At 69.1% G+C, this 112,425-nt stretch carries 117 protein-coding genes, 4 tRNA genes and 2 pseudogenes (2 of these 123 cut by a window edge); 29 read left to right on the top strand and 94 right to left on the bottom strand.

The window, feature by feature from the left end; all coding sequences use genetic code 11:
* The 41 genes from truA to A3CE_RS0126840 all read right to left on the bottom strand — a co-directional run.
* Positions 1-179, bottom strand: the start of a protein-coding gene (truA, locus tag A3CE_RS0127045; protein ID WP_084642132.1) for a tRNA pseudouridine(38-40) synthase TruA. 649 nt of this gene lie to the left of the window's left edge; the window shows 179 of its 828 coding nt (coding positions 1-179); the start codon lies at positions 177-179; the stop codon falls past the left edge of the window.
* 73 nt (positions 180-252) lie between these two features.
* A complete protein-coding gene (rplQ, locus tag A3CE_RS0127040; protein ID WP_020643224.1) occupies positions 253-801 on the bottom strand; it encodes a 50S ribosomal protein L17 in 549 nt (182 codons plus the stop codon).
* A gap of 44 nt (positions 802-845) precedes the next feature.
* Complete coding sequence (locus A3CE_RS0127035; protein ID WP_004558887.1) at positions 846-1,916, bottom strand: DNA-directed RNA polymerase subunit alpha; 1,071 nt, start codon at positions 1,914-1,916, stop codon at positions 846-848.
* 108 nt (positions 1,917-2,024) lie between these two features.
* Positions 2,025-2,630 carry a 30S ribosomal protein S4 gene (gene rpsD, locus A3CE_RS0127030; RefSeq protein ID WP_020643223.1) on the bottom strand — a complete coding sequence of 202 codons (606 nt, stop codon included), beginning with the start codon at positions 2,628-2,630 and terminating at the stop codon, positions 2,025-2,027.
* Positions 2,631-2,653: 23 nt separating this feature from the next.
* The gene (rpsK, locus tag A3CE_RS0127025; protein ID WP_020643222.1) at positions 2,654-3,061 is read right to left on the bottom strand and encodes a 30S ribosomal protein S11; all 408 of its coding nucleotides are present in this window, start codon (positions 3,059-3,061) and stop codon (positions 2,654-2,656) included.
* Positions 3,062-3,079: 18 nt separating this feature from the next.
* A complete protein-coding gene (locus A3CE_RS0127020; RefSeq protein WP_020643221.1) occupies positions 3,080-3,265 on the bottom strand; it encodes a hypothetical protein in 186 nt (61 codons plus the stop codon).
* Positions 3,262-3,642, bottom strand: coding sequence for a 30S ribosomal protein S13 (gene rpsM, locus A3CE_RS0127015; protein ID WP_020643220.1), 381 nt, complete (start codon positions 3,640-3,642; stop codon positions 3,262-3,264). The genes A3CE_RS0127020 and rpsM overlap by 4 nt, the downstream gene beginning before the upstream one ends.
* A gap of 205 nt (positions 3,643-3,847) precedes the next feature.
* Positions 3,848-3,961 (bottom strand): 50S ribosomal protein L36, encoded by a 114-nt coding sequence (gene rpmJ, locus A3CE_RS0127010; protein ID WP_004558882.1) that lies wholly within the window; start codon positions 3,959-3,961, stop codon positions 3,848-3,850.
* Positions 3,962-3,998: 37 nt separating this feature from the next.
* Positions 3,999-4,220 (bottom strand): translation initiation factor IF-1, encoded by a 222-nt coding sequence (gene infA / locus A3CE_RS0127005; protein ID WP_004558881.1) that lies wholly within the window; start codon positions 4,218-4,220, stop codon positions 3,999-4,001.
* 337 nt (positions 4,221-4,557) lie between these two features.
* Positions 4,558-5,334 carry a type I methionyl aminopeptidase gene (gene map, locus A3CE_RS0127000; RefSeq protein WP_020643219.1) on the bottom strand — a complete coding sequence of 259 codons (777 nt, stop codon included), beginning with the start codon at positions 5,332-5,334 and terminating at the stop codon, positions 4,558-4,560.
* A 44-nt stretch (positions 5,335-5,378) separates the two neighbouring features.
* The gene (locus tag A3CE_RS0126995) at positions 5,379-5,933 is read right to left on the bottom strand and encodes an adenylate kinase (RefSeq protein ID WP_020643218.1); all 555 of its coding nucleotides are present in this window, start codon (positions 5,931-5,933) and stop codon (positions 5,379-5,381) included.
* On the bottom strand, positions 5,930-7,237 hold the full coding sequence (secY, locus tag A3CE_RS0126990) for a preprotein translocase subunit SecY (protein WP_020643217.1): 1,308 nt from the start codon (positions 7,235-7,237) through the stop codon (positions 5,930-5,932). Before secY ends, A3CE_RS0126995 begins: the two co-directional genes overlap by 4 nt.
* A gap of 357 nt (positions 7,238-7,594) precedes the next feature.
* Positions 7,595-8,731, bottom strand: a complete 1,137-nt coding sequence (locus tag A3CE_RS58745; RefSeq protein ID WP_245589595.1) for a hypothetical protein — start codon at positions 8,729-8,731, stop codon at positions 7,595-7,597.
* Between the two features lie 107 nt (positions 8,732-8,838).
* The gene (gene rplO, locus A3CE_RS0126980; protein WP_020643216.1) at positions 8,839-9,285 is read right to left on the bottom strand and encodes a 50S ribosomal protein L15; all 447 of its coding nucleotides are present in this window, start codon (positions 9,283-9,285) and stop codon (positions 8,839-8,841) included.
* Positions 9,282-9,467, bottom strand: a complete 186-nt coding sequence (gene rpmD, locus A3CE_RS0126975; RefSeq protein ID WP_020643215.1) for a 50S ribosomal protein L30 — start codon at positions 9,465-9,467, stop codon at positions 9,282-9,284. The genes rplO and rpmD overlap by 4 nt, the downstream gene beginning before the upstream one ends.
* A 1-nt stretch (position 9,468) precedes the next feature.
* Entirely contained in the window at positions 9,469-10,116 is a 648-nt protein-coding gene (rpsE, locus tag A3CE_RS0126970) for a 30S ribosomal protein S5 (RefSeq protein WP_020643214.1), read from the bottom strand.
* 37 nt (positions 10,117-10,153) lie between these two features.
* Positions 10,154-10,552, bottom strand: a complete 399-nt coding sequence (rplR, locus tag A3CE_RS0126965; protein WP_043792601.1) for a 50S ribosomal protein L18 — start codon at positions 10,550-10,552, stop codon at positions 10,154-10,156.
* Positions 10,553-10,554: 2 nt separating this feature from the next.
* Positions 10,555-11,094 carry a 50S ribosomal protein L6 gene (gene rplF / locus A3CE_RS0126960; protein ID WP_020643212.1) on the bottom strand — a complete coding sequence of 180 codons (540 nt, stop codon included), beginning with the start codon at positions 11,092-11,094 and terminating at the stop codon, positions 10,555-10,557.
* A gap of 16 nt (positions 11,095-11,110) precedes the next feature.
* The gene (gene rpsH / locus A3CE_RS0126955) at positions 11,111-11,509 is read right to left on the bottom strand and encodes a 30S ribosomal protein S8 (RefSeq protein WP_020643211.1); all 399 of its coding nucleotides are present in this window, start codon (positions 11,507-11,509) and stop codon (positions 11,111-11,113) included.
* Between the two features lie 188 nt (positions 11,510-11,697).
* Positions 11,698-11,883: a type Z 30S ribosomal protein S14 gene (locus A3CE_RS0126950; RefSeq protein WP_020643210.1), complete on the bottom strand. Its 186-nt coding sequence runs from the start codon at positions 11,881-11,883 to the stop codon at positions 11,698-11,700.
* Positions 11,884-11,887: 4 nt separating this feature from the next.
* Complete coding sequence (gene rplE, locus A3CE_RS0126945) at positions 11,888-12,451, bottom strand: 50S ribosomal protein L5 (protein WP_020643209.1); 564 nt, start codon at positions 12,449-12,451, stop codon at positions 11,888-11,890.
* Positions 12,451-12,765: a 50S ribosomal protein L24 gene (gene rplX, locus A3CE_RS0126940; protein WP_013222610.1), complete on the bottom strand. Its 315-nt coding sequence runs from the start codon at positions 12,763-12,765 to the stop codon at positions 12,451-12,453. Before rplX ends, rplE begins: the two co-directional genes overlap by 1 nt.
* The gene (gene rplN / locus A3CE_RS0126935; protein ID WP_004558867.1) at positions 12,765-13,133 is read right to left on the bottom strand and encodes a 50S ribosomal protein L14; all 369 of its coding nucleotides are present in this window, start codon (positions 13,131-13,133) and stop codon (positions 12,765-12,767) included. Before rplN ends, rplX begins: the two co-directional genes overlap by 1 nt.
* Before the next feature lie 94 nt (positions 13,134-13,227).
* Positions 13,228-13,506, bottom strand: a complete 279-nt coding sequence (gene rpsQ / locus A3CE_RS0126930) for a 30S ribosomal protein S17 (protein WP_020643208.1) — start codon at positions 13,504-13,506, stop codon at positions 13,228-13,230.
* Entirely contained in the window at positions 13,503-13,751 is a 249-nt protein-coding gene (gene rpmC, locus A3CE_RS0126925; RefSeq protein WP_020643207.1) for a 50S ribosomal protein L29, read from the bottom strand. The genes rpsQ and rpmC overlap by 4 nt, the downstream gene beginning before the upstream one ends.
* Positions 13,751-14,170 (bottom strand): 50S ribosomal protein L16, encoded by a 420-nt coding sequence (rplP, locus tag A3CE_RS0126920; RefSeq protein WP_004558864.1) that lies wholly within the window; start codon positions 14,168-14,170, stop codon positions 13,751-13,753. Before rplP ends, rpmC begins: the two co-directional genes overlap by 1 nt.
* Before the next feature lie 3 nt (positions 14,171-14,173).
* Positions 14,174-15,013: a 30S ribosomal protein S3 gene (rpsC, locus tag A3CE_RS0126915; RefSeq protein ID WP_013222607.1), complete on the bottom strand. Its 840-nt coding sequence runs from the start codon at positions 15,011-15,013 to the stop codon at positions 14,174-14,176.
* The gene (gene rplV / locus A3CE_RS0126910; protein WP_020643206.1) at positions 15,013-15,432 is read right to left on the bottom strand and encodes a 50S ribosomal protein L22; all 420 of its coding nucleotides are present in this window, start codon (positions 15,430-15,432) and stop codon (positions 15,013-15,015) included. The genes rpsC and rplV overlap by 1 nt, the downstream gene beginning before the upstream one ends.
* Positions 15,433-15,463: 31 nt before the next feature.
* A complete protein-coding gene (rpsS, locus tag A3CE_RS0126905; RefSeq protein ID WP_026468892.1) occupies positions 15,464-15,745 on the bottom strand; it encodes a 30S ribosomal protein S19 in 282 nt (93 codons plus the stop codon).
* A 17-nt stretch (positions 15,746-15,762) separates the two neighbouring features.
* Positions 15,763-16,599 (bottom strand): 50S ribosomal protein L2, encoded by an 837-nt coding sequence (gene rplB, locus A3CE_RS0126900; RefSeq protein WP_020643204.1) that lies wholly within the window; start codon positions 16,597-16,599, stop codon positions 15,763-15,765.
* A gap of 15 nt (positions 16,600-16,614) precedes the next feature.
* Positions 16,615-16,926, bottom strand: a complete 312-nt coding sequence (gene rplW, locus A3CE_RS0126895) for a 50S ribosomal protein L23 (protein ID WP_003102087.1) — start codon at positions 16,924-16,926, stop codon at positions 16,615-16,617.
* Entirely contained in the window at positions 16,923-17,612 is a 690-nt protein-coding gene (gene rplD / locus A3CE_RS0126890; RefSeq protein WP_020643203.1) for a 50S ribosomal protein L4, read from the bottom strand. The genes rplW and rplD overlap by 4 nt, the downstream gene beginning before the upstream one ends.
* Entirely contained in the window at positions 17,609-18,265 is a 657-nt protein-coding gene (gene rplC / locus A3CE_RS0126885) for a 50S ribosomal protein L3 (RefSeq protein WP_013222604.1), read from the bottom strand. The genes rplD and rplC overlap by 4 nt, the downstream gene beginning before the upstream one ends.
* Before the next feature lie 34 nt (positions 18,266-18,299).
* Positions 18,300-18,605, bottom strand: coding sequence for a 30S ribosomal protein S10 (gene rpsJ / locus A3CE_RS0126880; RefSeq protein WP_003102098.1), 306 nt, complete (start codon positions 18,603-18,605; stop codon positions 18,300-18,302).
* A gap of 423 nt (positions 18,606-19,028) precedes the next feature.
* Complete coding sequence (gene tuf / locus A3CE_RS0126875) at positions 19,029-20,222, bottom strand: elongation factor Tu (RefSeq protein ID WP_020643202.1); 1,194 nt, start codon at positions 20,220-20,222, stop codon at positions 19,029-19,031.
* 133 nt (positions 20,223-20,355) lie between these two features.
* Positions 20,356-22,455 carry an elongation factor G gene (gene fusA / locus A3CE_RS0126870; protein ID WP_020643201.1) on the bottom strand — a complete coding sequence of 700 codons (2,100 nt, stop codon included), beginning with the start codon at positions 22,453-22,455 and terminating at the stop codon, positions 20,356-20,358.
* Positions 22,456-22,518: 63 nt separating this feature from the next.
* Positions 22,519-22,989 carry a 30S ribosomal protein S7 gene (rpsG, locus tag A3CE_RS0126865; protein WP_003102106.1) on the bottom strand — a complete coding sequence of 157 codons (471 nt, stop codon included), beginning with the start codon at positions 22,987-22,989 and terminating at the stop codon, positions 22,519-22,521.
* Positions 22,989-23,363 carry a 30S ribosomal protein S12 gene (gene rpsL, locus A3CE_RS0126860; RefSeq protein ID WP_003102113.1) on the bottom strand — a complete coding sequence of 125 codons (375 nt, stop codon included), beginning with the start codon at positions 23,361-23,363 and terminating at the stop codon, positions 22,989-22,991. Before rpsL ends, rpsG begins: the two co-directional genes overlap by 1 nt.
* A 471-nt stretch (positions 23,364-23,834) precedes the next feature.
* Positions 23,835-23,990: a hypothetical protein gene (locus tag A3CE_RS51710; protein WP_020643199.1), complete on the bottom strand. Its 156-nt coding sequence runs from the start codon at positions 23,988-23,990 to the stop codon at positions 23,835-23,837.
* Between the two features lie 135 nt (positions 23,991-24,125).
* Positions 24,126-24,350 carry a hypothetical protein gene (locus A3CE_RS0126845; RefSeq protein WP_026468891.1) on the bottom strand — a complete coding sequence of 75 codons (225 nt, stop codon included), beginning with the start codon at positions 24,348-24,350 and terminating at the stop codon, positions 24,126-24,128.
* Positions 24,351-24,387: 37 nt separating this feature from the next.
* Entirely contained in the window at positions 24,388-25,029 is a 642-nt protein-coding gene (locus A3CE_RS0126840) for a zinc ribbon domain-containing protein (protein WP_245589594.1), read from the bottom strand.
* A 303-nt stretch (positions 25,030-25,332) separates the two neighbouring features.
* On the opposite strand from A3CE_RS0126840, the gene A3CE_RS51705 reads away from it, so the two are divergent.
* The gene (locus tag A3CE_RS51705) at positions 25,333-25,548 is read left to right on the top strand and encodes a M15 family metallopeptidase (RefSeq protein WP_342668238.1); all 216 of its coding nucleotides are present in this window, start codon (positions 25,333-25,335) and stop codon (positions 25,546-25,548) included.
* Between the two features lie 64 nt (positions 25,549-25,612).
* On the opposite strand, the gene A3CE_RS0126830 is transcribed toward A3CE_RS51705, so the two are convergent.
* The 21 genes from A3CE_RS0126830 to rplJ all read right to left on the bottom strand — a co-directional run bounded on the left by A3CE_RS0126830 (position 25,613) and on the right by rplJ (position 51,097).
* The gene (locus A3CE_RS0126830) at positions 25,613-29,524 is read right to left on the bottom strand and encodes a DNA-directed RNA polymerase subunit beta' (protein WP_020643195.1); all 3,912 of its coding nucleotides are present in this window, start codon (positions 29,522-29,524) and stop codon (positions 25,613-25,615) included.
* Positions 29,525-29,613: 89 nt separating this feature from the next.
* Complete coding sequence (gene rpoB, locus A3CE_RS0126825; RefSeq protein ID WP_020643194.1) at positions 29,614-33,117, bottom strand: DNA-directed RNA polymerase subunit beta; 3,504 nt, start codon at positions 33,115-33,117, stop codon at positions 29,614-29,616.
* Between the two features lie 744 nt (positions 33,118-33,861).
* The gene (locus A3CE_RS0126820) at positions 33,862-34,713 is read right to left on the bottom strand and encodes an ADP-ribosylglycohydrolase family protein (protein WP_020643193.1); all 852 of its coding nucleotides are present in this window, start codon (positions 34,711-34,713) and stop codon (positions 33,862-33,864) included.
* A 3-nt stretch (positions 34,714-34,716) separates the two neighbouring features.
* On the bottom strand, positions 34,717-35,106 hold the full coding sequence (locus tag A3CE_RS0126815) for a PPOX class F420-dependent oxidoreductase (RefSeq protein ID WP_020643192.1): 390 nt from the start codon (positions 35,104-35,106) through the stop codon (positions 34,717-34,719).
* Positions 35,107-35,159: 53 nt separating this feature from the next.
* Entirely contained in the window at positions 35,160-35,870 is a 711-nt protein-coding gene (locus A3CE_RS0126810) for an ESX secretion-associated protein EspG (protein WP_020643191.1), read from the bottom strand.
* Positions 35,870-37,096 carry a hypothetical protein gene (locus A3CE_RS0126805; protein ID WP_020643190.1) on the bottom strand — a complete coding sequence of 409 codons (1,227 nt, stop codon included), beginning with the start codon at positions 37,094-37,096 and terminating at the stop codon, positions 35,870-35,872. Before A3CE_RS0126805 ends, A3CE_RS0126810 begins: the two co-directional genes overlap by 1 nt.
* Positions 37,096-37,701, bottom strand: a complete 606-nt coding sequence (locus A3CE_RS55390) for a DUF3558 domain-containing protein (protein ID WP_084641802.1) — start codon at positions 37,699-37,701, stop codon at positions 37,096-37,098. The genes A3CE_RS0126805 and A3CE_RS55390 overlap by 1 nt, the downstream gene beginning before the upstream one ends.
* On the bottom strand, positions 37,698-38,150 hold the full coding sequence (locus A3CE_RS51700; protein WP_020643189.1) for a hypothetical protein: 453 nt from the start codon (positions 38,148-38,150) through the stop codon (positions 37,698-37,700). Before A3CE_RS51700 ends, A3CE_RS55390 begins: the two co-directional genes overlap by 4 nt.
* A gap of 210 nt (positions 38,151-38,360) precedes the next feature.
* The gene (locus A3CE_RS0126795) at positions 38,361-39,230 is read right to left on the bottom strand and encodes a hypothetical protein (protein WP_026468890.1); all 870 of its coding nucleotides are present in this window, start codon (positions 39,228-39,230) and stop codon (positions 38,361-38,363) included.
* 73 nt (positions 39,231-39,303) lie between these two features.
* Positions 39,304-39,882: a hypothetical protein gene (locus tag A3CE_RS0126790; RefSeq protein ID WP_020643187.1), complete on the bottom strand. Its 579-nt coding sequence runs from the start codon at positions 39,880-39,882 to the stop codon at positions 39,304-39,306.
* A 36-nt stretch (positions 39,883-39,918) separates the two neighbouring features.
* Positions 39,919-41,184, bottom strand: coding sequence for an MCE family protein (locus A3CE_RS0126785; RefSeq protein WP_020643186.1), 1,266 nt, complete (start codon positions 41,182-41,184; stop codon positions 39,919-39,921).
* A complete protein-coding gene (locus A3CE_RS0126780) occupies positions 41,184-42,368 on the bottom strand; it encodes an MCE family protein (RefSeq protein ID WP_026468889.1) in 1,185 nt (394 codons plus the stop codon). Before A3CE_RS0126780 ends, A3CE_RS0126785 begins: the two co-directional genes overlap by 1 nt.
* On the bottom strand, positions 42,365-43,549 hold the full coding sequence (locus tag A3CE_RS0126775; RefSeq protein WP_020643184.1) for an MCE family protein: 1,185 nt from the start codon (positions 43,547-43,549) through the stop codon (positions 42,365-42,367). Before A3CE_RS0126775 ends, A3CE_RS0126780 begins: the two co-directional genes overlap by 4 nt.
* Complete coding sequence (locus A3CE_RS0126770; RefSeq protein WP_020643183.1) at positions 43,546-44,532, bottom strand: MCE family protein; 987 nt, start codon at positions 44,530-44,532, stop codon at positions 43,546-43,548. The genes A3CE_RS0126775 and A3CE_RS0126770 overlap by 4 nt, the downstream gene beginning before the upstream one ends.
* Positions 44,529-45,557, bottom strand: coding sequence for an MCE family protein (locus A3CE_RS0126765; protein WP_020643182.1), 1,029 nt, complete (start codon positions 45,555-45,557; stop codon positions 44,529-44,531). The genes A3CE_RS0126770 and A3CE_RS0126765 overlap by 4 nt, the downstream gene beginning before the upstream one ends.
* Positions 45,554-46,894, bottom strand: a complete 1,341-nt coding sequence (locus A3CE_RS0126760; RefSeq protein WP_020643181.1) for an MCE family protein — start codon at positions 46,892-46,894, stop codon at positions 45,554-45,556. Before A3CE_RS0126760 ends, A3CE_RS0126765 begins: the two co-directional genes overlap by 4 nt.
* Entirely contained in the window at positions 46,891-47,727 is an 837-nt protein-coding gene (locus A3CE_RS0126755) for an MlaE family ABC transporter permease (RefSeq protein WP_020643180.1), read from the bottom strand. The genes A3CE_RS0126760 and A3CE_RS0126755 overlap by 4 nt, the downstream gene beginning before the upstream one ends.
* Positions 47,728-47,731: 4 nt before the next feature.
* The gene (locus A3CE_RS0126750) at positions 47,732-48,484 is read right to left on the bottom strand and encodes an MlaE family ABC transporter permease (protein ID WP_020643179.1); all 753 of its coding nucleotides are present in this window, start codon (positions 48,482-48,484) and stop codon (positions 47,732-47,734) included.
* A 38-nt stretch (positions 48,485-48,522) separates the two neighbouring features.
* Positions 48,523-49,704: an ABC transporter ATP-binding protein gene (locus A3CE_RS0126745; RefSeq protein WP_020643178.1), complete on the bottom strand. Its 1,182-nt coding sequence runs from the start codon at positions 49,702-49,704 to the stop codon at positions 48,523-48,525.
* Between the two features lie 402 nt (positions 49,705-50,106).
* Positions 50,107-50,490, bottom strand: a complete 384-nt coding sequence (gene rplL, locus A3CE_RS0126740; protein ID WP_020643177.1) for a 50S ribosomal protein L7/L12 — start codon at positions 50,488-50,490, stop codon at positions 50,107-50,109.
* 52 nt (positions 50,491-50,542) lie between these two features.
* Positions 50,543-51,097 (bottom strand): 50S ribosomal protein L10, encoded by a 555-nt coding sequence (gene rplJ, locus A3CE_RS0126735; RefSeq protein WP_020643176.1) that lies wholly within the window; start codon positions 51,095-51,097, stop codon positions 50,543-50,545.
* A 312-nt stretch (positions 51,098-51,409) separates the two neighbouring features.
* Between rplJ and A3CE_RS0126730 the strand changes: the two genes are divergently transcribed.
* Positions 51,410-52,417, top strand: a complete 1,008-nt coding sequence (locus A3CE_RS0126730) for a hypothetical protein (protein ID WP_020643175.1) — start codon at positions 51,410-51,412, stop codon at positions 52,415-52,417.
* A gap of 1 nt (position 52,418) precedes the next feature.
* On the opposite strand, the gene A3CE_RS0126725 is transcribed toward A3CE_RS0126730, so the two are convergent.
* From A3CE_RS0126725 to A3CE_RS0126700, 6 genes are all read right to left on the bottom strand, one after another.
* Complete coding sequence (locus A3CE_RS0126725) at positions 52,419-53,192, bottom strand: alpha/beta fold hydrolase (protein WP_026468887.1); 774 nt, start codon at positions 53,190-53,192, stop codon at positions 52,419-52,421.
* 70 nt (positions 53,193-53,262) lie between these two features.
* Positions 53,263-53,982: a 50S ribosomal protein L1 gene (gene rplA / locus A3CE_RS0126720; RefSeq protein WP_020643173.1), complete on the bottom strand. Its 720-nt coding sequence runs from the start codon at positions 53,980-53,982 to the stop codon at positions 53,263-53,265.
* A 74-nt stretch (positions 53,983-54,056) separates the two neighbouring features.
* Positions 54,057-54,494 (bottom strand): 50S ribosomal protein L11, encoded by a 438-nt coding sequence (rplK, locus tag A3CE_RS0126715; RefSeq protein WP_003079266.1) that lies wholly within the window; start codon positions 54,492-54,494, stop codon positions 54,057-54,059.
* A 74-nt stretch (positions 54,495-54,568) separates the two neighbouring features.
* Entirely contained in the window at positions 54,569-55,393 is an 825-nt protein-coding gene (gene nusG / locus A3CE_RS0126710; protein WP_020643172.1) for a transcription termination/antitermination protein NusG, read from the bottom strand.
* Between the two features lie 77 nt (positions 55,394-55,470).
* Positions 55,471-55,911: a preprotein translocase subunit SecE gene (gene secE, locus A3CE_RS0126705; protein WP_020643171.1), complete on the bottom strand. Its 441-nt coding sequence runs from the start codon at positions 55,909-55,911 to the stop codon at positions 55,471-55,473.
* A gap of 26 nt (positions 55,912-55,937) precedes the next feature.
* Positions 55,938-56,010: transfer RNA gene (locus A3CE_RS0126700), tRNA-Trp, on the bottom strand.
* A 206-nt stretch (positions 56,011-56,216) separates the two neighbouring features.
* Between A3CE_RS0126700 and A3CE_RS0126695 the strand changes: the two genes are divergently transcribed.
* A complete protein-coding gene (locus A3CE_RS0126695; RefSeq protein WP_020643170.1) occupies positions 56,217-57,149 on the top strand; it encodes a TIGR03619 family F420-dependent LLM class oxidoreductase in 933 nt (310 codons plus the stop codon).
* 83 nt (positions 57,150-57,232) lie between these two features.
* Positions 57,233-58,134, top strand: a pseudogene (locus A3CE_RS51695) (SGNH/GDSL hydrolase family protein).
* Between the two features lie 100 nt (positions 58,135-58,234).
* Here A3CE_RS51695 and A3CE_RS0126685 read toward each other — a convergent pair.
* The 6 genes from A3CE_RS0126685 to A3CE_RS0126660 all read right to left on the bottom strand — a co-directional run bounded on the left by A3CE_RS0126685 (position 58,235) and on the right by A3CE_RS0126660 (position 62,359).
* Positions 58,235-58,693, bottom strand: coding sequence for a MaoC family dehydratase (locus A3CE_RS0126685; RefSeq protein WP_020643169.1), 459 nt, complete (start codon positions 58,691-58,693; stop codon positions 58,235-58,237).
* On the bottom strand, positions 58,690-59,139 hold the full coding sequence (locus A3CE_RS0126680) for a MaoC family dehydratase N-terminal domain-containing protein (RefSeq protein ID WP_026468886.1): 450 nt from the start codon (positions 59,137-59,139) through the stop codon (positions 58,690-58,692). Before A3CE_RS0126680 ends, A3CE_RS0126685 begins: the two co-directional genes overlap by 4 nt.
* Positions 59,140-59,221: 82 nt before the next feature.
* A complete protein-coding gene (gene rpmG / locus A3CE_RS0126675; protein ID WP_005152047.1) occupies positions 59,222-59,386 on the bottom strand; it encodes a 50S ribosomal protein L33 in 165 nt (54 codons plus the stop codon).
* A 51-nt stretch (positions 59,387-59,437) separates the two neighbouring features.
* Positions 59,438-59,510 (bottom strand) — tRNA-Met (locus A3CE_RS0126670).
* Between the two features lie 50 nt (positions 59,511-59,560).
* Positions 59,561-59,633, bottom strand: a tRNA-Thr gene (locus A3CE_RS0126665).
* Between the two features lie 80 nt (positions 59,634-59,713).
* A complete protein-coding gene (locus A3CE_RS0126660; protein WP_020643167.1) occupies positions 59,714-62,359 on the bottom strand; it encodes a putative bifunctional diguanylate cyclase/phosphodiesterase in 2,646 nt (881 codons plus the stop codon).
* A 295-nt stretch (positions 62,360-62,654) separates the two neighbouring features.
* On the opposite strand from A3CE_RS0126660, the gene A3CE_RS0126655 reads away from it, so the two are divergent.
* From A3CE_RS0126655 to lon, 4 genes and pseudogenes are all read left to right on the top strand, one after another.
* Positions 62,655-63,593 carry a GNAT family N-acetyltransferase gene (locus tag A3CE_RS0126655; protein ID WP_020643166.1) on the top strand — a complete coding sequence of 313 codons (939 nt, stop codon included), beginning with the start codon at positions 62,655-62,657 and terminating at the stop codon, positions 63,591-63,593.
* A gap of 72 nt (positions 63,594-63,665) precedes the next feature.
* Positions 63,666-64,520, top strand: coding sequence for an SAM-dependent methyltransferase (locus A3CE_RS0126650; protein WP_020643165.1), 855 nt, complete (start codon positions 63,666-63,668; stop codon positions 64,518-64,520).
* Positions 64,517-64,648: pseudogene (locus tag A3CE_RS58740) on the top strand (SAM-dependent methyltransferase); the annotation flags it as partial. The gene A3CE_RS0126650 and the pseudogene A3CE_RS58740, both read left to right, overlap by 4 nt.
* 223 nt (positions 64,649-64,871) lie before the next feature.
* On the top strand, positions 64,872-67,274 hold the full coding sequence (gene lon / locus A3CE_RS0126640) for an endopeptidase La (protein WP_020643164.1): 2,403 nt from the start codon (positions 64,872-64,874) through the stop codon (positions 67,272-67,274).
* Positions 67,275-67,341: 67 nt separating this feature from the next.
* Here lon and A3CE_RS0126635 read toward each other — a convergent pair whose 3' ends face one another.
* Positions 67,342-68,166, bottom strand: a complete 825-nt coding sequence (locus tag A3CE_RS0126635; RefSeq protein WP_020643163.1) for a class I SAM-dependent methyltransferase — start codon at positions 68,164-68,166, stop codon at positions 67,342-67,344.
* A gap of 568 nt (positions 68,167-68,734) precedes the next feature.
* Positions 68,735-68,817: transfer RNA gene (locus A3CE_RS0126630), tRNA-Tyr, on the bottom strand.
* Positions 68,818-68,946: 129 nt separating this feature from the next.
* Here A3CE_RS0126630 and A3CE_RS0126625 point away from each other — a divergent pair.
* On the top strand, positions 68,947-69,438 hold the full coding sequence (locus A3CE_RS0126625) for a YajQ family cyclic di-GMP-binding protein (RefSeq protein ID WP_020643162.1): 492 nt from the start codon (positions 68,947-68,949) through the stop codon (positions 69,436-69,438).
* 34 nt (positions 69,439-69,472) lie between these two features.
* On the opposite strand, the gene A3CE_RS0126620 is transcribed toward A3CE_RS0126625, so the two are convergent.
* Positions 69,473-70,141: a hypothetical protein gene (locus tag A3CE_RS0126620; RefSeq protein WP_020643161.1), complete on the bottom strand. Its 669-nt coding sequence runs from the start codon at positions 70,139-70,141 to the stop codon at positions 69,473-69,475.
* Positions 70,142-70,313: 172 nt separating this feature from the next.
* On the opposite strand from A3CE_RS0126620, the gene A3CE_RS0126615 reads away from it, so the two are divergent.
* Both A3CE_RS0126615 and rfbA read left to right on the top strand, forming a co-directional pair.
* Positions 70,314-71,450: a sialidase family protein gene (locus A3CE_RS0126615; RefSeq protein WP_020643160.1), complete on the top strand. Its 1,137-nt coding sequence runs from the start codon at positions 70,314-70,316 to the stop codon at positions 71,448-71,450.
* A 75-nt stretch (positions 71,451-71,525) separates the two neighbouring features.
* The gene (rfbA, locus tag A3CE_RS0126610; protein WP_020643159.1) at positions 71,526-72,407 is read left to right on the top strand and encodes a glucose-1-phosphate thymidylyltransferase RfbA; all 882 of its coding nucleotides are present in this window, start codon (positions 71,526-71,528) and stop codon (positions 72,405-72,407) included.
* Here rfbA and htpX read toward each other — a convergent pair.
* Positions 72,404-73,255 carry a zinc metalloprotease HtpX gene (gene htpX, locus A3CE_RS0126605; protein ID WP_020643158.1) on the bottom strand — a complete coding sequence of 284 codons (852 nt, stop codon included), beginning with the start codon at positions 73,253-73,255 and terminating at the stop codon, positions 72,404-72,406. The two genes, rfbA and htpX, sit on opposite strands and share 4 nt — an antisense overlap.
* Positions 73,256-73,410: 155 nt before the next feature.
* Between htpX and A3CE_RS0126600 the strand changes: the two genes are divergently transcribed.
* A complete protein-coding gene (locus tag A3CE_RS0126600; RefSeq protein ID WP_020643157.1) occupies positions 73,411-74,379 on the top strand; it encodes a YncE family protein in 969 nt (322 codons plus the stop codon).
* Positions 74,380-74,424: 45 nt separating this feature from the next.
* Here A3CE_RS0126600 and A3CE_RS0126595 read toward each other — a convergent pair whose 3' ends face one another.
* Positions 74,425-74,793 carry a YrdB family protein gene (locus A3CE_RS0126595; protein ID WP_020643156.1) on the bottom strand — a complete coding sequence of 123 codons (369 nt, stop codon included), beginning with the start codon at positions 74,791-74,793 and terminating at the stop codon, positions 74,425-74,427.
* Positions 74,794-74,990: 197 nt separating this feature from the next.
* Here A3CE_RS0126595 and A3CE_RS0126590 point away from each other — a divergent pair, with 197 nt between their 5' ends.
* The 12 genes from A3CE_RS0126590 (at position 74,991) to A3CE_RS53625 (ending at position 87,657) form a co-directional block, all read left to right on the top strand.
* Entirely contained in the window at positions 74,991-76,223 is a 1,233-nt protein-coding gene (locus A3CE_RS0126590; protein ID WP_026468884.1) for a class I SAM-dependent methyltransferase, read from the top strand.
* A gap of 1 nt (position 76,224) precedes the next feature.
* Complete coding sequence (locus tag A3CE_RS0126585) at positions 76,225-77,019, top strand: glycosyltransferase family protein (RefSeq protein WP_020643154.1); 795 nt, start codon at positions 76,225-76,227, stop codon at positions 77,017-77,019.
* Positions 77,016-77,663, top strand: coding sequence for a PIG-L deacetylase family protein (locus A3CE_RS0126580; protein ID WP_020643153.1), 648 nt, complete (start codon positions 77,016-77,018; stop codon positions 77,661-77,663). The genes A3CE_RS0126585 and A3CE_RS0126580 overlap by 4 nt, the downstream gene beginning before the upstream one ends.
* Before the next feature lie 5 nt (positions 77,664-77,668).
* Positions 77,669-78,688, top strand: a complete 1,020-nt coding sequence (locus A3CE_RS0126575) for an NAD-dependent epimerase/dehydratase family protein (RefSeq protein ID WP_020643152.1) — start codon at positions 77,669-77,671, stop codon at positions 78,686-78,688.
* Positions 78,688-79,968, top strand: coding sequence for a DUF4910 domain-containing protein (locus A3CE_RS0126570; protein ID WP_020643151.1), 1,281 nt, complete (start codon positions 78,688-78,690; stop codon positions 79,966-79,968). Before A3CE_RS0126575 ends, A3CE_RS0126570 begins: the two co-directional genes overlap by 1 nt.
* A gap of 5 nt (positions 79,969-79,973) precedes the next feature.
* The gene (locus A3CE_RS0126565) at positions 79,974-81,299 is read left to right on the top strand and encodes an MATE family efflux transporter (protein WP_020643150.1); all 1,326 of its coding nucleotides are present in this window, start codon (positions 79,974-79,976) and stop codon (positions 81,297-81,299) included.
* Between the two features lie 7 nt (positions 81,300-81,306).
* On the top strand, positions 81,307-82,251 hold the full coding sequence (locus A3CE_RS0126560; protein ID WP_020643149.1) for a glycosyltransferase family 2 protein: 945 nt from the start codon (positions 81,307-81,309) through the stop codon (positions 82,249-82,251).
* A complete protein-coding gene (locus tag A3CE_RS0126555) occupies positions 82,248-83,432 on the top strand; it encodes a polysaccharide pyruvyl transferase family protein (protein ID WP_020643148.1) in 1,185 nt (394 codons plus the stop codon). Before A3CE_RS0126560 ends, A3CE_RS0126555 begins: the two co-directional genes overlap by 4 nt.
* Positions 83,429-83,977 carry a dTDP-4-dehydrorhamnose 3,5-epimerase gene (rfbC, locus tag A3CE_RS0126550; RefSeq protein WP_020643147.1) on the top strand — a complete coding sequence of 183 codons (549 nt, stop codon included), beginning with the start codon at positions 83,429-83,431 and terminating at the stop codon, positions 83,975-83,977. The genes A3CE_RS0126555 and rfbC overlap by 4 nt, the downstream gene beginning before the upstream one ends.
* An 8-nt stretch (positions 83,978-83,985) precedes the next feature.
* Positions 83,986-85,302: a glutamate-1-semialdehyde 2,1-aminomutase gene (locus A3CE_RS0126545; RefSeq protein WP_020643146.1), complete on the top strand. Its 1,317-nt coding sequence runs from the start codon at positions 83,986-83,988 to the stop codon at positions 85,300-85,302.
* Positions 85,303-85,395: 93 nt separating this feature from the next.
* A complete protein-coding gene (locus A3CE_RS0126540; RefSeq protein WP_026468883.1) occupies positions 85,396-86,877 on the top strand; it encodes a right-handed parallel beta-helix repeat-containing protein in 1,482 nt (493 codons plus the stop codon).
* A gap of 165 nt (positions 86,878-87,042) precedes the next feature.
* Positions 87,043-87,657 carry an HAD family hydrolase gene (locus A3CE_RS53625; protein WP_169524019.1) on the top strand — a complete coding sequence of 205 codons (615 nt, stop codon included), beginning with the start codon at positions 87,043-87,045 and terminating at the stop codon, positions 87,655-87,657.
* On the opposite strand, the gene A3CE_RS0126530 is transcribed toward A3CE_RS53625, so the two are convergent.
* From A3CE_RS0126530 to ddaH, 15 genes are all read right to left on the bottom strand, one after another.
* On the bottom strand, positions 87,644-88,258 hold the full coding sequence (locus tag A3CE_RS0126530; RefSeq protein WP_020643143.1) for a maleylpyruvate isomerase family mycothiol-dependent enzyme: 615 nt from the start codon (positions 88,256-88,258) through the stop codon (positions 87,644-87,646). The genes A3CE_RS53625 and A3CE_RS0126530 overlap by 14 nt on opposite strands.
* A 103-nt stretch (positions 88,259-88,361) precedes the next feature.
* On the bottom strand, positions 88,362-89,009 hold the full coding sequence (locus A3CE_RS0126525; protein ID WP_020643142.1) for a phosphatase PAP2 family protein: 648 nt from the start codon (positions 89,007-89,009) through the stop codon (positions 88,362-88,364).
* The gene (locus A3CE_RS0126520) at positions 89,006-90,181 is read right to left on the bottom strand and encodes a glycosyltransferase family 4 protein (RefSeq protein ID WP_020643141.1); all 1,176 of its coding nucleotides are present in this window, start codon (positions 90,179-90,181) and stop codon (positions 89,006-89,008) included. The genes A3CE_RS0126525 and A3CE_RS0126520 overlap by 4 nt, the downstream gene beginning before the upstream one ends.
* Complete coding sequence (locus A3CE_RS0126515) at positions 90,178-91,449, bottom strand: membrane protein (RefSeq protein WP_020643140.1); 1,272 nt, start codon at positions 91,447-91,449, stop codon at positions 90,178-90,180. Before A3CE_RS0126515 ends, A3CE_RS0126520 begins: the two co-directional genes overlap by 4 nt.
* Position 91,450: 1 nt before the next feature.
* Positions 91,451-92,977 carry a right-handed parallel beta-helix repeat-containing protein gene (locus A3CE_RS0126510; protein ID WP_020643139.1) on the bottom strand — a complete coding sequence of 509 codons (1,527 nt, stop codon included), beginning with the start codon at positions 92,975-92,977 and terminating at the stop codon, positions 91,451-91,453.
* A gap of 9 nt (positions 92,978-92,986) precedes the next feature.
* The gene (locus A3CE_RS0126505; protein ID WP_063714213.1) at positions 92,987-95,059 is read right to left on the bottom strand and encodes a heparinase II/III family protein; all 2,073 of its coding nucleotides are present in this window, start codon (positions 95,057-95,059) and stop codon (positions 92,987-92,989) included.
* Positions 95,056-97,233 carry a bi-domain-containing oxidoreductase gene (locus A3CE_RS0126500; RefSeq protein WP_020643137.1) on the bottom strand — a complete coding sequence of 726 codons (2,178 nt, stop codon included), beginning with the start codon at positions 97,231-97,233 and terminating at the stop codon, positions 95,056-95,058. Before A3CE_RS0126500 ends, A3CE_RS0126505 begins: the two co-directional genes overlap by 4 nt.
* Positions 97,230-99,134 carry an asparagine synthase (glutamine-hydrolyzing) gene (asnB, locus tag A3CE_RS0126495; RefSeq protein WP_020643136.1) on the bottom strand — a complete coding sequence of 635 codons (1,905 nt, stop codon included), beginning with the start codon at positions 99,132-99,134 and terminating at the stop codon, positions 97,230-97,232. Before asnB ends, A3CE_RS0126500 begins: the two co-directional genes overlap by 4 nt.
* 104 nt (positions 99,135-99,238) lie before the next feature.
* The gene (locus A3CE_RS51685; RefSeq protein WP_020643135.1) at positions 99,239-101,065 is read right to left on the bottom strand and encodes a Wzz/FepE/Etk N-terminal domain-containing protein; all 1,827 of its coding nucleotides are present in this window, start codon (positions 101,063-101,065) and stop codon (positions 99,239-99,241) included.
* Positions 101,062-102,417, bottom strand: coding sequence for a GumC domain-containing protein (locus A3CE_RS0126485; RefSeq protein WP_020643134.1), 1,356 nt, complete (start codon positions 102,415-102,417; stop codon positions 101,062-101,064). The genes A3CE_RS51685 and A3CE_RS0126485 overlap by 4 nt, the downstream gene beginning before the upstream one ends.
* A 109-nt stretch (positions 102,418-102,526) precedes the next feature.
* A complete protein-coding gene (locus A3CE_RS0126480) occupies positions 102,527-103,708 on the bottom strand; it encodes a glycosyltransferase family 4 protein (protein WP_026468880.1) in 1,182 nt (393 codons plus the stop codon).
* A complete protein-coding gene (locus tag A3CE_RS0126475; RefSeq protein ID WP_020643132.1) occupies positions 103,698-105,014 on the bottom strand; it encodes a nucleotide sugar dehydrogenase in 1,317 nt (438 codons plus the stop codon). Before A3CE_RS0126475 ends, A3CE_RS0126480 begins: the two co-directional genes overlap by 11 nt.
* 211 nt (positions 105,015-105,225) lie before the next feature.
* Positions 105,226-105,909, bottom strand: coding sequence for a glycoside hydrolase family 75 protein (locus tag A3CE_RS0126470; RefSeq protein ID WP_020643131.1), 684 nt, complete (start codon positions 105,907-105,909; stop codon positions 105,226-105,228).
* 233 nt (positions 105,910-106,142) lie between these two features.
* Complete coding sequence (locus tag A3CE_RS0126465) at positions 106,143-106,802, bottom strand: polysaccharide deacetylase family protein (RefSeq protein WP_020643130.1); 660 nt, start codon at positions 106,800-106,802, stop codon at positions 106,143-106,145.
* An 81-nt stretch (positions 106,803-106,883) separates the two neighbouring features.
* The gene (gene ddaH / locus A3CE_RS0126460; RefSeq protein ID WP_026468879.1) at positions 106,884-107,711 is read right to left on the bottom strand and encodes a dimethylargininase; all 828 of its coding nucleotides are present in this window, start codon (positions 107,709-107,711) and stop codon (positions 106,884-106,886) included.
* An 83-nt stretch (positions 107,712-107,794) separates the two neighbouring features.
* Between ddaH and A3CE_RS0126455 the strand changes: the two genes are divergently transcribed.
* The 5 genes from A3CE_RS0126455 to A3CE_RS0126435 all read left to right on the top strand — a co-directional run.
* Positions 107,795-108,241, top strand: coding sequence for an Lrp/AsnC family transcriptional regulator (locus A3CE_RS0126455; protein WP_026468878.1), 447 nt, complete (start codon positions 107,795-107,797; stop codon positions 108,239-108,241).
* A 62-nt stretch (positions 108,242-108,303) separates the two neighbouring features.
* On the top strand, positions 108,304-109,068 hold the full coding sequence (locus A3CE_RS0126450) for an enoyl-CoA hydratase (RefSeq protein WP_020643127.1): 765 nt from the start codon (positions 108,304-108,306) through the stop codon (positions 109,066-109,068).
* A gap of 263 nt (positions 109,069-109,331) precedes the next feature.
* Positions 109,332-111,257, top strand: coding sequence for a 2-oxoacid:acceptor oxidoreductase subunit alpha (locus A3CE_RS0126445; protein WP_020643126.1), 1,926 nt, complete (start codon positions 109,332-109,334; stop codon positions 111,255-111,257).
* Entirely contained in the window at positions 111,254-112,318 is a 1,065-nt protein-coding gene (locus A3CE_RS0126440) for a 2-oxoacid:ferredoxin oxidoreductase subunit beta (protein WP_026468877.1), read from the top strand. The genes A3CE_RS0126445 and A3CE_RS0126440 overlap by 4 nt, the downstream gene beginning before the upstream one ends.
* A gap of 93 nt (positions 112,319-112,411) precedes the next feature.
* On the top strand, positions 112,412-112,425 hold the beginning of the coding sequence (locus A3CE_RS0126435; RefSeq protein WP_020643124.1) for a VOC family protein. The gene runs 334 nt beyond the window's last position; only the first 14 of its 348 coding nucleotides appear in the window; it begins with the start codon at positions 112,412-112,414; the stop codon falls past the right edge of the window.

The raw sequence follows: 112,425 nt of genomic DNA, 5'->3' as shown, positions 1-112,425 counted from the left end.
ACCACCTGGCCGGTCGCGTGCACCCCGGCGTCCGTACGGCCCGCCACGACGACGGACTTCGGCACCTCGGCTCCCGGCGGCTGCCGCCACAACGCCTCCTCCAGGACGCCCTGGACGGTCCGGCGGCCCGGCTGGCGGGCCCAGCCCGAGAAGTCCGTGCCGTCGTAGGAGACGTCCAGGCGCAGACGAACGAGCCCGCCCTCCCCAGGGGGAGTGGCGGGCTCGTCCGGTGTCGAAGCGGCCGTCAGGACGTCAGTCCTTCTTGGCGTCCGCGTCGTCCGAAGCCGGGGCTTCGGTCTCGGCGGCGGTGTCCTCGGCCTTGGCCTCCTCGGCGGCCGGAGCAGACTCCTCGGTGGAGGTGGTCTCCTCGGCAACCGGAGCGGCGGCCTTCTCGTCCTTGGCGAACTTCGTCTTCCGAGCGCGCTCGGCTTCCGAAGTCACGGTCTTCTCGGACACCAGCTCGATGACGGCCATGGCGGCGTTGTCGCCCTTGCGCGCCATCGTCTTGGTGATCCGGGTGTAGCCGCCCGGACGCTCCGCGAAGTGCGGACCGATCTCGGCGAACAGCTTGTGCACGACGTCCTTGTCACGGACGACCTTCTGCACCTGACGGCGGTTGTGCAGGTCGCCCCGCTTCGCCTTCGTGATCAGCTTCTCGGCCAGCGGGCGGACCCGGCGGGCCTTCGCCTCGGTGGTCGTGATCTTGCCGTGCTCGAACAGCTGCGTGGCCAAGTTGGCCAGGATCAGCCGCTCGTGCGCGGACGACCCGCCGAGCCGGGCTCCCTTGGTAGGGGTGGGCATTGGTTCTCCTACTAGTTCAGCTCGCAGCGTCCAGGCACAGAGCCCTAGAGCTGCTCGGTCTCTGCGTAGTCCTGGCCATCGTCGTGGCCGTCCGAAATCCCGTCGGCGATGCCACCGACACCCTCCGACCAGCCTTCGCCGTCGTAGCTGGCGGCCGCCGCGGTCGGGTCGAACCCGGGCGGGCTGTCCTTCAGCGCGAGGCCGAGGCCGACGAGCTTGAGCTTGACCTCGTCGATCGACTTGGCGCCGAAGTTGCGGATGTCGAGCAGGTCCGCCTCGCTGCGCGAGACGAGCTCGCCCACCGTGTGGATACCCTCGCGCTTGAGGCAGTTGTACGACCGGACGGTGAGGTCCAGGTCCTCGATCGGCATCGCGTAGGCGGCGATGGTGTCCGCTTCCTGCGGCGACGGGCCGATCTCGATGCCCTCGGCGTCGACGTTCAGCTCGCGGGCGAGACCGAACAGCTCCACCAGCGTCTTGCCGGCCGACGCGACCGCGTCGCGCGGCGTGATCGACGGCTTGGTTTCGACGTCCAGGATCAGCTTGTCGAAGTCGGTGCGCTGCTCGACACGGGTGGCCTCGACCTTGTAGGTCACCTTGAGCACCGGCGAGTAGATCGAGTCGACCGGGATCCGGCCGATCTCCGCGCCCGCCTGCTTGTTCTGCAGGGCCGGAACGTAACCGCGGCCGCGCTCGACGACGAGCTCGATCTCGAGCTTGCCCTTGCCGTTCAGCGACGCGATGTGCAGGTCCGGGTTGTGCACGGTGACACCCGCCGGCGGCACGATGTCGGCCGCCGTGACCTCACCGGGACCCTGCTTGCGCAGGTACATGGTGACCGGCTCGTCCTCTTCCGAGGACACCACGAGCTCCTTGAGGTTCAGGATGATGTCGGTGACGTCTTCCTTCACCCCGGGAACGGTGGTGAACTCGTGCAGCACGCCGTCGATGCGGATGCTCGTCACGGCCGCGCCCGGGATGGACGACAGCAGCGTACGACGCAGCGAGTTGCCGAGCGTGTAGCCGAAGCCGGGCTCCAGCGGTTCGATGGTGAACCGGGAGCGGGTCTCGTTGACCGTCTCTTCGCCGAGAGCCGGCCGCTGGGAAATCAGCATTCTTCCTAATTCCTTTCCAGACGACGCCCGCCATATGACGTCGAAGGGATGGCGCGGCAGCGGCGCACCTGTTGCGCCGCCGCCCGTACTCCAGCCGGGGCCGGACTACTACTTCGAGTAAAGCTCGACGATCAGCTGTTCCTGAACCGGAACGTCGATCTGCGCACGCTCCGGCAGCTGGTGGACCAGCACGCGGAGGTTGGACTGGACGACCTGCAGCCACGCCGGGATCGGGCGGTCGCCGAAGGACTCCTTGGCCACGACGAAGGGCAGCATCGCGAACGACTTCGGCCGCACGTCGATGATGTCCCACTTGGTGACCTGGTACGACGGGACGTTGACCTTCTTGCCGTTGACCACGAAGTGGCCGTGGCTCACCAGCTGACGCGCCTGACGGCGCGTGCGGGCGATGCCGGCGCGGTAGATCACGTTGTCCAGGCGGGACTCGAGGATCTGCAGCAGGTTCTCACCGGTCTTGCCAGGACGCCGGACGGCTTCCTTGTAGTACCGGACGAACTGACGCTCGAGAACGCCGTAGGTGTAGCGAGCCTTCTGCTTCTCCTGCGACTGCAGGAGGTACTCGGACTCCTTGATGCGCCCGCGGCCGTGCTGGCCCGGCGGGTAGGGGCGACGCTCGAAAGCCTGGTCGCCGCCGATGAGGTCAACCTTGAGGCGACGCGAAATACGCGTCGCGGGGCCGGTGTAACGAGCCATTTCTTCTTACTCCTCCCCGTTCCTCAGACCCGGCGCCGCTTGGGCGGGCGGCAGCCGTTGTGAGGCTGCGGGGTCACGTCCTGGATGGTGCCGACCTCGAGGCCGGCGGCCTGCAGCGAGCGGATCGCCGTCTCGCGGCCCGAACCCGGGCCCTTCACGAAGACGTCGACCTTCTTCATGCCGTGCTCGGCGGCCTTGCGGGCAGCGCTCTCGGCGGCCATCTGCGCGGCGAACGGGGTGGACTTACGCGAGCCCTTGAAGCCCACGTGCCCACTCGACGCCCACGCGATCACGGCACCGGTCGGGTCCGTGATCGAGACGATGGTGTTGTTGAAGGTGCTCTTGATGTGCGCGTGACCGTGCGCGACATTCTTCTTTTCCTTGCGGCGGACCTTCTTGGCCCCCGCCGCAGTACGAGACTTCGGTGGCATGTTGTGAGGGATCTCCTGTTAGCGCGCGTTCTCTTGGTGAGCGGCGACCGCTTCGGCCTGGCCGCGCCGGATGATCGAGCCGGCGTCGGTGTACAGGTTGCGGAGCGCCATCGGGCGGGCGTAGAGCGCCTTGGGCGAGACACAAGCCGAGCCGCGACGCTGGGCGCCGCCCATCTGCACGACCTTCTTGCCTTGGACGCTCACTTCTTGCCAGCCTTCTTCTTGCCGGCGACCGTCTTCTTCGGACCCTTGCGGGTACGGGCGTTGGTCTTCGTGCGCTGACCACGGACGGGCAGTCCGCGACGCCACCGAATGCCTTCGTAACACCCGATCTCGATCTTCCGACGGATGTCGGCGTTCACCTCGCGGCGAAGGTCACCCTCGACCTTGAAGTTCTCTTCGATGTAGACACGCAGCTTCGCGAGGTCGTCATCTCCGAGATCCTTCACGCGGGTGTCCGCGTTGAGCTCGGCAGCCTTGATCAGCTGCTTCGAGCGGGTACGGCCGATGCCGTAGATGTAGGTAAGCGCGATCTCCAACCGCTTTTCGCGGGGGAGGTCTACGCCAGCGAGTCGTGCCATTGGCGTTGATGCTCCTTCATAGAATTCGTCTTCAGGTCTGCTCCCCGTCCGGTTCCGGGACCGACTCGCCTGTCGTGCCCTCGGCTTGCGCTTCGGGTGTCCCGGCCCCGGCCTGAAGCCCGGGGGTGAACCGGCCCACTCGCGTGGACCGGCAGGTGCGGGGAGGTTGTGTAGCCGTCAATCCGCTCTGGTCGAGTGCGGGTGATCAGCCCTGCCGCTGCTTGTGCCGCAGGTTCTCGCAGATCACCATGATCCGGCCGTGACGGCGGATCACCTTGCACTTGTCGCAGATCTTCTTGACGCTCGGCTGGACCTTCACGTCTTCTGCTCTCCTGCTGTTGAGCTGCTCTTCGTGATCACTTGTAGCGGTAGACGATGCGACCACGAGAGAGGTCGTAGGGCGACAGCTCCACGACAACCCTGTCCTCCGGCAGGATGCGGATGTAGTGCTGCCGCATCTTGCCGCTGATGTGTGCCAGGACCTTGTGACCGTTCTCCAACTCGACGCGGAACATCGCGTTGGGGAGCGGCTCGACTACGCGGCCTTCGACCTCGATGGCCCCGTCTTTCTTCGCCATGTCCTCCGCATTTCCTTTGTCGACACTGCCTGTCGCATGTCACTACACTCTGTGACCAACCGGAGCACTAGTGCCGGGGTTGGGCGGTACGTCGGCACACCGGTGCCCGAGTCCCAAGACCGTGAATTCACGAACGCGCAGGATCCGGGCGCGATAAGTGCGCCGACTTGACAGTGTACGCAACACGTGTCGCGACCCCCAAACCGGGGGTGACCATGCTAGGGGCACGTGCAGGTGGACGTGATCGCGATCACCGCTTGTGGGTGAACGTGCAGGTCAGTGACATCCGGGGCTTCGCCCCGGGCCAGGGGCTCTGCCACCCGGACCCCCGAAAGACTCAAGCGTCTTCGGCGGCCGTGAGCACCCAGGGACCGTCTTCGGTGATCGCCACCGTGTGTTCCCAGTGGGCCGCGCGGGAGCCGTCGGCCGTGACGACCGTCCAGCCGTCGTCCAGCTCGAGGGTCTCCCCGCCGCCGCCGGTCAGCATCGGCTCGATCGCCAGCGCCATGCCCGGCTTCAGCCGCGGCCCCTTGCCCGGCTTGCCGACGTTGGGCAGGAACGGGTCCATGTGCATCTGGCGGCCGATGCCGTGGCCGCCGTACTCGACGATCATCCCGTACTCGATGCCGTCGTCACGGCCCGCGCGCTCGGCGGCGGACTGGACGGCGTAGGAGATGTCCGTGAGCCGGCCGCCGGCGGTGACCGCCTCGATCCCGGCCCACATCGCCGCCTCGGTCGCCGCGGACAGCGCCAGGTCGGCGTCGGAGACCTTGCCGATGGCCAGCGTCACGGCGGAGTCGCCGTGCCAGCCGTCGAGGATCGCCCCGCAGTCGACGGAGATGATGTCGCCGTCGGCGAGCACCTGGCTCGTCGCCGGGATGCCGTGGACGATCTGCTCGTTCACCGACGCGCAGATCGACGCCGGGAAGCCGTGGTAGCCCTTGAACGACGGCACCGCGCCGGCGTCCCGGATCGTCTGCTCGGCCAGCTCGTCGAGCTCGGCGGTGCTGACGCCCGGCTTCGCCGCGGCACGGACCGCCGCGAGCGTGCGGGCGACGACCAGGCCCGCGGCCCGCATCGCCTGCAACTCGTCAGGGGTCTTGACTTCGATCATGCGCCCACGGCGGAGCACTTGCAGAACACGCAATCCTCCGAGATTCACGTGCGGTCGCGCAGCGCTTTCAGCACGCGGCCGGAGATCTCCTCGACACTGCCGACGCCGTCGACCGTCACCAGGATGCCGGCGTAGTACTCGAGCAGCGGCGCGGTGTCCGACACGTAGATCTGCTGACGGCGGCGGATGACCTCTTCGGTGTCGTCCGCGCGGCCGCGCGACATGAGCCGCCCGACGACGACGTCCTCCGGCACCTGCAGCTGGATCACGGCGTCGAGCGAGACGTCCGCGTCGCCCAGGATCTCACCGAGGACCTCGGCCTGCTTGGTGTTGCGGGGGAAGCCGTCGAGCAGGAAGCCGACCTTGGCGTCCGGCTCCGCGAGCCGCTCCCGGACCATCTCGTTGGTGACCGAGTCGGGCACGAGCTCGCCCGAGTCCAGGTAGCGCTTCGCCTCCTGGCCGAGCGGGGTCTCCTGGCCGACGTGCGCGCGGAACAGGTCACCCGTGGAGATGTGCGGAATGCGCAGCTGCTCGGACAGAGCCACCGCCTGGGTGCCCTTGCCCGCGCCTGGCGGGCCGACGAGAACCAGGCGCGTCACTTCAGGAACCCTTCGTAGTTGCGCTGCATCAGCTGGCTTTCGATCTGCTTCACGGTGTCGAGGCCGACACCGACCATGATCAGCACAGCCGTGCCACCGAACGGGAAGTTCTGGTTGTTCCCGCTGCCGGTCACCGACAGGAAGAAGTTCGGAAGGATCGCGATGATGCCCAGGTACAGCGAACCCGGCAGGGTGATCCGGCCGAGCACGAAGCTCAGGTACTCGGCGGTCGGCCGGCCGGGGCGGATGCCCGGGATGAAGCCACCGAACTTCTTCATCTCGTCCGCACGCTCGTCCACGTTGAACGTGATCGTGATGTAGAAGTACGTGAAGAAGATGATCAGGCCGAAGTACAGCGCGACGTGCACCCAGCTGGACTGGTTCACGATGTAGTTCTTGATGAACACCTGCCAGCCGGAATTGCTGTTCTGGTCGCCGACGAGGCGGCTGATCAGGTCCGGCAGGTACAGCAGGGACGACGCGAAGATGACCGGGATGACGCCGGCCTGGTTCACCTTGATCGGCAGGTAGGTCGACGTGCCGCCGTACATCCGGCGGCCGATCATGCGCTTGGCGTACTGCACCGGGATCCGGCGCTGGCCCTGCTCGACGAAGATGACGCTGGCGATGATCACCAGGCCGAAGATGCTGATCATGATCAGCGCGATGCCACCGCCGTTGGACAGGATGTTGCCACCCTCGACCGGGATGCGTGCGGCGATGTTCAGGAAGATCAGGACGGACATGCCGTTGCCGACGCCGCGCTCGGTGATCAGCTCACCCAGCCACATCATGACGGCGGTGCCCGCGGTCATGGTGATGACGATGATGGCCAGCGAGTAGACGCTGTTGTCCGGGATGATCGGCGACTGGCAGTCGGGGAAGAGCTGCTTGCGGTCCGCGAGCGCGACCACGCCGGTGGCCTGCAGGATCGCCAGCGCGATCGTCAGGTACCGGGTGTACTGGGTCAGCTTGCCCTGGCCGGACTGCCCTTCCTTCTTCAGCTCCTCGAACCGCGGGATGACCACAGTGAGCAGCTGGATGATGATGCTCGCCGTGATGTACGGCATGATGCCGGTCGAGAAGAGCGACAACTGCAGCAGCGCACCACCGCTGAACAGGTTCAGCAGCTGGTAGACGCCCTCCTGCTGCGCCTGGGAACTGCAGGCCTGTACGGCACCGTACGAGATGCCGGGCGCCGGAATGGTCGCACCGATTCGGTAAACCGCGACGATGGCTAGCGTGAACAGGATCTTCTTGCGTAGATCCGGCGTCGCGAGAGCCGAGCGGAAGGCGCTGAGCACGCGGGGGACCTCCTCGGCGTCGTCGGCTGTCCTAACCGACGATCGGCTTGGCCGGTACGGGGACCGGCAGGAACACACAGCACTACTGGCACGCAAGCCAGGAACGCTTCGGGGCACACTCGTCCCGAAGCGTGTCGCCGACTCTAACAGCTTCACAGGGCGTGTCCGCAGTCCGTGTGGGTTTTCCGTACCAAGGTTGCTCCGGCGGGTTGATCCACATCGCCGTCTTGGCCCATTCCCTTGACAGATGTGGATCAAAGGCTCGACGTCGCGAGCATCGCGGCCGGCCGGCGAGGACCACGTCGGCGCCCCGGCCACCGCTGCGCCGGGACGCCCCTGACCTGCGTCGATGACCGGTCAGGGATGTTCGTCGTCCGGCGGGAGCACGGTGATGGCGACGCCGGAGGGTGGCGTCGGGGTGTCGGCGAAGGCGACGGCGGGATCGGCCCAGCCGGCTGTCCCGTCGGCATTCCCGTCGGCTTTCCGGAGGGACAGGTGGGCCATGACGGCCGCGGCCACCGCCACCAGGGTGGCCACGGTCAGCAGCCACAGGCCCGAGGCGATGCTGATGTCCAGCTCGACTGCCTCTCTCATGGCCGACCACCCGAAACCGCTCATGGCGACCGTGGCGACGGCGCCGGCCGTGAAGGCCGCCCCGGCGACGGTCAGCGTGCGGGCGAGAGCGCGCTCGGGTCGCGTCGCGGCGACGAACGCCACGACGGTCAGCAGGACGACGGCGACGAGGAGCGGGATGCCCATCGGCGAGCCCGCCGCGTCGGTCGCCTCCTGGCCGGGGAACTGGTAGCTGGTGCCCCACGCCGTCTGGACGACGGTCACGTCGACGCCCGCGAGCAGCCCGCCCGCCCCGGCGTGCTGCCGGATCAGAAAGAGCGGGAGGAACGAGCCGATGGCGGCCATCAGAGCGGTCAGGGCGACGAGGGCAGCCGGAAGGAAGCGCAAGGCCGGGACGGCTTGATGCGGCGCTCGCACGGCGGGCTGAGACGGCCAGACGGCCTGCTGGGGCACCCCGGCGGCGGGCTGGGGCGGCCAAGCGGCCTGCGACGGCGGTCCGGCCGGCCGCGGGGACTGCTGGGGGGACTGCTGGGGCGGCTCGGCGGCCGCCACCGGGATCTGCGCGACCGGGAACGGCAGCGGCGTCGACGGCGGTTCCGCGGGCTGAGGCGGGTGCGCTGGCCGGGGAGCCTCGACCGGGAAGCTCGACGACGCCCCCTCCGGACCGGCGTCCGCCGGCCGGAAGGCCTCCACCGGCGCAGGCGCCGCGATGTCCGGAGACGGCGAAGCCTCCACCGGGAAGCTCGACGACGACTCCGCAGGATCACCGTTCCCCAGGCGCGAAGCCTCCGCCCGAAAAGACTCCACCGGCGCGGGCGTCCCGGCGTCCGGAGACAGCGAAGCCTCCACCGGGAAGCTCAGCGGCGAGTCCGCGGTCGGCGAGTCTGTCTGGTCGGGCGGCTGCTGCGCGGGTCTGTCCACCCTGTGATCCTCCGTCCGGATTCCCGTCGCAGCAAGGAGCCCGTCCGGCCGAGAACGCCGAAAGGCCCGCCTGGCTGGGCCAGGCGGGCCTTTCGAACCGGAATTGCTCAGTTGGTGGTGGCGGAGCCACCGGCCGCTTCGAGCTTCTCCTTGGCCGAGCCGGAGAACGCGTCGGCGGTGACGTTCAGCTTGACGCCGTTCACGTCGCCGTTGCCGAGGACCTTCACCAGCTTGCCCTTGCGGACCAGGCCGCTCTGCGCGAGTTCCTCGGCGCCGATCTGGCCGCCGTCCGGGAAGACGCGGGCGATGTCGCCCACGTTCACCGGCTGGTACTCGGTGCGGAAGCGGTTCTTGAAGCCGCGCAGCTTCGGGAGCCGCATCTGGATGGGCATCTGCCCACCCTCGAACCGGGCCGGCACGTTCTTCCGGGCCTTGGTGCCCTTCGTACCGCGACCGGCCGTCTTGCCCTTCGAGCCCTCACCACGGCCGACGCGCATCTTCTCGCGCTTCGCGCCCGGAGCCGGGCGAAGGTGGTGGATCTTGATGGCCGTCATGCCTGGACCTCCTCGACCTCCACCAGGTGGCGGACGGTGTGGATCAGACCGCGGACCTGGGGGGTGTCTTCACGCACGACGCTCTGGCGGATCTTGCGCAGCCCGAGGGTGCGCAACGACTCGCGGTGAGCGTGCTTCGTGCCGATCTTGCTCTTGACCTGGGTGACCTTGAGCTGAGTCATGTCAGGACCCCTGACCCGCGCGCTGGCGCAGCATCCGGGCCGGAGCGACGTCCTCGAGCGGGAGACCGCGGCGAGCCGCGACCTCTTCGGGACGCTGCAGACCCTTCAGGGCCGCCACGGTCGCGTGCACGATGTTGATCGCGTTGTCGGAGCCGAGCGACTTCGACAGCACGTCGTGGACACCCGCGCACTCCAGCACGGCACGCACCGGGCCACCGGCGATGACGCCGGTACCGGCGGAAGCCGGGCGGAGCAGGACGACACCCGCGGCTTCCTCACCCGTGATCGGGTGGGGAATGGTGCCGCCGACGCGCGGGACGCGGAAGAAGTTCTTCTTCGCTTCCTCGACGCCCTTGGCGATCGCCGCGGGAACTTCCTTGGCCTTGCCGTAGCCGACGCCGACCTGACCGTCGCCGTCGCCGACGACCACCAGGGCGGTGAAGCTGAAGCGACGACCACCCTTGACGACCTTGGCGACGCGGTTGATCGTCACGACCTTCTCGAGGTGCGGGGTCTTGTCCTGGCCGGCCCCGCCACGGCCGCTGTCGCGCCGGTCCCGGCCGCCACCGCGACGTTCATTGCGGTCGTTGCCGCCCTGCCCGCCGGGTCCGCCCTGGCCGCCGCCGAATTGCCGTGTACGTCCCGGCATCAGGCTTCCCTCTCCTGCTTCTGCAACTGTGTCTTCATCAGAACTCCAACCCCGCCTCACGGGCGGCGTCGGCGAGCGCGGCGATGCGGCCGTGGTAGGCGTTGCCCCCACGGTCGAACACCACAGCCGAGATCCCGGCGTTCTTGGCCCGAGCCGCGACGAGTTCCCCGACCTTGGCGGCCTTGGCCTTCTTGTCGCCGTCGAGCGCCCGGACGTCCGCCTCGAGGGTGGACGCCGACACCAGCGTACGGCCGACGAGGTCGTCGATCACCTGCACGGCGATGTGCCGCGAGGACCGCTTGACGACCAAGCGCGGACGCTGGTCGGTGCCCGAGACCTTCTTGCGGAGCCGGAAGTGCCGACGGGCCTTCGCGACGCGGCGGCGGGTCGAGATGTCCTTGCCCACCGGCTTGCGCTTCGTAGTCGTGTCGCTCATGATCACTTACCCGTCTTTCCGACCTTGCGGCGGATCTTCTCACCCTCGTAGCGCAGACCCTTGCCCTTGTACGGGTCCGGGCGCCGCAGCTTGCGGATGACGGCCGAGATCTGGCCGACCTTCTGCTTGTCGATGCCCGAGACCGAGAACCGCGTCGGGGTCTCCACCTTGAAGGTGATGCCCTCGGGGGCCTCGATCTTGACCGGGTGCGAGTAACCGAGGGCGAACTCGAGGTCCGAACCCTTGGCCTGCACGCGGTAACCCACGCCGTGGATTTCCATCTTCTTCTCGTAGCCGGCGGTGACGCCGACGACGAGGTTGTTCACCAGCGTGCGGGTGAGCCCGTGCAACGCCTTGCTGGTGCGCTCGTCGTCCGGGCGCTTGACCAGCAGCGTGCCGCTCTCGTCGCGCTCGACGGTGATCGGCTCGGCGACGGTGTGCTCCAGGGTGCCCTTGGGCCCCTTGACCTTGATCTGCTGACCGTCGATGGTCACCTCGACCCCGGAGGGGACGGCGACCGGCAGCTTTCCGATGCGTGACATGTCTGTGCCCCCTTCCTTACCAGACGTAGGCGAGGACTTCGCCGCCCACGCTGTTGCGCTTGGCCTGACGGTCGGTCTGGAGGCCGGAGGACGTCGAGATGATCGCGACGCCGAGGCCACCGAGAACGGACGGCAGTTCGGTCGATTTTGCGTAGACCCGCAGACCGGGCTTGGAGACGCGCCGCAGGCCGGCGATGCTCCGCTCACGGTTGGGGCCGTACTTGAGCTCGACGACGAGGTTCTTGTGCTTCTCGCCCGGCTCGTCGTGGTAGCCCGCGATGTAGCCCTCGCGCTTGAGGATCTCGGCGATGTTCGCCTTGAGCTTCGAGTGCGGGAGCTTGACCTCGTCGTGGTACGCCGAGTTCGCGTTACGCAGACGCGTCAAGAAGTCTGCGATGGGGTCGGTCATCGTCATGGTGACCTGTCAACCTTTCTCGCCTGGTTCCCCGCCCGCCGGAGCGGGCGGGGCCTGTGGCGAAGTGGGAGTTCTGCATCTAATGTTTGCCAATCCGACCGGCAGTCACGGCGGAAGCTGCCGGTGAGCCCGGAAGCTGCCGGAAACGTTCCGCCTTCTTTCGCGGCCGGATTGGCAACTGGAAGCTCTTACCAGCTGGACTTGCGGACGCCGGGCAGCTCGCCCGCGTGCGCCATCTCGCGAAGGCAGATCCGGCAGAGCCCGAACTTGCGGAACACGGCGTGCGGGCGGCCGCACCGCTGACAGCGGGTGTAGCCGCGCACGGCGAACTTCGGCTTCTTCGAGGCCTTGTGGACCAGGGCTTTCTTGGCCATGGGCTCAGTTCTCCTTGAACGGGAAGCCGAGCTTGCGCAGCAGCGCCCGGCCCTCGTCGTCGTTCGTGGCGGTGGTGACGACGGTGACGTCCATGCCGCGCGGGCGGTCGATGGAGTCGGGGTCGATCTCGTGGAACATCGACTGCTCGTTGAGACCGAACGTGTAGTTGCCGTGGCCGTCGAACTGCTTCGGCGAAAGCCCGCGGAAGTCGCGGATACGCGGCAGCGCGATGGTCAGCAGCCGGTCGAGGAATTCCCACATCCGGTCGCCGCGCAGCGTGACGCGCGCGCCGATCGGCTGGCCTTCACGCAGCTTGAACTGCGCGATGGACTTGCGGGCCTTCCGGACCTCCGGCTTCTGGCCGGTGATCAGGGCGAGGTCCTTGACCGCGCCCTCGATCAGCTTGCTGTCGCGGGCGGCGTCGCCGACGCCCATGTTCACGACGACCTTCGTCACGCCCGGGATCTGGTGGACGTTGCCGAAGGAGAACTCAGCCTGCAGCTGGCCCTTGATTTCCTCGCGGTACCGCACCTTGAGGCGCGGCGAGGTCTTCTCTGCGGTGGTCATCAGATGTCCTTACCGTTCCGGCGCGAGATCCGGACCTTCTTGCCGTCCTCGCCGATGCGGTAACCCACCCGGGCCGGCTTGCCGTCCGAGTCGACGACCATCACGTTCGAGACGTGGATGGGCGCCTCCTGCGTGACGATGCCGCCGGACTGCGCACCGCGCTGGGTCTGGCTGATCCGCGTGTGCTTCTTGATCCGGTTCACGCCTTCGACCAGCACGCGCTCGCGCTCCGGGTAAGCCTGGATGACCTTGCCCTTGGCGCCCTTGTCCTTGCCGGCGATGACGACGACCGTGTCGCCCTTCTTCACCTTCATCACAGCACCTCCGGCGCGAGCGAAATGATCTTCATGAACTTTCGGTCGCGCAGCTCACGGCCCACCGGGCCGAAGATGCGGGTGCCGCGGGGCTCGTTGTCGTTCTTGATGAGCACGGCGGCGTTCTCGTCGAACCGGATGTAGGAACCGTCCGGACGACGGCGCTCCTTGACCGTGCGGACGATGACGGCCTTGACGACGTCGCCCTTCTTCACCCCGGCAGCCGGGATGGCGTCCTTCACGGTGGCGACGATGATGTCGCCGATGCCGGCGTAGCGCCGCCCGGAGCCACCGAGAACGCGGATGCAGAGGATTTCCTTCGCACCCGTGTTGTCGGCTACCCGAAGCCGCGACTCCTGCTGGATCACGTCAACTCCTGTATGTCGCGCCGGTTCTCGCCCGCTTGTGAGGTTTCACAGTGGCGAGCCTTGCGGAACTAAAGACTCTCGATGAGAGCCCTGCTTACTTGGCCTTCTCCACGATCTGCACCAGGCGCCACCGCTTCGTCGCCGACAGCGGGCGGGTCTCCATCAGGGTGACCCGGTCGCCCACGCCCGCCTCGTTGTTCTCGTCGTGCACCTTCACCTTGGTGGTGGAGCGGACGACCTTCGAGTAGCGGGGGTGCTTCTTGCGGTCCTCGAGCTCGACCACGATCGTCTTGTTCATCTTGTCCGAGACGACGTAGCCCTCGCGGACCTTACGGTCGTTCCGGGTCGGCGTCTCGGTGGTGGGCTCGCTCATGCGGCACCTTCACTCTCGGCGTCGGGGGCAACGGACAGGCCGAGTTCGCGCTCGCGCATGACCGTGTAGATCCGCGCGATGTCCGTGCGGACGGTGCGCAGACGGCGGTTGTTGTCGAGCTGACCGGTCGCCATCTGGAAGCGGAGGTTGAAGAGCTCCTCCTTGTATTCCTTCAGACGCAGGACGAGCTCTTCCGCGGTGAGCTCACGCAGCTCCGATGCCTGTGCGGCACTTGCGTTAGCCATCAGAACTCACCACCTTCACGGGTCACGATGCGGCACTTCATGGGCAGCTTGTGGATCGCGCGGCGCAGCGCCTCGCGAGCCGTCTCCTCGTTCGGGAACGAGATCTCGAACATCACGCGGCCCGGCTTCACGTTCGCGATCCACCACTCGGGCGAACCCTTACCGGAACCCATCCGGGTTTCGGCCGGCTTCTTGGTCAGCGGGCGGTCCGGGTAGATGGTCGTCCACACCTTGCCACCACGCTTGATGTGACGGGTCATAGCGATACGAGCGGACTCGATCTGCCGGTTCGTCACGTAGCTGTGCTCAAGCGCCTGGATGCCGTACTCGCCGAAGCTGACCTTCGTGCCACCCTTGGCGGCGCCGTGGCGCTTCGGGGAGTGCTGCTTCCGGTGCTTGACCCTGCGCGGGATGAGCACGTCTCAGCCCTCCGTCTTTTCTGCGGTCTCGGTGGCCGGAGCCGCCGGGGCCTCGGTCGTGGCCGCAGCGGCGGCGCGACCGGCTTCGGTCGAGGTGGCGGTCGTGCCCGAGGCGCCGGAACGACGCGGACGGGACGGCCGGTCGCTGCGGTCGCGGTCGCGACCACCGCGCGGCGCGCGCTCGGCGGCGTCGCGGGCTTCGCGAGCCTTCAGGCCACCGACGAGCTCACCCTTGTAGATCCACACCTTGACGCCGATGCGACCGAACGTCGTCTTGGCCTCGAAGAAGCCGTAGTCGATGTCGGCGCGCAGCGTGTGCAGCGGGACGCGGCCATCGCGGTAGTGCTCGGAGCGGGACATCTCGGCACCGCCGAGACGACCGCCGCACTGCACGCGGATGCCCTTGACCTGCGGCGAGCGCATGGAGGTCTGGATCGCCTTCCGCATCGCGCGGCGGAACGCCACGCGGTTGGAGAGCTGCTCCGCGACCGCCTGGGCGACCAGCTGGGCGTCGGCCTCGGGGTTCTTGACCTCGAGGATGTTCAGCTGGACCTGCTTCTTGGTCAGCTTCTCCAGCGCACCGCGGATCCGGTCGGCCTCCGCGCCGCGGCGGCCGATGACGATGCCCGGCCGGGCGGTGTGGATGTCCACGCGGACGCGGTCACGGGTGCGCTCGATCTCGACCTTGGAGATGCCGGCCCGCTCCATGCCCGTGGCGAGGAGCTTGCGGATCTTGACGTCCTCGGCCACGTACTCGGCGTACTGCTTGTCGGCGTACCAGCGCGACTTCCAGTCCGTGGTGATACCCAGGCGGAAACCGTGCGGGTTGATTTTCTGGCCCACTACCGGCCACCTGCCTTCTTCTTGCTCTGAGCCTTCTGCGCGACGGCCGGACGCGACTCCACCTCGACGGTGACGTGGCTGGTCCGCTTGCGGATCCGGTACGCGCGGCCCTGGGCCCGCGGACGGATGCGCTTGAGGGTGGGGCCCTCGTCGGCGTACGCGTTCTTGACCCAGAGGGTGTCCGGGTCCAGCTGAAGGTTGTTCTCGGCGTTGGCCACGGCACTGGCGAGCACCTTCGCGACCGTCTCGCTGGCCGCCTGCGGGGCGAACCGGAGCACGGCCAAGGCGTCGGCGGCGCTACGTCCCTTGATGAGCTCGATCACCCGGCGCACCTTGGTCGGCGAGTCCCGGACGAAGCGAGCCCGCGCGTACGCCGTAGGCAGTTCAGCCTCGGTCGTCGCGTCGTTCTGGGCGTTCATCGCTACTTCCCTTGTCATCTCTCGTGCCCGCTCAGCGGCGGCGCGACTTGCGGTCGTCCTTGATGTGGCCCTTGAAGGTCCGCGTCGGGGCGAACTCGCCCAGCTTGTGACCCACCATCGCCTCGGTGACGAACACCGGGACGTGCTTGCGGCCGTCGTGCACCGCGATCGTGTGACCCAGGAAGTCCGGGATGATCGTGGAGCGCCGCGACCAAGTCTTGATCACGGTCTTCTTGCCCGACTCGTTGAGAACGTCCACCTTCTTGAGCAGGTGGTCGTCCACGAAGGGGCCCTTTTTGAGGCTACGTGGCATTGTCTTCTACCTCCTGCTCAGCGCTTGTTCTTGCCGGTACGGCGACGGCGGACGATCATCGCGTCGGATGCCTTGCGGCGACGCGTACGACCTTCGGGCTTACCGTTCGGGTTGACGGGGTGACGACCACCGGACGTCTTGCCCTCGCCACCACCGTGCGGGTGGTCGACCGGGTTCATGACGACACCACGGACCGTCGGGCGCTTGCCGCGCCAGCGGTTGCGGCCGGCCTTGCCCCAGTTGATGTTGGCGTGCTCGGAGTTGCCGACCTCGCCGACCGTGGCGCGGTTGCGCACGTCCACGTTGCGGATCTCACCCGAGGGGAGACGCAGCTGGGCGTACGGACCGTCCTTGGCGACGAGCTGCACCTTCGCGCCCGCGGACCGCGCCATCTTCGCGCCGCCACCGGGGCGGAGCTCGATCGCGTGGATCACGGTACCGACCGGGATGTTGCGGAGCGGCAGGTTGTTGCCCGGCTTGATGTCGGCCCGGGGGCCGTTCTCGACGGTGTCGCCCTGCTTCAGCTTCTCCGGCGCGATGATGTAGCGCTTCTCGCCGTCGGCGTAGTGCAGCAGCGCGATGCGAGCGGACCGGTTGGGGTCGTACTCGATGTGCGCGACCTTGGCGGGGATGCCGTCCTTGTCGTTGCGACGGAAGTCGATGAGGCGGTAAGCGCGCTTGTGGCCGCCACCCTTGTGCCGGGTGGTGATCTTGCCGGACGAGTTACGCCCACCGGTGCCGCTCAGCGGACGCAGCAGCGACTTCTCGGGAGTCGAGCGGGTGATCTCGGCGAAGTCCGAGACGCTCGAACCGCGACGACCCGGGGTCGTCGGCTTGTACTTGCGGATGCCCATTGTCAGCTCAGTCCTTTACGCGGTGGGTCCGCCGAAGATCTCGATCGCCTTGCTTTCGGGCGAAAGAGTCACGATGGCGCGCTTGGTGTCCTTGCGCTTGCCGAAGCCCGCGCGAGTCCGCTTCCGCTTGCCCTGGCGGTTGGCCGTGTTGACACTGACCACCTTGACGCCGAACACCTTCTCGACCGCGATCTTGATCTGGGTCTTGTTGGCGTCCGGGCGGACGATGAACGTGTACTTGTGGTCCTCGAGCAGCCCGTAGGACTTCTCGGAGATGACCGGCGCGAGCAGGATGTCGCGGGGGTCCGGAATGGCGACCGAACTCACTTCTCGTCACTCCCTTCCGTGACCTCGCCCGACCGCGCGGAAGCCTTGACGGTCTTACCGCGGACGGGGCCGGCGACGAACGCGTCGTACGCGGCCTTGGTGAACACGACGTCGTCGTTGACCAGCACGTCGTAGGTGTTGAGCTGGTCGGCCCAGAGCAGGTGCACCTCGGGGAGGTTCCGCAGGGAAACCCAGCTGTACTCGTCGTCCCGGTGCAGCACCACGAGGACGCGCTTCGCCTGCGTCACCGCGGCGAGCACGCTCTTGGCGGCCTTGGTCGACGGCTTCTCACCCGTCACCAGCTCGGTGACGATGTGCAGCTGGCCGGCGCGCGCCCGGTCGGAGAGGGCGCCACGCAGGGCGGCGGCCTTCATCTTCTTGGGGGTGCGCTGGGCGTAGTCACGCGGCGTGGGGCCGTGGACGACGCCACCGCCGACGAACTGCGGCGCGCGGGTCGAACCCTGGCGGGCACGGCCGGTGCCCTTCTGGCGGTACGGCTTCTTGCCGCCACCGCGAACTTCACCACGGGTCTTCGTGTCGTGCGTGCCCTGGCGCGCGGCGGCCTGCTGGGCCACCACCACCTGGTGCATCAGCGCGACATTGGCCTGCACGTCGAAGATCTCCTCGGGGAGGTCCACGGTGCCGTCGGCTTTACCGGCCGGGGTCTTCAGCTCGACGCTTGTCATTCGGAGTTACCACCCTTCGCGGCGCTGCGAACGAACAGCACGCCGCCCTTGGGACCGGGCACTGCGCCCTTGATCAGCAGCAGGCCGTCGTCGGCACGCACCGCGTGCACGGTCAGGTTCTGCGTGGTGACCCGGTCGTTGCCCATCCGGCCCGCCATGCGCAGGCCCTTGAAGACGCGGCCGGGGGTGGCGCAGCCACCGATCGAACCCGGCTTGCGGTGCACGGCCTGGGCACCGTGGCTCGCGCCCTGGCCCTTGAAACCGTGGCGCTTCATGACGCCCGCGTAGCCCTTGCCCTTGCTGGTACCGGTCACGTCGACCTCGACGCCGGCGGCGAACACCTCGGCGGTGATCTCCTGGCCGACCTCGTAGGTCTCGGCGTCGGTGGTGCGCAGCTCGGCGAGGAACCGGCGCGGGGTCACGCCCGCCTTGTCGAAGTGGCCGGTGCGCGGCTTGTTCACCTTGCGCGGGTCGACCGCGCCGAACGCCAGCTGCACGGCCGTGTAGCCGTCCTTGTCCTGGGTCCGAACCTGGGTGACCACGTTCGGACCGGCCTTCACGACGGTGACCGGGACAACCCGGTTCTGTTCGTCGAAGACCTGGGTCATGCCGAGCTTGGTGCCCAGGATGCCCTTCATCTGCCTGTCAGACATGAGTCTCTTACTCTCCGCCGCTCGCCCGCCGCTACTACTGGATGTTGACGTCGACGCTCGCCGGCAGGTCGATGCGCATGAGCGCGTCGACCGTCTTCGGCGTCGGGTCGAGGATGTCGATCAGACGCTTGTGCGTGCGCATCTCGAAGTGCTCGCGCGAGTCCTTGTACTTGTGCGGCGAGCGGATGACGCAGTAAACGTTCTTCTCGGTGGGCAGCGGCACCGGCCCGACAACACGGGCGCCGGTGCGCGTGACCGTCTCCACGATCTTGCGCGCCGAGGTGTCGATCGCCTCGTGGTCGTAGGCCTTGAGCCGGATGCGGATCTTCTGTCCCGCCATGGTGGCTGCTCGTTCCTTGTCGTCTCGTGCCGCTATCTCACAAACCCCGCTGGGTGTTGCCACCCTGAGCCTGGGTTTCCGCAGTTCAACGGCCCTGTCCCCGGTCCACGCGGTCGGGCGTGTCGCGCCCGACGCACAGACGGATCCCGCGGGATCGTCGTCTTGCCTGGTCTTCCTCAACGTGAGGAGGCTATGAGCCGCAGCGCTTTTACCAGCACTGTCGTCTCACCGCCTTTGCCCGCTCGCCTCACCCGAAGGGAAGAGCTCCGCGGACCGTGGCCACTCGCACCGAGGCGGCCGGGCCCTCTCGAGGAAAACCCCGACAAGGATCGGCCGCCCCAGGACGAGCAACCTGAATAGTGTCGCACACGTGATTTGACGCCCCGAACCCGGGGGTGTATTGCCCCCGGTGGGGCGCCTAAATCACTTGTTGATCTTGGTGACCTGACCCGCACCGACGGTGCGGCCACCCTCGCGGATGGCGAAGCGCAGGCCCTCGTCCATCGCGACCGGCTGGATCAGCGCGACCGTGATGTCGGTGTTGTCGCCCGGCATGACCATCTCGGTGCCCTCGGGGAGGGTCACGACGCCGGTCACGTCGGTGGTGCGGAAGTAGAACTGCGGGCGGTAGTTGTTGAAGAACGGGGTGTGACGGCCACCCTCGTCCTTCGACAGGATGTAGACCCGGCCCTCGAAGTCGGTGTGCGGGGTGGTGGTACCCGGCTTCACGACGACCTGGCCGCGCTCGACGTCCTCGCGCTTGATACCGCGGACCAGCAGGCCGACGTTGTCGCCCGCCTGGCCCGAGTCGAGCAGCTTGCGGAACATCTCGACACCGGTGACGGTGGTCTTGGTCGACTTCTCGCGGATACCCACGATCTCGACCTCTTCGTTGACGTTGATCTGGCCGCGCTCGACGCGACCGGTCACCACGGTGCCACGACCGGTGATGGTGAAGACGTCCTCGATCGGCATCAGGAACGGCTTGTCGAGCTCGCGCACCGGGTCCGGCACGCTGTCGTCGACGGCCGCCATGAGCTCGAGAACGGCCTCGGCCCACTTCTCGTCGCCCTCGAGGGCCTTGAGGCCGGAAACGCGCACGACCGGCGCGTCGTCGCCCGGGAACTCCTGCGAGGACAGCAGCTCGCGGACCTCCAGCTCGACGAGCTCGAGGATCTCCTCGTCGTCGACCATGTCGGCCTTGTTCAGCGCGACCACGATGTAGGGCACGCCGACCTGGCGGGCGAGCAGCACGTGCTCACGGGTCTGCGGCATCGGGCCGTCGGTGGCGGCCACGACCAGGATCGCGCCGTCCATCTGGGCGGCACCGGTGATCATGTTCTTGATGTAGTCCGCGTGACCGGGGGCGTCGACGTGGGCGTAGTGACGCTTCTCGGTCTGGTACTCGACGTGCGAGATGTTGATCGTGATGCCGCGCTGCTTCTCTTCCGGCGCGTTGTCGATCTGGTCGAACGCCCGCGACTCGTTCAGCTCCGGGTACTTGTCGTGCAGCACCTTGGTGATAGCCGCGGTCAGAGTCGTCTTGCCGTGGTCAACGTGACCGATGGTGCCGATGTTGACGTGCGGCTTGGTCCGCTCGAATTTCGCCTTCGCCACTGGAATGTCCTCCTGGACTGATTTCGCTTTGTGCTCGTGGGGCGGCGTGGCTGCCGCCCCGCGATTGTTCCTTCGTCGGTGCTGCGGACGTTCAGGAGAGTCCCTTAATGCCCGCGAGCGCTGGGGGGAGTTACTACTCCCCCGTCGCCTTCGCGATGATTTCCTTCGCGACGTTCGCGGGAACCTCGGCGTAGGAGTCGAACAACATGGAGTAGTTCGCCCGGCCCTGGGTGCGGGACCGGAGGTCACCGACGTAGCCGAACATCTCCGACAGCGGGACCAGCGCCTTCACGACGCGGATGCCCGCCCGCTCCTCCATGGCCTGGATCTGACCACGACGGGAGTTGAGGTCACCGATGACGTCACCCATGTAGTCCTCGGGCGTGGTCACCTCGACCGCCATCATCGGCTCCAGGATCACGGGGTGGGCCTTCTTCGCGGCTTCCTTCATCGCCATGGAACCGGCGATCTTGAACGCCATCTCCGAAGAGTCGACCTCGTGGTACGCACCGTCCAACAGGGTGAACTTCAACCCGACGAGCGGGTAGCCGGCCAGGACGCCGTACTGCATCGCGTCCTGCGCGCCCGCGTCGACCGACGGGATGTACTCCCGCGGCACGCGGCCACCGGACACCTTGTTGTCGAACTCGTAGAGCGCGCCGTCGGTGCGCTCGAGCGGCTCCAGCTTCACGATGACCTTCGCGAACTGGCCGGAACCACCGGTCTGCTTCTTGTGGACGTAGTCGAGCTTCTCGACCGTCTTCTTGATCGTCTCACGGTAGGCGACCTGCGGCTTGCCGATGTTCGCCTCGACCTTGTAGTCGGACTTCATCCGGTTCACCAGCACCTCGAGGTGCAGCTCGCCCATGCCCGCGATGATCGTCTGGCCGGTGTCCTCGTCCAGCTTGACCTGGAACGTCGGGTCCTCTTCGGCCAGCTTCTGGATCGCCAGGGACAGCTTCTCCTGGTCGGCCTTCGTCTTCGGTTCGATCGCGACCCGGATGACCGGCTCGGGGAACGTCATCGACTCGAGCACGATCGGGTTCTGCGGGTCCGCCAGGGTGTCACCCGTGGTGGTGTCCTTCAGCCCGATGACCGCGTAGATGTGGCCGACCTGGGCGTCGTTGACCGGGTTCTCCTTGTTGGAGTGCATCTGGAAGATCTTCCCGATGCGCTCCTTGCGCTCCTTGGTCGCGTTGATGACCTGAGCGCCGGCGGCGACCTTGCCCGAGTACACCCGGATGTAGGTCAGCTTGCCGAAGAACGGGTGCGCGGCGATCTTGAACGCGAGCGCGGCGAACGGCTCGTCGACCGACGCCTTGCGGGACACCACGGTCTCGCCGTCGGGCAGCAGGCCCTCGACGGCCGGGACGTCCAGCGGGGTCGGCAGGTAGTCGACGACCGCGTCGAGCATGGGCTGCACGCCCTTGTTCTTGAACGCGGAACCGGCCAGCACCGGGAAGACCTGGCTGCTGATGGTGAGCTTCCGGATGCCGGCCTTGATCTCGGCCTCCGTCAGCTCCTCACCCTCGAGGAACTTCTCCATCAGCGCGTCGTCCGCCTCGGAGACGGTCTCGACGAGCTTCTCGCGGTACTCCGCGGCCAGCTCGGCCAGCTCGGCGGGGATGTCCTCGACCGAGTAGTCCTCGCCCTTCTGGACCTCGCCACGCCAGGTCAGCGCCTTCATGCGGACCAGGTCGACGACGCCTTCGAAGTCGTTCTCGGCGCCGATCGGGAGCTGGATGACCAGCGGGCGGACGCCGAGGCGGTCCACGATGGTCTTCACGGTGTAGTAGAAGTCCGCGCCCAGCTTGTCCATCTTGTTGACGAAGCAGATACGCGGGACGTCGTACTTGTCCGCCTGCCGCCAGACCTGCTCGGACTGCGGCTCGACGCCTTCCTTGCCGTCGAACACCGCGACCGCACCGTCGAGCACCCGGAGGTTGCGCTCCACCTCGACGGTGAAGTCGACGTGGCCCGGGGTGTCGATGATGTTGATCTGGTGGTCGTCCCAGAAGGTGGTGGTGGCAGCCGAGGTGATGGTGATACCCCGCTTCTGCTCCTCCTCCATCCAGTCCATGGTGGCGGCGCCGTCGTGGACTTCACCGATCTTGTAGTTGACCCCGGTGTAGAACAGGATCCGCTCGGTGGTGGTCGTCTTGCCGGCGTCGATGTGGGCCATGATGCCGATGTTGCGGACCTTGTTCAGGTCGGTCAGCACTTCACGTGCCACGAGAGTGTTCCCCTGTTCTCAAGCTTGGGGCCCGGCATGGCTTGGTCGACAGCCGGGCGGTCATCACCAGCGGTAGTGCGCGAAGGCCCGGTTGGACTCGGCCATCTTGTGCGTGTCCTCGCGACGCTTCACGGAGGCACCGAGGCCGTTGGAAGCGTCCAGGAGCTCGTTCTGCAGGCGCTCGATCATCGTCTTCTCGCGGCGAGCCTGCGAGAAGGAGACCAGCCAGCGCAGCGCCAGGGTGGTGGAGCGACCCGGCTTGACCTCGATCGGCACCTGGTAGGTGGCGCCACCGACGCGGCGGCTCTTCACCTCGATGGTGGGCTTCACGTTGTCGAGAGCGCGCTTCAGCGTGACGACCGGGTCGGTGCCCGTCTTCTCGCGAGCGCCTTCGAGCGCGCCGTACACGATGCGCTCGGCCAAGGACCGCTTCCCGTCCTTCAGCACCTTGTTCACCAGCTGGGTGACCAGCGGGGAGGCGTAGACGGGGTCGGAGATCAGCGGCCGCTTGGGGGCCGGACCCTTGCGGGGCATTAGCTCTTCTCCTTCTTCGCGCCGTACCGGCTGCGCGCCTGCTTGCGGTTCTTGACACCCTGCGTGTCGAGCGAACCGCGGATGATCTTGTAACGGACACCCGGAAGGTCCTTCACACGACCACCACGCACGAGCACCATCGAGTGCTCCTGCAGGTTGTGGCCCTCACCGGGGATGTAGGCGGTGACCTCGATGCCGCTGGTCAGCTTCACACGCGCGACCTTGCGCAGCGCCGAGTTCGGCTTCTTCGGGGTCGTGGTGTACACGCGGGTGCACACGCCGCGCCGCTGCGGGCTCCCCTTGAGGGCCGCGGTCTTCTGCTTGGCAGCCTTGTCCTGGCGGCCCTTGCGGACCAGCTGCTGGATCGTGGGCAATGGACCAGCTTCCTGTCGTGATCTGCTTCTTCGTGTCTTCACCGGCCCCCGCGGTCGGGCGTGTCGGCCCGCGTCACGGTCTGACGACCGGTAACTTCCCGGAGGGATTTCCGTCGGAACCCCGACCTGCCGAAGCCGGTGACCGGGTGCCTGAGCACCCCGTCCATGCGCACGGCACGCGGAGCGGCCCGACGCATGCCGGGCACGGTCTCCAAAGATACCCGCCCGGGTCCGGGAGGAACGCGGCGGGGGGTCTGTAGGTCGGCGAACCTCCAGCCTACCTCTCAACCCCGCGCCGTCGCCGGATGTTCCGGCCCGTGGGCCGGTTACCCGGGCGCGCCGCCGCCGACACCCGGAAAGCACGCCACGAACGACTCTTTCGTGTCGTCGGACGAGGTGAACGAGTCGTTCACGACGTTGCCGGCGGAGCCGCGCAGGGCAGCACGGCTCCGCCGGCACACGCCGGCGAACTCAGTCTTCGTCCGGCTTCGCGTGGTCCGGTTTTCCGGGGTTGGGGTCCCTGGACAGGTCGATGAGCGGGTGCACGCCAGCTCCCTCGGGGGCCGCGTGGCTCCCCGTCGCCTTCGGTTCTTCGTCGGGCCGTCCGGCCCCTTCGGTGCTGGTCATCACACACTCCTAGCGCGTCGTCCGTGCTTCCCCTTGCGCCGAAACCTACCTATTACCCGGTCGGGTGACGCAGCGGGACCGGATCGACCGTTTCGTGCGTCACACTCCCGACGCGAGCTCACGATGAGTGTCCGGTCAGCGACGGCGAGTCGTCAGGTGGGTCAAGACCGCCGACAGCGCGAACACGAGACCGAGGCCGACGACGTACGGCCCGGCGATGAGGGCGAACCCGGCGCCGATGTTCGCGTCGGGCCGGTCGGAGGTCGCCTGGAAGCCGATCGAGCCCACCGACAGCAGGACCGCGCCCGCCGTGATCAGCACGACGGCCACGACCGTGAGGCGCTTCGTGACGGGCGTCATGCCCCCATGGTGCCCGGAGCGTGCCGCCCCCGCTTGCTCAGAGCTTGGCGCCGCAGTCCGAACAGAACATGGCACCCGGCTTGTTGCTCTCGCTGCCACAGCCGCCGCAGCCGACCTTCAGCGCCAGCGACGTGCCGCACGACGAGCAGAACTTGCCGCCGTCGGCCTTGAGGCCGCAGCCCGGGCAGGTGACCTTGGCGCGGGTGTCGATGTCGAGGTCGGACGTCCAGTCCTTCTCCCGGGCCTTGTCCCAGATCTGGTCTCGCTGCGCCGACGCCTGGGCCCGGGAGATCTCCTCCGCGACGCTCGGCGAGCACCGCAGGCACTGGCCGATCTCCTCGTTCCAGCACTGGTCCTGGCACATCCAGTCGCCACAGCCGCGGCACTGGCGGAAGCTCGGCGTGATCTCCTTGACCGCCGCGGCCAGGGCGCGGTCCTTGGCCGGTGAGTTCGTCGCGCGGTCGTAGCGCCACTGGTCGGCCGAGTTGCTGATGTCCCGCAGCGTCCCGCCGAAGAAGGAGCCGACGGCGCGAAGCATGCTTCGCCCGGTCTCGACGTTGTCGCGCTGGAAGGCGGATCGATAGCCGTTGCCGCAGCGTTCGCACCGGAACTCGAACTGGTACCCCTGCGTGTTCGAGAGGTCCGAGAAGTTGTCCGTGAAGGGCACAGAGTCAGCCACGGCCCATCTTCGCCACCGGGCCGCGGTTTCGGCGACGGAAGATTTGCCGACAACCGTCCGGCTACCGGCCGTCACGAGAGACGAGCAACGCCAGCGGGAGCACGGCGAACATCCCGCCGACGACCGCGACGAGCGCGTACCCGCCGCCGGCGACATGAGCGCCGGGCCGGCAAGCGCGCCGGCGGTCCCGGTGTTGAGCAACGCGACATCGGCGAACAACGCCCCCATGGACCGGGTCCGGCCTGCCATCGTCGAAGTCCCCATGACCGGCAACTTTGGGAATTCCGGGACAACATGGTCGACATGGGCACGGGTTACGACTGCTTCGACCCGCTGGCCCACACCGACAACCCGGCGATCACCGGCGTGCCCATGCAGAACCGTCAGCTGCTGAAGAACACGATGGCCGCGGCGGGGTTCCGGAACCTGCCCGAGGAGTGGTGGCACTACACGCTGAACGGCGAGCCGTTCCCGGACACGTACTTCGACTTCCCGGTGTCCCGCTGCAGCCTCCGCTGACTCCCCCGGAAACGGGAAAGGCCCCCGCCGGAAACCCGGCAGGGGCCTTTCTCGTGACTCAGCTTCAGCGGAAGTCGCGGCCGAAGTCGTAGTCGTCCAGCGGGACCGCGGCACCGGTGCCCGTACCGAACACGTCCGGGGTGTAGTAGCCGTCGTCGTAGGACGGGATCGCGTACGCCGCGACCCGGGCCTCTTCCGTCGGCTGCACCTGGATGTTGCGGTACTTGTTGATGCCCGTACCGGCCGGGATCAGCTTACCGATGATCACGTTCTCCTTGAGGCCGACGAGCTTGTCCGAGCGGCCGTTGATCGCCGCGTCGGTCAGGACTCGCGTGGTCTCCTGGAACGACGCCGCCGACAGCCACGAGTCCGTGGTGAGCGACGCCTTCGTGATCCCCATCAGCACCGGACGGCCCGAAGCCGGCTCGCCGCCTTCGGAAACCGTCGAACGGTTGCGTGCCTCGAACTTGGTCCGCTCGGGCAGCTCGCCCGGCAGGAAGTCCGTGCCACCCGAATCGATGACCGTCACGCGGCGCAGCATCTGCCGCACGATGACCTCGATGTGCTTGTCGTGGATCGACACACCCTGCGCCCGGTACACCTTCTGGACCTCGTCCGTGAGGTGCATCTGCGCCTCGCGCGGCCCCATGACCCGCAGGACCTCGTGCGGGTCCGGCGTGCCTTCCAGCAGCTGCTGACCGACGTTGACGTGGTCGCCGTCGCCCAGCGGGCCGTTCGGGGTGTTCGCGAGCCGCTGACGCTTGGACAGCTTGTCGAAGACGATCTCTTCGCCGCCGTCGTCCGGGATCAGCGTGATCTTCCAGAACCGCTCGCTCTCTTCGATGCGCACGCGGCCATCGACGTCGGCGATCGGCGCCTTGCCCTTCGGGACGCGGGCCTCGAACAGCTCCTGGACACGCGGCAGACCGGTCGTGATGTCGTCACCGGCCACACCACCCTGGTGGAACGTACGCATCGTCAGCTGAGTACCCGGCTCACCGATCGACTGGGCCGCGACGATACCCACGGCCTCGCCGACGTCGACGAGCAGACCCGTCGCCATCGAGCGGCCGTAGCAGGTCGCGCAGATGCCGACGACCGACTCGCAGGTCAGCACCGAGCGGACCTTGACCTTCGAGATGCCGCTGGAGAGCAGCTTGTCGATGGCCGGGTCGCCGATGTCGTCGGCGGCGTTCAGCACCACGTTGCCCTTGGCGTCCACCGCGTCCGTCGCGAGGTTCCGCGCGTAGACGGAGGTCTCGACGTGCTGGTCGCGCAGCACCTTGCCGTCGCCGATGTCCTCGCCGATCGGCATCATGATGCCGCGGGTGGTGCCGCAGTCGACCTCGCGGACGATGACGTCCTGCGAGACGTCCACCAGACGCCGGGTCAGGTAACCCGAGTCGGCGGTCCGCAGCGCCGTGTCCGCCAGGCCCTTCCGGGCACCGTGCGTCGCGATGAAGTACTCCGCCACCGACAGGCCCTCACGGAAGTTGGCCTTGATCGGACGCGGGATGTACTCACCCTTCGGGTTCGACACCAGGCCACGCATACCGGCCAGCGACCGGACCTGCGTCATGTTGCCCGCCGCGCCCGACTTCACGATCACCGCGATCGGGTTGTCGTCCGGCAGCGCCGTCTCCATGATCTTGTGGACCTCTTCGGTGGCCTGTGTCCACACCTTGACGAGCTCGTTGTTGCGCTCGGTGTGCGACAGCTGACCACGCTGGTAGCGCTTCTCCACCTGGGAGGCCTTGCCCTCGTACTCGTCGAGGATGGCAGCCTTGCCCACCGGGGTGAGCACGTCCGAGATGGCGATGGTGACGCCCGAGCGGGTCGCCCAGTAGAAACCGGCGTCCTTCAGGCGGTCCAGGGTCTGCGCGACCTGGGTCATCGAGTAGCGCTCGGCGAGGTCGTTCACGATCGCGGCCTGCCGCTTCTTCGGCATCGGCTCGTTGATGAACGGGTAGTCCGCCGGCAGCAGCTCGTTGAACAGCACGCGGCCCAGGGTCGTCTCGGCCAGCCACGCCTTGCCCGGCTCCCAGCCCTTTTCCGCGAGCCTCGCCTCGTCGGCCTTCGCCGGCTGACGGTCGGTGATGCGGATCTTGACCGGGGCGTGCAGGCTCAGCGCCTTGCGGTCGTAGGCCATGATGGCCTCGGCCGGCGACGAGTACGCGCCGCCCGCGCCCGCGGAGTCCTCGGTGAGGCGGGTCAGGTGGAACAGGCCCGTCACCATGTCCAGCCGCGGCATGGCGAGCGGACGGCCCGACGCCGGCGACAGGATGTTGTTCGCCGACAGCATCAGGATCCGGGCCTCGGCCTGCGCCTCGGCCGACAGCGGCAGGTGCACCGCCATCTGGTCACCGTCGAAGTCCGCGTTGAACGCCTCGCAGACCAGCGGGTGCAGCTGGATGGCCTTGCCTTCGACCAGCTGCGGCTCGAAGGCCTGGATGCCGAGGCGGTGCAGCGTCGGCGCGCGGTTCAGCATCACCGGGTGGCCGGTGATGACCTCTTCCAGCACGTCCCACACCTGCGGCCGCGAGCGCTCCACCATCCGCTTGGCGGACTTGATGTTCTGCGCGTGGTTCAGGTCGACCAGCCGCTTCATGACGAACGGCTTGAACAGCTCGAGCGCCATGTCCTTCGGCAGGCCGCACTGGTGCAGCTTCAGCTGCGGGCCGACGATGATGACCGAACGGCCCGAGTAGTCGACGCGCTTGCCGAGCAGGTTCTGGCGGAACCGGCCCTGCTTGCCCTTGAGGAGGTCGGACAGCGACTTCAGCGGCCGGTTGCCCGGGCCGGTGACCGGACGCCCGCGGCGGCCGTTGTCGAACAGCGCGTCGACGGCCTCCTGCAGCATCCGCTTCTCGTTGTTGACGATGATCTCGGGCGCGCCGAGGTCGATCAGCCGCTTGAGGCGGTTGTTCCGGTTGATGACCCGCCGGTACAGGTCGTTCAGGTCCGACGTCGCGAAGCGGCCACCGTCCAGCTGCACCATCGGGCGCAGGTCCGGCGGGATGACCGGGACGGCGTCGAGCACCATGCCGCGCGGGTCGTTGCCGGTGGCCTGGAACGCCGCGACGACCTTGAGCCGCTTCAGCGCGCGGAGCTTCTTCTGCCCCTTGCCGTTGCGGATGGTGTCGCGCAGGTTGTCGGCCTCGGCGCTGACGTCGAACTCGGTGGCCAGCTTCTGGATGGCCTCCGCGCCCATGCCGCCGGTGAAGTACTCGCCGTAGCGGTCGACGAGCTCGCGGTAGAGCAGCTCGTCGGCGATCAGCTGACGGGTGTCGAGCTTGGTGAAGGTCGTCCAGACCTCCTCGAGGCGGTCCAGCTCGCGACCGGCGCGGTCACGCAGCTGGCGCATCTCGCGCTCGCCGCCCTCCTTGACCTTGCGGCGGACGTCGGACTTGGCGCCCTCCGCCTCCAGCTCGGCCAGGTCGGCTTCCAGCTTCTGCGCGCGAGCCTCGATGTCCGCGTCACGCTTGGTCTCGAGGTTCTTGCGCTCGACGCCGATCTCGTTCTCGAGGGTCGGCAGGTCGTTGTGGCGCAGCTCCGTGTTCACGCCCGTGATGACGTAAGCAGCGAAGTAAATGATCTTCTCGAGGTCCTTCGGCGCCAGGTCCAGCAGGTAGCCGAGGCGCGAGGGTACACCCTTGAAGTACCAGATGTGGGTGACCGGGGCGGCCAGCTCGATGTGGCCCATCCGCTCGCGGCGCACCTTCGCGCGGGTCACCTCGACGCCGCAGCGCTCACAGATGATGCCCTTGAAGCGAACGCGCTTGTACTTGCCGCAGTAGCACTCCCAGTCCCGGGTCGGGCCGAAGATCTTCTCGCAGAAGAGGCCGTCCTTCTCGGGCTTGAGCGTCCGGTAGTTGATGGTCTCCGGCTTCTTGACCTCGCCGTACGACCACTGACGGATGTCGTCGGCCGTGGCGAGACCAATGCGGAGCTCATCGAAGAAGTTGACGTCCAGCACGTCTAGATCCCCTTGGGGTTGTTTCGGCTAGAGAGGGGGTGGCGGGCAAGCTGGGACCCGCGGGAGGCAGGTCCCAGCTCAGCTCGCGATCAGTGCACGACGTCGTCCACCGAGGGCGACTCGTTGCGGGACAGGTTGATGCCGAGGTTGGCCGCGGCGCGCTCGAGGTCCTCGTCGTCGGAGTCGCGCATCTCGATCGCCGCGCCGTCGCTGGAGAGCACCTCGACGTTGAGGCACAGCGACTGGAGCTCCTTGAGGAGCACCTTGAACGACTCCGGGATGCCCGGCTCGGGGATGTTCTCCCCCTTGACGATGGCCTCGTACACCTTGACGCGGCCGACCACGTCGTCCGACTTGATCGTCAGCAGCTCCTGCAGCGTGTAGGCAGCGCCGTACGCCTGCATCGCCCAGCACTCCATCTCACCGAAGCGCTGGCCACCGAACTGCGCCTTACCACCCAGCGGCTGCTGCGTGATCATCGAGTACGGGCCGGTGGAGCGGGCGTGGATCTTGTCGTCGACCAGGTGGTGCAGCTTCAGGATGTACATGTAGCCGACCGCGACCGGGTACGGGTACGGCTCGCCGGAGCGGCCGTCCAGCAGGGTCGCCTTGCCGTTCTCCTTGACCATGCGCTCACCGTCGCGGTTCGGCTTGGTCGCGCTGAGCAGCCCGGTGAGCTCCTCTTCCTTCGCGCCGTCGAACACCGGGGTGGCGGTGTTCGTGCCGGGCGCGACGTCGTAGAGCTCCTCGGACAGGTTCTTCGCCCAGTCCGGGTTGCCTTCGATCGTCCAGCCCTGCGACGCCAGCCAGCCCAGGTGCAGCTCGAGGATCTGGCCGATGTTCATCCGTCGCGGCACACCGTGGGTGTTCAGGATGATGTCGACGGGCGTGCCGTCCTCCATGAACGGCATGTCCTCGACCGGCAGGATCTTGCCGATGACACCCTTGTTCCCGTGCCGGCCGGCGAGCTTGTCGCCCGGCTGGATCTTGCGCTTCTGGGCCACGTAGACGCGGACCAGCTCGTTGACGCCCGGAGGCAGCTCGTCGTCGTCCTCGCGCGAGAACACGCGGATGCCGATGACCTTGCCGGTCTCGCCGTGCGGCACCTTCAGGGAGGTGTCGCGGACCTCGCGGGCCTTCTCGCCGAAGATCGCGCGGAGCAGGCGCTCCTCCGGGGTCAGCTCGGTCTCGCCCTTCGGCGTGACCTTGCCGACCAGGATGTCGCCGTCGCGGACCTCGGCACCGATGCGGATGATGCCGCGCTCGTCGAGGTCGGCGAGGACCTCCTCGGAGACGTTCGGGATGTCCCGGGTGATCTCCTCGGCGCCCAGCTTCGTGTCGCGGGCGTCGATCTCGTGCTCCTCGATGTGGATCGACGTCAAGACGTCGTCCTGCACCAGGCGCTCCGAGAGGATGATCGCGTCCTCGTAGTTGTGGCCCTCCCACGGCATGACCGCGACGAGCAGGTTCTTGCCGAGCGCCATCTCACCGTTCTCGGTGGACGGGCCGTCGGCGATGACCTGACCCTGCTCGACCCGGTCGCCCTCGTTCACGATCGGGCGGTGGTTGAAGCAGGTGCCGTGGTTCGAGCGGCGGAACTTGTACAGTCCGTAGCTCTTCCGCGTGCCGTCGTCGTGCATGATCGTGATCAGGTCCGCCGAGAGCTCCTCGACGATGCCGGACTGCTCGGCGACGAGCACGTCACCGGCGTCGACCGCGGCACGCAGCTCCACACCCGTGCCCACGTACGGGGCCTGGTTGCGCAGCAGCGGCACGGCCTGGCGCTGCATGTTCGCGCCCATCAGGGCGCGGTTCGCGTCGTCGTGCTCGAGGAACGGGATCATCGCCGTCGCGACCGAGACCATCTGCCGCGGCGAGACGTCCATGTAGTCGATGTCGAGCGGGTCGATCAGCTCGACCTCGCCACCCTTGCGGCGGGCCATGACCCGGTCTTCGACGAAGGTGCCGTCGTCCGAGATCGGCGCGTTGGCCTGGGCCTTGACGTACCGGTCCTCTTCGTCCGCGGTCAGGTAGTCGACCTGGTCGGTGACCCGGCCCTCGACGACCTTGCGGTACGGCGTCTCGATGAAGCCGAACGGGTTGACCCGCGCGTAGGAGCAGAGCGAGCCGATCAGGCCGATGTTCGGGCCTTCCGGCGTCTCGATCGGGCACATCCGGCCGTAGTGCGACGGGTGGACGTCCCGGACCTCCATGCCGGCGCGCTCACGGGACAGACCACCCGGGCCGAGGGCCGACAGACGCCGCTTGTGCGTCAGGCCCGACAGCGGGTTGTTCTGGTCCATGAACTGCGACAGCTGCGAGGTGCCGAAGAACTCCTTGATCGCCGCGCCGATCGGGCGGATGTTGATCAGGGTCTGCGGCGTGATCGCCTCGACGTCCTGCGTGGTCATGCGCTCACGCACGACGCGCTCGGTGCGCGACAGGCCGACCCGGATCTGGTTCTGGATCAGCTCGCCGACCGTGCGCAGGCGCCGGTTGCCGAAGTGGTCGATGTCGTCGGTCTCGACCGGGATCTCGGTGCCGTTGTCGGCGTCCATCTTGTCCTCGCCGGCGTGCAGCCGGACCAGGTACTCGATGGTGGTGACGATGTCCTCTTCGGTCAGCGTCCCCGTGTCGTACGGCGTCGAGAGGCCGAGCTTCTTGTTGACCTTGTACCGGCCGACCTTGGCCAGGTCGTAGCGCTTCGCCTTGAAGAACAGGTTCTCCAGCAGGGTCTGCGCGCTCTCCTTCGTCGGCGGCTCGCCCGGGCGCAGCTTGCGGTAGATGTCGAGCAGCGCCTCGTCGGTGCCGGCGGTGTGGTCCTTCTCGAGGGTGGCCAGCAGCGTCTCCGAGAAGGAGAAGCGCTCGCGGATCGCCTCGGTGGTCCAGCCGAGCGCCTTCAGCAACACGGTGACCGGCTGGCGGCGCTTGCGGTCGATGCGGACGCCGACGGTGTCGCGCTTGTCGACGTCGAACTCGAGCCACGCGCCGCGGCTCGGGATCACGCGGACGCTGAAGACGTCCTTGTCGGTCGTCTTGTCGACGTCCTTCGAGTAGTAGACGCCCGGCGAGCGGACCAGCTGGGACACGACGACACGCTCGGTGCCGTTGATGATGAACGTGCCCTTGTCGGTCATGACCGGGAAGTCGCCCAGGAAGACCGTCTGGCTCTTGATCTCGCCGGTGTTGTTGTTGACGAACTCGGCCGTCACGAACAGCGGGGCGGCGTACGTCATGTCCTTGTCCTTGCACTCCTCGATCGAGGCCTTGACCTCGTCGAAGCGCGGAGCGGAGAAGGACAGGGACATCGACCCGGAGAAGTCCTCGATCGGGGAGATCTCGTTCAGGACCTCTTCGAGGCCGCCGACCGGGTTTTCTTCACCTTCTTCGACACGGCGTTCGAACCACGCTTCGTCCCCGGTGAACCACTGGAACGACTGGATCTGGACGTCGAGCAGGTTGGGCGTGTTGAGCGGTTCGCGAATCTTTGCGAAGGAAACCCGCTTGGGCGCGCCGGGGATTCCCGTGGACTCCGAGCGAGATTCAGCCGAGGTGGTCGCAGCAGTGGCCTGGTTCGCGGGAGAGACTGCCAAGATGCGTCCTTCCGGGGACAATGAGCGGTGACGGCCGCCATAGCAACAGCTATGAGCGACTGTCAAGGGTGCCGTGTGCCCACTATCCTAACTACCGGCTCCGGGCAGCCTGAAAGAGGGCAGCGCAAAGAGGCAGTCTAGCCCGAACGGCGCGGTCTGTCCAGGGGGCGCTCCCGATGGGGCCCAGCCTGCCTCGCGACGTCTTCAGGTATGCCTCCAGGCTGACCGGTTGTCCCTCCCGCAAGGGCCTCCGGTTTCGCCGTCGGGAGTAAGCGTGAACCCACCGGGCGCCGGAGTCAAGATGCCACACGGGGGTCCCGCCGGTTGGCGCAGCGTTGAAGAGGTTCAGCGGAGCGTAAGCGGCCGAATATCATTCCGGTTACCGGCCAGTAGCGCCAGTGATGTGGCTGGACCTGCGGATTTGTCACTGCTTGGGGGCGCGAAGCCACGATCCCGGTCGCCCGCCGCGCGCTCAGATCCGCCTTCCGCGGCGAGCCGGGCCGGAATCCGGCGCCGCCCCCGGTGCCACACACGTCACACCGGTTTTACCCGGCGCCTCCGAGCGGCGATCACTGGCCCGCTCCAGCCGGACGGCCTGCCGACCGCGGGCCGACGCGGGCGGGATCCGCTGGGTCTTCGCCTTCACCTCGCCCGCCGAGCCGGCCGCGTGGACGCCGGCCCGCGGTGGCGATCGAGTTCATAGAGGGGCGGATCGATGCTGCCGGTGCTCCGACGATCGTCCGGTCAGCGGAGCCAGGACGGTAAGGGCTCGCAGGCCGCGAGCCAATCCGCAGGCACCGGTGTCCCGCCCGCGGCGAGCACCCCGCCGACGATCGCGCCCACGGTGTCGACGTCCTCGGCGAGCTGGGCGACCGTCCAGAGGGCGTCGACGTAGCTTCCGGGGTGCCGCGCCGCGATCCACAGGGCCAGCGGCACCGTGTCGTGCGCGGCGATCTCGCGGCCCGTGCCCAGCGTGTCCGCGGCTTCACGCGCGTCGGCGATCTTCAACGCCATCGTGAGGCCGTCGCGGACCCGGACGAGCGGGACGAGCGGGACGAGCTGGTTCAGCAGGTCCGGGCCGGCGAGCCCCGGGGACGCGGCGCGCAGCGCGGCCGCCGCCGCGACGGCCACCGCGCCCGCCACGCCCTCGAAGTGCGCGTGCGTGATGACCGCGGACAGCTCGGCCTGCCGCAGAGCCTGCGGCAGATTGCCGTGGAACCACGCGCCGAGCGGCGCCACGCGCATGGCGGCGCCGTTGCCCCAGGAGCCGCGGCCGTTGGTGACATTGACCGTCTGCCACGGCTGCCCGGCACGGATCTGGTTGAGCCGCCATTCGGCGCCCGAGCCGTAACCGCGCTCCGGGTCGAAGTGGGCGGCGAACGACCGGGCCAGCGCATCCTGGTCGACGACGCCGTGGCGCTTCAGGACGGCGAAGACCGAGCACGCCATCTCGGTGTCGTCGGTCCAGCCCCACGGCGCGGGCGGCAGCCGCCGCGCCTGCACATCGGGGTGGTCGCCGGGCAGGAGGATCTGCGCGCCGAACGCGTCCCCGACGGCCAAGCCGACCAGGGTCGTGTAGGCCGCCTCGAGTCCCACCGGCTACTGGTTGCTGACCGACGTCGGCTTCACGACGTAGACGACGCGGTGCTGGACGTCTCCGGGCGGGCCGTCCAGCTTCAGGCCGTAGCGGTCGGCCAGCTCGGCGAAGAACGCGCCGTCCGAGTCCTCGTCGATGCGTTCGACGGTGCCGCGGACCTCGAGGTACCGGTACGGCTGCTCGGGGTCGTTGATCGACAGCGCGACCTCGGGGTGGGCGGTCACGTTCTTGTACTTCTGCCGGACCGTGGTGTTCGTGAAGCGGACGTACTCGCCGTCCCAGGCGAACCACATCGGGTTGACCTGCGGTTTCCCGTCCGGCCGGACGGTGGCGAGGTGGGCGTACAGCGGCCGCTCCAGCAGGTCGCGGTGGCTTTCCGGGATGACGCTCATCGATGCACCCTCACAGTTCGCGGTTTTCTTCGCCGACTTTATCGGCGTCGGCCTCAGGTCAGCCCGTGCCTCAGCTCGTCGAGCTTGGCGACCAGCGCGCCGTCCGAGCCGCCGACGGTGATCACGAACCGGCCGTCCGCGGAGAGGTGGCTGAGCCGGCGCCCCTGGTCGGTGTCGACGAAGGTGACCGGTTCGCTGCGGCGATGGCCCCGGTGGTCCCGGACGGCGGCGAAGATCTGCCCACCGGCGTACCGGGGCTGCGTGAAGATCGCCGCCACGCGGGCGGCGTCCCCATGGGGTTCGCCGGCGGTCAGCTCCGTGACCGGCACCGAGTAGGAGACGGACCGCGCGGGCGGGTGATCGGGCAGCTCGCGGACGACCACCCTGGCCAGCGCCTCGAGGCGGGCGGGCCGAAGCAGGATCCGGCTTTCGTGGGGCAGGTAGCATGCGAACGCCCCGGACCGCCGCCCGGCGGCGGCGTGCAGCCGGTAGGTCAGCTCCTCGCTCTGCACGTAGGCCGACACCTCGGCCGGAGCGCGGCAGAGCAGCCGCAGGCTGTCCTCGAGGTCCTCACCGGGCTCGTCCCGATCGAGGAAACCCTCCACGGCCAGTTCTTCCCGCGCGGCTTCGACCCGGGCGGCTTCGGCGTCCGGACTCCGCCACACCGGCTCCGGAGCGAGCACGGACGGCAGCGTCAGCCCCAGCCGTTCGGCCGCCCAGTGCACGCTCCCCGCGTTCAGGACGGTTTCCTGCCGAACGACCATCACGCACCGATGGTCGGCGGCACCGGCTTCATGCCGTCCGGGAATCCGCCGAACAGCTCGTCGGGATCGAGTTCCTGGAGGATGTCGAGCCGCTTGTGCTCCTTGTCCTCTTCTTTCTCGCCGCCACGCCCCAGGGGGCCGCCCATGGCACCGGCACCGGGTTTCCCGGCCGCGCCGGCGGCGCCTGGCCGCGCCACGCCGGGTTCGCCGAACCGTCCGACGCCGCTCCGGCCGCCGGGTTCGCTGCCGCGTCCGCTACCGGCCCCACCGCGCCCGGGGTCGCTGCCGCTGCGGCCGCCACCGGGCTCGCCGCCGGGGGTCCCGAACCGGCCCGTCCCGCCCGGGCCGTCGATCACCGGCACGTTCGGACCGAGTCGGGCGTTGATGTCACCGGATCCGCCGTCCCGGCCGAAACCGGGGTTGAGCGGGCGGGGCCGGGTCGTGCCATCGCCGGGGTCGGTGTGCGCGACCGGGGTGAGGCCGGTGGTCCGGGTCGTGTCGTCCTGGCCGATGCCGGGTCGCTGCTGACCGGGCACGTTGGTGTTCGTGCTCGGGGTGTTCGTGCTCGGGGTGTCCGTCCTTTGACGTTGCTGCTGCCCGGGCACGTCGGTGTCGCGGTGCTCGACCTGCGTGGTGCGGCCGGTGGTATCCGTCCGGCGGTCATCGCGTCCGGCGGGAGGGGTGACGGCGGCCGGTTTCTCGGCGTGTTCGATGTCGGCACCGCCGGCGGGAAGCGTCAGTTCCCCGTAGTCCTGAGGCAGACCGGCGGCGTTATCGCCGCTCTGGCCGGAGTAGGTGCCGTAGTGCTGGACGACTTCCTGAGCCTTGGCATTCCACCCGGCGACCTGCTCGTCCTTGTCGGTGAGCATCGGGAAGGTGCGGCTGAGGAAGTCCTCCTGCGGCTGGGGCCCTGGGCCGTCGCCGACCTTGTTCCGCAGGTCGGCGTAGTCGGCCCCCTGGGTCATGAGGGAGTTTTGCGCAGCGGCGAGGTGAACGGCACTGACTTCGGAGGCGGCGAGGAGTGGTCCAGCGCCGGCCTGCGCCTGGGCGGCGGCATCACCGGACCAGGCCTCGCTCATGGCGGACTGGAGACGGGTCATCATGTCCCGCGCTTCGACATGCTTGGCGGCCATTTGCTGGGCCAGCTCACTGGAGGCGAAAAGGCTGTCGGGTCCATCGCCGGACTTGAGGAAGTCGACGATCTGCTGGGCGGTGTACTCGGCCATCAGGACCCTGCCTTCATCGTGGACACCGCCATTTCAGTAGCCTTCCGCAAGACCGGGCAAGGGTTTCCGTATTCTTTCGAGTCCGTATCAATTGATACTTGGACACTGTAGGCGAGATCATCTCGCAAGCCGACAATAAGTTGACACTTTCCTTTGGGCTGAGCATCCAAAGAATCCAACAACACACCTGGATACCCCGAAACATCGGCTACCGGCTCAAAGAAGGGCCACTGACCTTGAGCGTGCTGTTGGTAGACCTTGGCGAGGCTGCTGCCGATCGTCAACAGGGTGGCATGGATCGTGATCCCGATCTCGTCGAAGGCATTCCACTCGCAACTCGGACCGAGCTTACTGGCCAAGTCAGGCTTCGGCTGTGTCGTGATGCCAAGCTGCGACAGCTGACCAGCAGTGAGCACAGCACACGGCTGCTCCTGATAACGAGCCGTGTCGAGAGGTTCCGCAACCTTCGGTACATCCGAATTCTGGGAAGCAGACCCCGAATCGGACACGCCCGTAGAGGGAGACGGGTGGCCGGTGACATCACGCGAGCAGCCGGCAACCAGCGCGACCACCGACAGCGCCACCGCAACCTTGAAGCACTTCACAGTTCAGTCCCCATGACATTGAACGAGTGGCCCGCCAAATCGTCAGCGTGCTGGTATTTTTCGATCATCTTCTCTAGCGACTTCACGTAGCCGACTGCATAATTCCATTGCTGCTCGATGCTGCGCTGATACAGATCGCCATGCGTTTTCGCGGCAGTGTTGTTCTCCGTGCTCGCCTGATCCCCTGCCGGTGGCATTACCGCCCGAAGCTCGTTGCCGCGTGCACGGAGGTCATCGAGGGTGTCGCGGAGGTCCTTCCACTGGGGCAGGAGCGTCTGCATCTGCTCCACGTCCAGCTTGAACCCACCCGAGCCACCGCCGCCGGCGGCTTGGTTCAGGCGTTCCTGGAGTACTCGCATCTCCGTTGCGTGGACGCCCTTGAACGACGGGTCGTCGGCCGGGACCCGGTAGCCGGCTCCGCCCGTCACACTTCGCGCGAAATCAGGCATCGGAACTTCCTCCCCGAAGCTCTCGTGAGCGCCCGAACACACTCGGTCAGCAAATCAAGCTATCAGACGACGGGGAGTGAGGCGGTCGTTCCACCCGGTTCAGCGCATCACCCGAACGGACGTCAGGATCCGCGCTCGGACCTCGCCGGCACGTGCCCACCAGGAACACCACCGGGGCCGCCGTCCAAGGCCGAAGACGCTGAGGCTGAGCTACTTCGACGGCGCCGGGGCCGACGACGACGGCGCCTGGGCCGCCGGGACCTTCGGCGCGTTGTAGGTGTCCATGTCGGTGATCTTCCACTTGTCGCCCTGGAGCTGGGCGTTCAGGTGGAGCTGGGCGGTGCCCGCCGTCGTCTTCTTCGTGTCCGTGCGGGTCGATGTCTGGTCGACGAAGACCATCACCTTCGCCAGGTCGCCGTTGAGCATGATCACCGCGGCGCGCGTCACCTTGCACGTCACGATCATCTTCTGCGCCGGCGCGAGCCGCTTCACCTCGCCCATCAGCGAGTTGTACTTGTTCCGGACGTCGTCGTTGGCGAGCAGGTCGTTCGCCGCGTCCTCGGTCTTCTTGATGTTGTTGAAGTCGTAGGAGAACAGCGCCTCGGCCGCCTTCGACACGGCGTCCTTGACCTGCGCGGTCTTCGCGACGTCGAGCAGCGCGGTGTTGCTGGTCGCCGAGGAGATCGCGTCCTCCTTGGAGTGGAACCAGTACGCCAGCCCGCCCAGGATCAGCGCGACGAGCACCAGCGCGCCGGCCACCAGGTACGGCTTCTGCACACGCGTACCCGCGGGCTGCGACGGCTCGTCGGCAACCGGGACCTCGGAGACGTCGGTCGGCTTCGCGGTTCCCTCATCCCGCTTCTTCCGTCGCGGCGCCGGCCGCTCCGGGGCCTCTTCGGACGGCTCGCCGGTGAGCGCGCCGACCTGCGGCTCCTCTTCGGTGCCGACGGCCGCGAACACCGCCGTGTCCTCAGAGGAGGCTGGCGTCGGACGCGGGCGCGGCTTTCGCTCAGTGGGCGGCACCGCGGGCAGCAAGCCCTCGGCGGACTCGTCCGCCGAGGGCTTGCGCAGGCCGGCCACGCGGGGACGGCGCGATGGCGAAGAGCTGGGCTGGCGGCGGGAGGGGGGCACTACAGGCTCCTTCTGGGTGACGCTATTGGCCGGCCGCGACGAGCGGGACGCTGTCGATGCCGGACAGCTTCCACTCGCCGCCCACGCGGGTCATCGACACCTCGAGACGCAGCGGCTTCGCGCTGCTCTTGTCGCCCTGGGTGACGGTCGTGGCGATGGCGGCGAGGAAGCTGGCCTTGCCTTCGTGGTCGTCCAGCTCCTCGACGGCGATGTCCTGGACGTCCGTGGTGACCTTCGTCTTGGCGTCGGAGAGCGCCTTGCGGAACGTCGGCGCCGACTGGTCGATCTGCTGGCCCATCTTGTCGTCCGACACGGCCTTCTGCCGGGCGAAGAAGCCGTCGAGGTCGGTGTAGTCGACCTCGGTGTAGGCCTTGAGCGCGTTGGTGCCCGCCTTGACCACGGCTTCGCGCGAAGCCGCCAGGCCGGCGTTGTCGTCGGACGCGGCCGCCCACCACATGATCCCGAAGATCGCCGCCGCGATCAGCGCGGCCAGCGCCAGCGCCGCGGCCCCGAGCACAAGGATCCGCGACGGCGTCTCCGAGACCTCGGCCGGCTCCTCGGCCTCCCGCACCGCCGTGGCGGCCGGCTCGTCCGAACTCATAGCACTCCAGGGTAGGTAACGGTCATCAAATCCACGTCAGGACAGGCCGAGCAGCGAGCCCAGGCTGTTCAGGCTGACGCCGGGGCTGCCGACGATGCCCGGCACACCCCGGGTGTTCCGCTCCTCGGCCAGCTCCTCCGCCGGCCGGTTCGCGTTGGCCGAGACATCGGCGTCGGACGGCGCGACCGGCACCCCGCCGTAGGGCGCGTTCTGCGCACCGCGGACGTTGATCGGGCTGCCCTTCGGTTCGGCACAGTACGCCTTGTCGTCCGCGGGCCGCGGCGTGAGGTTGTTGCCGGTGCGGTACTGCGAGTACGGCATGTAGCCCTTCGTGCAGGACGGCGGGTTGAACAGGTTGAGCACCAGCCCGAGGTGCGCGGTGCCGTCACCGGGCGCGACGCTGCTCGCCGCGCCGGCCAGCGCCGGGTAGGTGACCAGGCCCTGCTCGATGCCGTCGAGCCGGGTCACGGTCAGGTTGGCCGTGGTGAGCAGGTTCGCCGTCAGCGCGCCCAGCCCCGGCCCCGACTCCTGCAGGACCTGGCTGATCTGCGTCGCCACCTGCGGCGTGATGCCGATGAGCTTGCGCAGGTCGCCGTCGGAGTTCTTCAGCGTGCCGGTGAGCTCGTTGAGGCTCTTGCTGAACGATGCGAAGTTCTTCGCCTCGGCGTTCTGCGTGTCGAGGACCTGGCCGCCGGCGTCGAGCAGCTGGATCGTCTGCGGCAGGTACTGCTGCGCGGTCGTGGTGAAGCTGCGCGCGGTGTCGAGCAGCTTCTGCAGGTCGCCGCCGGTGCCGCGGAACGCGTCGTAGGACTCGTCGACGACCGTGCGCAGCGAGTCGACCGGGACCGACGCCGCGAGCGAGTCGAGGTCGCCGATCAGCCGGTCGGTGCTGACCGGCGTGGTCGTCTTCGCAGCCGGGATGACCGAGCCTGCCTGCAGGTACGGGCCCCTGTCGGCCTTGGGCTTGAGGTCGACGTACTGCTCGCCGACCGCCGACCGGTTGGCGACGACGGCGTCGAGGTCCGCGGGCACCTGCGGCGCCGACGGGTCGATGTCGAGGTCCGCTTCGAGCCCGCTCTGGGTCAGCCGCATCTCGCCGACGCGGCCGATGTTGTAACCGCGGTAAGTCACCTCGGCGTTGGTGAAGATCCCGCCCGACTCGTTGAGCTGCAGCTTCACCGTGTAGCCGTCGTTGCCGAACACGCTGCCGAGCCCGGCGAACCGGATCAGCGCGTACACGATCGCCACGACCGAGATCACCGCGAAGGCGACCAGCTGGAGTTTCGTCCTGCGCAGCAACATCAGCTGCCACCTCCCAGGAGCCCGAAGAGGTTGCCGAGGCCCGGCTTCGACGACCCGGACTGCTGCCCGGCACCGGGGATCGGCAACGGCGGGGGCTGGTTTGCCGGCGTGCCTTCGACCCCGCCGGTCAGGCCCGCCAGCGGCAGCTGCCCGTTCAGCACGTTCTGCCTGCTGTTGCCCAGGTTCTCGACGATCGTCTTCAGGTTCAGGTCCACCTTCGCGAACAGGTTGAAGTAGTCGCCCTTGACGTCGTTGACGGCCTGGTCGCTGAACGGGAACGTCAGCAGGATCTGCAGGGCCTTCGGCAGGTCGTTGCCCGCCTCGCCGAGCTTCTGCAACGTCGGGGTCAGCGCCTTCAGGTCGGCGACGAGGTCCTTCTGCGACTTGTTCACCGTGTCGGTGGCGACGCCGGAGAGGTTGTCGAGCGCCTGCAGCATCGTGACGAGCTGGCCGCGCTGCTGCTCCAGCACACCGAGCCCGGGACCGAGGTTGTCGACCGCGCCGACCAGCTTGTCCTTCTGGTCGTTCAGGGTCGAGGACAGCCGGTTCAGCCCGTCGATGGCCCGGGTGATGTTCCGCGACTGCTTGTCGAGGTTCGTGACGAGCTGGTTCGCGTTGTCCAGCAAGGCTTTGATGTCCGGCTCGCGGCCCGACGTGGCCTTGTTGAGTTCCTTGGTGATGGTGTTGAGCTGGTCGACGCCACCACCGTTGAGCAGCAGCGACAGCGCGCCGAGCAGCTCTTCGACCTCGACGCTGCGGTTCGTGCGGGCCAGCGGGATGGTCGCGTTGTCGGCGAGCTTGCCCTGGGCCTGGTCGTCGCCGGGCGAGGCCAGCTCGACGTACTTCTCGCCCAGCAGGCTCGACTGCTTGACGTTGGCGATCGCGTTGGCCGGCAGCTTGACGCCGCCGTTGACCTTCAGCGTCACCAGCGCGTGCCAGCCGTCCTTGGTGAGCCCGACGTTCTCGACCCGGCCGATCGGCACCTCGTTGACCTTCACCCCGGCCTGCGGGGTCAGGTCGAGCACGTCCCGGAACTCGACGTTCACCGTGTACGGGTGGTCGCCGAGGTCGGCACCACCGGGTAGCGGCAGGTCGTAGATGCCCTTGAACGCGCAGCCCGACAGTGTCAACGCGGACACCGAAGACACCACTGTCAGCGCGCAAACCTTCAGGAGCTTCCTCACTGGCCACCTCCCGAGCCGTAGAGCTGCCCGGCGATGGGCAGTGGCAGCGGCGGCAGCTTGCCCGACTGCAGCGCCTGGACGGTCTGCGCCACGGACGGCAGCGGGATCAGCCCGTCGACCACGCCGGCGATGCCCTGGCAGATGTTGCCGAGCGCGTCGAGCGCGTCCGGGGTCTGCTTGAGCAGCCGGCAGATCATCACCAGCGGCGGCTGGGTCAGCTCGTTGAGGTTCGGCCGGGCGTCGAGTGTGCCTGCCGAGCCGTTGTAGGTGTTGACCAGGTTGCCCAGGCCGACCGGGGCGACGTCGAGGATCTCGGCGAGCGAGCTGCGCTGGTCGACGAGCACCTTGGTGACACCGGCCAGCTTGTCCACATTGGACTTGAGTCGGTCGTGGTTCTGGTCGATGAACGCCTGCACCGCCGTGAGCGTCGTGCCCAGCTGCCGCACGGTCGCGGCCAGATTGTCCTTTTCGGACGCCAGGTAGCCGCTGACGTCGGCGAGCCGGCTTTCGAAGGTGCGGACCTGGTGGTCGGAGTCGGCCAGCGTCTGGGAGAACTTGCCGAGGTTCTGGACGGTGGTGAACAGGTCGTCCTTGTTGCCTGCGAGGGTCCCCGCCGCCTGGCCGAGCTTGGTGATCGTGTCGTGCAGGGCCTGGCCGTTGCCGTCGACGTTGGCCGCCGCGGTGTTCAGCAGGTTCGACAGCGACCCGGTCTTGTTGACGCCGTTGGGGCCGAGGGTCTCGCTGACCCGGGCCAGGCTGGCGGCCAGCTGGTCGACCTCGAGGGGCACCTCGGTGCGGTCGAGGCCGATGACCGCGCCGTCGGAGATCCGCGGGCCGCCGGCGTAGGCCGGCGCGAGCTGGATGTACCGGTCCGACACCAGCGACGGCGCCACGATGAGCGCCTTCGCGTCCGCCGGGACGGCGACCGAGCGGTCGTACTCGAAGTCGACCTTCACCTGGTTGCCCATGGGCTGGATCTTGGTGACCGTGCCCATGTCGACGCCGAGCATCCGCACGCTGTTGCCCTCGTACAGGCCGACAGCGCCGGCGAAGTACGCGGTCAGGTGGTTGCGGCCGGCGTCCTTGAGGGTCCACCAGATCCCGCCGGCGACGACGAGCGCCAGGACGATCGCGATGGTGAAGCCCCTGGTCAAGGCTTGTCCGAAGCGGGTGTCACTCATTTCGTGTAGCACCCCTCTTCGTTGATCGGGCCGAACGACGGCAGCAGCAGGCCGCAGATGTAGTTGTCGAACCAGCGGCCGTTGCCGATGGTGTTGGTGAAGACGCGGATGAACGGCGCGAACTTCTTGATGCCCTCGGCCAGGGAGTCCTGGTTGCGCTGCAGCATCGACGTCAGCTGGTCGAGCTGGGTCAGCACCGGGTCGAGCTGCTTCGAGTTGTCGTCGATCAGGCCCTGCAGCTGCGTCGCCAGCTCACGAGAACCGTTCAGCAGCGCGGTGATGGCATCCTCGCGCTTGGCCAGCTCGGCGAGCAGGTCGTTGCCGTCGTTCAGCAGCTTCTGCACCTCGGCATCACGGTCGACCAAGGTCTGCGACACCTCGCGGGTGTTGGCCAGCAGGTTCGACAGCTGCGTGTCGCGCGAGGCGATCGTGTCCGACAGCTTCGACAGCCCCGACAGCGCGCCCTTCACGTCTTCCGGCGTGTTCGCGAAGGTCCCCGAGATGGTGTCGAAGCTCTTCGCCAGCTGCTGGGTGTCGATGTTGTCGACCGTCTGCGAGAGCCCGCGGAACGCGTCGAGCACGTCGTAGGGGGCCATCGTGCGGTCCCGCGGGATCCCGGTGCCCGGGTTCAGCGCGCCGTCGCCCTGCGGGTCCAGCGACAGGTACTTCTGCCCGAGCAGCGTCTTGATCTTGATCGCGGCGCTGGTCCGGTCGCCCAGCCAGGCGTCCTTGACCTTGAACGACACCTTGACCGACGCGCCGTCGAGCGCGATGTCGCTGACCTTGCCGACCTTGACGCCGGCGATCCGGACGTCGTTGTCCTTCTGCAGCCCGGAGGCCTCGCTGAACTCGGCGGTGTAGGTGGTGCCGCCGCCGATCACCGGCAGGTCGTCGGAATTGAGCGCGGCGATGAAACCGAGCGCCAGTACGACGATCCCGACCAGCGCGATCGGCACCGGGTTGCGTTGCTGGAACGACTTCATCCCTTGCACCTCGCCCGGTTCGCCGGCAGCAGGGGCAGGGCGACGTCGTTGATCAGTGGCGGCAAGCTCACGCTCCCGGAGAACTCACAGGCGTAGAAGTTGAACCAGGAGCCGTAGTCCGCGGTGCGGGTCAATGTGCTCACCTTGGTCGGCAGGAACTGGATGAAGTGCTCCAGCTCCGGCTCGTTCTTGTTCAGCTGCTGGGTCAGGCCGCCGAGCGCGCTGATGTCGTTCTTCAGCGGCTCGCGGACCTCGCCGAGCAGCCCGGACGTCGTCACGGCCAGGTTGCCGAGGCTCTCGATGGCGTCCCCGATCGGTTTGCGGTCGGCGGCCAGCCCGGACGTCAGCTGCTGCAGCTTGACGATCAGGTCGTTGAGCTGCGGGGTGTGCGCGTTGACCGTGTCCAGCACCGAGTTGAGGTTGTCGATGACCTCGCCGATGACCTGGTCCTTGTTCGCGATCGTGGTGGCCAGCGACGCGGTGTGCGACAGCAGGCTCTCGACGGTGCCGCCCTCACCCTGCAGGACCTGGATGACCTCGTAGGACAGCTTGTTGACGTCGTCCGGGTTGAGCGCGGTGAACAGCGGCTTGAAGCCGTTGAACAGCTCGGTCAGGTCCAGCGCCGGCGTGGTCCGCTCCAGCGGGATGGTCCCACCCGGCTGCAACGTCTTGCCGGAGGTGTCGTCGCCTTCGCCGAGCGAGACGTACCGCTGGCCGACCAGGTTGCGGAACTTGATCTGCGCGGTCACCCCGGCCGGGAGCGTCCGGCCGGCGTCGACCTCGAACTCGACCTCGGCCTGGCGCTTGTCGACGATCTTGACGTCCTTGACCTGCCCGACCCGGACGCCGGCGATGCGGACGTCGTCGTTGGGCAGCAGCAGCGTCGCGTCGGTGAAGCGCGCGTTGTAGGCGTTGGTGCTGGTGGTGTTGATGTTGGCGATGCTGATCCCGAGGATCGTCGTGAGCACCACGGTGACGACCACGAAGACGCCGAGCTTGATCAGCGGCGCGAGCAGGCCCCTCACTTGACCGTCACCTCCGCACCCCGGTACAGCGGGCCGACGAGCAGCGCGCTCCAGCCCGGGACCTCGGCGGCGTTCATGCCCAGCTGCGGGCCGAGCAGGTCGGCGAGGAAGCCCTGCTCCGCCGTCGAGTAGGCAAGTTGATCAGCGCTGTTGCCGCCTCCGCTGCCATTACCGCCGGCCGCGTCCGCCTTGAACTTCGCCGGGTTCAGGCCCTCGCCGACGCTCTTCGGCGCGGCCTGGTGCTTCGTGCCGTCCTTGAACGCGCCGTCCGGCGGCTCCGACGGGAACGGCTTCGGGATGTCCTTGATGTCGTAGCAGCGCGGGCCGCGCTTGTCGTCGAACCGCGGCTCTTCCTTGCCCGCCTCGTACGGCGCGCGCGGCACGATGATCTCGATCGTCGCGTGCAGGCCGGGCTGGTCGGTGCCCTTGCCCAGCGCCTGGTCGATCAGCGGCACGTTCTGGGCCATCTGGGAGATCACGCAGGGGTACTCCGGCGCGTACTTCGCCAGCAGCTCGGCGGTGGGCCGGGCGGTGCTGACGAGGGAGATGATGTTGTCCTTGTTGTTCTGCAGGAACGTCTGCAGGTCCACCGAGGCCTGGGTCAGGCTGCCGTAGAGGTTCGCCAGGTTCTGCCGCTCGTCGACCACGGTCCGGGTCGTCGTGCTCAGGTTGTCCAGGCTCTGCACCAGGTCCGGCGCCGCGTCCTTGAGGTGGTCGGAGAACTCCGCGAGGGCCTTGAGGTTGTGCTGCAGCTCCGGCTCGTGCGGGTTCAGCTCGCCGATGTAGGTGCCCAGCTGCGACAGCGTGTCGCCGAGCTGGTCGCCGCGGCCCGAAAGCGCCGTCGAGATCGCGGTGAGCGTCGCGGACAGCTTCTGCGGCTGCACCGCCTGCAGCACCGGCATCAGGTGGGAGAACGCCTGCTCCAGCTCGACCGCGCTCGACGTGCGGTCCTGCGGGATGACGTCCCCGGTGGCCAGGGTCTTCGCCGACGCGTCCTTCGGGATCTCCAGCGAGACGAACCGCTCGCCGAAGAGCGTCTTCGGCAGGAAGCGCGCCGAGACGTTCTCCGGGATCAGCTTCGCGGACTCCGGCTTCAGCGCGAGCGTCAGCTCCGCGCCGTGGTCGGTGGCGGTGATGTCGGAGACCGAGCCGACGATCAGCCCACGCACCTTGACGTCGGACTGCTTGATCAGCTGGTTGCCGATCTTGTCGGCCTCCAGCTTGACCGTGACGACCGGCGTGAACGCCTTGTCGTAGAGCGCGATGGACAGCGCCACCCCGCCGACCATCACGGCGATGAGCAGCAGGCCGAGCAGCCTGCGTCGGAGCGTCCTCATCCCGCGATCCTTACCGTGACGTCGGTTCCCCAGATGGCGAACCCGATGAAGAAGTTCATGATCGACACCGTGACGATGGACAGCCGGACGGCCTTGCCGACCGCGACGCCGACCCCGGCCGGGCCGCCGGTCGCCCGGTACCCGAAGTAGCAGTGCGACAGGATGATCAGGACGCTGAAGATCAGCACCTTGATGAACGAATAGAGCACGTCCTGCGGTGGCAGGAACAGGTCGAAGTAGTGGTCGTAGGTCCCGGCCGACTGGTGGTAGATGTAGATGACGACCAGTCTCGACGCGAGGTACGAGCTGAGCAGGCCGATGATGTAGAGCGGGATGACCGCGACGAACCCGGCGATGATTCGCGTCGTGACCAGGTACGGCAGGCTCGGCACGCCCATGACTTCCAGCGCGTCGATCTCCTCGGAGATCCGCATCGCGCCCAGCTGGGCGGTGAACCCGGCGCCGACCGTGGCGCTCAAGGCGAGGCCGGCGACCAGCGGGGCGATCTCGCGGGTGTTGAAGAACGCGGTCAGGAAGCCGGTGAAGGCCGACGTCCCGATCGAGTTCAGCGCCGAGTAGCCCTGGAGGCCGACGAGGACACCGGTGAACAGCGTCAGGCCGACCATCACGCCGACCGTGCCTCCGATGACGGCCAGCGAGCCGGAGCCGAAGCTCACCTCGGCCAGCAGCCGGAGGACCTCTTTGGTGTAGCGGCGCAGCGTGCGCGGCGTCCACAACAGCGCGCGGCCGTAGAACGACATCTGGTCACCGAGGGTGTCCAGCGTCTTCAGGGGTCGGTTGGCGACGCGCTTGGCGCCCTGGAGGAACGTCATGGCGCTAGTCCAGCTTTCCGGGCACGATCTGCAGGTAGATCAGGGTGATCACGAAGTTCACGACGAACAGCATGAGGAACGTGATGACCACCGACTGGTTCACCGCGTCCCCGACGCCCTTCGGGCCGCCGGAGGGGTTGAGCCCCCGGTAGGAGGCGACGACGGCGGCGATGAACCCGAAGACCAGCGCCTTGAACTCACCGACCCACAGGTCGGGAAGCTGCGCGAGGGCCGAGAAGCTCGCCAGGTACGCGCCCGGCGTCCCGCCCTGCAGCACGACGTTGAAGAAGTAGCCGCCCAGCACGCCGATGACGCTGACCATGCCGTTGAGCAGGAGCGCGACCAGCATCATGGCCAGGGTGCGCGGCACGATCAGCCGCTGGACCGCGGAGACGCCGAGCACCTCCATCGCGGCGATCTCTTCACGGATGGTCCGGGCGCCGATGTCGGCGCAGACGGCGGAGCCGCCCGCGCCCGCCACCAGCAGCGCGGTGACCAGCGGACTGGCCTGCTGCACGGTGGCGAGCACGGAGCCCGCGCCGGTGTAGGACTGCGCGCCCAGCTGGCGGGCGAGCGACCCGAACTGCAGCGAGATGACGGCGCCGAACGGGATGGCCACCAGGGCCGTCGGCAGGATCGTCACGCTCGCGATGAACCACGACTGCTGGATGAACTCCCGCAGCTGAAAAGGCCTCTGGAACAGGCCGCGGACGATGTCCAGGCCGAGAGCGAACAGGTTCCCGGTCTCGCGGAGCATGCCGATCCCGGGAATCTTCGCCTGTGTTGCGGGAGAACTCACCGGCCACCTGGCCCGTTGTCACGTGGTGGTGGCATCCGGTGCGTGCCGGGTCTCGGCGGCTGGCCGCCGCCCGGGATGCGGGCCACCTGGTCGGCGGGGAGCTGCCCGTGGTGCTGGTTCGGGACGCCGTCACCCTGCGGGCGGGCGCCGACCTGCTGCGGCTGCCCGCGGTGCGGCCGCACGCCGTAGTGGCGCTGCTCCTCCGGGCTCAGCGACTCGATGATGCTCTCCTGTGCGGCAGGCGGCAGCCGGTGCATGATCTCCATGACGCGGTCCTTCCGGCGCACGGCACCCATCCGGGTGGGCACGCCCGGCGTCGTCTGCATCTGCGGCGGCACCCCGCTGATGTCCTCGACCCCGCCCGCGTGGTGCCCGGCGTCGAACATCGCCTGCTCGGCGGCCATCTGGGCGGAGTCCTTCTCCTCGGACATGCCGATCGGGCCCTGCATCTTGCCGTTGAGGAACTGCTTGACGACCGGCTCTTCGCTGGTCAGCAGCACCTCGCGCGGGCCGAACATGACCAGTTCCTTGCGGAAGAGCATGCCCAGGTTGTCCGGCACCGTGCGGGCCAGGTTGATGTTGTGGGTGACGATCAGGAACGTCGCGTCGATCTGCGCGTTGACGTCGAGGAACAGCTGCGAGATGTAGGTCGTGCGGACCGGGTCGAGGCCCGAGTCCGGCTCGTCGACCAGGATGATCTCCGGGTCCAGCACGAGAGCGCGGGCCAGGCCGGCGCGCTTGCGCATCCCACCGGAGATCTCGCCCGGCAGCTTCTTGTCGGCGCCGTTCAGACCGGTCATGTCGAGCTTTTCGAGGACGATCCGGCGGATTTCCGTCTCGGACTTCTTCGTGTGCTCGCGCAGCGGGAAGGCGACGTTGTCGTAGAGGTTCATCGAGCCGAAGAGCGCGCCGTCCTGGAAGAGGACGCCGAAGAGCTTCCGGATCTCGTAGAGCTTGTGCTCGGAGCAGGTGACGATGTCGACACCGTTGATCACGCAGCGGCCGCGGTCGGGCTTGAGCAGCCCGATCATCGACTTCAGGAAGACCGACTTGCCGGTCCCTGACGGGCCGAGCATGGCCGACACTTCGCCCGGGGGGAGCGTCAACGTGACGTCCCGCCAGATGGTCTGCTTACCGAAGGACTTCGTCAGACCTTCGATGACCACCTCGGCACCCATCGCACCTCCAGGAGCTGTTCCGCGTCATTGCGCCCGCTGCCACACCCTGCCACCCACGCCGGCGGCGGATGTGGGCCGGTGGCGCCCACGAACCCGCGTCAACCAGGTGCAACGAGCTGAGTGCGAACAGGTTACTCACCAGTTTTCTTTTCTGGCCAGCCCCGGGCCCATCGTCACCCCGCCGTGATCGCCAACGGGCAGCACGGTAGTCCAATCGGGGCAACGGCGCAGAGTTCCGGAGCCCCGAACCGACGATTTAGGGACCCCGGGGACATCCGGACACCCCTCCTAGGGGTTGCGGCAGGCCCGCAGCTCAGGAAGTCGTAGACACGGAAGGGGCGGGCATCCGAGTGGATGCCCGCCCCTTCACGAGGTGGTGCGTAGGCGCTTGCGCGCCCGGAATCACTTGATGGAGATCTTGGCGCCCGCGGCCTCGAGCTTCTCCTTGGCGGCCTCGGCGGCCTCCTTGTCGACCTTCTCCAGGAGAGCCTTGGGAGCGGCCTCGACCAGCTCCTTGGCCTCCTTCAGGCCCAGACCCGAGACGACCTCGCGGACGACCTTGATGACCTGGATCTTCTTCTCGCCGGCGCCCTCGAGGACGACGTCGAACTCGTCCTGCTCCTCGACCGGGGCGGCAGCGGCGGCGGCCGGGCCGGCGGCAACGGCGACCGGAGCGGCGGCGGTGACGTCGAAGGTCTCCTCGAACTCCTTCACGAACTCGGACAGCTCGAGGAGGGTGAGCTCCTTGAAGGCGTCGATCAGCTCGGCGGTGCTCAGCTTCGCCATGATGGCTTCCTCTCAGAAAAACGAACTAAAGAAGTTCGGGGGTGGGGGTGGTTCAGCTCTCGGCGGGTGCTTCGGCTGCTTCGGTACCGGTGGCGTTGCGCTGCTTCTCCTCCAGCGCGGCAGCCAGGCGGGCGACCTGGGACGCCGGCGCCTGGAACAGCGCGGCGGCCTGGGAAAGCTTCGCCTTGAACGCGCCCGCTGCCTTGGAGAGCAGGACCTCACGGCTGTCGAGATCGGCGATCCGGTTGATCTCGTCCACGGACAGCGCTTTGCCATCCATGTAGCCGCCCTTGATCACAAGCGCGTTGTTGTCCTTCGCGAAGTCGCGAAGCGCCTTGGCGGCGTCGACAGCTTCACCCTCGACGAAGGCGATGGCGGTCGCGCCGACGAACAGGTCCTCGAGCCCCTGGACGCCGGCGTCCTCGGCGGCACGTTTGACGAGGGTGTTCTTCGCGACCCGGTACTTGGCACTGGTGCCGAGAGCGCGGCGCAGCTGGGACAGCTGGGACACGGAGAGGCCGGTGTACTGGGTAACGACGGTGGCCGAGCTGCTGCGGAAGCTCTCCGCGATCTCGGCGACGGCCGCCACCTTGTCGGGCTTCGCCATGGTCGCCTCCTCTCTTGGCTAGTGTTTCCACTGGCGTGCGAAGGAGACCCCCGAAACGACGAAACGCCCTCGCGCAAGCAGGCGCGGGGCGTTGTTGGGCACCTGGGGGTGCCCGGCCTCGTTCCTCCTGCGCGGGCCGCCCCGGCGTGATGCGGGACCTTCGTTCCCCTTGCAGGGAAAACCAGCGGTCTTCGGTAGAACTGTCGTCAAGTGTACGGGACGGGTTTCGGGGGCCGTTCCCACCCCCCGCCCTGACCTGCGTTTAGGGCGGCTGGGGGTTCCCCGCGGCGGCCCGGAGGGCATCATGGTGACGTGGCGGAGCAGCGCGATGACGGAAAGCCGGGCTCGGACATCGAACGGGCGGGCTCAGGCGCGCCCGCGGCCGGGAACGGACAGCCCGGCAACGCCCCGACGCCTGGCCAGGGCTCTCCGGTACTTCCGCAGCCGAGCGCCGCTCCCGTCCCCGTCCGGGGCACTCCGGCGCTCCCCCAGCCGTCCGGAGCGCCCGCTCAGCCGCCGGTTGATCCGGCCGAGCTGGAGCAGTTCCGCCAGTTCCAGCAGTTCCAGGACTACCTGCGCTTCACCCAGGCCCAGCAGGGCAACCAGCCGGCCTCCGCACCCGACGCGGGCGTCGTCCAGGCACCGGCGCCCCAGCAGGGTGGCCAGCCGCCGATGATCCCGCCGGGCTACCAGCTGGTGCCGGCCGAACGTCGTCGCGCACCGAAGTGGGTGACGTGGCTCGGGAAGAAGGTCATCGCCTGGGTGCTGGCCATCGTGATCCTCGCGATCGCGGGAACGTGGCTGTACAACCACTTCTTCCCCAACGACTCCGGCAAGACCTCCGCCCAGCTCGCCCAGGAAGGCGGCGGGAAGTACCACACGAACCACGTGTTCTCGACGAACCCGTACGAGGCGGTGCGGATGGTCTACCACAACGTCGCCCAGGGCCGGGTCGACGACGCCTGCGGCCGGTTCCAGAACGAGGGACAGCGCGACATCCAAACCCAGTTCGCGCAGGACATCGCCCAGACGTTCCGCCAGAACGCCGCCCAGACCGACTGCAAGAAGGCCGTCGAGTTCCTCGCCACGCAGGTGACGAACAAGAACGACTACGCCGAGTCCCTGCCGTCGAGTGTGTCGGAGCCCTTGCCCGGAGACACCGTGACGATCGATTCGTGCACGTTCGCCGTCAAGGGCGGCCCGGCACTGGGGGTCTTCACGGTCTCGAAGGTCGAGAAGGGGCAATGGCTCATCACCGGCCACGCGATCGGGCCGGCGAAGTGCAGCGGAGTGCCTGCCACCGCCACCCCGACGAGCTGACTCAGCGGGGGTGCGGCGCCGACAGGAACGCCACCAGCGCCTCCGAGAACGCCGGTGACATGACCGCCGTCATGTGATCTCCCGGGATGCGCACCAGGCGGGCTCCCGCGATCGCCGCCGCCAGCCTCTCCGGCTCCGCCGCCAGCTGGTCCTGGTCGCCCGCCAGTACCAACGTCGGGACCCCGATCGCCGACAGGTCCAGATAACCCTCCCGCGACGCCAGCGCCACCGCCGCCAGCGCCTGACGGTCCCCGCCCACCGCGTCGGCCAGGAGACGGAACGGGACTCCCGATGGCGGGACCAAGGCAGGGTCCTCCGCCAGCAACGCCGAAGCGATGTCGACCGGCTTCAGCACGCGCAGGTCCACGCCGCCGAAGTCGACGATGCCCGAACCCACGCCGCCCGTTGCCAGGCAGCGGATGCGCTTGTCCGCCGCCGCCACCGTCAGGGCGATGATCGCGCCCATCGAGTAGCCGACCATCGACACCTCGTCGAGGGCCAGTTCGTCGAGCAGGGCCGAGACGTCCCGGGCCATGCTGTCCTCGGTGTAGCGGGACTCGTCGTGCGGCTTCTCGGACCGGCCGTGGCCGCGCGCGTCCAGGGAAATCACCGTCAGGCCGGCCGACCGCAGCGCCGCGACGACGCCCGTGGAGATCCAGTTCGCGTTCGTGTCCGCGGCGAAGCCGTGCTGCAGCAGGACCGGGCGGTGGGCGCCGTCGCCCTCCCACACCGTGTAGTTCAACCGGAGCCCGTCGAACGACGCGAAAGTCGGCATGACGTCCATAAGACACGAAGAAAGGGCGCCCCCGCAGCAAGCGGGAACGCCCTTTCTGGTGACGTCCGACTCAGACGCCCGCATCCTCCGAAAGGAGGTTGCGGGTGCGCAGCGGGTCGACCGGGATGCCCGGGCCCATCGTCGTGGTGAAGGTGACCTTCTTCAGGTAACGGCCCTTCGCCGACGACGGCTTGGCGCGGAGGATCTCGTCCAGCGCGGCCGCGTAGTTCTCGACCAGCTTCTCGGTGTCGAAGGAAGCCTTGCCGATCACCAGGTGCAGGTTGGCCTGCTTGTCGACGCGGAAGTTGATCTTTCCGCCCTTAATGTCCTTCACGGCCTTCTCGACCGCGGGGGTCACCGTGCCGGTCTTCGGGTTCGGCATCAGGCCACGCGGGCCGAGGATGCGGGCGATGCGGCCCACCTTGGCCATCTGGTCCGGCGTCGCGATCGCGGCGTCGAAGTCGAGCCAGCCACCCTGGATGCGCTCGATCAGCTCGTCGGTGCCGACCGCGTCCGCGCCGGCGGCTTCGGCCTCGGCGGCCTTGTCGCCGACGGCGAAGACGATGACGCGGGCGGTCTTACCGGTGCCGTGCGGCAGGTTCACGGTGCCGCGGACCATCTGGTCGGCCTTGCGGGGGTCCACACCGAGACGCATCGCGACCTCGACTGTCGCGTCCATCTTGGTCTTGGAGGTTTCCTTCGCCAGCTTCGCGGCGTCGAGAGGCGCGTACAGCCGCGCCTTGTCGATCAGCTCCGCAGCCTGGCGGTAAGCCTTGCTGTGCTTGGTCATGCTTCTGTCCTTAAGTAATCGTGGATCAGTGTGGTGTCAGAGCCAGCACGGGCTCTCCCACGTACTGCGGTGGATCAGGCGTCGACGACCGTGATGCCCATCGAACGAGCAGTGCCGGCGATGATCTTCGCGGCCTGGTCGATGTCGTGCGCGTTGAGGTCGGTCTCCTTGGTCTTGGCGATCTCGCGGACCTGGTCCCAAGTAACCTTGGCGACCTTGGTCTTGTGCGGCTCGCCGGAGCCCTTCTCGACACCAGCAGCCTTGAGCAGCAGGCGCGCGGCCGGCGGCGTCTTCAGCTTGAAGTCGAACGACCGGTCCTCGTACACGGAGATCTCGACCGGGACGACGTCCCCGCGCTGCGACTCGGTCGCGGCGTTGTAGGCCTTGCAGAACTCCATGATGTTGACGCCGTGCTGACCCAGCGCGGGGCCGACCGGCGGCGCGGGGTTGGCCGCACCCGCCTTGATCTGCAGCTTGATGATCGCCGCAAGCTTCTTCTTCTTGGGTGGCATTTCTTTTCCTGTCCTGTACTACGTTCCCCGTGTACCTGCCGTGGACGCGGGGACTGCGGCCGACCGGGCGGCCGTCAGATCTTGGAGACCTGGTTGAACGACAGCTCGACCGGGGTCTCCCGGCCGAAGATGGACACCAGGACCTTCAGCTTCTGCCCGTCGATGTTGACCTCGGAGATCGTCGCCGGGAGCGTCGCGAACGGACCGTCCATGACCGTGACCGACTCGCCGATCTCGAAGTCGACCTCGACCGTCGGTCCGCCGAGCTGCGACGACGCCGAGGTGGAGTCGCCCTTGCCGGCCTTCGCCGGGGCTTCGCTCTCGACCTTCGGCGCGAGGAACTTCAGGACCTCGTCCACGGTCAGCGGCGACGGCCGCGAGGTGGCGCCGACGAACCCGGTGACACCCGGCGTGTTGCGCACTGCGCTCCACGAGGCGTCGTTCAGGTCCATCCGGACCAGGATGTAGCCGGGCAGCACCTTGCGCTGCACCTGCTTGCGCTGGCCGTTCTTGATCTCGGTGACCTCTTCGGTCGGGACCTCGATCTGGAAGATGTAGTCCTCGACGTCCAGGGTCTGGGTCCGGGTCTCGAGGTTGGTCTTCACCTTGTTCTCGTACCCGGCGTACGAGTGCACGACGTACCACTCGCCGGGCGCGGCGACCAGCTCGGCGCGCAGCTTGGCGACCGGGTCCTCGTCGTCCGCGGCGGGCTCGTCGGCTTCGTCAGCGGAAGCGGCGGCGTCGGCGTCGTCGACGGAAGCGTCGTCGTCGACCTCGGAGTCCGACACCTCGACGGGCTCGAGGTGCGCGGATTCCTCGTCACCGAGTGCCACGTGCACCTGCTCGTCGGAAAGCTCGGTCAGGTCGTGACCGGCTGATGTGCCGTTGTCGGAGGTCACGTTCCGTCCTCTCAGTTGATCATTGCCGGGGCCAGGCCGGGACCTGAGCCCCATCGGCGCCGCGCCGCGAGGGCGCGTCAGCCGAAGATCTTGCCGATGCCCCACTTGAATGCCAGGTCGAGCACGCTCACCAGGCCCACCATGAACACCACGAAGGCCAGCACGACCACGGTGTAGGTGAACATCTGCTTGCGGTTCGGCCAGATGACCTTGCGCAGCTCGGCCCAGACCTCGCGGATGAAGCGCACCAGCCGGGCGAACACGGAAGCCTTCTTCGGCTTCTGGTCCCGCTTCGGAGTCGGAGCGCCCTTCGCGTCGGGAGCGGTCTTCTCCCCCGACTTCCCGGCCGGGCGCGTCTTGTCGTCCGCACGTGCCGCGGACTTCCCCGCCGGACGAGCGGTCGCACGGCGTTCACGCCGGGCAGCGGCTGTCACGGGACGGGACGGGCTCTCGGGCTTCTGCCCGGCGCCGTCCTGCTCCTGCTCGCCGCCGCTGGCGTCGCTGTCGCTCACGACCACTCCTCCGCTCCACCAGTTCCGTTACGCAGGGGTGACAGGACTTGAACCTGCAACCTGCGGTTTTGGAGACCGCTGCTCTGCCAATTGAGCTACACCCCTGTGGAGCCCCGATCGCTCGGAGCCCCGGAGGACGCATTCCATCATCCCCACCATCCAGGCGGGGATGACCGTAGTGCGTTCCAAGTCCCGAAGTCTACGGCAAGCCTCGCGAGAGCTCGCAACCGCGCCCCCCGATCGACCGCCGTACCCCGGTCGGCCTGCGGAAAACTCCCCGCCGGCCACCTGATCATGCCAGGATGTCCGCCATGACGACCACCCCCGCCCCGGGACCGGTGCGCGGGCTGCGGCTCGGGCTGGCGCTACCCCAGTACGGGGCCCTCGCCGACCCCGCCGCCGTCGCGCGCTTCGCGGCCGCCGCGGAGGACCTCGGCTTCACCTCACTCTGGGTGGGCGACCGGATCCTCGCGCCGCGGGAGCCGTCGGACCTCTACCCGGGAGGCGGGACGCCGGAGCACCCGTACCCGAAGGAGTTCGAGACCTTCGCCGACCCGTTCACGACGCTGGCGGCCGCGGCCGCGGTGACGCGCACGGCCAGGCTCGGGATGAGCGCACTGACCGGGCCGGTCTATTCCCCCGTGCTGCTCGCCAGGGCGCTGACCTCGCTCGACCTCGCCAGCGCGGGAAGACTGGACGTCGGGCTCGGCCTCGGCTGGCTGCGCGAGGAGTACTTCGCCACCGGCGTGCCGTGGGAAGGCCGGGGCAAGCGGCTCGAAGAGCTGCTCGACGCGCTCGACGCGCTGTGGACCGGCGACCCGGCGGAGCACGAGGGCCCGCAGTGGCGGATCGCGCCGTCGACGGTGGGCCTGCGCCCGGCGCAGGAGCCGCGGCCGCCGGTGCTGCTCGGCGGGTTCTCGCCGCCGGCACTGGCCCGGGTGGGGCGGCGCGCGGACGGCTGGCTGGCGGGCTGGATGCCGAAGCAGTACCTCACCGGGCTCTGGTCGGTCGCGGTGGACGCCGCCGAGAAGGCCGGGCGCGACCCGGGCGCGCTGCGCCGGGTCCTGCGGATCAACCCGCGGCTGGGCACCGGCGTCGAGACGGTCGCCGACGTCCCGCCGTGCCTGGACGTCGCCCGCGAAGAGGGCATCACCGAGGTGCTCGTCGACCTCCACTACGTCGCCAAGGACGTCGATCACGCCCTCGAACTCGCCGGGGAGCTCCTCGCGTCGGCCGAAATGTGACGCAACTCTCGTCCGAGGCCGGCGCCGCGGATCACCCGGATTGACGAGACCACCGGGGCACGCGGTTCGGTAGAAACGAAGAAGTGGCGAAGAAGAGCGGTGGCGGCTGCCTGGTGGTCGTGTTCGTGGTCGGGGTACTGGCCTTCGGCTACTACAAGTGGCAGCACGGCTCGTCGTCGGCGCCGCCGGACGGCGCGAACACCGGCGGCGGCACCGGCAGCTACGTCGCGCTCGGCGACTCGTACACGTCGTCGCCGCGGACCGGGCGGCAGGCAGGCACGCCCGCGGGCTGCGAGCGCTCGGACGACAACTACCCGCACCTCGTCTCGGCGAAGCTGAAGCCGGCCCAGTTCGCCGACGTCAGCTGTAGCGGCGCGACCACCGCGCACCTGACCGCCGCGCAGAAGACCGGGAACGGCACGAACCCGCCGCAGCTGGACGCCGTCACGGCGGAGACGACGCTGGTGACGATCGGCATCGGCGGCAACGACGTCGGCTTCTTCTCGACGCGGCGGGCTGCGCGACGGCGCATCAGGAAGCGTCGCCGTGCAAGGACCGGCTGACCGCCGGCGGGCACGACCAGCTTGCCGAGCGGATCGACGCGACGGCGCCGAAGGTCGGCGCGGTCCTCGACCGCATCCACAAGAAAGCCCCGAAGGCGAAGGTGGTGGTCGTCGGCTACCCGACGGTGCTGCCCGACGGCGACGGCTGCTGGCCCACCCTGCCGTTCGGCGCCGGCGACATCGCGTACTTCCGCGAAGCGCTCGGCAAGCTGAACAAGATGCTGGAGGACCAGGCGGACGCCCACCGGGCCGGCTACGCCGACACGGCGACGCCCGGCAAGGGCCACGACGTCTGCTCGGCCTCCGACCAGCGCTGGGTGGAGGGCGTGTTGCCGGCTTCACCCGCCGCGCCGCTGCACCCGAACGCGCGCGGCGAGCAGGGCATGGCCGACGCCGTGCTGGCGATCCTCAAGCTGCCTTAGCGATGGCTTCGGGCGGAAAGCCGTGAATGGCACATTAAGGGACTTAGAGTCCCTTAATGTGCCATTCACGGCTTTGAGGCGTGTGCGGCCAGGCGACGCCTCAGCGGCGGACCAGGGCCTGTGGCTTGCCGAGGACCGCCTTGCCGTCGAACTTCACCACCAGGTCGATGCGGGCGATGCCGTCGTCCTTGACGTCGGCCACCTTGCCGGTGATCTCGACCAGCGCGCCCTCCGGCGTGTTCGGCACCACCACCGGGCGCGTGAAGCGGGCGCTGAAGTCGACCAGCCGTCCCGGGTCGCCGAGCCAGTCGGTGACGATGCGGCCGGCCACCGCCATCGTCAGCATGCCGTGCGCGATGACGTCCGGCAGGCCGACGTCCTTCGCGAACGCCTCGTTCCAGTGGATGGGGTTGAAGTCCAGCGCCGCCCCGGCGTAGCGGACCAGCTGCTCACGGGTGATCCGGACCTCGAGGGCGGGCAGTTCGTCGCCGACTGTGACATGCGGGGCTTCGCCCCGGCCGGGGGCTCCGCCACCCGGACCCCCGTAAGCGGTGTTCACGCGTTCTCCCCTCGGACCACCAGCTGCGCGCGGGTGGAACAGACCTTCTGGCCTGCCGCGTCGGTGATGTCCGCGCGCAGGCTGATGAAGTCGTTGCCGGCGCGGGTCATGATCGCGTCGATGTGGGTGGTCACCTCGAGCAGGTCGCCGGCGAACACCGGGCGCGTGTAGGTGAAGCCCTGGTCGCCGTGCACCATCCGCGAGTAGTCGAGGCCGAGCTCGGGGTCGGTGACGATCGCGTTGATCGAGGCGAGGTTGATGATCGTGAGGAAGGTCGGCGGGGCGATCACGTCGGGGTGGCCGGCTTCGCGGGCCGCCTCCGGGTCGCGGTAGAGCGGGTTGGCGTCGCCGATCGCGTCGGCGAACTCCCGGATCTTCTCCCGGCTCACTTCGTAGCTGGTCTGCGGCGGATAGCTCCGCCCGGTGAACGACTGGTCCAAGGGCACGGCGACGAGGCTACCAACAGCGAGAAGCCGCCCTGGGCAGGCCAGGGCGGCTTCTTCGAGCTGGTGTGAACGCGCTACGCGGTCAGCGAGTTTCCTTGTGCGTCCGGTGCGTACCGCAGTTCGGGCAGAACTTCTTCATCTCCAGGCGATCCGGGTTGTTGCGCCGGTTCTTCTTGGTGATGTAGTTGCGGTGCTTGCACTCTTCGCACGCCAGCGTGATCTTGGGTCGCACGTCGGTGGCAGCCACAGCGTTTCCTTCTCTCTCAGGTCCCGGGGGCCAGCCCCAGTCGTTACCGCGTAGCGGTGGCCGGACTTGAACCGGCGACACAGCGATTATGAGCCGCTTGCTCTGCCAACTGAGCTACACCGCCCTTACATGACCCAAGCCGCGACACGCAGGCGTGACGCGGCTGAGGTCGTGAGCCCCTTTACGGAATCGAACCGTAGACCTTCTCCTTACCATGGAGACGCTCTGCCGACTGAGCTAAAGGGGCCTGGCCTCTCGCGAGGACTTGGAAAGATTACCAACCCGCGTCACCCGGCCGTGCAGCCGGGGTCGCGAAAGAGCAAAACCTCAGGTCAGCAGGGTCAGCACGGTCTCCGAGTGCCGCCCCGGCGAGCGCGCCGTGCGGGCCTGCAGCCACGCCTCCAAGCGGTCCTCCGGCAGCGGGCGCGAGATCAGGTAACCCTGGGCGACGTCACAGCCCATCGCCTCGAGCTGGTCGCGGGCCACGTCCTCCTCGACGCCCTCGGCGACCACCGTCAGGCCGAGCGAGTGGCCCAGCTCGACGATCGAGCGCACCACGGCGAGGTCACCCAGGTCGGTTCCCATGCCGAGGACGAAGCTCTTGTCGATCTTGACCTGGTCGACCGGCAGCTGACGCAGGTACGCCAGCGACGAATAGCCCGTCCCGAAGTCGTCCACCGCCAGGGTGATGCCCAGCGAGTGCAGCTCGCGCAGGATCGGCAGCGCCTTCTGCGGGTCGGACATCACACCGGACTCGGTCAGCTCGAACGTCAGCAGCTCCGGCGGGATGCCGACGCGCTCCAGCTCGCGGGCCACCTTGTTCGGGAAGTCCTCGTCGGCGAGGTTGCGCACCGACAGGTTGACCGCCACCGAGATCCGCAGGCCCTCGTCGAGCCACTTGCGGCAGCGCTTCAGGGCCTCGCCGAGCACGAACGACGTCAGGACGCCGATCAGGCCCGCCGCTTCGATGGCCGGGACGAACTCGTCCGGGCCGAGCCTGCCGAACTCCGGGTGCACCCAGCGGACGAGCGCCTCGACGCCCTGCACCTGCCGGTTCGGCAGGGTGATCTTCGGCTGGTAGTGCACGCTGACCTGGCCGTCCTCGAGGGACTGCCGGAACTGCGTCACCATCTGGAAGCGCCGCAGGAAGATCTGGCCCATGCTCGGCACGTAGCCGCGGACCTCTTCGCCGCCCTTCGTCGCGCGGACGGCGACGTCGGCGCGCTGCAGCAGGCCTTCGACGTCGACGACGTCGCCGGGTTCGTCCGTGGACGTCGTCGCGTAGCCGATCATCGCGTTCGCCTCGACCGACAGCCGGTCGACCGGGTACGGCGCGGAGAGCTCTTGCCGCAGCCGTTCGGCCGCGTGGTGGGCGTCCTCCGGCGGGCAGCCGACGAGCAGCGCCGCGAAGGACGCGCCTTCGAGGCGGGCGAGCGGGACGTCGGGGCCGAGCGCGTCGCGGATGCGGCGGCCGGCGGCGACGACCATCCGGTCGGCCCAGGCGTAGCCGAGCGCGTCGCTGACCGTCGAAAAGACGTCGAGGTCGATCCGCAGCACCACAGCGTTGGCGAAGTCCCGCAACGGCTCCTTCGCCACCTGGCGGAAGCCCTGCCGGTTGAGGTGCCCGGTGAGCGGGTCGTGGTAGGCGTCGTGGCGCAGCGTCGCCACCAGGCGCCGGTTGTCCAGCGACGTCGCGAGGTGGCTGGCCATCGTGCCGAGCAGCTGGACGTCGTACTTGCCGAACCCGCGCCAGCGGGACAGCCGGTCGTGCGCCTCGACGACGCCGAGCAGCCGGTTCGCGCTGCGCAGCGGGACGACGAGCGCCTCCTGCGCGCCGCGGTCGAGCAGCGCCGCGCGGACGTCGGGGTTGGCCTCGGTGATCCGGAAGTGGCGGACGTGTGCGCCGGGCAGCCGCAGCAGCGGGTCGTCGGCGGCGGGGTCGGCGGGCGGCAGGTCGTCGCCCGCGACGACGACCCGCATGGTGTCCTTCTGCTCCAGCCGCAGCCGCAGCACGACACGGCCCGCGGCGAGCTGGTCCTTGATGCGCTCGGCGATCGTCGCCCACTCGCGGACGTCGACGCCGCCGACGAGCTCGTCGGCGCCGCTGGCCGGGCGCGCCGCGGCCTGCTGGCCGGAGCGGGCCACCATCAGGCTGACGTCCGAGAGCGCCTCCATGTCCCGCTGCTCGCGCAGCAGGTCGGAGTACGCCCAGTACAGCGCGGTGAGGCCGAGGAAGACGGCGAGCACCAGCGGCCACGCCTTGGGCGTGGTCGAGATGACGAGGTACCCGGAGAGGCCGACGGACGCGTTGACGAAGCCGACGACGAGGATCCGCCCGGTGAGCCGGACGGCGGTGCTCACGCGCATCCGGCGTCGCAGCACGCGAACCGCGGCCAGTGCGAGCAGTGTGCTCACCAGCGGCGCGGTCAGGGTGCCCGCGAGCGCGGCGAGCCACGGGATCCGGTCACCGGGGCCGGCGAGGTACTTCACCAGCCCCGCGACCGCGAACGCGCCGGTGATCTCGAGCAGGAACGCGCCCGCGTTGTAGAGGACGCGGCCGGCGACCTTCCGCGCCAGCAGCGTGCCGATGCCGGCGATCAGGTGCGCGGCCAGCACGACCTCGAACGGCGCGATGAAGAACCCGATGACGAGCGGGATCTCGGTGAAGGAGATCGTCCAGGAGATGCCGCTGCGGACGTCGACGTTGATGCCGAGCTGCTCGGCGAGCAGGAAGGCGACCGCGAGCACCGGCCCGATCCACAGGAGCTTGGTGTCCCACTGGAACGGCAGCCACGAGCCGACGGCGAACGCGGCGACGAGCCCGATGGTCAGGACGGTGAAGGTGTACGCGCGGAACCGGCGTTCGTCGGTGCGGGCTTCGGCGGAGGCGGGCTGCGGTGGTGTCCCGGAAGCGGCTCCCGGCCCGGGCTGCGCCTGCGCGACGGCGTCGCCGTGGGCGTTGGTGTCCGGCATCCGACCTTCCCTCCCGGCTTGTCCACCGGTGCTGATCCGTGACTTCGGGTGTGGACAAGGGCCATACCGTACCCCGGAGGGCGTACCCGTGTCCCTTTCGAGACAGTAGGAGATCACCCCAGGGTTAACAATGCCTCGAACGCGCTGACCTGCACGGACCACCGAGTGACTGTGACAACCGTGGCTTCGCCCCGGGCCGGGGGCTCCGCCACCCGGACCCCCGCAAGACATCAGGGTGGCCGGGAGCCGGGTGGTTCCCTGCACACGGACGCCCAGGTAGCGCTTCAATGTGCCCATGCACAGCGACGTGATTGCCACCGAACACGCGGCGCGGCTCGCGGCGGTGGATTCCCTGCTCCCCGGTTCTTCTCCGTTCGAAGCGGCCGAAAGCGCCGTGGTGCTGGAGGTGGCGACCGGCGACTCGGCCGCCTCCGGCCTCGCCTCGCGCATCCAGGTCGACCAGGACGCCCCGAACGCGCCGTGGCGGGCGCTGACCGAGCACCGGCTCGACCTCCAGCTGGCCGGCCCGCACCCGGCGGCCGCCCTCGACGCACTCCTCACTCGATGGGATGAACATCTGCGCGCGGTCGCCGAGCGCGGCGACACGGAGACCGCGGCGATCGTCCCGCGCGCCAGCCGGGACGCCGCCGGCGCGCGCGAAATGCTGCACCACGGCTTCGCGCCGCTGCGGGTGATCGCGGTCCGCCCGGCCGAGCGGCTGATCCCGGGAAGCCCGCGCGGGACGCCGGGGGTCAAGATCCGCCGTGCCGAGCCCGGCGACCTCGAAACCGTGGTGGCGCTCGGCATGGAGCTGCACTCGTACGACGCCCAGTACGGCACGGTGAACTGGCGCGCCGGCGTCGAGGACATCATGGCCAAGGACCTCGCCGAGCAGCTGAACCGGCCCGAGCCGCCGCTGTGGATCGCGGAGCTGTACGGCCGTCCGCTCGGCATGGTGAACGTCCAGCACCCCGGCGAGACCGGCTGGATCAGCGACCGCGTCGCCGCGACCCGCGTCGGCTACCTGTCGTCACTGGCCGTCGCCGAGGCCGCGCGGTCGTCCGGCGTCGGCACGGCGCTGGCCACGCACGCGCACCACGTCCTCGACGAGGAGGGCGCCGACGTCGTCCTGCTGCACCACGCAGCGGCGAACCCGCTGTCGACGCCGTTCTGGTACGCGCAGGGCTACCGCCCGCTGTGGACGTACTGGCAGCGTCGACCAGCCGTTCGGTGAACCTCTGGAGGATTACCCTCGGTGCCCGGTCCTTATAGGCTTAGGCCCGGGAGCCGCGAGGGGAGCCTGAAAGTGACCGAGCAGCGGGACGCCGCGCCGAGAGCGCCCGAAGGCGTCGACACCGAGAAGCCGTCCGCGGCCCGGATCTACGACTGGTACCTGGGCGGTACGCAGAACTGGGCCGTGGACCGCGAGTTCGGCAGGCGCATGGAGCAGCAGTGGCCGCTCGTGCGCCCGGGCTCGAAGCAGAACCGCGAGTTCATGAACCGCGCGGTGCGGGCGGCGCTGCGGGCCGGGATCCGGCAGTTCGTCGACCTCGGCTCCGGGGTCCCGACGGCCGGGAACGTGCACGAGGTCGTCGAGGCCGAGCTGCCCGAGGACCACGACGCGAAGGTCGTCTACGTCGACTACGAGCCGGTCGCCGTCGCCCACGCGACACTCATCCTCGAAGAAGGCGTGGCGACCGACTGGGCCGGCATCGTCCAGGCCGACATGCGCGACGCGAAGGCCGTATTGCGCGCCGAAGAGACCAAGCGGCTCATCGACTTCTCGAAGCCGGTCTGCCTGATCATGGCGGCGGTACTGCACTTCGTCGGGCCGGACGACGACCCCGAAGGCCTGCTGGAGGCGTACCGGAACGCGCTCGCGCCGGGCAGCTGGCTGGCGATCTCGCAGATGAGCGAGGGCGACGGCGACGGCCCGTACCTGGAGGGGCTGCGCTGGTTCGTCGAGCAGTACCGGAAGACGAGCAACCCGGTGTGGCTGCGCGACCGCGAGGAGATCGAGCCGCTGTTCGGCGACTGGACCGTGCTGGAGCCGGGCATCGTGCACCTGCCGGACTGGCGGCCCGACCGGAAGATCAACGCCCTGGAGGCGGAGGCCCGCCCGTTCGCGTGGTGCGCCGTCGCGGAGAAACCGGGTGCATGAGCGATACCGCGCCGATCGCGCCCGCCGGGGTCGACACGGAGAAGCCGTCCGCGGCGCGCGTCTACGACTGGTACCTGGGCGGAACGCACCACTGGGCGGTCGACCGCGAGTTCGGACGACGTCACGCGGGAGCTGATCGACTGGTCGGGCCGGTGTGCCTGCTGATGATCACGGTCATGTACTTCATCGGGCCGTCCGACGAGCCGGACGAGTTCGCTTGGTGCGCCGTCGCGCGTCGACCAGGGCCCTGACCTGCACTTTTCTTGATCGCTGTGGGCGAACGCGCTTGGGGAAACAAACATGCCCATCGGAGAGTTGAGCTAGGCAGACTCAACTACACGAGGAGTGCACATGTCCGACACCCGCCTCCTGCCCGTGCTCCCGCTCGATGACGACGTCGTGCTGCCGGGCATGGTCGTCCCGCTCGACCTGACCGACACCGAGACGCGGGCAGCGGTGGAGTCCGCCCAGGCCAAGACGCCGAGCCAGGCGTCCTTCCCCGGCATCCGCTCTTCCGCGGCCACCAAAGCCGAAGTCCTGATCGTCCCGCGCGTCCACGGCGAGTACGCCGAATTCGGCACCGTCGCGACGGTCGAGCGCATCGGCCGCGTGCCCGGCGGCAAGGCCGCCGTCCTGCTGCGCGGCACCGGCCGCGCGCTCGTCGGCCGGATCGCCGACGGCCCCGGCGCCGCCCGCTGGGTGCACGCCGAGGACGCCCCCGAAACCACGAACGACCGGACCGCGCAGCTCGCGGCCGAGTACAAGGCCGTCGTCATGTCGATCCTCCAGCAGCGCGGCGGCTGGCAGCTGATCGACGCCGTCCAGCAGGTCGAAGAGCCGTCCGCGGTCGCCGACCTGTCCGGCAACGCGCCGTACCTCGACACCGGCCAGAAGCTCGAGCTGCTGTCCACATTGGACGTCAGCGCCCGCCTCGAGAAGGCGCTCGAGTGGAGCAAGGAGTACCTCGCCGAGCTCGAGGTGACCGACACGATCCGCAAGGACGTCGCCGAGGGCATGGAGAAGCAGCAGAAGGAATTCCTGCTGCGCCGCCAGCTCGAAGCCATCCGCAAGGAGCTCGGCGAGCTCGACGGCACCGCGCAGGACGACGACTACCGCGCCCGCGTCGAAGCCGCCGACCTGCCCGAGCACGTGAAGAAGGCCGCACTGTCCGAAGTGGACAAGCTGGACCGCACGTCCGAGCAGTCCCCCGAAGGCGGCTGGATCCGCACCTGGCTGGACACCGTCCTGGAGCTGCCCTGGAACGAGCGCACCGAGGACGTCTACGACATCGCCGCGGCGCGGGCCGTCCTGGACGCCGACCACGCCGGCCTCGACGACGTCAAGGAACGCATCATCGAGTACCTGGCCGTGCGCAAGCGTCGCGCGGAATCGGGTCTCGGCCCGGTCGGCGGACGGCGTTCCGGCGCGGTGCTCGCCCTCGCGGGCCCTCCCGGGGTCGGCAAGACGTCGCTGGGTGAGTCCGTCGCGAAGGCCATGGGCCGCCAGTTCGTCCGGGTCGCCCTCGGCGGCATCCGCGACGAAGCGGAGATCCGCGGCCACCGCCGCACCTACGTCGGCGCGCTGCCCGGCCGGATCGTCCGCGCCATCAAGGAAGCCGGCTCGATGAACCCGGTCGTGCTGCTCGACGAGATCGACAAGGTCGGCGCCGACTACCGCGGCGACCCGACCGCGGCGCTGCTCGAAGTGCTGGACCCGGAGCAGAACCACACGTTCCGCGACCACTACCTCGAGGTCGAGCTGGACCTGTCCGACGTCGTGTTCCTGGCGACGGCCAACGCGCTCGAGACCATCCCCGGCCCGCTGCTGGACCGCATGGAGCTCGTCACGCTGGACGGCTACACCGAGCACGAGAAGGTCACCATCGCCCGCGACCACCTGCTCCCCCGCGAGCTGGAGCGCGCCGGACTGGCCACTTCGGACGTCGTCCTGACGGACGCCGCGTTCAGCCGGATCGCCGCCGAGTACACCCGTGAGGCGGGTGTGCGCGACGCGAACCGGACGATCGCGAAGGTGCTGCGGAAGATCGCGACGAAGGTGGCTTTGGACGAGGTCGCGCTGCCGCTGACGGTGGACGCCGCTGATCTGGACACGTACCTCGGCCGGCCCCGGCACATCCCGGAGTCGTCGCTGCCGGCGTCGACCCAGCGCACGGCGACCCCGGGCGTGGCGACCGGCCTGGCGGTGACGGGGGCCGGCGGTGACGTCCTCTACATCGAGGCGTCGCTGGCGGACCAGGAGTCCGGCGCGTCCGGGCTGCAGCTGACCGGTCAGCTCGGCGACGTGATGAAGGAGTCGGTGCAGATCGCGCTGTCCTACCTGCGTTCGCACGGCGCGGAGCTGGAGCTGCCGGTCGGTGACCTGAAGAACCGCGGCATCCACGTGCACGTCCCGGCGGGCGCGGTCCCGAAGGACGGGCCGTCGGCGGGCGTCACGATGACGACGGCGCTGGCGTCGCTGCTCTCCGGCCGCGTGGTCCGCGCGGACGTCGCGATGACCGGCGAGGTGTCGCTGACCGGCCGGGTGCTGCCGATCGGTGGCGTCAAGCAGAAGCTGCTGGCCGCGCACCGCGCGGGGATGAAGACGGTGATCATCCCGCAGCGCAACGAGCCGGACCTCGACGACGTCCCGGCCGAGGTGCTCGCCCAGCTGGACGTCCACGCGGTGGCGAACGTCCGCGAGGTCCTGGACCTCGCCCTGACCCCGGCTTCGACGCCGGTTCCCCAGGCGGCGTAACCCCGAGCGCCGCCACCTGGAGAACGGCCGGTTTCCCGTCCCCGCGGAAACCGGCCGTTCTTCGCGTTCAGAGCCGCCGGGCGGCGATCAGGTACCCGGTGCCGAGCCAGCGCTTCGCGCCGCGGGCGATCGTCGTCTCCGGGTGCGCGCGCCACGAGCGGTCCCAGCGGCGGACCAGGCGGTCGAACGGCGGCACCGACGCGGTGACGTCGTAGGCGATGACCTCCTCCGGTTGCAGGCCCGCGCGCCACAGGAGTTCCCGCAGGCGCCGCGGGGTGAGCGCGACGATCCCGGTGCGGCGGGCGCCGTGCCGTCTCGACGGCGGGACACCGACGGCGCGTTCCAGTGCGCCGAGGGTCCGGCGGGCGGGCCAGAAGACGCCCCATTCGAAGAGCCGGTACGGGCTCTTGGGGTTCAGCATCGTCGTCACGACGAGCCCGCCGGGCCGCGCGACGCGGGCGACTTCGTGCAGGGCGAGCGCTGCGTCGGTGTACTCGAGGACGCCCATGGCGAGGACGACGTCGAACTGCCGGTCGGCGAACGGCATCTCCTGGATGTCCCCGACGGACAGCCGCACCTCGGTGCCGGCCCGCGCCGCGACGGCGTCGACCATCGCCGGGGACTGGTCGCACGCGGTGATGCGGAAGTCGCCACGCCGCGTGTCGAGCAGGTGGCGCACCATCATCCCCGGCCCGCAGCCGACGTCGAGCAGGTCGCCGCCGGGGCAGCCGTCGAGGACCTGGTCGATGGCGTGGCGCCGCGAATGGTGGTAGCGCGCGGTGGGTCCCCATCCGGCGTGGTCGTTCGCGTAGCCGGCGACGAGCGCGGGCTCGGCGTACTGCACCCGGACCAGTTCCTCACGGACGGGTCGCAACGTCGCGGTAGTGGACATGTGCTCCTCCAACGGCTCGGTGAATTCCCCGGAAGCCCTGCACCCCGAACTGGGGTCGAGTCGCTCAAGAAAGCTGTTACGCGCGATCAGGTACGTTTCAGAAATAAGGTCGAAAGGCCGAACGAGCCTTCGGCCGAATTGTCCATCGAAGCCATCCGAATCGTCGATCCACCGGACAACCAGCGGATCACCAGACGATATCCCCCAAATAACACATAGCCGACGAACAGCCCCGTTACCTGCAGTCACCAGCGAAAATCGACACCAACCGCGCCAAGAACAACCAACGAATCGAACCACACGAGCTCGAGGACAAGACGCCGGAAATACGTCACCATCACCACCCGGAGCCAATCGCCGAATTAACCGCACCCGACTGCGAAATCGCCTAGTCCATTTGAGCGACGGTTCCCACAGTGAAACAGGCACTTGCCCACCAGGGCGACCACGGCCGGGGGTCCAGAGGGCGGAGCCCCTTGGCGGGGGCTTGGGGATTCGACCCCCAAAGGACACAACGAAGAGAGCCCTGTCTGCGCTTTCCGCAGACAGGGCTCTCGACGAACGAGGGTGGCGGGTGAGGGATTCGAACCCCCGTAGGCATAAGCCAACTGGTTTACAGCCAGTCCCCTTTGGCCACTCGGGTAACCCGCCCAGGCCGGTCGTACCGGCCGGGGAGAAGCTTACCCAAGGGTCCTCGGTGGGGGTCAACCGGGATACCCATCCCCCGGTGGGGGCTAGGCTGGGTGGCCCCTGACTAGCGAGTACGAGGTGTGAGGACACGTGGCGGATCCCTCTTTCGACGTCGTGAGCAAGGTCGACCGCCAGGAGGTGGACAACGCGCTGAACCAGGCGAGCAAGGAGCTCGGGACGCGGTTCGACTTCCGCGGCACGGGTACGGCGATCAGCTGGGCCGGTGAGGAGGCGGTCACGATCGAATCCGAGACCGAGGAGCGCGCGCTGGCCGCGGTGGAGGTGTTCAAGGAGAAGCTGATCAAGCGCAGCATCTCGCTGAAGGCCTTCGAAGCCGACGAGCCGGCGCTGTCGGGCAAGATCTACAAGGTCTCGGGCAAGATCCTCCAGGGCATCGCCTCGGACAAGGCGAAGCAGATCGCCAAGTTCATCCGCGACGAGGGCCCGAAGGGCGTGCAGGCCCAGATCCAGGGCGACCAGCTGCGGGTCTCGGGCAAGAAGAAGGACCAGCTGCAGGAGGTCATCGCCCTGCTGAAGGGCAAGGACTTCGAGATCGCGCTGCAGTTCACCAACTACCGGTGACGCCGCCGCGGGCACCCGGGCTCCGGGTGCCCGCTCAGGACGGCGTCAGCGTCCAGCTCGCCTCGTAGCCGTCCACCCTCAGCAGGGCCGGACCGCGGACGTCGCATTCCACCTGGGTGTCGCCGATCTCGTTGACCAGGAGGTCGCGCTTCTCCGGGGAGATCACCCACAGCGCGACGTTGTTGGGCGTCTTCGCCGCGAACTGGACGCGTGTCACCCCGGCCGGGAGCTTCAGGACCGCGTCGCCCGTGCCTTTCGCCGGCTTGCCGCTCTCCGCTGTCGTCAAGCTCCGGTGGTCCGCGATCGTCGCCGTCCATGCGGCGGTCGCGCGGATCGTCACCGTCCTCGTCGGCCGGTCCGGGTACGTGTTCAGCCACGTCGTGCCCTTGTACGCGCCGATCGCGTTGACCAGGCCGTCCTCGCCGCCGTCCGTGTCGATCAGCACGTTGCCCGAGCACTTCGGGCAGTCGAACGTGAAGAAGCCCAGCTGATCGGCGGGCCAGCTCGTGGTGAACTCGCCGCTGCCCTTGCCCGTGTGCGTTTCGGCCGGCAGGTCGCGTGGGGCCGGCCTGGGCGGTGTGGTGAGGGGAACCGTCGCGGCCGGATGGCCGGACGGCCTTTCGAGGATCTCGCCGTAGCCGCCGGCGGGCGCGCACGCCGAGGTCAGCACCACGAGCAGCAACCAGGACAGCCTGAATTTCATCGTTCCCCCTCGGGACCCGCCACTGGCCCCTCCCGTGATCTTTCGGCGACCTTTGCCGGAGCGTTACCGCATGATCCGTCACCCGAACGCGCGAATGGGCCGCGTGACTCCCGCCCAACCCCGCCGGCTGCGTGTTGTAATCGCGCCGTCACCGCGTGGAAAGGGGTCAACGATGCGCCGCTTGCTCGTCTTCGTGCTGACGCTCACCTCCGTCGCGGCGATGCTGACGCCGGCGAACGCCGCCGAGCGCCGGCAGCTCGTGCCCGGCTTCGGCGCCTACGCGCGGCTGATCCGGCTCGAGCACTCCGTCGTCGGCCGCGGGCGCATCATCGCCACGCTGTCCAGCGAAGACGCCGGTGGCAAGTTCACCCCGGTCCTGGAGAGCACCGACGAGGGCGAGTCGTTCCACGAGATCGGCGAGATCCACGACGACGAGGGCTGGTCCGGCATGTGCTGCGGAACCGTCTACGAGCTGCCGCAGCGCGTCGGCAAGCTCCGGGCCGGCACGCTGCTGTGGGCTGCGTCCTACCGGCAGGACGCCGGGCCGCGGCGCCGCGTCGGGATCCGGGTCTGGGCCAGCCGGGACGGCGGCCGCTCGTGGACCTTCCTGTCCGAGGCCGCGCGGTCGCACAACATCGACGGCATCTGGGAGCCGGAGTTCACCGTCGACGCCGGCGGCACGCTGTGGCTCCACTTCGCCGACGAGACGCAGGCGCCGAAGTACGCGCAGGTGCTCAACCGGGTCGCCTCGACCGACGGCGTGACCTGGGGCACCAAGCAGCTCACCATGGCGATCCCGCCGGACCGCGTCCGGCCCGGCATGCCGATCATCCGGCGGCTGCCCGACGGCCGCTACTACTTCGCCTACGAGATCTGCAACTTCCGCGACCGCTACTGCGACCCGTACTTCAAGATCTCGCCCGACGGCGCCAACTGGGGTGATCCCGCCGACCCCGGCACCCGGGTCGAGACCGCCGACGGCGGCTACTTCCAGCACGCGCAGACGATCACGCTGTTCCCCGGCGGCCCGAACGGTGTGCGGATCGTCATGGTCGGGCAGATCTACACCGACGCCAAGGGCAAGCCGCGGCCGCAGAACGGCCAGGTGCTGCTGGCGAACGACGACTTCGGCAGCGGCCACTGGTACGAGCTGCCCGCTCCCGTGCACATCACCGGCATCTGGAACAACTTCTGCCCCAACTACTCCTCGACGCTGCTGCCGGTCGACGACGGCCGGAACGTGCTGGAGATCGCGACCGAGGACAACGCCGGCTGCCGAGCCTACTTCGGCAAGGGACCGGCCTTCTAGCCATTCTTCACTTGGACACCAGACCGGCCCGTAGGGTGGGGCGGGTCGAGGTCGCCGAGGAGAGGGAGACAGTTCATGAAGGGCATCGTGCTGGCCGGAGGCAGCGGGACCCGCCTGCACCCGATCACCCAGGCGGTGTCGAAGCAGCTGCTCCCGGTCTACGACAAGCCGATGGTGTACTACCCCATCTCGGTGCTGATGCTGGCCGGGATCCGCGAGATCCTCGTCATCTCCACCCCCACCGACCTCCCGATGTTCCGCAAACTGCTGGGCAACGGCGACCAGTTCGGCGTCTCGTTCTCCTACGCCGAGCAGCCCAGCCCGAACGGCCTGGCCGAGGCCTTCGTGATCGGCGCGGACTTCATCGGCGACGACGACGTGGCGCTCGTGCTCGGCGACAACATCTTCTACGGCCAGGGCTTCTCCGGCCGCCTGCAGCAGGCCGTGCGCGAGCTCGACGGCTGCGTCCTGTTCGGCTACCCGGTCAAGGACCCCGAGCGCTACGGCGTCGGCGAGGTCGGTCCGGACGGCAAGCTGATCACCATCGAGGAAAAGCCGGTGAAGCCGCGGTCGAACAAGGCGATCACCGGGCTGTACTTCTACGACAACCAGGTCGTCGACATCGCCCGGTCGCTGGCGCCGTCGGCGCGCGGTGAGCTCGAAATCACCGACGTCAACCTCACCTACCTGCGCCAGGACCGCGCCACGCTGGTCGAGCTCAGCCGCGGGTTCGCCTGGCTCGACACCGGCACGCACGACTCGCTGCTCGAGGCGGGCCAGTTCGTGCAGGTGCTGGAGCACCGCACCGGCGTACGCATCGCGTGCCTCGAAGAGATCGCGCTGCGCATGGGCTTCATCGACGCCGACGAGTGCTACACGCTGGGCGAGAAGCTGGCGAAGTCCGGCTACGGCGACTACGTGAAGGCCGTCGCCGCAGCGGCGGGAGCCACCGCCTAGAACTGGCGGCGGGCCAGCTCCTCGAGCCGGCGGATCCGGTCCTCGATCGGCGGGTGGGTCGAGAACAGCTTGCTGAGGCCCTCGCCCGGACGGAACGGGTTCGCGATCATCAAGTGGGACTGCGAGACCAGCTGCGGCTCCGCCACCAGCGGCCGCGCCCGCGTCCCGGCCTCCAGCTTCCGCAGCGCCGAGGCCAGGCCCAGCGGGTCACCGGTCAGCTCCGCGCCGGACGCGTCGGCCTGGTACTCCCGCGATCGGCTGACACCCATCCGGATGACGGCGGCCGCGATCGGCCCGACGAAGATCAGCATCAGGCTGACCAGCGGGCTGCCGTCGCGGTTGTTGCCGCCGAAGAACAGCGCGATGTTCGCGAGCACGCTGATCAAGCTGGCCAGCGCACCGGCGACGCACGAAATGAGGATGTCGCGGTTGTAGACGTGGGACAGCTCGTGGCCGAGCACCGCCCGCAGCTCACGCTCGTTCAGCAGCTCCAGGATGCCGGTGGTGCAGCACACCGCGGCGTGGCGCGGGCTGCGGCCGGTCGCGAACGCGTTGGGCGCGGCCGTCGGGCTGAGGTAGAGCTGCGGCATCGGCTGGCGGGCGACGTGCGCGAGCTCGCGCACGATCCGGTACATCGCGGGCTGCTCGACCTCGGACACCGGACGCGCCCGCATCGCGCGCAACGCCAGCTTGTCCGAGTTGAAGTAGGCGAACGCGTTCATGCCCAGGGCGATGACCAGGCCGATGACCAGGGCACCCCGGCCGAAGAGCCCGCTGATCGCGACGATGATCGCCGACAGCAGGCCGAGCAGCAATGCCGTCTTGAGTCCGTTCTGGTGCCCGTGCACGCGCGCTCGCCTCCGTCCGCTCTCCAAGTGGGTTACCCAGTGGAAACAACGCGATCGGGGGACGCGAAGTTCCTTCACGTGGTGATGGCGCGGGTTACGCTCGGCAGGAAGTCGATCACGAGCGGAGGCGGCTGGAAGACGAAAGGACGGCGGCGATGCCCGGTGGCGTGCTACGCCGGAGAACCCTGTTCACGCTGGTCACAGCGGGTGCCGGGGTCCTCGCGCTGCCCGGGTCCGCGTGGGCGGAGGACGTCCGGTCGATCGACCTCGGCGGGGCGCCGGACCGGGTCGCGGTGAACCCTGTCACCGGCCTCGGCTACGTCACCGATCCCCAGGCCGGGACGGTGTCGGTCGTGGATCCCCGTAGCGCGTCGATCGACGAGGTGCTCCACGTCGGCGGCGAACCCCGCGACGTCGCGGTCGACGCGAAGGCCGGCCGGGTCTACGTCGCGAACCCGCCGGCGGGCACCGTGGTGGTACTGGACGGCCGGACCCACGACCTGGTGAGCGTCGTCGGCGCGGGCGCCGGCGCGTCGGCGCTCGCGGTCGACGAGCGGGCCGACCGCGTCTACGCGGCCAGCGGCAGCACCGGCACGCTCGCCGTGCTCGACGGCGTGAGCTGCACGCTGGTGGCGCTCGTGCCGGGCCCGAAGCCGAGCCTCGCCGGGATCGGCGTCGACCCCGGCCGCAAGCTCGCCTACTGCGCCAGCACCACCACGGATTCGGTCGAGGTCTTCTCCATCGACACCGGGAAGTTCGTCGCTTCGGTGAAGGTCGGGCGCAATCCGACCGGTGTCGCGGTGCACTACGACAGCGGCACGGTGTACGTCGCGAACTCCGGCATCCACCACATGTCCATTGTGGACGCCGGGACGCGCACCGAGCGCAAGACCGTGCTGCTGCGCAGCGAATCGTCCGCGCTGGCCGTGCACCAGGGCACGAACACGGTGTACACCAACGGCGGGCAGAACGGGATCGGCCGGGTCGACGGCACGGCCGGCACGCTGAGCGGCGAGCTGTCGCTGGGCATCAACCCCGGCGCCGTCGCCGTCGACCAGCGCACGCGCACGGTGTGGGTCACGGACCCGTTGCACGGCAGGATCTTCCTCGTCCGCGACTTCTGACCCGCCCTTCGCCGGAACCCTTTCCGCCGGACGGCTCCGGTGCGTTCAGCCGTCTTTGGCGGCCACCCGGGTGAGCGCCGCGATGCCGATCCCGGCGACCGCCACCACGATGCCGGTGACCAGCCAGCCCAGCAGTGCCAGCACCACGCCGGTGACCGCGAAGAGGGCGAACTCCAGCAGGAAGCGGGCCGGTTCCGGGAGGCGGCGGCGTGCCCGCGGGGCGATGAACAGGCCCCAGAGCGCGGCCGCGGCGACCGGCAGCAGGACCGCGTCGACAATCGCCGGCACGACCCCGCCGCCGAGTTGGCTGCCTGCCAGAGCCAGGCCGCCCAGCAGGACCAGCTCGGTCAGGAAGCGGACCGTCAGCACCACGCCCCTGAACCCGCTGAGGCGGGGGCCCGTCTCCGAAGTCATCCGGCCAGCCTAGGGGCGGTCCACTGTGGACGTTACGGGTCCGGACGGGTACCCTCGGTGATCTCTGCCACAGTTTACCGCCTCAGGTTGCGGTTCCGAATCGGTCCACCTGGCGCTCGCGCCCCGGTGTAACGGCGATCCACCCCTGCTCGACGTGTCTAACGCATATCGCGACCGCGAGCCAAGGAGCCTGGTAGATGACCACATGTCGACTCTGCGGTTCGACAAACACGGCCAGTGTCGTCGACCTCGGCGCGACTCCCCCGTGTGAGCGATTTTTGACGGCGGAGCAGCTCGACGAGCCGGAAGCCACCTTCCCGCTCCACCTGAAGGTGTGCACCGATTGCTGGCTCGCCCAGATCCCGCCGCTGATCGACCCCGACGACACCTTCACCGAGTACGCGTACTTCTCGTCCTTCTCGACGTCGTGGGTCGAGCACGCGAAGCGGTTCGTCGACGGCTCGGTCGAGCGGCTCGGGCTCGGCGAGAAGTCGTTCGTCGTCGAGGTGGCGAGCAACGACGGATACCTGCTCAAGCACGTCGTCGGGCACGGGATCCGGTGTCTGGGCGTGGAACCTTCGGTGAACGTCGGGCAGGCGGCGCGTGACGCCGGCGTGCCCACCCTGACGGCCTTCCTCTCCGAGGAAACCGGCCTGAAGGTGCGCGAGGAGCACGGGCCGGCCGACCTCGTGGCCGCGAACAACGTCTACGCGCACATCCCCGACGTCCTCGGCTTCACCAAGGGCCTGCGCGCCCTGGTCGCGGACGACGGCTGGGTCTCCATCGAGGTCCAGCACCTGCTCACGCTGATCGAAAAGAACCAGTACGACACGATCTACCACGAGCACTTCCAGTACTACACGGTCGAATCCGCGCGCCGGGCCCTCGCGACCGGCGGGCTGACCGTGGTCGACGTCGAACTGGTGCCGACGCACGGCGGGTCGATCCGGCTGTGGGCGCGTCCGGCCGAGGTGGCCGACGAGCCCAGCGAGCGGATGACCGACGAGCTGGAGCGCGAAAAGTCCGCCGGGCTGCACGAGCTGTCCGGGTACACCGAGTTCGCCGAGCGCGTCACCCGCGTGCGGCTGGACCTGCTGAAGTTCCTCATCGAGGCGCGCAACGACGGGAAGACCGTCGTCGGCTACGGCGCCCCGGGCAAGGGCAACACCCTGCTGAACCACTGCGGCATCCGGACGGACCTGCTGCAGTACACGGTCGATCGCAATCCGTACAAGCACGGCCGGTTCACCCCGGGCACGCGCATCCCGGTGCTGCCCCCGGAGCGGATCGAAGCCGACCGGCCCGACTACGTGCTCGTTCTCCCGTGGAACCTCCGGGAGGAACTGACCGAACAACTCTCCTACATCGGGGCCTGGGGCGGAAAGCTCGTGTTCCCGATTCCCCACTTGGAAATCGTCGAGGTGCAGTGACGTGAAGGTCGTTCTCTTCTGCGGTGGCTACGGGATGCGGATGCGCAACGGCGCGGCCGACGACGTCCCGAAGCCGATGGCGATGGTCGGTCCGAGACCGCTCATCTGGCACGTGATGCGCTACTACGCGCATTTCGGCCACACCGAATTCATCCTGTGCCTCGGCTACGGCGCGGCGCACATCAAGAACTTCTTCCTGAACTACCAGGAAACCATTTCCAACGACTTCGTCCTCCGCAACGGGCAGGCGGAGCTGCTGTCGACCGACATCGCGGACTGGACGATCACCTTCGTGCAGACCGGCATCGAGTCGCCGATCGGCGAGCGGCTGCGCCGGGTGCGCCCGTACCTCGACGGCGACGAAATGTTCCTCGCGAACTACGCCGACGTCCTGTCCGACGTCCCGCTGCCCGACATGATCGAGCGGTTCTCCAACTCCGACTCGGGCGCCTCGATGATGGTCGTGCCGCCGCAGTCGTCGTTCCACTGCGTGGAAATGGACGAGGGCGGCAAGGTCGGCTCGATCACCGCGGTGAGCGAAATGCCGCTGTGGGAGAACGGCGGCTACTTCGTGCTGCGGCAGGAAGTGTTCGACCACATCCCGGAGAACGGCGACCTGGTCGCCGACGGCTGTGGCGAGCTGGCCAAGCGCGGCCGGCTGGTCGCCTACCCCTACCGCGGGTTCTGGAAGCCGACCGACACGGTCAAGGAGCGGGCGGCGCTGGACTACGCCTACACCCACGGCGAGCGGCCCTGGGCGTTGTGGGAGCGGCAGCCCGCGGCGAGCATCGCGTGATCGGGCTGCGGCCGGGACGGCTCGGCGGCGTCGTCGCCCTCGGTGCGCACTGCGACGACATCGCGATCGGCGCCGGCGGCACGCTGCTGACGCTGTGCGGTTCACGTCCCGGGCTGAAGGTCGACGCGCTGGTCCTGTCCGGCGGCGGCACGCCGCGCGAGGACGAGGAGCGCTCGGCGCTGGCGGCGTTCTGCCCGGGCGCGGACCTCGACGTCACCGTGCTGAAGCTGCCGGACGGGCGCTTCCCGGCGCACTGGGAAGAGGCCAAGAACGCCCTGGAAGAGCTGCGGCGGCGGACCGACCCGGACGTCATCCTGGCGCCGCGCACCGACGACGCGCACCAGGACCACCGCGGCCTCGCCAAGCTCGTCCCGACGGCGTTCCGCGACCACCTGGCGCTGAGCTACGAGATCGTCAAATGGGACGGCGACCTCGGCAGCCCGTCGGTATACCAGCCGCTCGACGACGACGTCGCCGAGGAGAAGGTCCGGCTGCTGCAGGCGCACTACGCGTCCCAGCGGCACCGGCCCTGGTACGACCGCGAGGCCTTCCTCGGGCTGGCCCGCATCCGCGGGATCGAAGCGGCCTCGACGTACGCCGAAGCGTTTTTCGTCAAGAAACTCACTCTCGACCTGAAGGGTTGAATTCGATGCGGGTGTTGCTGACGGGGCACAAGGGCTACCTGGGGACGGTGATGGCCCCGGTGCTCGCCGCCGCCGGCCACGAGGTCGTCGGCCTCGACTCCGGGCTGTTCGAGGACTGCCTGCTCGGGCCCGCCCCCGCCGACCCGGCCGGGCACGCCGTCGACCTGCGGGACGTCACCGCTTCGCACGTCGAGGGCTTCGACGCGGTGATCCACCTGGCCGCGCTGTCGAACGACCCGCTGGGCTCGCTCGCGCCGGAGCTGACCTACGACATCAACCACCACGCGTCGGTGAAGCTCGCGAAGCTGGCGAAGGACGCCGGCGTGCAGCGGTACATCTACGCGTCGACCTGCTCGGTGTACGGCGCGGGCGGCGACAACCTCGTCGACGAGGACGCCCCGCTGCGGCCGGTGACGCCGTACGCGGAGTCGAAGGTGCGCGTCGAAGCCGACGTCCACGAGCTCGCCGACGACGACTTCACGCCGGTGTACATGCGCAACGCGACCGCGTTCGGCTACTCGCCCCGCCTGCGCGGCGACATCGTGCTGAACAACCTGACCGCGCACGCGCACCTGTCCGGCGAGGTGCTGGTGCTCTCCGACGGCACGCCGTGGCGGCCGCTGGTGCACGCCCAGGACATCGCGCGCGCGTTCGCGGCCGCGTTGTCCGCGCCGAAGGAGGCCGTGCACAACAAGGCCTTCAACATCGGCACCGAGGAGAACAACGTCACGGTCGCCGAGATCGCCCAGGAGGTCGTCGAGGCCGTGCCGGGCTCGACGCTGAACATCACCGGCGAGGCGGGCGCCGACCCGCGCTCCTACCGCGTCGACTTCTCGCGCTTCCGCGCGGCGATCCCCGGCTTCACCTGCGACTGGTCGGTCAAGGACGGCGCCGTCGAGCTCATCGAGGCCTACCGCAAGTTCGGGCTCACCCGGGAGTCGTTCCAGCAGCTGTTCACCCGGCTGGCCTGGCTGAACAGCGAGGGCGAAGCCGGCCGCGTCGACTCCACCCTGCGGCGGAAGTAGTGGCGGGCCCGCAGCTGCGGACCGGGGCGGAACTGCACGCCCTGGTCGAGCGGCTGTACCCGCTCTGCCGCAGCATCACCGGCGACGGCGTGCGGCAGACCCTGGACATCATCGGCGAGCACATCGCGCTGGACCGGCACGAAGTCCCGACCGGTACGGCCGTGCTGGACTGGACGATCCCGCAGGAGTGGAACATCCGGGACGCGTACGTCGCTTCGCCGGACGGCTCGCGCGTCATCGACTTCCAGGAGTCGAACCTGCACGTCGTCGGGTACAGCGTCCCGGTGTCGCGGCGGATGCCGCTGAGCGAGCTGCGGGAGCACCTGCACACGCTGCCGGACCAGCCGTCGTGGGTGCCCTACCGGACCAGCTACTACGCCCCGGCCTGGGGCTTCTGCCTCGCGCAGGAGAAGCTCGACGCGCTGCCCGACGGCGACTACGACGTCGTCATCGACTCGACCCTTTCCGACGGCTCACTGACCTACGGCGAGCACGTCGTCCCGGGGCGCGTCACCGACGAGGTCATCGTGTCCTGCCACGTGTGCCACCCGTCGCTGGCGAACGACAACCTCGCCGGCATCGCGGTGGCCATCTCGCTGGCCCAGCAGCTGGCTCTTTCCCAGCCGCACTACACCTACCGGTTCCTGTTCATGCCGGGGACGATCGGCTCGATCACCTGGCTGGCGCGCAACTCTTCGCGGATCGAGAAGGTCAAGCACGGGCTGGTCCTGGCCTGCGCCGGCGACCCGGGAGCGTTGACGTACAAGAAGTCCCGCCGCGACGACGCCGAAATCGACCGCGTGATGCAGCACGTGCTGCGCTCGCGGGAGCATCGAGTTGTCGGCTTCTCGCCGTATGGCTACGACGAGCGCCAGTTCTGCTCGCCGGGCTTCAACCTCGGCGTCGGCTCGCTGACGCGCACGCCGTACGCGGGCTACCCCGAGTACCACACCTCGGCCGACAACCCGGGCTTCGTCTCGCCCGCGGCCATGGAGGACACGCTGGGCGCTTTGCGGGATGCCTTCGGGGTGCTGGACCGCAACCGCCGGTACGTCAACCTCAGCCCGTACGGCGAGCCCCAGCTCGGCAAGCGCGGGCTGTACGACTCGCTCGGCGGCCGCAGCGACGCCAAGCAGGCCCAGATGGCGATGCTGTGGGTGCTCAACCTCTCCGACGGCGAGCACTCACTCCTGGACATCGCCGAACGCGCCGAGCTGCCCTTCGACATCGTCGACGTCGCGGCCCGGGCCCTGCACGACGCCGGCTTGGTCAAGGAGTGAGCGACGTGGCCAACCATCGCCGTGCGCCTCGCTCGATCTTCCGGTCGGGCGCGGTGCGCGCGATGGCCGGACGGTTGAGCTGGGGCCTCGGCGACCAGGCGGTGTCCAGCCTGACCAACTTCGCCGTCGGGCTGTACGTGGCCCGCTCGCTCGGCACGTTCGCGTTCGGCATCTTCAGCCTCGCCTGGGTGACCTACGGCGTGGTGCTCAACATCTCTCGCGGCCTGGCGACCGACCCGCTGATGGTGCGGTTCAGCGCCGTCCCGGAGGACCGGTGGCGGACGGGCGTGGCGAGCGCGTCCGGCACGGCCATCGGGGTCGGCTGCGGGACCGGGCTGGTCAGTTTGATCGCCGGGCTGGCAGCGGGCGGGCCGCTCGGCGACGCGTTCGTCGCGCTCGCCGTGGTGTTGCCTGGCCTGCTCCTGCAGGACGCCTGGCGGTTCGCGTTCTTCGCGAAGGGCGAGGGCAAGAGGGCGTTCGTCAACGACTGCGTCTGGGGCGTGGCCCTGCTCCCGGCGCTGTACGTGGCCGCGCAGGTCCACACGGTGGTCGCCTTCGTGCTCGCGTGGGGGCTTTCCGGTGCGGCCGCGGCCCTCTACGGCTGGTTCCAGACCGGGATCCTCCCGCACCCGCGGGAGATGCTCGGCTGGCTCCGGACCCAGCGCGACCTGAGCATGCGTTATCTGGTCGAGAACGTCAGCAACAGCGGCGCGTCGCAGCTGCGGGCCTACGGCCTCGGCGCCATCGCCGGGATCACCGCGGTCGGCGCGGTCCGCGGCGCCGAACAGCTCCTCGGCCCGTTCCTGGCCCTGCTCATGGGGCTGTCCCTGGTCACCGTCGCCGAGGGCGCGCGGGTCCTTCAGCGGGCGCCGCACCGGCTGAAGCACTTCTGCGTGATCCTCGGCGGCGGTCAGGCCGCCGCGGCGCTGTGCTGGGGCCTCGGCCTGCTCCTCCTGGTACCCGACCGCGCCGGCCGGTGGGTGATGGGCTCGGTGTGGGACTCGTCGTCCCCGCTGATCCTCCCGGTCACCCTCGCCGTGGTCGGCGCGAGCTTCGCCACGGGCGCCGCGGCCGGTCTGCGCGCCCTCGGCTCGGCCAAGCGGAGCCTGCGCTCCCAGCTGGTCGCGTCCCTGTTCTACGTCACGTTCGGCATCACCGGCGCGTTCCTCGGCGGCGCGGCCGGGTCCGCGTGGGGCGTCGCGACGGCCACGCTCAGCGGGTCCGTCGTCTGGTGGCTGCAGCTGCGGCTCGGGCTTCGCGAGTACGTGCCGCCGGGGGCCGACGACCCCACCGTGGTGTTCGAGCCGATCAAAGAGCCGATCAAGGAATGAGGACTCCATGACCACCGTCCCGCGGCTGAGCCTCGGCCTCCCGGTGTACAACGGCGAGGAGTACCTCGCCGAGTCGCTGGACGCCCTGCTCGGCCAGACCTTCGAGGACTTCGAGCTGATCATCTCGGACAACGCCTCCACCGACGGCACCGACGAGATCTGCCGCCGCTACGCCGACAAGGACTCGCGGATCCGCTACGTCCGCCAGCCGAAGAACATCGGCGCGACGCCGAACCACAACTTCGTGTTCGACGTGTCCCGCACCGAGCTGTTCAAGTGGGTCTCCCACGACGACCTCTACGCCCGCGACCTGCTCAAGCGGTGCGTCGAGGCCCTCGACGAGCGCCCGGACGTCATCCTCGCCCACTGCGACCAGGCGATCATCGACGGCGACGGCCGCATCGTCCAGCCGCTCGAGTACACCCTGAACACCGGCTCCCGGCACGCGCCGGACCGGTTCCGCGGCATCCTGTTCGAGCCGGGCGGCGACGACTTCTACGGCGTCATCCGCGCCGACGTCCTCCGCCGCGTCAAGCCGCTCGACAGCTACCACCACGCCGACCGGACCTACTCGGCCGAGATGGCCCTGCACGGCCCGTTCTACCAGGTGCCCGAGCTGCTCTACTTCCGCCGCGACCACCCCGGCCGCGCGGAACGGGCCAACCCGACCATCCGGAGCCGGTGCGCGAATCTGGACCCGCGGCGCGCGAACCGGCTCCGGAATCCCACCGTCCGCCTGCTCGGCGAGTACATCTACGGGTTCGCGGACCTGATCCGGCGCGCACCGATCTCGGCCGCCGACAAGCGCGAGTGCTTCGGTCACCTCGGCGCCTGGCTGACCAACCGGGCCCGCTCCGGCCACGGCGAACGCGTCGAGGACCGCGCACCCACCGCCTCGGACGTCGCCACGGTCAACGAGATCGTGGCCGGCCGGGAAGGCAGGCTCGCGTGAAACGCGCACCACGCGTCGGCGTCTTCGGCCTGCTCGGCTCGGGGAACCTCGGCAACGACGGTTCCCTCGAAGCCGTGCTCGGCTACCTGCGCGCCGAGTACCCGGACGCGGTCCTGGGCGCCCTGGTCGGCGGCCCGGAGATCGTCCGCGAGCGGTACGGCCTCGACGCCACGCCCCTGCACTGGAACCAGTCGGAGTACGAGACAGCGTCCGGCCTGCGCTCGGTCGCCCTCAAGGGCTTCGGCAAGCTGGTCGACATCGCGCGCACCGCGGCCTGGGTCCGGAAGCAGGACGTCGTCATCGTGCCCGGCATGGGCGTGCTCGAAGCGACGCTTCCGTTGCGTCCCTGGGGTTTCCCGTATTCGCTCTTCCTCCTTTCGGCCGCCGGGCGCCTCTTCGGCACCAAGGTGGCGCTCGTCTGCGTCGGTGCGAACCACATCAGCGCCCGAGCCACGCGGACACTGGTCCGCTGGTCCGGCCGGCTCGCCGCCTACCGCTCGTACCGCGACGACATCTCGCGCGACGCCATGCGCGCCATGGGCGTCGACACCCGTGCCGACCAGGTCTATCCCGACCTCGCGTTCTCCCTCCCCACCCCGGACGGCGACGGCGAGCCGGGCACCGTCGGCGTCGGCGTGATGGCCTACTACGGCGGCAACGACGACCGCGCCGAGGCCGACCGCATCTACCGCCACTACGTGGACACGATGAACCGTTTCGTCGCGTGGCTCGTTGACCAGGGCAGAGGAGTCCGGCTCTTCATCGGTGACCGGATCGACCGGCAGGTCGTCGACGAGATCCTCGAGAAAACCGATTCCCCGCTGGTGACGGCGGCTTCGGTGGAGACCCTGGACGAGCTGATGCACGAGATGGCGGCGGTGGACAGCGTGGTGGCCACGCGCTACCACAACGTGCTCTGCGCCCTGAAGGTCGCGAAACCGACCGTGGCGATCGGGTACGCACCGAAGAACGACGTGCTCATGGCGGAGATGGGTCTCGAAGACTTCACCCAGCGGGCGAAGTCCGTCGCCTTCGACCGGCTCGTCGAACAGTTCACCGAACTGGAGAACCGCTCGGCGGAACTGCGCCAGACGCTCCTGGAACGGAACGAGATGAACGCGCAACGGCTCAAGGACCAGTTCGCCGCCCTTTCGGCGGCCCTCTTCGGAGGTGGGCGATGAAGGCCATTCCGGTGCCCGAGATCGACGGGGCGTATCTGTTCGAACCCACCCCGCACGCGGACCAGCGCGGCTTCTTCAGCCGGACGTTCGACCGCGACGTCGTCGCGTCGGCAGGCATCGACCCGGACGGCTTCGTCCAGGACAGCCTTTCCCGCTCTCGCAAGGGGGTTGTCCGCGGAATGCACCTGCGCGGCGGGGCCGGCGAAGCGAAGCTGGTGCGGTGTTCGCAGGGCGCGATCTTCGACGTCGTGGTGGATCTCCGACCGGATTCGCCGACATTCCGGAATATCAAAACTTTCGAACTTTCCGGTGAGACCCAGGTTTCCGTGTACATCCCGGCGGGGTGCGCGCACGGCTTCCAGTCACTCACCGATCCCTCCGACGTTTCGTACCGCATCGATCGGGCCCACAATCCTGAAGAAGACATTACGATTTCGTACAAAGACCCTGAATTGGACATTTCGTGGCCGCTGTCGGTCACAATGGTCAGCGATCGGGACGAACGGGCGCCGTCTCTCGAAGAGGCGTTGAAACCAACGAGGTGAGCCACGACATGGGAACGAACCTGCCGCGCTCCACGCAGGCGGACGAGCGGCTGCACCGGGTCATCCCCGGCGGCGCGCACACCTACGCCAAGGGCTCGGACCAGTATCCCGAAGGGATGGCGCCGGTCATCTCCCACGGCCTCGGGGGCCACGTGTGGGATGTCGACGGCAACGAGTACATCGAGTACGGCGCGGGGCTGAGAGCGGTCAGCCTCGGCCACGCCCACCCGCGGATCCTCGACGCCGTCCGGCGGGAGATCGAAAAGGGCGGCAACTTCATCCGCCCGTCGATCATCGAGGCCGAGGCCGCCGAGCGGTTCCTCGAGAACGTGCCGACGGCCGACATGGTGAAGTTCACCAAGAACGGCTCGGACGCGACGACGGCCGCGGTCCGGCTGGCCCGCGCCGCCACCGGCCGCCGGCTCGTCGCCAAGTGCGCCGACCACGCCTTCTTCTCCACCGACGACTGGTTCATCGGCACCACGCCGATGAGCGCGGGCATCCCGGACGAGACGACGGAAGCGGTCGTGTCCTTCCCGTACGGCGACCTGCAGGCCGCGGAGGAGCTGCTGCAGCGCCACGAGGGCGAGATCGCGTGCATGATCCTGGAGGCGGCCGCGGCGGTGGAACCGCCACCGGGGTACCTGCAGGGCCTGCGCGAGCTCACCACCCGCCACGGCGTCGTCCTGATCTTCGACGAAATGATCACCGGTTTCCGCTGGTCCGCCCACGGCGCCCAGGGCCTCTACGGGGTCACGCCCGACCTCTCGACGTTCGGCAAGGCACTCGGCAACGGCTTCGCCGTCTCCGCGCTCGCCGGCAAGCGGGAGCTGATGGAGATCGGCGGCCTGCGCACCGATCGCGAGCGGGTCTTCCTGCTCTCGACGACCCACGGCGCCGAGACCCACTCCCTGGCCGCCGCGATGGCGGTCATGGACGTCTACCGCGAAGAGGACGTCATCGGCCGCATGCACGCTCTCGGCGATCGGCTCGCCGCCGGCGTCCGCGAGGTGGCAGCCGGGATCGGCGTCGAAGACCACGTGGTCGTCCGCGGCCGGGCCAGCAACCTCGTCTTCGGCACGCTCGACGAGCACGGCAAGCCGTCGCAGCCGTACCGGACGCTGTTCCTGCGCGAGCTGGTCGGCGGCGGCGTGCTCGGACCGTCCTTCGTGGTCAGTGCCGCCCTCACCGAGACGGACATCGACAAGACCATCGACGTCGTCGCCCAGGCCTGCACGGTGTACCGGAAAGCGCTCGACGCCCAGGACCCGGCGCCCTGGATGGGCGGGCGCCCGGTGCAGCCCGTGTTCCGCAAGTACGCCTGATTCCCGCACGAGCGGGCCCGATTCACCCCATGGGTCCGATGAGGACACTTGAGGGTGACTGTTTTCCGGCCCGTTCGTGCGTAACTTCCTGCCATGGGCAGATCTCGCGCGGTTCTCGTCGGTGCTTGCTCGCTTCTGATCGCCGTGGCGTGCCCGGCGACCGCGGGTGCCGCCGACGGGCCCGCCCCCGTGTGCGGCCACCAGCCCGCGGAGTACGAAGACCCGCCGTCCGGAGCCGTCGCGGTCGATCCGGGCGTCGACGGCGACCTCGCGGCCAAGACGGCGGCGCAGCCGCCCGGGACGACGTTCTGGCTCCGGCCGGGCACCCACACGCTCGGAAACGACGAGTTCGGCCAGGTCGTCCCGAAGGACGGCGACGTGTACCTCGGCGCACCGGGCGCGGTCGTCGACGGCCGTGGCGTCAACCGAGCGGCCTTCACCCAGCAAGCGCGCGACGTCCGTATCCGGGGCCTCACCATCCGCGGGTTCGCCGCTCTGCAGGACCAGGGCGTGGTCAACCACGACTCCGGGGACGGCTGGCTCATCGAGAACACCACCATCGAGGACAACGCCGGCGCGGGACTGATGGCCGGCGCGGGCCAGGTCGTGCGGCACAGCTGCCTGCGCGACAACGGCCAGTACGGCCTCAACGCCTACCAGGCCGGCGACGGCATCACCGGGCTCGTGCTGGAGGGCAACGAGATCACCGGCAACAACACCGGCGACTGGGAAGCCAAGGTGCCGGGCTGCGGGTGCAGCGGCGGAGCCAAGTTCTGGGCCGTGAACGGGGCCGACATCCGCGGCAACCGGGTCCACGGCAACCACGGCGCCGGCCTGTGGGCCGACACGAACAACAACGACTTCCTCGTCGAGGACAACCTGTTCGAGGCCAACGACGCCGAGGCGCTCTTCTACGAAACCAGCTACAACCTCGTGCTGCGCGGCAACACCTTCCGCGGCAACACCCTGGTGCAGGGCCGCGCGTTCGCTTCGCGAGACGACAACTTCCCGGTGGCGACGGTGTACCTGTCGGAATCGGGCGGCGAACCGCGCGTGCCGGCGCGGACGTCGGCCGTCGACATCACCGGCAACACCTTCGAGGACAACTGGGCCGGGATCACGTTGTGGGAGAACGCCGACCGCTTCTGCACCAGCCCGGCGAACACGTCTTCGGGCTACTGCACCAAAGTCACTTCGCAGTCTTCGTGCGCGGCGGGCACGATCGCGCAGCGCCCGGCGTACGACGACTGCCGCTGGAAGACGCAGCGGGTGGAGATTCACGGGAACACCTTCCGGTTCGATCCTGGACGGGTGGGCTGCACGAGCCTGTGCGGGCGGATGGCGCTGCTGTCGAACTACGGGACCTTCCCGGATTGGTCCCCGTACAAGGGAACCGCGGTCGAGGAGGCGATCACCTTCCGCCAGGGCAACCGGTGGCACGGCAACTCCTACGCCGGGCCGTGGACCTTCGTCGCGCATGACACCTCCAAGACGGTCGACGCTGCGGGCTGGCGGGCGGAGCCCTACTCGCAGGACGAGTGCTCTTCGTTCGACGGCGGGGTCGCCGGCTGCTGATCAGGAGCTTGCCGAGGGGGTCCGACACTTTTCACCGCCGCCCGTCTCGCCGGCCGGAGTTTTCCTTGGGACACAAGGAAAAGTCGCGAACGGAGAATTCCGGACACTCCGGGTTCACCCTTTTCAGCGATGGCGTTCGCACGGGTGTTCGGTACCGTCGGAGACATGTCCCTCGTTCCCGCTACCCTCCACCGCGACGCGATCGACGTCGTCGTGTTCGACGCCATGGGCGTCCTGTACTCGAGCGCCGACGACGTCGGCGAGCTGCTCGTCCCGTACCTCCGCAGTCACGGCTGCGTGGTGCACCGCGACGAGATCGCCCAGCTGTACGAGGAATGCAGCCTCGGCAAGATGTCGTCGGCGGACTTCTGGACGACCGCCGGCGCTTCCGGGGCCTCGGACGAGGAGTACTGCCGCGCCCATCGCCTCACCGAGGGTGTGGTCGCCCTGCTCGCCGAACTCGACGCGACCGGAGTGCGGCTCGCCTGCCTGAGCAACGAGGTCAGCGAGTGGTCCAAGCTGCTGCGCGAGCGCTTCGGGCTCGGCGAGTACCTCACCGACTGGTTCATCAGCGGGGACATCGGCGTGCGCAAGCCCGACCCCGAGGCGTTCACCACGCTGTGCCGGCGGCTCGAGGTCATCCCCGAACGGATCCTGCTCGTCGACGACCGGGAGCAGAACGTCGCCGCGGCTCGCGGCGCCGGTCTTCAGGCGTTGTGGTTCGGCGCCCCACACATGTCCACAATGGACCAGCTGCGGAAGGAGCTCAGACCGTGGTGAAGCGTGCGCTCGGCTCCCCCCGAAGACGGCCGGCGGGCAGCCGCCGGTTGCCCAGGACGAGCAGGAGATCCTGGGCCGCCCCGGTGATCGGCGTGCCGGTGCCGTACGACCAGTCGAGGTCGTCGGCGCGCAGGGCGACGCCGGTCAGGTCGGTGCCGAAGTACTTGATCTGCTTCGGCTTCATCGCCGCGAAGATCACCTCCAGACGCTCCAAGGGCACCCGGCGGTCCAGCTTCAAGGCGGTCGTGATGTCCAGACCGTGGATCACGTCGTGGCTCAGGGCGCCCTCCGCGCCGCCGCCCGGCGGCCGCCACAGGTGGTCGGCGTTGTCACGCAGCGAGGCGACCAGCGCCTCGCGGGAAAGCTCAGCCGCTTCGCGGCGGGCCACCCGGTCGGCCATGGCGTTGAAGCGGCCACCGGACCTCAGCAGCTCCCGCACGAACCGGCCGGTCGAGAACCGGAAGGGCATCGTCATGTGGGCGACCACCTCGGGCACGCGCCAGCCGGCGCACAAGGTGGGCGTCGCCCAGGCGGACGGCGGCAGCTCGTCGAGCAGTGCGGCCAGCTCCCGCCGTTCGGCGGCGATCAGGTCCTGGATCATCGGGGTCTCCTTCGCACGTCGGTCACCCCACCGACGAGCGCGAACCGGCGAGACCGACAGGCTTCCCGCGCGGATCCGGAGCCGAGAACCCGGCCACCGGAGATCAGAGCCGGTCGGCGACCCGATCCACCAGCCACGCGGTCGCGGGGACGACAGCCAGGGCGGCGCAGAAACCGCCGAGGGCATCCGTCGGGTAGTGCGCACCGAGGCCCACCTCGGCCCAGCCCATGGCCACCCCGGCGACCAGCGCCAGCCCGAGAACGAGCGCCACCGCGGCCGCGCGGCCGAGCCCCAGCCGGTCGGTCAGCAGCAGGGCGATGACCAGCGCGAGCGCCGTCGCCAAAGCCGTGTGCCCGCTTGGGTAGGACAGGAACTCGCCGTGGATGGTGCGGCCGACGATCGGCTTGAGCACGGTCGTCACCGCGACCGTGACCACGACACCGAGCACGGTCAGCACGGCCGTCCGGAGGCGGTGGACGAGAAAGCAGACCGCCGCGATCAGGCCGACCAGGATCACCGACCCCACCGGTTCACCGCCGAAGTCGAAGACCAGGGCGAGGTACCGCCACGGCGGCTCGACACCGTCGATCGACGGGAGGAGCGCCGCGTCGATGCCGGTGAGGCCGGAGTCGTGGAAGTGCAGGATGCCGAGGGCGACGAGCACCGCCGTCGCCAGCGCGCCCGACATCACCAGCGGGGCACGCAGCGCGGCCGGCAGGGCAGCGGGTGCCGTCCGGACGAGCTGCCTCACCCGTGCGCCTCGATCGCAGCCTCGTACCCGGCGACCAGCCGGTCCAGCCCGACCGCGGGGGTGAAGTCCTTCTCGTACCGGACGCGGGCCGCGTCGCCCATCTCGCGGTTGCGGTCGCCGACCACCGCACGCAGGCGGTCCGCGAGCGAGGCAGCGTCGTTCGGCACGTGCAGAAGGCCGGTGGCCCCGTCGTCGACGAGCTCGGGGAAGGCGCCATGCGCCGCCGCGACCGTCGGGACGCCGGCGGCCATCGCCTCGACGACCACCAGGCCGAACGCCTCCAGCCACGTCGACGGCGCGACCACCGCGACCGCGTCGGCGGTCAGGGCACGGCATTCCGCTTTGTTCCGGAGGCCGACATACGAGACGTCGGAGCGTCCGGTCGCCCAGGTCGCGACCTCGTCCTGCATCGGGCCGGTGCCGGCGATGACCAGCGGCACGCCCAGGGCGCCGCCGAGGCGGTCCCAGGCCCGCATGAGCAGGCCGACCCCCTTCTCCTCGGTGATCCGGCCGAGGAACAGCACGTGCGACCCGTTGCCGGTGCGGCGAACACCCGGGTCGGTGACGAAGTTGTGCTTCACCGCCATCCGCTTGCCGGGCATCCCGGCCGACACGAGGAGGTCACGTTGGGCCGCCGAAATGCAGAAGAACCGCGAAACGCCCGTCCACCACCGGCGCCGGTTCGCGACCATGCTCGCCGCCATCGGCACCGTGGCCGCGCTCGAACCGCGGTAGCAGCCATGCTTCACCGCGGGCAGCGGTGAGCCGCCGACGCACTCGGTGCAGATGCGGCCGTCGCGGTGGAGCGTGCCGGGCGGGCAGACCATCGTGTAGTTGTGCAGCGTCGCGACCGCGGGCACCCCCACGTCCGCGCATGCGGCGACCACCGACGGCGACAGCAGCGGGAACGTGTTGTGGATGTGCACGACGTCCGGGCGCGACGCCCGCAACCGGGCGGCGAGCTCCTTCCGCACCGCCGGGTTCCACGGCACCATCAGCGGCACCGCGGCCTTGCGGGGCAACGGCATCGCCGCGATGTCGTCGCTGCGGCGTTCGAACAGCGACACCTTGTGGCCGCCCTCGGCGAGCAGCGTCACCTCGGCGTCGACGACGTTGTTCTCCCCGCTCGGCTGCTCGGACCGGTACCGGTTGTGGACCACGAGAACCTTCACGCGCCCGCACCTCGCACGCCTGCCCCCTTCGCCGGGATGAATGCTTGTTCGTCGGACTGCGGCACCCCGCGGACCAGCAGCGACGCGGCCACCGCCAGGTGGAGGAGGTACGGCGACGCGTCGCCGAGACCAGCCTCGGTGTAGGAGGCCGAAACGGTGTAGGTGATCAGGAAGATCGCACACGCCCTCGCCAGCGAAGGAGGCCGCAGCACCGCGACGACGATGAGCGTCAGCAGGAACGCGGCGACCAGCCCGATCCCGACGAACCCCTGCTCGTGGTAGATCGCGAGCCAGCTGTTGTCGATCGGGAGGCCGTCGTAGGACTTGTCCGTCAGCCCGACGCCGAAGATGTACTCCGCGGTCGACCGCGGGGCTTCGAGCAGCGCGTCCCACACCTTCGCGCGGCCGGTCAGGCTGGAGAAGTTGTCCGCACTCTGCCCACGGAGGAACCACGTCTGCAGCGCACCCGCGAGTACCACCCCGGTGACCCCGCCGACTCCGACCGTCCACGCGAACACCTTCCGCGCGCGGGCGCTGGTCAGCAGCATCGACAGGAAGGCCACCGCGAGGCCGGCGATCAGGCCGAGCGTTGCCGTACGGGTGTGCGTGAGCATCAGCAGCGCCATCACCGGCACGACGATGATCAGCGCGCTGCGCCACGTCGTGCGGCGCCCGAACCAGAGGAGGAGCGTGAGCCCGGAGATGACGGCCGCGTACTGGCCGATCTGCGGCGGGGTGAGCGGCCAGATCGCGCCCGAGAGCCGGCCGCCGTAGATGTCCGGCATCGCGTTGCCCGGTGAGATCACCAGGCCGATCGCCACGGACGCGAGCACGACCGCGTACGTGCGGATGTGGTAGCGGACGAAGCTGAAACCACCGTCCCACCAGCGGGTCAGCAGCCAGAGCGTGGAGACGAACACGGTGAGCCGGAAGCACCGGAACAACGCGCCGGCGCCCTCCTGGAGGTCGGCGCTGGCCAAGATGCTCGAGAACAACAGCAACGTGAGCAGAAGGAGGTAGGCGCTCGGCCGGATCCGCAGGTGCTTGTTCAGCACCAGCGCGATCACGAACGCGGTCATCAGCGAGCCCATGGTGACGAGCTGACTGACCGATCGCGGCAGCGGGACAACCGTCTTCGCGCCGGTCGACCCGAGGGTGTTGAGGATCAGCAGCGCCCAGGCCAGGCCCGCCCATTTCGGCGTGAACGACACGGGTTCGGCGGCGGCGTCGCCGCGGATACCCGCCGGCGTTCCGGTGTGCGCGGTCATGTCAGCCCCCGCCCTGCGCGGTGTAGGTGCTCCCGGTGTCCTGCGAGTACGGCGAGCCTTCCCACTCGCCGATCTCGAGGACGCGGTCGGCGGTGTAGCCGATGAACGTCCACGGGCCGGCGTAGCTGTTGTCGTGCCATCGGTTGTCCTGCTTGAACGTGATCGCTTCCTGGACGGCGGCGCCCTTGTACGGCGACCAGTCCGGGTAGGTGCCGAAGTTCGACAGCAGGCCCATCCGGCCGCACGAGGCCTGACAGCCGACGACCGCCGGGTCGAGGACGAACTTGTTGTCGTGGATGTCGACGTTCTGGGTCTTCCAGCGGCAGTCGGCCAGCAGCGGGCCGGTCGTGATCGTCGGGGCCGCGCACTGCTTCACCTTGGGGACCAGCCGGGTGCAGTCGCCGGAGGAGGTGTTGGCCGGGCTGTTGCAGAACCGGTCGGCGTTCTCCCACAGCGTGATCCCGGACCAGTTGTTCTCCAGGTAGTTGCGGGAGATGTCGATCTTCGCGGTGCGGGCCTTGACGCGCGGCTCGCCGCCGGACTCGGAGATGTAGATCGCCGAGGTCGGGAAGTTGTCGCCCTTGTCGGCGTACCTGCGGCCGTCGACCCAGTTGTTCTTGCGGATGGTGTTGTCGCGGATGATCGCGTTGTAGCTGATTTCGTAGATCAGCGCGGCGCTGTCGTTGTTCTCGATGAGGTTGCCCTCGATGAGGAAGTCGTTGTTGTTCGTGTCGGCCCACAGCCCGGTGCCGTGGTTGTCGTGCACCCAGTTGCCGCGCACGTCGGCGCCGTCGACCTGCCAGAACTTGATGCCGCCGCTGCAGCCGCAGCCGTCGATCTTCGCTTCCCAGTCGCCGGTGTTGTTGCCGGCGATCTCGTTGCCCTCCACGACCAGCGCGGTGAGCGGGGTGCCGCCGGAGTAGGCGTTCATCCCGTACTGACCGTTGCGGCGCAGGCAGTTGCCGCGGATCTGCTGGCGCGCGCCCGCCATCAGCCCGGCACCGTCGTTGTCCTGGATGGTCGAGTGCTCGATCACCCAGCCGTCGCCGGAGTCGTGGTTGACGACGCCCTCGTCGTGGGGCGCGACGAAGCCCTGCACGGTCACGTAGGTGATCTTCACGTTGGCCGCGTGGCCGGTGAACGCGTACTGGTTGATCTTGCGGCCGTCGACGATCGCGCCCGGGGCGCCGATGTAGACGTCGCCGTCCTTCGGCGACACCTGGTCGTACTTGTCGCCGCCGAGGATGTGCTTGCCCGCCTTGAGCCAGAAGGTCGTGCCCGGCCCGGCCGAGCGCGACTTCGCCGCCAGGTCGCCCGGGACGGCCGGGTCGACGACGACCGCACCCGCCGGTGCGGCCGTCGGGCCGGCCGGCTCCTTGTCGCACACCGCGGCGACCGACCCGCTGGGGGCCGCGGTGGCCTGCGCCGGGCCGCTGTCGGTGTCCGGGCTGCCCGAGCACGCCGCGACCGTGAGCAGGACACCGAGCAGCGGAGCGGCACGGCGGAGTCGGAAGCGGCGGGCTGTCACGGGCGGGTCCTAACTGAAGCGGAGCAGGGTGGTGAGGTGTCCGGGAGTCCCGGAGCCGACAAGCGTGGTCGAGGGTTCCTTTCGGCCGAAGCCCGCGGAGTACCAGCCGAGCGGCGGGTCGGTTTCGCCGCGATGCGCGGTCCATGACAACTCGGGCGGCAGTTCCATGACGGCGGTGCGCACCGCTCCCCCGGCGGCGGCGAGGGAACCGGACACGCGGCCGACGAGAGGATCGGACGCACCGGTGGAGACAGCCTCTGGCACGGCAGCGCCGACCGCACCCAGCACAGCATCACCGAGACCACCGGCAGCGGAAGCGGCCGTGCCGGGTGGGGCCGGCCAGCTGAGCCGCGCCGTGGTGCCGTCGAGCGTGACCGTGACCGCGGGGCCCAGGTGGAACGCCAGGCGGCCCTCCGAGCCGCCCTCGCCGACGACCTCGTCGATGATCTTCAGCTCGTCGCCGTCGAGTTCCACTGTGCGGCGGTGGGCGGCCGGTGCGTAGCCGTCGTGGGCTGCCGTCCAGCGAGATATTCCGTCGGCCGGCGTCTCGACCGTCAGCACCTTGGTCACCGCGTGGCGGGTCCACAGGAACGGGCCGCCGGACACCGACTGGTCGCGGCCGCCCAGTTCCAGCGTGTTGTGGCCGAGCGTCGAGCGGAAGTACGACCGCCACTGCGGCTCGCCGTGGTAGCAGAAGGTGCCCGGGTCGGCCAGGACGTCCACGCCGTCGTGGCGGACCTCCACCGACAGCGCGTCCGCGTGGGCGTGCGCGGCGATCGACAGGAAGCCGTGCGGGCCTCCGTCACACCGCGCCCAGATGCGACCCGACCGCAGGATCGTCATGCCCGCGTCGCGCAGGTGTGCGGGGCGCTGACCGGGACGAGCACCCGAAGCACGCGGAGTCCGAGACACCAGCGAGGTCAGCAGCGGCGTGCGGACGTCGTCGCCCGGGACCGGTGGCCACCAGGCCGGCCGGCCGAACAGGGCCTCGCCGGTGGCCAGCAACGACGCCCAGCGGCCGGTTTCGACCCCGTCGACGATCAGGCCGAAGCCGTCGTCGGCGTCGCCTTGGCGGGGCGGGTGGAGCCGGTTGTCCACAATGGACGCGAGGGCGTCGGTCATCCGGAGCAGGATGTCCCAGGTGGTGTCCGGCACCGGCGCACCCGCGGCGTCCGCCTCCACCGCGGCGGCCAGGCCCAGCTCCAGCACCAGGCCGTGGTACTCCGACGCCAGTTCCGCGTTCAGCCCCGACGGGAACGTGTTGCGGCCGAGCTGGACGTCCAGCGAGCGCATCGCCGAAGCCCGCCAGTCCGCCGACTCCGGGAACCAGCCGAACGCGCACGCCGCGGCCAGCAGGCCGGCGTCCTCGGCGATGACGTGGTTGTTCGCCGACGAGCCGTGGCTGCGCAGCGTCGCGAGCCAGTTCTGGTGGTGCCACAGCTGGAGCTGGAAGTCCGGGTTGTCCTCGAAAAGGTCTCCGACGCCGTCCCAGCCTTCCAGCAGGCGGCGCGTCCAGACCCACGACAGCAGCCGGATGCCCAGCTCGATCCCGCTGACCCAGTGCGGACCTCGCAACGGCGGATTCGCAGCCCACCACGACCGCAGGTGCGAGGCCACCCGCGCGGCGTACGCCGGCGTACCGGTCAGGGCGTACGCCGCGGCCAGCACCGTCAGGTGCTGGTGCCGCGACGGTTCCCAGATCTGCTTGATGTCGCCGACCGTGTCCTCCGACCGGTACGGCACATCGAACGCGTACAACTCGGCAGGCGCGCGACGGCCCGTCTTCGGGTCGAGGAACCAGTCCGGTGACGCCATGTCCGAGCGCACGACGCCGAAGTACTCGGCGCGGCCGGCCATCAGCTCGTCGGCCGTCGCCAGCAGCCGCGAAGCCGCCTCGCCGGACACCTTGCCCACCACCCCGGCAGGCAGCACGGCCGTGAAACGCGGGTGCGCGGGCCAAAGAGGCGGCGTGGGCGGCGCGGTCCGCCACCGCCGCTGGACGACGGCGTGCCGCGCGCGGCCGACGACCTCCGCCGGCCCCATCCGGGACAGCCGGCGCAGGTACCAGCCGGGGCCCATCATGCCGGGGCACCCGCCTTCCGGGGCAGCTCGATCCGGACCGGCGCCGCGTTCGCGACGCTGGTCTGCGCGGCCAGCGTCGCCAGCGTCGTCGCGGCCAGGGACGCGATCGAGATCGGCATCGGGCCGCCCGTCCGCACCGCCGACAGGAAGGCGTCGACCTCGGCGGCCTGGCCCTTGTCGCGGCCCTTCGGGATGCGCGAGCTGGCCCACTTCTTCCGGGAGTACACCGACGCGCGGACGAAGTCGTCGAACTTCAGCACCTTGCCGTCGGCGGTGAGGTCGAGGGTCTCCTTCGGGAAGCCGGACGAGCCGGTCTCCGCGTACGTGATGACCGCCGTCGAACCGTCCGGGTAGCCCAGGGTCACCTGGACGTCCCCGGTGGCGTACACCGAGACCGGGTCGGCGTCGAGCAGCCAGCTCACGGTGTCGATGAAGTGGCCGCCCTCACCGGCGAAGCGGGAGCCCTCGCTGTCGGTCTGGTTGTACCAGCTGCCGTGGTCGAGGCGGCCGGCGTTGACCAGGTACCGCACGGTCGCCGGGCCGACGCGGGGGCCGAACTGGTCGCGGGCCTCGTGCAGCAGCGGCGCGAAGCGGCGGTTGAAGCCGACCTGCAGGCGGTCGTTTCCGGACTCCTCGATCGCGTCGAGGACCTTCTGCAACTCGGGGGCCGACAGCGCCAGCGGCTTCTCGACGAACACCGTCTTGCCCGCGAGCAGGGCCTGCCGGGTCAGCTCGGCGTGCGAGCTGTGCCGCGTCACGACGAACACCGCGTCGATCGAAGAGTCCCCGAGGACGTTGTCGATGTCGGTCGACGCCGAAGCGAAGCCGAACTTGCGCCGGGCGTTGGCGCCGGACAGCGCCGACGTGGTGGCGACGTGCTCGAGCTGGACATCGTCGCGCTCGACCAGGTGCGGCAGCAGCATCGACGACGCGTAGTTCCCCGCCCCGATGAAGCCCAGGCGCACGGGCTGTCCAGCCGGCAAAGCGGCAGCGGAAGACGAGACCAGCCCGACACGCGCGGACGTCACGACCGGCTCCGTCCGAGCGACCGCGTCGGGGTAGCGGAACAGCACCGCCACCGCCTTGAGGGCCCCCTCGTTCAGCGACTGGTACGTCTCGACCGCCGAAGAGAAGTCCGAGACGTACGTGATCAGCGGCTCGACGTCGAGGCGGTCGCGCGCGATCAGGTCGAGGACGCACTCCAGGTTGCGGCGCTCGGTCCAGCGGACCTGGCCGATCGGGTAGTCGCGGCCTTCGAGCTCGTACGACGGGTCGTAGCGGCCCGGCCCGTAGGAGCGCGAGAACCGGACGTCCAGTTCCTTCTCGTAGTAGGCGTTCCACGGCAGGTCGAGCTTGCACTTGCCGATGTCGATCACGCGGCCGCGGTCGCGCGACAGCTTCGCGGCCAGCTCCACCGGGTCGTTCGTGTTGCCGCCGGCGGCGAGGTAGGTCTGGTCGACGCCCGCGCCGTGCGTCAGCTCGTCCACCGCCGTGTCGACGATGCCGGACGCCGGGTGCGCGCAGGTCAGCGCGCCGAGGCTCTCGGCGAGCTTGCAGCGCTCCGGGTCGGGGTCGACGCCGACGACGCGCACACCGGACGACGTCAGCAGCTGCACCACCAGCTGGCCGATCAGCCCGAGGCCGATGACCAGGGCGACTTCGCCGATCTGCGGCTCGCCGCGGCGGACGCCCTGCATCGCGATCGACCCGACGGTGCCGAACGCGGCGTGTCGCGGGTCGACGCCGGCGGGCACGCGCGAGTAGAGGTTCTTGGGCACCCAGTTCAGCTCGGAGTGCAGTGCGTGCTCGTTGCCCGCGCAGGCGACGAGGTCGCCGACCGCGACGTCGGTGATGCCGTCGCCGACCTGCTCGACGATGCCACACAGCGAGTAGCCGAGCGGGGTGTAGGAGTCCAGTTTGGACGTCACCTTGCGGTAGGTCGCCGAAAGGCCGTTGGTGGCGACGCTCTGCATCACCTTCGCCACCTGGTCGGGCCGGGCCTTGGCCTTGCCCACCAGCGACATGCTGGCCTCGGACACCTTCATCATCTCGGTGCCGGTGGAGATCAACGAGTACACCGTGCGCACCAGGACGCCGCCGGGCTTGCAAGCCGGCTCCGGTACCTCCAGCAGTGCCAGTTCACCGCTCTTGTAGTTCTGGACGACCTGCTTCACTTCGCTCCCGCCATCGCGTTCCGGTACCAATATTCAAGAGTCAGGACGTGCCAGAGGTGCTTGCCGCGGTCCTGCTGGCCGGCGGCGTCCTCGGCGACCATGCGCTGCAGTGCCTCGCGCTGCAGGAAACCGGACGAAACGAGCACGCCTTCGTTGACGACTTCGCGCACCAGGGGCGCCAGGTCACGGCTCATCCAGGCCCGCAGCGGCGCGCTGAACAGGCCCTTCGGCCGGTGCACGATCTCGCTCGGCAGGATGTTCAGTGCCGCGTTCTTCAGCGCGACCTTGCCGGCGCGGCCGACGATCTTCTTGTTCCCCGGGATCTTGAACGCCGCGCGCACGACCTCGACGTCGACGAACGGCGTGCGGACCTCGGTCGACGCCGCCATCGTCGAGCGGTCGGTGTAGGTCAGGTTCAGCCCCGGCAGGAACAGCCGCGAGTCGGCCAGGCACATGCGGTTGACGAAGTCGTCGAGCGCCTGGTCGTTGTAGGTGTCCGCATGCTCGGTCAGGACGGAGTCGACGTCCGCCGTGAAGTCCGGGTTGACCAGGTCGAGCAGCTCAGTGCGGTCGTACATCGTGTAGCTGCGCCGGAACGCCGTCTCCTCGGGCAGGCCCGCGAAGGACAGGAACCGCTTGGCGAACCGCACCGACCGGTAGCCGCGCTTGGCCGACGCCACCGGCAGTCTGTCCACAACGGACTCGACCGGACGCCGGATCGCGCTCGGCACCTTGTGGTAGCGCAGCGCGATCAGGTTCGCGAGGTGCTTGCGGTAGCCGGCGAACAGCTCGTCGGCGCCCATCCCGGAGAGCATCACCTTCACGCCGGCCTCGCGCGCGGCCGAGCAGATCAGGAACGAGTTGATCGCCGCCGGGTCGCCGATCGGCTCGTCGAGGTGGTAGGTCATCTTCGGCAGCAGGTCGAGCACCTGCGGCGCGATCTCGATCTCGTGCAGGTCGACGCCGAACTGCTGCGCCACGATCCGGGCGTACTTGAGGTCGTCCGGCATCGCCTCGAACTTCGCGTCCTCGGCCCGGAACCCGATGGTGTAGGCCGAAATCCCCGGCTGCGAACGCGCGGCCAGTGCCGTCAGGTAGCTGGAGTCCAGCCCACCGGAGAGGAACGTCGCGACCGGGACGTCCGAAAGCAGGTGCTTGGCCGTCGACTCGGCGATCACCTCGTGGAGGTCGACCTCGCCGTCGAAGGCCGCGCCTTCCTCGGCGACCTCCCGCAGCGACCAGAACCGGCCGCGGTCGACCTGGCCGTCCGGGCGGCAGCGCAGCCACGTACCCGGCTGCAGCTTCTCCGCGCCCTGGTAGGCGCACCGGCTGTCCGGCACCCAGTAGTAGAGCAGCGACGCGATCAGCGCGGCGTTGTCGACCTGCAGCGACCCGCCGAGCTCACCGGCGAGCGCCTTGAGCTCGGAAGCGAAGGCGACCCCGCCGTTTCGCTGCACGAAGAACAGCGGCTTGATGCCCAGCTGGTCGCGGACCAGGAACAGCTCGCCGGTGCCCTCCTCGAACAGCGCGAAGGCGAACATCCCGCGCAGCTTCGGCAGGCAGTCCGTGCCCCAGCGCCGCCACGCCTGCAGCAGCACCTCGGTGTCGGAGGTGCCGCGGAAGCGCACGCCGGCCGCGGAAAGCTCGGCCCGCAGCTCGGGCGCGTTGTACAGCTCGCCGTTGTAGCTCAGCGCGAGCCCGTCGAGGACCATCGGCTGGGCACCGGTCTCGGACAGGTCGATGATCGAGAGCCTTCGATGGCCCAGGTGGACGTCACCGGGGCCGGCGCGGTGCTCGTAGCGGCCGGAGCCGTCCGGACCGCGGTGGGCCAGCGTTTTGGTCAACCGGTCGGTGAGCGGCCCGCCGTCCGGCCAGAGGTAGGTGCCTGCGATGCCGCACATCTCGGGTGCGTTCCCCTTCGGTTGTGGCGCGGGTCAGGAGACTTACGCGCTCTTTTCGGGGGTCCGGGTGGCGGAGCCCCCGGCCTGGGGCGAAGCCCCGGTTGTCACGCGCTCTTTTCGGGGGCTTGGGTGGCGGAGCCCCCGGCCTGGGGCGAAGCCCCGGTTGTCACAGTGCTCTTTTCTGGCTCGAGTTCGGCGTTCAGTTCGCCTTTGTGCGTCGGCTCGGCGTGGTCGCGCTTGAACGGCACCGGCCGCTTCGGCGGCTTGACCGGGGCGAATTTCTTCGTCGGCGCGTTCAGGTGGTCGGGGATGCCGACCGTGCCGGGCGGCGGCAGCGGCGCGGTCGGCGGTCTGGGGGTGGCGAGCGCGGGCGGGATCACCGGCCGGACCGGGGTGAACCGCCGCGTCGGCGGCTCCGCCACGGCGACGCGCTCGGCGATGCGGGCCACCAGCTCGTCCATCCGGTCCTCGTGCGGGGCCGGGGCGGCCTGCACGGCGGGCGCCTGCTTGGCCCGGCCGCGCAACGCCGTGTGCAGGCCGTCCCACAGCGTGCCGTCGGACTTGTCCCGCGGGTCCGGGTCGACCAGGACGATGCCGATGACCGGGATGCTCTGGTCGGCGAGCTGCCGGGCGACCGTGTGCAGCCACAGCGTGTTCGCGTGCCCGGCCTTGACGACCAGCACGGTTTCCGAGCCGAGGTGTTCCAGGTCGGTCCACGCCGTGCCCGGGGAAACCGTGCCGACGCCGACGCGGTGTTCATCGGGTTCGGGCCCGGGGTCGCCGGCGCCGATCACGACGACCTCGCTGTGCGTCTCGGCCGCGAGCTTGCGGACGTCCTCGCGGGGCAGGTCGTCGACGACGCTCGCGCGGCCGTCCGCGGCCAGTCCCCCGGCGACGTCGAGGGCGAGCGCGGCGGCGACCTTCGGCGCCCCGAGCTCCAGCAGCGACACCCCGAGCGAGTCCTTCTTGATCGCCCGGACCAGCGTCGTCGCGACGCGCTCGCGTTCGGACACCACCCGCGAGCGCCGCCACACCCTGGCCAGGCCCCGGCGCTTCGACGGCAGCTGCGCGATCACGGACGCGCCGAGGTGGGTGGAGATTTCGCGGCGCAGCACCGGCCGGTCGCGCGACACCGCGCCGATGGCGACCAGCGCGATCCCGAGGGCCAGGCCGAGGGCGAACCCGATGCCGGCGTCGGTCGCGGTGGTCTTGAGGAACGCCTTCGGCAGGAGCCGGGCCGCGTCGACGACCTGCGTGCCCGCGGCGACCTGCGGGCTGCCGATGCCGGCCTGCTGGGCGCGCGCGTCGAAGTCGGAGATCTGCGAGGCGAGCGCGGCGCGGCGGCCGTAGAGGCCTTCGAGGGTGCTGGCGTTCGCGTTGCGGCCCTTGGCGGTCTCGTCAGCGATCTCCTGGTCGACCTTGGCCAGCTCGTCCTGGGCGTTCTTGCGCTGGTCGAGGATGGCTTTGGACTGCGCGGCCGCGGCGGCCTGGCTGCGCTGCACGTGGTCGGCGATGAACGTCTCGGCCAGCGCCTTGGCCTGCGCGACGGCGTCGGCGCCGTTCTTGGCCTTGACGGTGATCTGCAGGACGTTGTTCGTCAGGCCGAGCCCCGCGTAGTTCTTCATGAACTCTTCGGGCGCCTGCGTGCTGCCCAGCTTCTTCAGCGCGCCTTCGGCGATCTGGGTCGTCTGCAGCACCGCGACGTCGGTGCGCATCAGCGTGCCGCTGTCGGTCGGCGAGTCTTCCTGGTGGACCACGATCACCTTGGTGACCGCGGTCGGCGGCGCGGGCAGCAGGACCGCGACGGCCGCGCCCGCGATCAGCCCGAGCAGCGCGGTGGCCAGCCAGAAGCGCTTGCGACGGCGGATCGTGACGAACAGCCGCTGGAGGTCGAAAAGAGGGGCCGCCGGAGTTTCCGAAGGAGTCGTCACGCCGAACCTGCCAGGGCTTTCTCGGGGGCTTCCGCCGCGGGTTCGGTGACCGGCGCGGCCGGCCGGACGGGGTGGGTGAGAACGGCGCCGACGATCTCCTGGCCCGCGTCGGAGCAGGCTTCGGCGAGCCGGACGAGCTGCCACGCGGTGCGGGTGCCGGTGCCGAGGACCACCAGGACCCCGGAGTCCGGTCCGGCGTCCGGCACGGTCGGCCGCTCGGCCGAGAACTCGAAGACCCGCAGCGGCAGGGACATCCGGTCGGCCAGCTCGGCGAGCTGGGCGGCAGCCAGGCGGCCCGTCTCGTCGTCGTCGGCCACCAGCAGCAGGATGTCGGCGGGGCCGGTGGCCAGCCGGGCCAGCACCCGGCGGTAGCGGATGTCGCGGTTGACCTCGTCGGCCGAGGTCGCGACCGGCGGCAGCACCCACGGCCGGTCACCGCCGAGCAGCCGCCGCACCTTGCCCGTGAAGCCGGTCGCCGGGAGGCGGTCGCCCTGCGTGGTCGTGACGTCGACGCCGGCGAGGATCGGCGAGCCGAGCGCGGACGCGATCTCCGGCTCACCCCGCAGCCGCCGGTCGGCGCGGGCGGCGAACAGGTGGCCGAACACGCCGGCGAGGAAGAACAGCACCGCGCCGCCGGCGACCAGCTGGACCATCGTCGGGGCGGCCGGCCCGGTCGGGCGCTCGGAGCTGCCCAGCACGACGGTGTTGCCGATGCCGGTCGCGAGGTCCGCCTGGTTGAGGTCGTTGATGGCCTGCTCCAGCGACGTCCGCAGGCCCTCGAGCTGGGTGCGGACCTGGACGCTCTCCACGGTCAGGTCCCCGCCCACGGTCTTGGCGAGGTCGCTGATCTTGTCCGTGGTCAGCTTGACCTGGTTGCGCAGCGACTCGCGCTGCTCCTGGGCCAGCTGCGCCGACGCGTCCGCGGAGTTGCTGGCCAGCTGCCCGGAGTACTTGACGAACTGCTGCGCGACCTGGTCGGCGAGCTGCTGGGCGTGCTCGGCGGTGTCGGCGGAGACGGTGAGCGTCACGACGTTGCCGTTCGTCACCGACGCGGTGATCTTCTTCTGCAGATCGGCGCCGGTCGGGTGCCACGGCAGGACGGCGGCCGCGCGGTCGAGGACGACCGAGCTGGTCGCGACCTGGGCCTGGGTGAGCAGTTCGTCGGCCTGGCGCGGTCCCTGGAGGAGCACGCTCGAGGTCGTCTTGTAGCCGGGCGAAAGCAGGATCGACGCCACCGCGCCGACCGCCGCACCCAGGACGGCGAGGGCGGCCAGCAGCCGCCATCGTCGTCGCAGGACCTGCCCGACCAGGGCCAGGCGCACCGTGTCGTCAGTCAACGGCGGGGTCTCCATTCCTGAGCCGGGTACGCCGAACGGGTTCAGTTGATCGGCCGGTTACCGGAACCGTCGCCGGACCGGGAGCATTGGTTACACGTCCGGAAACTTCTTGACCGAACGGCGATCAGGACTTCACTGCGTGCTCATATGCGGCGAGCAGGGCCTTCGCCGAGTTCTCCCAGGAGAGCGCACCCGCCACCCTGGCCTGGCCGAGTTTACCCATCCGGGCCCGTTCCTCGGGGTCGTCGAGCAGCTGCGCGACGAGCTTCGCGAACGCCGACTCGTCGTTCGCCGGGGCGTAGACGGCCGCGTCACCGGCGGAAACCCGGGCCTCGCGCAGCTCGAACGAGACGATCGGCTTGCTCATCGCCATGTACTCCATGACCTTGTTCATCGTGGAGACGTCGTTGAGCGGGTTCAGCGGGTCCGGCGACAGGCAGACGTCGGCGGTGGACAGGTAGCGGACCAGGTCCTCGTCCGAGATCCGGCCGGTGAACTCGACCTGGTTGGCGAGCCCGAGCTTCGCCGAGAGCGCCACCATGTCGTCGAAGGCGTCGCCGGAGCCGACGAACACCGCGTGCCAGTCGGTGCGGCCGACCTCGTCACGCAGCTTCTCGAGCGCGCGCAGGGCGTAGTCGACGCCGTCCTGCGGGCCCATCACGCCGAGGTAGGCGAGCAGGTACGGCTTGCCCTTCTTCAGCTCGGGCTCGGCCGGCACCTCGTGGAACCGCTCGACGACCGGGGCGCTGCGCACCACGAAGACGTCCTCGGGCCGCTTGCCGCCGCGGATCCGGGCGACCTGCTTGTAGCTCTCGTTCGTCGAGATCACGACGTCGGCGGCGCGGTAGGTGGCGCGTTCGAGCGCGCAGACCCCGCGGTAGAGGAGGTCCTGCCCGCGGTCGAACCGCGAGAGGTACAGCTCGGGGCACAGGTCGTGCTGGTCGAAGATGAACCGGGCGCCCTGGCGCTTGAGCACCTTCGCGACCAGGTACAGCAGGTCGGGCGGGTTGCAGGCGTGCACGACGTCGACCGGCCCGACCTTCCGGGCCAGCCGCAGCGTGTGCCACAGCGCGCTGCCGTATTCCTGCAAGTAGCCGGCGGGCCCGCCGGTCGCCGCCTTGAGCGGGTACCGGTAAATGTGGACGCCGTCGATCACGGCCTCAGCCTCGGTGTCGCGTTTCGTGCCCTGCGGGCAGATCACGTGGACTTCCCACCCGGCGTCGCGCAGGGTCGTGGACTCCTGCCACACCCGCCGGTCGAAGGGAACGGAGAGGTTTTCGACGAGGATGAGCGCTTTACCAGGCAAGGCCGGCGTATCCCTCTTCAAGGCGACGCTCGGCGGCGTCGGGCAGGCGGACGAGGTCGACGAGCACCCGGTCGCCACCGCGCGGCAGGGCCGCCAGCACGTCCGGGTCCTTGCAGCCGACGATGACGACGTCGGCGTGGTCCATGACTTCTTCGACGGACCCGGCCAGCAGCTGGCCCAGGTGCGGCAACCTGCCCTCGATGAACTCGCGGTTGGCCCCCATCAGCCGCGAGAGGCTGACGTTCGCGTCGTAGATCTTGAGGTCGTAGCCCTTGCCGAGCAGCTTCTCGGCCAGTTCGACCAGCGGCGACTCGCGCAGGTCGTCGGTGCCCGGCTTGAACGACAGCCCGAACAGCCCGACCTTGCGCTTGCCGGTGCGCGCGACCAGGTCGAACGCGCGCTGCAGGTGCTCGTCGTTGGACGCCAGCACGTGCGACAGGATCGGCACCTTCACGTCGGCGCGGTGCGCGGCGTAGACCAGCCCGCGCAGGTCCTTCGGCAGGCAGGAGCCGCCGAACGCGAACCCGGGCTTGAGGTAGGCGGGGCTGATGTTGAGCTTGGTGTCGGCGAGGAAGACGTCGATCACCTGGTGCGAGTCGAGGCCGAGCGCCCGGCAGACCGAGCCGAGCTCGTTGGCGAAGCCGATCTTCAAGCCGTGGAAGGAGTTGTCGGCGTACTTCGTCATCTCCGCGACCGGGATCGGCACGCGGAAGACGGGACCGGGCAGTCCTTCGTACAGCGCCGCCACGGCGTCGCCGCTGGCGGTGTCGATCTCGCCGATCACGGTCTTCGGCGGGTCGAAGAAGTCGCGGACGCTGGTGCCCTCGCGCAGGAACTCGGGGTTCACCGCGACGCCGAAGTCGACGCCGGCCGTGCGGCCCGACGCCTTCTCCAGGATCGGGATCAGCAGGTCGAGGCAGGTGCCGGGCAGCATCGTGCTCCGGAAGACGACGGTGTGCCGCTCGCTCTTCTTCGCGAGGGCTTCGCCGATTTCCTCGGCGACGCGCTCGAGGTAGACCGTGGAGAGGCTGCCGTTCGGCGCCGACGGCGTGCCGACGCAGATCAGCGAGATCTCGCTGTCAGCGACGGCCTCCGCGACGTCCGTCGTGGCTCTCAGCGCCCCGCTCGCGACGACTTCGGCGGTCAGCTCGCCGATCCGCTCCTCGACCACCGGGGCGTTGCCGCCGGTGATGAGGTCGATCTTGACCGGGTTGACGTCCACGCCGACCACCCGGTGCCCTTGCCCCGCCAGGCACGCGGCGGAAACACAGCCGACGTAACCGAGCCCGAAGACACTGATCTTCACGCCAAACCTCCGCTATTCCGCGCGACCCTCTCGTTGGTCGGCGGGCGCCCCTGGATCGTTACCGCCGCGGCGGCGAACGGGGGAATGCGTGAAACGGCCGTGAGGCGCAAGGGTTTCAGGTGAGAATCGCGTCTCGATTTCACCCACGATCCGGCGGCGGACCGTGGAAAAGAACCACGATTCGCCGCCGGATCGTCAGGAGGTCGCGCCTTTAGTTGTTGTTCACGAAGGTGGTGGCGAGGCCCTGCCCCTTGCTCACCGCGTTGGAGTGGTTCTCGATCGGCGAGACCGTCGAGTTCTTGAAGCAGATGTACGTCACGCCGGAGTCGGTGCCGCCGTTGGACGGGTCGGGGTTGATGCCGAGGTCCTTCGCCGTCGCGTAGGAGGCTTCGCCGATGATCTGCGTCGGGCCGGTGTCGCCGATGACCGCGTACTCGACCTTGCCGTTGTAGATCACCGCGCAGGAGCCGCCACCCTTGAGGCCGGACGAGGAGTACTTCCAGATGCTGCTGGAGCTCGGCACGACGATGTAGGGCAGCTTCGCGGCGTTGAGCGGCTTGCCGTCGGACTGGTGGAACGCGGTGTCATTCTGATAGCAGCAGTCGGTGTTCTCGTTGCACTGCGAGGTGCGCTGGCCGTCGCAGTCGATGTCCATGTCGGCTTTCCAGAAGACCGCGCCGTTGGCGTCGCAGACGGCGACCGTCTTGCCCGAGACGTCTTCGTCGGTCTTGTACTTGCCGTTCGAGATCTGCTTGCAGCTGGTGGTCTTCGCGAGCAGCTGGGCGGCGGTCGGGGCGGCCGCCACGGTGGCCGGGGCGGGTGACGCCGAGGCGAGGGCCGACGGCATCACGGCCGCGGTCAGCGCCAGCGTCGCGAGCAGGATCAGTTTCCGCATTCCTGGTGGCTCCCTTAGTTAGGAAACTTTCCTTACAGCGGCGGGGCACCAGGATGCACCCCGGCCGAGCCGGACTCAAGACCCTTTCGTACAGGAATTTCCCATCATCCGGCCGGGCTTGACGAAAACGCTGCTCACCGAACCCGGGCCTGGCCGACCGGTTCGGCCGGTGTCCCGGTCGCCGGAACACTCGGTGCACTTCGGGTGCGGCGGAGTCCTTCGGGCGCGACGGGCTACCGCGCGGCGCGGCGGAACAAGCGGGTCACCCAGTGCGCGGCCCGCCGGGACGCCGGGGCGAGCACGCCGTCGAGCCAGTCGCCGTCGAGGTCGTGCCGCAGCTCGGTGCGCGCCTGCAGCCAGCCGTCGCGGCGCGCGGCCCCGCCGTCGCTCGTGTAGACGCGGGTGGCGCCGGCCTGCCGCAGCCGCGCCAGCACGCGCCGGTCGTAGGCGCCGAACGGCAGCGAATACCGCCGCACCGGCCGCCCGCACAGGTCGCCGAGCAGCTTCGGAGCTTCGGTCAGCTCCCGGCGGGCGTGGCGGTCGTCGAGCCGCCGCCAGTCGCGCGGCTCCCAGCCGTGCGAGCCGACCTCCATCCCGGCGCGCACGAGTGCGCGCAGGCCGTCGCGGTCGAGGTAGCCGCGCTGCCCGAGCCGGCCCGCCAAGGGGAAGAACTCCGCCGCCAGCCCGCGGTCGGCGAGCCGCGGCAGCGCGATCTCGACGTCGGACTCGTTGCCGTCGTCGAAGGTGAGGCGGACGTCCTCGCGATCCACGGCGAAGTCGAGCACGCGCTCGAACTGCGCAACGGTCAGCCAGCGCTCGTCCTCGCCCGGGTCGAGCTGGCGAGCCGGCCGGCCTATCCCGTGCACGGCGAGGATCACCGTCACCGCTCCCACCGCCTGCCACCGCGAGTAGCCGATTTGTTACTTCGATTAATCGCAGCGGCAAACGGGGGAGTTACACGTTTTTGCCGCTACTTAGCCTTTGCGGATTTCGAGCGTGCAGCACTTCGGGCCGCCGCCGGCTTTCCGCAGCTCGGAGATGTCGACGTAGACCGGCTCGTACCCCCGGTCCGCGAGAATTTCACCCAGTCGGGTGGCCTCGACGGGCAGGACGACGTTGCGGCCGTCGGACACGCCGTTGAGGCCGAAGCATTCGGCGTCTTCCTTGGTCGCGAGGACGGCGTCCGGGAACAGCCGCTCCAGGACGCGGCGCGAGCCGGCCGAGAACGCCCCGGGGTAGTAGACGATCTGCGCCCGCGTCGTGTCGGTGGCCTCGGCGAGCACGAACAACGCCGTGTCGAGGTGGTAGTAGCGCGGGTCGACCAGGTGCAGCGAGACGACCGGGACGCCGAGGACCTCCTGGGCCTCGGCGTGCGCGGCCGGGTCGGTGCGGAAGCCGGTGCCGGCGAGCAGCAGGGTGCCGGTCCAGGCGAAGTCGCCCTCGGCCTCGTTGATCTTCTCCGGCATGGTGATGTCGCGGTAGCCGTGCTCGACGAACCAGCGGCGGAAGTGCTCGGCCTCGGCGGTGCGCTGCGGCGCGCGGAACCGCGAGCCGAGCACGCGCCCGTCGACGACGGTGCCGGAGTTGGCGGCGAAGACCATGTCGGGCAGGCCGGGCTGGGCGTCGATCTCCTCGACGGTGTGGCCGAGGCGGCGGTAGGTGTCGCGCAGCTGCGCCCACTGCGCCATCGCGACGTCGGCGCTGACCGGCTGGGTCGGGTCCATCCAGGGGTTGATCACGTAGTCCACCGCGAAGAAGCGCGGCGGGCACATGAGGTATCGACGGGTGGTCGGTACGCGCATCTCCTGCATGATTGCAGGGTAAGTGCTGCCTAAACTCGCAATCAATCGCTGTTCGCTGCGCACATCTGTGCTAAATGTTGCGTGTGAACACCATCGACCAGCGAATCGTTTCATGTCTCGTGGCGAACGCGCGTTCCAGCTACGCGGAGATCGGGAAGGTCGTCGGCCTGTCCGCCCCGGCGGTGAAGCGGCGGGTCGACCGGCTCCTCGAAACGGGCATCCTCCGCGGCTTCACCGCGGTGGTCGACCCCGAGGCGCTGGGCTGGGGCACGGAGGCGTTCGTCGAGGTCACGTGCCAGGGCAACATCACGCCGGCCCGGATCCGCGCGCGGCTGGAACCGCTGCCGGAGGTGGTGGCCGCGTACACGGTCTCGGGCGCGGCGGACGCGATCGTGCATTTGCGGGCTGCGGATATCCACCACCTGGAGACGGCGCTGGAGCGGCTGCGCGGGCTCGAGATCGTGGACCGCACGGTGTCGACGGTGGTGCTCTCCCGGCTGCTCGAACGGCCGCCGACGCCGGAGGAGTGAGCGGGGCACGCCTTTCAGCCATCCCGCAGCCGCGTGCGAGCGGTGCGTGCCACGCTGACCGCATGACCGACAGCATCGTCAGCGTGCACGCCGGCGGCGTCGCCCTGCTGACCGTCGACGCGCCCGGCAGCCGCAACGCGTTGACCCTCGACCTCTCCGCGCAGCTCGCGGCCGCCGTCGACGCGGCGGAACGGGACGAGTCGGTGCACGCCGTCGTGGTCACCGGCACGCCGCCGGCCTTCTGCGCCGGCGCCGACCTGTCCGCCCTGACCCACGCCGACGAGCAGGGCCTGCGCGCCATCTACGAAGGCTTCCTCGCCGTGGCCCGCTGCGCGCTGCCGACGATCGCGGCGGTCGGCGGCGCGGCCGTCGGCGCCGGGCTGAACCTCGCGCTCGCCGCGGACGTCCGGCTGGCCGGGCCGCGGGCGAAGTTCGTGGCCCGGTTCCTCGAGCTCGGGCTGCACCCCGGCGGCGGCATGACGTGGATGACGCAGCGGCTCGCCGGCCCGCAGCAGGCCGCCGCCATGACCTTGTTCGGGCAGCCGCTCGACGCCGAGGCGGCGGTACACGCCGGGCTGGCGCTCCGGGTGGTCGGCGGCGAGCACGACGACCTGGTGGCCGCGGCCAGGGAGCTGGCGGCGCCGGCGGTCGCCGCGCCCCGCGAAGCGCTGCTGGCCACCAAGCGCAGCCTCCGGACGACCGCCTCGCTGGCCGCGCACGCCGACGCCGTCGACGTCGAGATCGAGCCGCAACTGGCGTCGCTGGCTTCGCCCGGCTTCGCCGAACGGGTGGCGGTGATGCGGGCGCGGATCCGGTCCCGCCGCTGAATCTCAGCAGTTGGACACCCCACCGGGAGACACGCATCACAACGTGGACACACCGATAGCCGTTACCATCGGTTACAGGTGTTTCCCGGACCAGCACAGAGGACTTTCAAGGCAGGGCAGAGGTCGCCGTCCAGCCGGGACGCGCGGAAACATGGACACCGGGCGCGAGCTAACCTCGTGGTAGGGCCTGGTGATCCGCCTGTCAGGGCACTGGGCAGGCGAACCGAAGGCCGCAACGTCGGGAGAGAGGGAATCCCTGACCCATGAGCACGAGTGCGAACGGCAACGGCGCTGGTCACGGCTCGCTCGCCGCAACCAGGCCGACCGAGATCAGCAAGCTGGACCGGGTCGTCATCCGGTTCGCGGGCGACTCGGGTGACGGCATGCAGCTGACCGGCGACCGGTTCACCTCGGAGGCCGCCGCGTTCGGCAACGACCTGTCGACGATGCCGAACTTCCCCGCCGAAATCCGCGCCCCGCAGGGCACGATCCCCGGCGTCTCCTCGTTCCAGGTCCACTTCGCCGACTACGACATCCTCACCCCCGGCGACCGCCCCGACGTGCTCGTGGCGATGAACCCGGCCGCGCTCAAGGCGAACCTCGGCGACGTCCCACAGGGTGGGACGATCATCCTCAACACCGACGACTTCATCAAGCGCAACCTGACCAAGGTCGGCTACGCGACCGACCCGCTCGACGACGACACCCTCGCCGCCTACCAGGTGCACCGGGTCGCGATGTCGACCCTCACCCAGGGCGCGCTTGCCGAGACCGGCCTCGGCAAGAAGGACGCCGAGCGCTGCAAGAACATGTTCGCCCTCGGCCTGCTGTCCTGGATGTACCACCGGCCCACCGAAGGCACCGAGCGGTTCCTGCGCGAGAAGTTCGCCAAGAAACCGGACATCGCCGAGGCCAACATCCTCGCCTTCCGCGCGGGCTGGAACTACGGCGAGACCACCGAGTCGTTCGCGACGACGTTCCAGGTCGCCCCGGCGAAGCTGAAGCAGGGCACCTACCGGCAGATCACCGGCAACACCGCGCTGGCCTACGGGATCGTGGCCGCCGGGCAGCAGTCGGGCCTGCAGATCCTGCTCGGCACGTACCCGATCACCCCGGCGTCGGACATCCTCCACGAGCTGTCGAAGCACAAGAACTTCGGCATCCTCACCTTCCAGGCCGAGGACGAGATCGCCGGCATCGGCGCCGCGCTCGGCGCGTCCTACGGCGGCGCGCTCGGCGTCACCTCGACGTCCGGTCCGGGGGTCGCGCTGAAGTCCGAGACCATCGGCCTCGGCGTGATGATGGAGCTGCCGCTGGTCGTCATCGACGTCCAGCGCGGCGGCCCCTCGACCGGGCTGCCGACCAAGACCGAGCAGGCCGACCTGCTGCAGGCGATGTTCGGCCGCAACGGCGAGTCGCCGGTGCCGATCGTCGCGCCGCTGTCGCCGGCCGACTGCTTCGACGCGGCCATCGAGGCCACCCGGATCGCGCTGAAGTACCGCACCCCGGTGCTGCTGCTGTCGGACGGCGCGATCGCCAACGGCTCCGAGCCGTGGCTGATCCCGGATGTCGGGACGCTGCCGGACCTGCGGGTCGAGTTCGCGACCGAGCCCAACGCCGAGAACGGCTCGGGCGAGTTCTGGCCGTACGTCCGCGACCCCGAGACCCTCGCCCGCGCCTGGGCCATCCCGGGCACACCGGGCCTGCAGCACCGCATCGGCGGGCTGGAGAAGGCCGACCGGACCGGCCACATCTCCTACGACCCGGCCAACCACGACAAGATGGTCCGGCTGCGGCAGGCGAAGATCGACGGCATCGATGTCCCCGACCTCGTCGTCGACGACCCGAGCGGCGGCAAGGCCCGGGTGCTCGCGCTCGGCTGGGGCAGCTCGTTCGGCCCGATCGGCGCGGCCTGCCGGCGCGTGCGCAAGCTCGGCATGCCGATCGCGCAGGCGCACCTGCGGCACCTCAACCCGCTGCCGGCCAACCTCGGCGACGTCCTCCGCAGCTATGACAAGGTCGTGGTGCCGGAGATGAACCTGGGCCAGCTGTCCCTGCTGCTGCGCGCGAAGTACCTGGTGGACGTCCACTCGCACACCAAGGTCGCCGGGATGGCGTTCAAGGCCGAAGAGCTGCAGAACCTGTTCTCGGAGATCATCACCGGCGTTACTACGGAGGCGGCGAAGTGACCGCAATGGATCTGGGGATACCCCATCTCGGCGGCCTGGACCTTGTGCCCACGACCGACGAGCCGCAGAAGGCCAAGGACTACAAGTCGGACCAGGAGGTCCGTTGGTGCCCGGGCTGCGGCGACTACGTCGTGCTCAACGCCGTCCAGTCGTTCCTGCCGACGCTCGGCCTCAAGCGCGAGAACATCGTGTTCGTCTCGGGCATCGGCTGCTCGTCGCGCTTCCCGTACTACCTCAACACCTACGGCATGCACTCGATCCACGGCCGCGCGCCGTCGATCGCGACCGGGCTGGCCACCACCCGCCCCGACCTGTCGGTGTGGGTCGTCACCGGCGACGGCGACGCGCTGTCCATCGGCGGCAACCACCTGATCCACGCGCTGCGCCGCAACGTGAACATCAAGATCCTGCTGTTCAACAACCGGGTCTACGGGCTGACCAAGGGCCAGTACTCGCCGACGTCCGGGCAGGGCATGGTCACGAAGTCGACGCCGATGGGTTCGGTGGACACGCCGTTCAACCCGCTGTCGCTGGCGATCGGCGCGGAGGCGTCGTTCGTGGGCCGCGCCATGGACTCCGACCGCAAGGGCCTCACCGAGGTCCTGCAAGCCGCGGCAGAGCACCGGGGGTCGGCGCTGGTGGAGATCTACCAGAACTGCCCGATCTTCAACGACGGCGCGTTCGACGTCCTCAAGGACGCCGACGAAGCCGCCGCCCGGCTGATCCCGCTGCACGCCGGCGAGCCGATCCGCTTCGGCCCCAACCAGGAGTTCGGCGTCAAGCGCGGCGACTGGGGTGGCCTGGACGTCGCCAAGGTCGCGGACATCGGCGAGGACAACGTGGTGGTGCACGACCCGTCGATCACGGACACGTCGTACGCGTTCGCGTTGTCGCGCCTCGGCGACCAGAACCTCAACCACGTCCCGACCGGGATCCTGCGGAGCGTCGAGCGCCCGACGTACGACGACGGCGCCCGCGCCCAGGTCGAGCAGGCCCGCGCGGCCCGCACGCCGGACCTGCAGGCCCTGCTGCGCGGCAAGGACACCTGGACGGTCGCGTAACCCGTACTGCGCGAAGGCCGCCATGCTCTGGCATGGCGGCCTTCGGCGTTTCTGGGTTGCCTTGACTGGGACAGTTGTCCTAAGTTCTAGGTCATGCGACCTGAGTC

The organism is Amycolatopsis balhimycina FH 1894, from assembly GCF_000384295.1.
Taxonomy (GTDB): Bacteria; Actinomycetota; Actinomycetes; order Mycobacteriales; family Pseudonocardiaceae; genus Amycolatopsis; species Amycolatopsis balhimycina.
This window is presented reverse-complemented; position numbering and strand designations above follow the sequence as displayed.

Coding starts and splice junctions, on each gene's coding strand:
- rpsQ (WP_020643208.1), bottom strand. CDS start 13,506: ATGAGCGAGCCCACCACCGAGACGCCGACCCGGAACGACCGTAAGGTC.
- A3CE_RS53625 (WP_169524019.1), top strand. CDS start 87,043: ATGTCCCTCGTTCCCGCTACCCTCCACCGCGACGCGATCGACGTCGTC.
- asnB (WP_020643136.1), bottom strand. CDS start 99,134: ATGTGCGGCATCGCAGGCACCTACCTCTGGCCGGACGGCGGGCCGCTC.
- A3CE_RS0126575 (WP_020643152.1), top strand. CDS start 77,669: ATGCGGGTGTTGCTGACGGGGCACAAGGGCTACCTGGGGACGGTGATG.
- rpsG (WP_003102106.1), bottom strand. CDS start 22,989: ATGCCCCGCAAGGGTCCGGCCCCCAAGCGGCCGCTGATCTCCGACCCC.
- A3CE_RS0126485 (WP_020643134.1), bottom strand. CDS start 102,417: ATGGAGACCCCGCCGTTGACTGACGACACGGTGCGCCTGGCCCTGGTC.
- rplF (WP_020643212.1), bottom strand. CDS start 11,094: ATGTCACGCATCGGAAAGCTGCCGGTCGCCGTCCCCTCCGGGGTCGAG.
- A3CE_RS0126560 (WP_020643149.1), top strand. CDS start 81,307: ATGACCACCGTCCCGCGGCTGAGCCTCGGCCTCCCGGTGTACAACGGC.
- A3CE_RS51700 (WP_020643189.1), bottom strand. CDS start 38,150: ATGCCTGATTTCGCGCGAAGTGTGACGGGCGGAGCCGGCTACCGGGTC.
- rplR (WP_043792601.1), bottom strand. CDS start 10,552: ATGAGCGACACGACTACGAAGCGCAAGCCGGTGGGCAAGGACATCTCG.
- map (WP_020643219.1), bottom strand. CDS start 5,334: ATGATCGAAGTCAAGACCCCTGACGAGTTGCAGGCGATGCGGGCCGCG.
- A3CE_RS0126545 (WP_020643146.1), top strand. CDS start 83,986: ATGGGAACGAACCTGCCGCGCTCCACGCAGGCGGACGAGCGGCTGCAC.
- A3CE_RS51705 (WP_342668238.1), top strand. CDS start 25,333: ATGGGCACGGGTTACGACTGCTTCGACCCGCTGGCCCACACCGACAAC.
- rpsD (WP_020643223.1), bottom strand. CDS start 2,630: ATGGCTCGTTACACCGGCCCCGCGACGCGTATTTCGCGTCGCCTCAAG.
- A3CE_RS0127035 (WP_004558887.1), bottom strand. CDS start 1,916: ATGCTGATTTCCCAGCGGCCGGCTCTCGGCGAAGAGACGGTCAACGAG.
- rpsJ (WP_003102098.1), bottom strand. CDS start 18,605: ATGGCGGGACAGAAGATCCGCATCCGGCTCAAGGCCTACGACCACGAG.
- rplV (WP_020643206.1), bottom strand. CDS start 15,432: ATGAACGCCCAGAACGACGCGACGACCGAGGCTGAACTGCCTACGGCG.
- A3CE_RS0126770 (WP_020643183.1), bottom strand. CDS start 44,532: ATGAAGTCGTTCCAGCAACGCAACCCGGTGCCGATCGCGCTGGTCGGG.
- A3CE_RS0126655 (WP_020643166.1), top strand. CDS start 62,655: ATGCACAGCGACGTGATTGCCACCGAACACGCGGCGCGGCTCGCGGCG.
- rpmD (WP_020643215.1), bottom strand. CDS start 9,467: ATGACTCAGCTCAAGGTCACCCAGGTCAAGAGCAAGATCGGCACGAAG.
- rpmC (WP_020643207.1), bottom strand. CDS start 13,751: ATGGCTAACGCAAGTGCCGCACAGGCATCGGAGCTGCGTGAGCTCACC.
- A3CE_RS0126725 (WP_026468887.1), bottom strand. CDS start 53,192: ATGCCGACTTTCGCGTCGTTCGACGGGCTCCGGTTGAACTACACGGTG.
- A3CE_RS0126450 (WP_020643127.1), top strand. CDS start 108,304: ATGACCGACAGCATCGTCAGCGTGCACGCCGGCGGCGTCGCCCTGCTG.
- rplJ (WP_020643176.1), bottom strand. CDS start 51,097: ATGGCGAAGCCCGACAAGGTGGCGGCCGTCGCCGAGATCGCGGAGAGC.
- rfbC (WP_020643147.1), top strand. CDS start 83,429: ATGAAGGCCATTCCGGTGCCCGAGATCGACGGGGCGTATCTGTTCGAA.
- rplQ (WP_020643224.1), bottom strand. CDS start 801: ATGCCCACCCCTACCAAGGGAGCCCGGCTCGGCGGGTCGTCCGCGCAC.
- A3CE_RS0126695 (WP_020643170.1), top strand. CDS start 56,217: ATGACGACCACCCCCGCCCCGGGACCGGTGCGCGGGCTGCGGCTCGGG.
- A3CE_RS0126620 (WP_020643161.1), bottom strand. CDS start 70,141: ATGAAATTCAGGCTGTCCTGGTTGCTGCTCGTGGTGCTGACCTCGGCG.
- A3CE_RS51710 (WP_020643199.1), bottom strand. CDS start 23,990: ATGACCAGCACCGAAGGGGCCGGACGGCCCGACGAAGAACCGAAGGCG.
- A3CE_RS0126815 (WP_020643192.1), bottom strand. CDS start 35,106: ATGAGCGTCATCCCGGAAAGCCACCGCGACCTGCTGGAGCGGCCGCTG.
- rfbA (WP_020643159.1), top strand. CDS start 71,526: ATGAAGGGCATCGTGCTGGCCGGAGGCAGCGGGACCCGCCTGCACCCG.
- A3CE_RS0126615 (WP_020643160.1), top strand. CDS start 70,314: ATGCGCCGCTTGCTCGTCTTCGTGCTGACGCTCACCTCCGTCGCGGCG.
- A3CE_RS0126775 (WP_020643184.1), bottom strand. CDS start 43,549: ATGAGTGACACCCGCTTCGGACAAGCCTTGACCAGGGGCTTCACCATC.
- A3CE_RS0126530 (WP_020643143.1), bottom strand. CDS start 88,258: ATGATCCAGGACCTGATCGCCGCCGAACGGCGGGAGCTGGCCGCACTG.
- A3CE_RS0126470 (WP_020643131.1), bottom strand. CDS start 105,909: ATGCGGAAACTGATCCTGCTCGCGACGCTGGCGCTGACCGCGGCCGTG.
- rpsK (WP_020643222.1), bottom strand. CDS start 3,061: ATGCCACCGAAGTCTCGTACTGCGGCGGGGGCCAAGAAGGTCCGCCGC.
- A3CE_RS0126790 (WP_020643187.1), bottom strand. CDS start 39,882: ATGAGTTCGGACGAGCCGGCCGCCACGGCGGTGCGGGAGGCCGAGGAG.
- A3CE_RS0126590 (WP_026468884.1), top strand. CDS start 74,991: ATGACCACATGTCGACTCTGCGGTTCGACAAACACGGCCAGTGTCGTC.
- rpsE (WP_020643214.1), bottom strand. CDS start 10,116: ATGCCGGGACGTACACGGCAATTCGGCGGCGGCCAGGGCGGACCCGGC.
- A3CE_RS0126600 (WP_020643157.1), top strand. CDS start 73,411: ATGCCCGGTGGCGTGCTACGCCGGAGAACCCTGTTCACGCTGGTCACA.
- A3CE_RS0126785 (WP_020643186.1), bottom strand. CDS start 41,184: ATGTTGCTGCGCAGGACGAAACTCCAGCTGGTCGCCTTCGCGGTGATC.
- A3CE_RS0126660 (WP_020643167.1), bottom strand. CDS start 62,359: ATGCCGGACACCAACGCCCACGGCGACGCCGTCGCGCAGGCGCAGCCC.
- rplC (WP_013222604.1), bottom strand. CDS start 18,265: ATGTCTGACAGGCAGATGAAGGGCATCCTGGGCACCAAGCTCGGCATG.
- A3CE_RS0126805 (WP_020643190.1), bottom strand. CDS start 37,096: ATGGCCGAGTACACCGCCCAGCAGATCGTCGACTTCCTCAAGTCCGGC.
- rplL (WP_020643177.1), bottom strand. CDS start 50,490: ATGGCGAAGCTGAGCACCGCCGAGCTGATCGACGCCTTCAAGGAGCTC.
- ddaH (WP_026468879.1), bottom strand. CDS start 107,711: ATGCGCGTACCGACCACCCGTCGATACCTCATGTGCCCGCCGCGCTTC.
- rplD (WP_020643203.1), bottom strand. CDS start 17,612: ATGACAAGCGTCGAGCTGAAGACCCCGGCCGGTAAAGCCGACGGCACC.
- rpsH (WP_020643211.1), bottom strand. CDS start 11,509: ATGACGATGACCGACCCCATCGCAGACTTCTTGACGCGTCTGCGTAAC.
- A3CE_RS0126950 (WP_020643210.1), bottom strand. CDS start 11,883: ATGGCCAAGAAAGCCCTGGTCCACAAGGCCTCGAAGAAGCCGAAGTTC.
- A3CE_RS0126750 (WP_020643179.1), bottom strand. CDS start 48,484: ATGCTCCGCGAGACCGGGAACCTGTTCGCTCTCGGCCTGGACATCGTC.
- A3CE_RS0126755 (WP_020643180.1), bottom strand. CDS start 47,727: ATGACGTTCCTCCAGGGCGCCAAGCGCGTCGCCAACCGACCCCTGAAG.
- rplK (WP_003079266.1), bottom strand. CDS start 54,494: ATGCCACCCAAGAAGAAGAAGCTTGCGGCGATCATCAAGCTGCAGATC.
- A3CE_RS0126760 (WP_020643181.1), bottom strand. CDS start 46,894: ATGAGGACGCTCCGACGCAGGCTGCTCGGCCTGCTGCTCATCGCCGTG.
- A3CE_RS0126845 (WP_026468891.1), bottom strand. CDS start 24,350: ATGACGCCCGTCACGAAGCGCCTCACGGTCGTGGCCGTCGTGCTGATC.
- A3CE_RS0126595 (WP_020643156.1), bottom strand. CDS start 74,793: ATGACTTCGGAGACGGGCCCCCGCCTCAGCGGGTTCAGGGGCGTGGTG.
- rplO (WP_020643216.1), bottom strand. CDS start 9,285: ATGACGGCCATCAAGATCCACCACCTTCGCCCGGCTCCGGGCGCGAAG.
- A3CE_RS0126515 (WP_020643140.1), bottom strand. CDS start 91,449: ATGACCGCGCACACCGGAACGCCGGCGGGTATCCGCGGCGACGCCGCC.
- A3CE_RS0126540 (WP_026468883.1), top strand. CDS start 85,396: ATGGGCAGATCTCGCGCGGTTCTCGTCGGTGCTTGCTCGCTTCTGATC.
- rplA (WP_020643173.1), bottom strand. CDS start 53,982: ATGACCAAGCACAGCAAGGCTTACCGCCAGGCTGCGGAGCTGATCGAC.
- A3CE_RS0126745 (WP_020643178.1), bottom strand. CDS start 49,704: ATGGGTGCCGAGGTGGTCATCGAAGGTCTGACGAAGTCCTTCGGTAAG.
- A3CE_RS0126635 (WP_020643163.1), bottom strand. CDS start 68,166: ATGTCCACTACCGCGACGTTGCGACCCGTCCGTGAGGAACTGGTCCGG.
- infA (WP_004558881.1), bottom strand. CDS start 4,220: ATGGCGAAGAAAGACGGGGCCATCGAGGTCGAAGGCCGCGTAGTCGAG.
- rplX (WP_013222610.1), bottom strand. CDS start 12,765: ATGAAGGTGAAGAAGGGCGACACGGTCGTCGTCATCGCCGGCAAGGAC.
- rplB (WP_020643204.1), bottom strand. CDS start 16,599: ATGGGCATCCGCAAGTACAAGCCGACGACCCCGGGTCGTCGCGGTTCG.
- rpsS (WP_026468892.1), bottom strand. CDS start 15,745: ATGCCACGTAGCCTCAAAAAGGGCCCCTTCGTGGACGACCACCTGCTC.
- rplE (WP_020643209.1), bottom strand. CDS start 12,451: ATGACCACCGCAGAGAAGACCTCGCCGCGCCTCAAGGTGCGGTACCGC.
- A3CE_RS0126445 (WP_020643126.1), top strand. CDS start 109,332: ATGAGCACGAGTGCGAACGGCAACGGCGCTGGTCACGGCTCGCTCGCC.
- lon (WP_020643164.1), top strand. CDS start 64,872: ATGTCCGACACCCGCCTCCTGCCCGTGCTCCCGCTCGATGACGACGTC.
- rpsM (WP_020643220.1), bottom strand. CDS start 3,642: ATGGCACGACTCGCTGGCGTAGACCTCCCCCGCGAAAAGCGGTTGGAG.
- A3CE_RS0126505 (WP_063714213.1), bottom strand. CDS start 95,059: ATGATGGGCCCCGGCTGGTACCTGCGCCGGCTGTCCCGGATGGGGCCG.
- A3CE_RS0126810 (WP_020643191.1), bottom strand. CDS start 35,870: ATGGTCGTTCGGCAGGAAACCGTCCTGAACGCGGGGAGCGTGCACTGG.